Annotated in this window: 108 protein-coding genes, 12 tRNA genes and 1 riboswitch (1 of these 121 only partly in view); of the genes, 39 read left to right on the top strand and 81 right to left on the bottom strand. The window is 65.5% G+C overall.

Going from position 1 to position 112,014, the window contains the following annotated elements:
• On the bottom strand, positions 1–1,643 hold the 5' portion of the coding sequence (gene polA, locus DFR43_RS04820) for a DNA polymerase I (protein ID WP_133596218.1). 1,132 nt of this gene lie to the left of the window's left edge; the window shows 1,643 of its 2,775 coding nt (coding positions 1–1,643); the start codon lies at positions 1,641–1,643; its stop codon lies beyond the left edge, outside the window.
• A gap of 148 nt (positions 1,644–1,791) precedes the next feature.
• On the opposite strand from polA, the gene DFR43_RS04815 reads away from it, so the two are divergent.
• From DFR43_RS04815 to DFR43_RS04805, 3 genes are read left to right on the top strand one after another with little or no spacing between them, the layout of a single operon-like run.
• Positions 1,792–2,046: a hypothetical protein gene (locus tag DFR43_RS04815; protein WP_245988830.1), complete on the top strand. Its 255-nt coding sequence runs from the start codon at positions 1,792–1,794 to the stop codon at positions 2,044–2,046.
• Positions 2,047–2,048: 2 nt separating this feature from the next.
• Positions 2,049–3,002, top strand: coding sequence for a homoserine kinase (locus tag DFR43_RS04810; protein ID WP_133596217.1), 954 nt, complete (start codon positions 2,049–2,051; stop codon positions 3,000–3,002).
• Positions 2,999–3,781 (top strand): BPSS1780 family membrane protein, encoded by a 783-nt coding sequence (locus tag DFR43_RS04805; RefSeq protein ID WP_133596216.1) that lies wholly within the window; start codon positions 2,999–3,001, stop codon positions 3,779–3,781. The genes DFR43_RS04810 and DFR43_RS04805 overlap by 4 nt, the downstream gene beginning before the upstream one ends.
• A 23-nt stretch (positions 3,782–3,804) precedes the next feature.
• Here the strand turns inward: DFR43_RS04805 and DFR43_RS04800 are convergent, their stop codons facing one another.
• The 5 genes from DFR43_RS04800 to DFR43_RS13890 form a co-directional block, all read right to left on the bottom strand.
• The gene (locus DFR43_RS04800) at positions 3,805–6,240 is read right to left on the bottom strand and encodes a UvrD-helicase domain-containing protein (protein ID WP_133596215.1); all 2,436 of its coding nucleotides are present in this window, start codon (positions 6,238–6,240) and stop codon (positions 3,805–3,807) included.
• A 49-nt stretch (positions 6,241–6,289) separates the two neighbouring features.
• Entirely contained in the window at positions 6,290–7,111 is an 822-nt protein-coding gene (locus tag DFR43_RS04795; RefSeq protein WP_133596214.1) for an OmpA/MotB family protein, read from the bottom strand.
• A gap of 35 nt (positions 7,112–7,146) precedes the next feature.
• Positions 7,147–8,007, bottom strand: a complete 861-nt coding sequence (locus tag DFR43_RS04790; RefSeq protein WP_133596213.1) for a motility protein A — start codon at positions 8,005–8,007, stop codon at positions 7,147–7,149.
• Positions 8,008–8,165: 158 nt separating this feature from the next.
• Positions 8,166–10,583, bottom strand: a complete 2,418-nt coding sequence (locus DFR43_RS04785; RefSeq protein ID WP_133596212.1) for an EAL domain-containing protein — start codon at positions 10,581–10,583, stop codon at positions 8,166–8,168.
• Positions 10,584–10,609: 26 nt separating this feature from the next.
• Positions 10,610–12,298, bottom strand: a complete 1,689-nt coding sequence (locus DFR43_RS13890) for a methyl-accepting chemotaxis protein (protein WP_281276367.1) — start codon at positions 12,296–12,298, stop codon at positions 10,610–10,612.
• Between the two features lie 363 nt (positions 12,299–12,661).
• Here DFR43_RS13890 and DFR43_RS04775 point away from each other — a divergent pair, with 363 nt between their 5' ends.
• Positions 12,662–13,639, top strand: a complete 978-nt coding sequence (locus DFR43_RS04775) for a GMP reductase (RefSeq protein WP_133596210.1) — start codon at positions 12,662–12,664, stop codon at positions 13,637–13,639.
• Between the two features lie 12 nt (positions 13,640–13,651).
• On the opposite strand, the gene DFR43_RS04770 is transcribed toward DFR43_RS04775, so the two are convergent.
• Entirely contained in the window at positions 13,652–14,512 is an 861-nt protein-coding gene (locus DFR43_RS04770) for an alpha/beta hydrolase (protein ID WP_133596209.1), read from the bottom strand.
• A gap of 156 nt (positions 14,513–14,668) precedes the next feature.
• Between DFR43_RS04770 and DFR43_RS04765 the strand changes: the two genes are divergently transcribed.
• Positions 14,669–17,650: a bifunctional diguanylate cyclase/phosphodiesterase gene (locus DFR43_RS04765; RefSeq protein ID WP_133596208.1), complete on the top strand. Its 2,982-nt coding sequence runs from the start codon at positions 14,669–14,671 to the stop codon at positions 17,648–17,650.
• On the opposite strand, the gene DFR43_RS04760 is transcribed toward DFR43_RS04765, so the two are convergent.
• From DFR43_RS04760 to orn, 3 genes are all read right to left on the bottom strand, one after another.
• Positions 17,575–19,161 (bottom strand): DEAD/DEAH box helicase, encoded by a 1,587-nt coding sequence (locus DFR43_RS04760; RefSeq protein WP_133596207.1) that lies wholly within the window; start codon positions 19,159–19,161, stop codon positions 17,575–17,577. The genes DFR43_RS04765 and DFR43_RS04760 overlap by 76 nt on opposite strands.
• Positions 19,162–19,463: 302 nt before the next feature.
• Positions 19,464–21,092 (bottom strand): inorganic phosphate transporter, encoded by a 1,629-nt coding sequence (locus DFR43_RS04755; RefSeq protein WP_133596206.1) that lies wholly within the window; start codon positions 21,090–21,092, stop codon positions 19,464–19,466.
• A gap of 77 nt (positions 21,093–21,169) precedes the next feature.
• Positions 21,170–21,763, bottom strand: a complete 594-nt coding sequence (gene orn / locus DFR43_RS04750; protein ID WP_133596205.1) for an oligoribonuclease — start codon at positions 21,761–21,763, stop codon at positions 21,170–21,172.
• A gap of 59 nt (positions 21,764–21,822) precedes the next feature.
• Here orn and DFR43_RS04745 point away from each other — a divergent pair, with 59 nt between their 5' ends.
• Together DFR43_RS04745 and rsgA are read left to right on the top strand one after the other, a co-directional pair.
• Positions 21,823–23,091, top strand: coding sequence for a M48 family metallopeptidase (locus DFR43_RS04745; RefSeq protein WP_133596204.1), 1,269 nt, complete (start codon positions 21,823–21,825; stop codon positions 23,089–23,091).
• A gap of 10 nt (positions 23,092–23,101) precedes the next feature.
• Entirely contained in the window at positions 23,102–23,998 is an 897-nt protein-coding gene (rsgA, locus tag DFR43_RS04740) for a ribosome small subunit-dependent GTPase A (protein ID WP_133596203.1), read from the top strand.
• A gap of 31 nt (positions 23,999–24,029) precedes the next feature.
• On the opposite strand, the gene DFR43_RS04735 is transcribed toward rsgA, so the two are convergent.
• Positions 24,030–24,956 (bottom strand): CobD/CbiB family protein, encoded by a 927-nt coding sequence (locus DFR43_RS04735; RefSeq protein ID WP_133596202.1) that lies wholly within the window; start codon positions 24,954–24,956, stop codon positions 24,030–24,032.
• Positions 24,957–25,017: 61 nt separating this feature from the next.
• A complete protein-coding gene (locus tag DFR43_RS04730) occupies positions 25,018–25,677 on the bottom strand; it encodes a CoA pyrophosphatase (protein WP_133596201.1) in 660 nt (219 codons plus the stop codon).
• A gap of 59 nt (positions 25,678–25,736) precedes the next feature.
• Here DFR43_RS04730 and DFR43_RS04725 point away from each other — a divergent pair, with 59 nt between their 5' ends.
• Together DFR43_RS04725 and DFR43_RS04720 are read left to right on the top strand one after the other, a co-directional pair.
• On the top strand, positions 25,737–26,111 hold the full coding sequence (locus tag DFR43_RS04725; RefSeq protein WP_133596200.1) for a ComEA family DNA-binding protein: 375 nt from the start codon (positions 25,737–25,739) through the stop codon (positions 26,109–26,111).
• Between the two features lie 101 nt (positions 26,112–26,212).
• Positions 26,213–27,508 (top strand): Glu/Leu/Phe/Val family dehydrogenase, encoded by a 1,296-nt coding sequence (locus DFR43_RS04720; protein WP_133596199.1) that lies wholly within the window; start codon positions 26,213–26,215, stop codon positions 27,506–27,508.
• A 12-nt stretch (positions 27,509–27,520) separates the two neighbouring features.
• Here the strand turns inward: DFR43_RS04720 and DFR43_RS04715 are convergent, their stop codons facing one another.
• The 36 genes from DFR43_RS04715 to folC form a co-directional block, all read right to left on the bottom strand.
• The gene (locus DFR43_RS04715; RefSeq protein WP_133596198.1) at positions 27,521–27,976 is read right to left on the bottom strand and encodes a DUF1178 family protein; all 456 of its coding nucleotides are present in this window, start codon (positions 27,974–27,976) and stop codon (positions 27,521–27,523) included.
• An 83-nt stretch (positions 27,977–28,059) separates the two neighbouring features.
• Positions 28,060–28,362, bottom strand: a complete 303-nt coding sequence (locus DFR43_RS04710; protein WP_133596197.1) for a DUF2818 family protein — start codon at positions 28,360–28,362, stop codon at positions 28,060–28,062.
• A 14-nt stretch (positions 28,363–28,376) separates the two neighbouring features.
• Complete coding sequence (nuoN, locus tag DFR43_RS04705; RefSeq protein ID WP_133596196.1) at positions 28,377–29,864, bottom strand: NADH-quinone oxidoreductase subunit NuoN; 1,488 nt, start codon at positions 29,862–29,864, stop codon at positions 28,377–28,379.
• Between the two features lie 32 nt (positions 29,865–29,896).
• Positions 29,897–31,372: an NADH-quinone oxidoreductase subunit M gene (locus DFR43_RS04700; protein WP_133596195.1), complete on the bottom strand. Its 1,476-nt coding sequence runs from the start codon at positions 31,370–31,372 to the stop codon at positions 29,897–29,899.
• A gap of 13 nt (positions 31,373–31,385) precedes the next feature.
• Complete coding sequence (gene nuoL / locus DFR43_RS04695; protein WP_133596194.1) at positions 31,386–33,416, bottom strand: NADH-quinone oxidoreductase subunit L; 2,031 nt, start codon at positions 33,414–33,416, stop codon at positions 31,386–31,388.
• Positions 33,417–33,443: 27 nt separating this feature from the next.
• A complete protein-coding gene (gene nuoK, locus DFR43_RS04690; RefSeq protein WP_133596193.1) occupies positions 33,444–33,755 on the bottom strand; it encodes an NADH-quinone oxidoreductase subunit NuoK in 312 nt (103 codons plus the stop codon).
• Complete coding sequence (locus DFR43_RS04685) at positions 33,752–34,399, bottom strand: NADH-quinone oxidoreductase subunit J (RefSeq protein ID WP_133596192.1); 648 nt, start codon at positions 34,397–34,399, stop codon at positions 33,752–33,754. Before DFR43_RS04685 ends, nuoK begins: the two co-directional genes overlap by 4 nt.
• Positions 34,400–34,418: 19 nt before the next feature.
• Positions 34,419–34,928: an NADH-quinone oxidoreductase subunit NuoI gene (gene nuoI, locus DFR43_RS04680; protein WP_133596191.1), complete on the bottom strand. Its 510-nt coding sequence runs from the start codon at positions 34,926–34,928 to the stop codon at positions 34,419–34,421.
• A 13-nt stretch (positions 34,929–34,941) separates the two neighbouring features.
• Positions 34,942–36,018 (bottom strand): NADH-quinone oxidoreductase subunit NuoH, encoded by a 1,077-nt coding sequence (gene nuoH, locus DFR43_RS04675; protein ID WP_133596190.1) that lies wholly within the window; start codon positions 36,016–36,018, stop codon positions 34,942–34,944.
• On the bottom strand, positions 36,015–38,150 hold the full coding sequence (gene nuoG, locus DFR43_RS04670; RefSeq protein ID WP_133596189.1) for an NADH-quinone oxidoreductase subunit NuoG: 2,136 nt from the start codon (positions 38,148–38,150) through the stop codon (positions 36,015–36,017). Before nuoG ends, nuoH begins: the two co-directional genes overlap by 4 nt.
• Before the next feature lie 11 nt (positions 38,151–38,161).
• A complete protein-coding gene (gene nuoF / locus DFR43_RS04665; RefSeq protein WP_133596188.1) occupies positions 38,162–39,514 on the bottom strand; it encodes an NADH-quinone oxidoreductase subunit NuoF in 1,353 nt (450 codons plus the stop codon).
• Complete coding sequence (nuoE, locus tag DFR43_RS04660; protein ID WP_211338598.1) at positions 39,511–40,035, bottom strand: NADH-quinone oxidoreductase subunit NuoE; 525 nt, start codon at positions 40,033–40,035, stop codon at positions 39,511–39,513. Before nuoE ends, nuoF begins: the two co-directional genes overlap by 4 nt.
• Positions 40,032–41,285, bottom strand: coding sequence for an NADH-quinone oxidoreductase subunit D (locus DFR43_RS04655; protein WP_133596187.1), 1,254 nt, complete (start codon positions 41,283–41,285; stop codon positions 40,032–40,034). The genes nuoE and DFR43_RS04655 overlap by 4 nt, the downstream gene beginning before the upstream one ends.
• A gap of 2 nt (positions 41,286–41,287) precedes the next feature.
• Complete coding sequence (locus DFR43_RS04650; protein WP_133596186.1) at positions 41,288–41,929, bottom strand: NADH-quinone oxidoreductase subunit C; 642 nt, start codon at positions 41,927–41,929, stop codon at positions 41,288–41,290.
• A gap of 19 nt (positions 41,930–41,948) precedes the next feature.
• On the bottom strand, positions 41,949–42,428 hold the full coding sequence (locus DFR43_RS04645; RefSeq protein WP_133596185.1) for a NuoB/complex I 20 kDa subunit family protein: 480 nt from the start codon (positions 42,426–42,428) through the stop codon (positions 41,949–41,951).
• Between the two features lie 28 nt (positions 42,429–42,456).
• Entirely contained in the window at positions 42,457–42,816 is a 360-nt protein-coding gene (locus DFR43_RS04640) for an NADH-quinone oxidoreductase subunit A (protein ID WP_133596184.1), read from the bottom strand.
• A gap of 40 nt (positions 42,817–42,856) precedes the next feature.
• Positions 42,857–42,941, bottom strand: a tRNA-Leu gene (locus tag DFR43_RS04635).
• A gap of 105 nt (positions 42,942–43,046) precedes the next feature.
• Positions 43,047–43,412, bottom strand: coding sequence for a preprotein translocase subunit SecG (secG, locus tag DFR43_RS04630; RefSeq protein ID WP_133596183.1), 366 nt, complete (start codon positions 43,410–43,412; stop codon positions 43,047–43,049).
• Between the two features lie 19 nt (positions 43,413–43,431).
• Entirely contained in the window at positions 43,432–44,187 is a 756-nt protein-coding gene (gene tpiA, locus DFR43_RS04625; RefSeq protein WP_133596182.1) for a triose-phosphate isomerase, read from the bottom strand.
• A 7-nt stretch (positions 44,188–44,194) separates the two neighbouring features.
• Positions 44,195–45,193 carry an NAD(P)H-quinone oxidoreductase gene (locus tag DFR43_RS04620; protein WP_133596333.1) on the bottom strand — a complete coding sequence of 333 codons (999 nt, stop codon included), beginning with the start codon at positions 45,191–45,193 and terminating at the stop codon, positions 44,195–44,197.
• A gap of 22 nt (positions 45,194–45,215) precedes the next feature.
• Positions 45,216–47,348 carry a polyribonucleotide nucleotidyltransferase gene (gene pnp / locus DFR43_RS04615; protein ID WP_133596181.1) on the bottom strand — a complete coding sequence of 711 codons (2,133 nt, stop codon included), beginning with the start codon at positions 47,346–47,348 and terminating at the stop codon, positions 45,216–45,218.
• Positions 47,349–47,570: 222 nt separating this feature from the next.
• Positions 47,571–47,837, bottom strand: coding sequence for a 30S ribosomal protein S15 (gene rpsO, locus DFR43_RS04610; protein WP_133596180.1), 267 nt, complete (start codon positions 47,835–47,837; stop codon positions 47,571–47,573).
• Positions 47,838–47,955: 118 nt separating this feature from the next.
• A tRNA-Asp gene (locus tag DFR43_RS04605) sits at positions 47,956–48,032 on the bottom strand.
• 14 nt (positions 48,033–48,046) lie between these two features.
• Positions 48,047–48,122, bottom strand: a tRNA-Glu gene (locus tag DFR43_RS04600).
• Between the two features lie 13 nt (positions 48,123–48,135).
• Positions 48,136–48,211: transfer RNA gene (locus DFR43_RS04595), tRNA-Ala, on the bottom strand.
• 9 nt (positions 48,212–48,220) lie between these two features.
• A tRNA-Asp gene (locus DFR43_RS04590) sits at positions 48,221–48,297 on the bottom strand.
• Positions 48,298–48,344: 47 nt separating this feature from the next.
• Positions 48,345–48,420 (bottom strand) — tRNA-Glu (locus DFR43_RS04585).
• An 18-nt stretch (positions 48,421–48,438) separates the two neighbouring features.
• Positions 48,439–48,515, bottom strand: a tRNA-Asp gene (locus DFR43_RS04580).
• A 3-nt stretch (positions 48,516–48,518) separates the two neighbouring features.
• A tRNA-Glu gene (locus DFR43_RS04575) sits at positions 48,519–48,594 on the bottom strand.
• A gap of 41 nt (positions 48,595–48,635) precedes the next feature.
• Positions 48,636–48,711, bottom strand: a tRNA-Ala gene (locus DFR43_RS04570).
• Between the two features lie 46 nt (positions 48,712–48,757).
• On the bottom strand, positions 48,758–50,146 hold the full coding sequence (gltX, locus tag DFR43_RS04565; RefSeq protein ID WP_133596179.1) for a glutamate--tRNA ligase: 1,389 nt from the start codon (positions 50,144–50,146) through the stop codon (positions 48,758–48,760).
• Entirely contained in the window at positions 50,143–51,348 is a 1,206-nt protein-coding gene (locus DFR43_RS04560; RefSeq protein WP_133596178.1) for an O-succinylhomoserine sulfhydrylase, read from the bottom strand. The genes gltX and DFR43_RS04560 overlap by 4 nt, the downstream gene beginning before the upstream one ends.
• A gap of 4 nt (positions 51,349–51,352) precedes the next feature.
• The gene (purF, locus tag DFR43_RS04555; RefSeq protein ID WP_133596177.1) at positions 51,353–52,858 is read right to left on the bottom strand and encodes an amidophosphoribosyltransferase; all 1,506 of its coding nucleotides are present in this window, start codon (positions 52,856–52,858) and stop codon (positions 51,353–51,355) included.
• A gap of 18 nt (positions 52,859–52,876) precedes the next feature.
• The gene (locus tag DFR43_RS04550) at positions 52,877–53,362 is read right to left on the bottom strand and encodes a CvpA family protein (RefSeq protein WP_133596176.1); all 486 of its coding nucleotides are present in this window, start codon (positions 53,360–53,362) and stop codon (positions 52,877–52,879) included.
• Positions 53,363–53,365: 3 nt separating this feature from the next.
• Positions 53,366–54,166 (bottom strand): SPOR domain-containing protein, encoded by an 801-nt coding sequence (locus tag DFR43_RS04545; protein WP_133596175.1) that lies wholly within the window; start codon positions 54,164–54,166, stop codon positions 53,366–53,368.
• A gap of 48 nt (positions 54,167–54,214) precedes the next feature.
• Positions 54,215–55,546, bottom strand: a complete 1,332-nt coding sequence (folC, locus tag DFR43_RS04540) for a bifunctional tetrahydrofolate synthase/dihydrofolate synthase (protein WP_133596331.1) — start codon at positions 55,544–55,546, stop codon at positions 54,215–54,217.
• A gap of 123 nt (positions 55,547–55,669) precedes the next feature.
• On the opposite strand from folC, the gene DFR43_RS04535 reads away from it, so the two are divergent.
• The 3 genes from DFR43_RS04535 to argG all read left to right on the top strand — a co-directional run bounded on the left by DFR43_RS04535 (position 55,670) and on the right by argG (position 57,766).
• Positions 55,670–56,017, top strand: coding sequence for an ArsC family reductase (locus DFR43_RS04535; protein WP_133596174.1), 348 nt, complete (start codon positions 55,670–55,672; stop codon positions 56,015–56,017).
• An 83-nt stretch (positions 56,018–56,100) separates the two neighbouring features.
• Entirely contained in the window at positions 56,101–56,418 is a 318-nt protein-coding gene (ppnP, locus tag DFR43_RS04530; protein ID WP_133596173.1) for a pyrimidine/purine nucleoside phosphorylase, read from the top strand.
• A 16-nt stretch (positions 56,419–56,434) separates the two neighbouring features.
• The gene (gene argG, locus DFR43_RS04525) at positions 56,435–57,766 is read left to right on the top strand and encodes an argininosuccinate synthase (RefSeq protein ID WP_133596172.1); all 1,332 of its coding nucleotides are present in this window, start codon (positions 56,435–56,437) and stop codon (positions 57,764–57,766) included.
• A 71-nt stretch (positions 57,767–57,837) separates the two neighbouring features.
• Here argG and DFR43_RS04520 read toward each other — a convergent pair whose 3' ends face one another.
• Both DFR43_RS04520 and murB read right to left on the bottom strand, forming a co-directional pair.
• On the bottom strand, positions 57,838–58,842 hold the full coding sequence (locus tag DFR43_RS04520) for an alpha/beta hydrolase (RefSeq protein ID WP_164499702.1): 1,005 nt from the start codon (positions 58,840–58,842) through the stop codon (positions 57,838–57,840).
• 48 nt (positions 58,843–58,890) lie between these two features.
• Positions 58,891–59,943: a UDP-N-acetylmuramate dehydrogenase gene (gene murB, locus DFR43_RS04515; protein ID WP_133596170.1), complete on the bottom strand. Its 1,053-nt coding sequence runs from the start codon at positions 59,941–59,943 to the stop codon at positions 58,891–58,893.
• 42 nt (positions 59,944–59,985) lie between these two features.
• Here murB and DFR43_RS04510 point away from each other — a divergent pair, with 42 nt between their 5' ends.
• Together DFR43_RS04510 and DFR43_RS04505 are read left to right on the top strand one after the other, a co-directional pair.
• Positions 59,986–60,471 carry a YajQ family cyclic di-GMP-binding protein gene (locus DFR43_RS04510; protein ID WP_133596169.1) on the top strand — a complete coding sequence of 162 codons (486 nt, stop codon included), beginning with the start codon at positions 59,986–59,988 and terminating at the stop codon, positions 60,469–60,471.
• Positions 60,472–60,492: 21 nt separating this feature from the next.
• Positions 60,493–61,443: an HD-GYP domain-containing protein gene (locus DFR43_RS04505; protein ID WP_133596168.1), complete on the top strand. Its 951-nt coding sequence runs from the start codon at positions 60,493–60,495 to the stop codon at positions 61,441–61,443.
• Positions 61,444–61,462: 19 nt separating this feature from the next.
• Here the strand turns inward: DFR43_RS04505 and plsY are convergent, their stop codons facing one another.
• Positions 61,463–62,092 carry a glycerol-3-phosphate 1-O-acyltransferase PlsY gene (gene plsY / locus DFR43_RS04500; RefSeq protein WP_245988829.1) on the bottom strand — a complete coding sequence of 210 codons (630 nt, stop codon included), beginning with the start codon at positions 62,090–62,092 and terminating at the stop codon, positions 61,463–61,465.
• 64 nt (positions 62,093–62,156) lie between these two features.
• Positions 62,157–63,218 (bottom strand): aldo/keto reductase, encoded by a 1,062-nt coding sequence (locus DFR43_RS04495; RefSeq protein WP_133596327.1) that lies wholly within the window; start codon positions 63,216–63,218, stop codon positions 62,157–62,159.
• A 112-nt stretch (positions 63,219–63,330) separates the two neighbouring features.
• On the opposite strand from DFR43_RS04495, the gene DFR43_RS04490 reads away from it, so the two are divergent.
• Positions 63,331–63,762 carry a MerR family transcriptional regulator gene (locus DFR43_RS04490; protein ID WP_133596167.1) on the top strand — a complete coding sequence of 144 codons (432 nt, stop codon included), beginning with the start codon at positions 63,331–63,333 and terminating at the stop codon, positions 63,760–63,762.
• Between the two features lie 28 nt (positions 63,763–63,790).
• Positions 63,791–63,895: riboswitch (TPP riboswitch) on the top strand.
• Between the two features lie 119 nt (positions 63,896–64,014).
• Positions 64,015–65,943, top strand: coding sequence for a phosphomethylpyrimidine synthase ThiC (thiC, locus tag DFR43_RS04485; protein WP_133596166.1), 1,929 nt, complete (start codon positions 64,015–64,017; stop codon positions 65,941–65,943).
• A 119-nt stretch (positions 65,944–66,062) separates the two neighbouring features.
• Here thiC and DFR43_RS04480 read toward each other — a convergent pair.
• The 3 genes from DFR43_RS04480 to hrcA form a co-directional block, all read right to left on the bottom strand.
• Positions 66,063–66,139: transfer RNA gene (locus DFR43_RS04480), tRNA-Arg, on the bottom strand.
• A 213-nt stretch (positions 66,140–66,352) separates the two neighbouring features.
• Positions 66,353–66,429: transfer RNA gene (locus DFR43_RS04475), tRNA-Ile, on the bottom strand.
• 25 nt (positions 66,430–66,454) lie between these two features.
• Positions 66,455–67,474: a heat-inducible transcriptional repressor HrcA gene (gene hrcA / locus DFR43_RS04470; protein WP_133596165.1), complete on the bottom strand. Its 1,020-nt coding sequence runs from the start codon at positions 67,472–67,474 to the stop codon at positions 66,455–66,457.
• Positions 67,475–67,510: 36 nt separating this feature from the next.
• Here hrcA and DFR43_RS04465 point away from each other — a divergent pair, with 36 nt between their 5' ends.
• The 3 genes from DFR43_RS04465 to rapZ are packed head-to-tail and all read left to right on the top strand — an operon-like array spanning position 67,511 to position 70,937.
• The gene (locus DFR43_RS04465; protein WP_133596164.1) at positions 67,511–68,434 is read left to right on the top strand and encodes an NAD kinase; all 924 of its coding nucleotides are present in this window, start codon (positions 67,511–67,513) and stop codon (positions 68,432–68,434) included.
• On the top strand, positions 68,431–70,086 hold the full coding sequence (gene recN, locus DFR43_RS04460; protein ID WP_133596163.1) for a DNA repair protein RecN: 1,656 nt from the start codon (positions 68,431–68,433) through the stop codon (positions 70,084–70,086). The genes DFR43_RS04465 and recN overlap by 4 nt, the downstream gene beginning before the upstream one ends.
• Positions 70,071–70,937, top strand: coding sequence for an RNase adapter RapZ (gene rapZ / locus DFR43_RS04455; RefSeq protein ID WP_133596162.1), 867 nt, complete (start codon positions 70,071–70,073; stop codon positions 70,935–70,937). Before recN ends, rapZ begins: the two co-directional genes overlap by 16 nt.
• A gap of 19 nt (positions 70,938–70,956) precedes the next feature.
• Here rapZ and mutY read toward each other — a convergent pair whose 3' ends face one another.
• From mutY to mutM, 3 genes are all read right to left on the bottom strand, one after another.
• On the bottom strand, positions 70,957–72,012 hold the full coding sequence (gene mutY / locus DFR43_RS04450) for an A/G-specific adenine glycosylase (RefSeq protein WP_425471073.1): 1,056 nt from the start codon (positions 72,010–72,012) through the stop codon (positions 70,957–70,959).
• Positions 72,012–73,988 carry a dynamin family protein gene (locus tag DFR43_RS04445; RefSeq protein WP_133596161.1) on the bottom strand — a complete coding sequence of 659 codons (1,977 nt, stop codon included), beginning with the start codon at positions 73,986–73,988 and terminating at the stop codon, positions 72,012–72,014. Before DFR43_RS04445 ends, mutY begins: the two co-directional genes overlap by 1 nt.
• 73 nt (positions 73,989–74,061) lie before the next feature.
• Positions 74,062–74,877: a bifunctional DNA-formamidopyrimidine glycosylase/DNA-(apurinic or apyrimidinic site) lyase gene (mutM, locus tag DFR43_RS04440; protein WP_133596160.1), complete on the bottom strand. Its 816-nt coding sequence runs from the start codon at positions 74,875–74,877 to the stop codon at positions 74,062–74,064.
• 112 nt (positions 74,878–74,989) lie between these two features.
• Here mutM and DFR43_RS04435 point away from each other — a divergent pair, with 112 nt between their 5' ends.
• From DFR43_RS04435 to pth, 7 genes are all read left to right on the top strand, one after another.
• Positions 74,990–76,729: a tetratricopeptide repeat protein gene (locus DFR43_RS04435; protein ID WP_164499701.1), complete on the top strand. Its 1,740-nt coding sequence runs from the start codon at positions 74,990–74,992 to the stop codon at positions 76,727–76,729.
• A complete protein-coding gene (locus DFR43_RS04430; protein ID WP_133596158.1) occupies positions 76,726–77,208 on the top strand; it encodes a lipoprotein insertase outer membrane protein LolB in 483 nt (160 codons plus the stop codon). Before DFR43_RS04435 ends, DFR43_RS04430 begins: the two co-directional genes overlap by 4 nt.
• Before the next feature lie 11 nt (positions 77,209–77,219).
• Positions 77,220–78,074 (top strand): 4-(cytidine 5'-diphospho)-2-C-methyl-D-erythritol kinase, encoded by an 855-nt coding sequence (ispE, locus tag DFR43_RS04425; protein ID WP_133596323.1) that lies wholly within the window; start codon positions 77,220–77,222, stop codon positions 78,072–78,074.
• A 77-nt stretch (positions 78,075–78,151) separates the two neighbouring features.
• Positions 78,152–78,228: transfer RNA gene (locus tag DFR43_RS04420), tRNA-Gln, on the top strand.
• A gap of 26 nt (positions 78,229–78,254) precedes the next feature.
• A complete protein-coding gene (locus tag DFR43_RS04415) occupies positions 78,255–79,238 on the top strand; it encodes a ribose-phosphate pyrophosphokinase (RefSeq protein WP_133596157.1) in 984 nt (327 codons plus the stop codon).
• A gap of 103 nt (positions 79,239–79,341) precedes the next feature.
• On the top strand, positions 79,342–79,968 hold the full coding sequence (locus tag DFR43_RS04410; protein ID WP_133596156.1) for a 50S ribosomal protein L25/general stress protein Ctc: 627 nt from the start codon (positions 79,342–79,344) through the stop codon (positions 79,966–79,968).
• An 85-nt stretch (positions 79,969–80,053) separates the two neighbouring features.
• Positions 80,054–80,695: an aminoacyl-tRNA hydrolase gene (gene pth / locus DFR43_RS04405; RefSeq protein ID WP_133596155.1), complete on the top strand. Its 642-nt coding sequence runs from the start codon at positions 80,054–80,056 to the stop codon at positions 80,693–80,695.
• A gap of 10 nt (positions 80,696–80,705) precedes the next feature.
• On the opposite strand, the gene DFR43_RS04400 is transcribed toward pth, so the two are convergent.
• Genes DFR43_RS04400 through DFR43_RS04380 form a run of 5 tightly spaced genes read right to left on the bottom strand, consistent with a single transcriptional unit; the run spans position 80,706 to position 84,927 of the window.
• A complete protein-coding gene (locus DFR43_RS04400; protein ID WP_133596154.1) occupies positions 80,706–80,963 on the bottom strand; it encodes a YfhL family 4Fe-4S dicluster ferredoxin in 258 nt (85 codons plus the stop codon).
• 13 nt (positions 80,964–80,976) lie between these two features.
• Positions 80,977–81,489, bottom strand: a complete 513-nt coding sequence (gene coaD / locus DFR43_RS04395; protein WP_133596153.1) for a pantetheine-phosphate adenylyltransferase — start codon at positions 81,487–81,489, stop codon at positions 80,977–80,979.
• Positions 81,486–82,157 carry a 16S rRNA (guanine(966)-N(2))-methyltransferase RsmD gene (rsmD, locus tag DFR43_RS04390; protein ID WP_133596152.1) on the bottom strand — a complete coding sequence of 224 codons (672 nt, stop codon included), beginning with the start codon at positions 82,155–82,157 and terminating at the stop codon, positions 81,486–81,488. The genes coaD and rsmD overlap by 4 nt, the downstream gene beginning before the upstream one ends.
• Complete coding sequence (locus DFR43_RS04385; RefSeq protein ID WP_245988827.1) at positions 82,154–83,527, bottom strand: M16 family metallopeptidase; 1,374 nt, start codon at positions 83,525–83,527, stop codon at positions 82,154–82,156. The genes rsmD and DFR43_RS04385 overlap by 4 nt, the downstream gene beginning before the upstream one ends.
• Positions 83,524–84,927 (bottom strand): M16 family metallopeptidase, encoded by a 1,404-nt coding sequence (locus tag DFR43_RS04380; RefSeq protein ID WP_133596151.1) that lies wholly within the window; start codon positions 84,925–84,927, stop codon positions 83,524–83,526. Before DFR43_RS04380 ends, DFR43_RS04385 begins: the two co-directional genes overlap by 4 nt.
• A 30-nt stretch (positions 84,928–84,957) precedes the next feature.
• Between DFR43_RS04380 and ftsY the strand changes: the two genes are divergently transcribed.
• The 4 genes from ftsY to DFR43_RS04360 all read left to right on the top strand — a co-directional run bounded on the left by ftsY (position 84,958) and on the right by DFR43_RS04360 (position 88,520).
• Positions 84,958–86,016: a signal recognition particle-docking protein FtsY gene (ftsY, locus tag DFR43_RS04375; protein ID WP_245988836.1), complete on the top strand. Its 1,059-nt coding sequence runs from the start codon at positions 84,958–84,960 to the stop codon at positions 86,014–86,016.
• 190 nt (positions 86,017–86,206) lie between these two features.
• Positions 86,207–86,509 carry a c-type cytochrome gene (locus tag DFR43_RS04370; protein WP_133596149.1) on the top strand — a complete coding sequence of 101 codons (303 nt, stop codon included), beginning with the start codon at positions 86,207–86,209 and terminating at the stop codon, positions 86,507–86,509.
• A gap of 12 nt (positions 86,510–86,521) precedes the next feature.
• Positions 86,522–87,808: an NAD(P)/FAD-dependent oxidoreductase gene (locus DFR43_RS04365; protein WP_133596148.1), complete on the top strand. Its 1,287-nt coding sequence runs from the start codon at positions 86,522–86,524 to the stop codon at positions 87,806–87,808.
• A gap of 85 nt (positions 87,809–87,893) precedes the next feature.
• Positions 87,894–88,520, top strand: a complete 627-nt coding sequence (locus DFR43_RS04360) for a c-type cytochrome (RefSeq protein WP_245988826.1) — start codon at positions 87,894–87,896, stop codon at positions 88,518–88,520.
• 52 nt (positions 88,521–88,572) lie between these two features.
• Here DFR43_RS04360 and DFR43_RS04355 read toward each other — a convergent pair whose 3' ends face one another.
• The 5 genes from DFR43_RS04355 to rpsP all read right to left on the bottom strand — a co-directional run bounded on the left by DFR43_RS04355 (position 88,573) and on the right by rpsP (position 92,312).
• Entirely contained in the window at positions 88,573–89,904 is a 1,332-nt protein-coding gene (locus DFR43_RS04355; RefSeq protein WP_133596147.1) for a DUF3422 family protein, read from the bottom strand.
• Positions 89,905–90,050: 146 nt separating this feature from the next.
• A complete protein-coding gene (rplS, locus tag DFR43_RS04350; RefSeq protein ID WP_133596146.1) occupies positions 90,051–90,407 on the bottom strand; it encodes a 50S ribosomal protein L19 in 357 nt (118 codons plus the stop codon).
• Between the two features lie 221 nt (positions 90,408–90,628).
• Positions 90,629–91,429 (bottom strand): tRNA (guanosine(37)-N1)-methyltransferase TrmD, encoded by an 801-nt coding sequence (gene trmD / locus DFR43_RS04345; protein WP_133596145.1) that lies wholly within the window; start codon positions 91,427–91,429, stop codon positions 90,629–90,631.
• Positions 91,430–91,451: 22 nt separating this feature from the next.
• Entirely contained in the window at positions 91,452–92,036 is a 585-nt protein-coding gene (gene rimM / locus DFR43_RS04340) for a ribosome maturation factor RimM (protein WP_133596144.1), read from the bottom strand.
• A 15-nt stretch (positions 92,037–92,051) separates the two neighbouring features.
• Positions 92,052–92,312, bottom strand: a complete 261-nt coding sequence (gene rpsP / locus DFR43_RS04335; protein ID WP_133596143.1) for a 30S ribosomal protein S16 — start codon at positions 92,310–92,312, stop codon at positions 92,052–92,054.
• Between the two features lie 121 nt (positions 92,313–92,433).
• Between rpsP and DFR43_RS04330 the strand changes: the two genes are divergently transcribed.
• Complete coding sequence (locus DFR43_RS04330; protein ID WP_133596142.1) at positions 92,434–92,994, top strand: GNAT family N-acetyltransferase; 561 nt, start codon at positions 92,434–92,436, stop codon at positions 92,992–92,994.
• 2 nt (positions 92,995–92,996) lie between these two features.
• Positions 92,997–93,479 carry a hypothetical protein gene (locus tag DFR43_RS04325; protein ID WP_133596141.1) on the top strand — a complete coding sequence of 161 codons (483 nt, stop codon included), beginning with the start codon at positions 92,997–92,999 and terminating at the stop codon, positions 93,477–93,479.
• Positions 93,480–93,507: 28 nt separating this feature from the next.
• Here DFR43_RS04325 and DFR43_RS04320 read toward each other — a convergent pair whose 3' ends face one another.
• Positions 93,508–94,470 (bottom strand): AEC family transporter, encoded by a 963-nt coding sequence (locus DFR43_RS04320; RefSeq protein ID WP_133596140.1) that lies wholly within the window; start codon positions 94,468–94,470, stop codon positions 93,508–93,510.
• A gap of 27 nt (positions 94,471–94,497) precedes the next feature.
• Positions 94,498–95,034: a peptide-methionine (S)-S-oxide reductase MsrA gene (gene msrA / locus DFR43_RS04315; protein WP_133596139.1), complete on the bottom strand. Its 537-nt coding sequence runs from the start codon at positions 95,032–95,034 to the stop codon at positions 94,498–94,500.
• 93 nt (positions 95,035–95,127) lie between these two features.
• Between msrA and DFR43_RS04310 the strand changes: the two genes are divergently transcribed.
• From DFR43_RS04310 to kynA, 4 genes are all read left to right on the top strand, one after another.
• The gene (locus DFR43_RS04310) at positions 95,128–96,630 is read left to right on the top strand and encodes a potassium/proton antiporter (RefSeq protein WP_133596138.1); all 1,503 of its coding nucleotides are present in this window, start codon (positions 95,128–95,130) and stop codon (positions 96,628–96,630) included.
• A gap of 78 nt (positions 96,631–96,708) precedes the next feature.
• Positions 96,709–97,347: an arylformamidase gene (kynB, locus tag DFR43_RS04305; protein WP_133596137.1), complete on the top strand. Its 639-nt coding sequence runs from the start codon at positions 96,709–96,711 to the stop codon at positions 97,345–97,347.
• Between the two features lie 4 nt (positions 97,348–97,351).
• Positions 97,352–98,635, top strand: coding sequence for a kynureninase (gene kynU, locus DFR43_RS04300; RefSeq protein ID WP_133596136.1), 1,284 nt, complete (start codon positions 97,352–97,354; stop codon positions 98,633–98,635).
• A 27-nt stretch (positions 98,636–98,662) separates the two neighbouring features.
• The gene (gene kynA, locus DFR43_RS04295) at positions 98,663–99,553 is read left to right on the top strand and encodes a tryptophan 2,3-dioxygenase (protein ID WP_133596135.1); all 891 of its coding nucleotides are present in this window, start codon (positions 98,663–98,665) and stop codon (positions 99,551–99,553) included.
• Between the two features lie 14 nt (positions 99,554–99,567).
• Here kynA and DFR43_RS04290 read toward each other — a convergent pair whose 3' ends face one another.
• Genes DFR43_RS04290 through DFR43_RS04265 form a run of 6 tightly spaced genes read right to left on the bottom strand, consistent with a single transcriptional unit; the run spans position 99,568 to position 105,722 of the window.
• The gene (locus tag DFR43_RS04290) at positions 99,568–100,497 is read right to left on the bottom strand and encodes a ribose-phosphate diphosphokinase (protein ID WP_425471072.1); all 930 of its coding nucleotides are present in this window, start codon (positions 100,495–100,497) and stop codon (positions 99,568–99,570) included.
• Entirely contained in the window at positions 100,491–102,080 is a 1,590-nt protein-coding gene (locus DFR43_RS04285) for a thymidine phosphorylase family protein (RefSeq protein ID WP_133596133.1), read from the bottom strand. The genes DFR43_RS04290 and DFR43_RS04285 overlap by 7 nt, the downstream gene beginning before the upstream one ends.
• 10 nt (positions 102,081–102,090) lie before the next feature.
• Positions 102,091–103,095: a Bug family tripartite tricarboxylate transporter substrate binding protein gene (locus DFR43_RS04280; RefSeq protein WP_211338597.1), complete on the bottom strand. Its 1,005-nt coding sequence runs from the start codon at positions 103,093–103,095 to the stop codon at positions 102,091–102,093.
• Positions 103,096–103,141: 46 nt separating this feature from the next.
• The gene (locus DFR43_RS04275) at positions 103,142–104,365 is read right to left on the bottom strand and encodes an FAD-dependent monooxygenase (protein ID WP_281276366.1); all 1,224 of its coding nucleotides are present in this window, start codon (positions 104,363–104,365) and stop codon (positions 103,142–103,144) included.
• A 5-nt stretch (positions 104,366–104,370) separates the two neighbouring features.
• On the bottom strand, positions 104,371–105,336 hold the full coding sequence (locus tag DFR43_RS04270; RefSeq protein WP_133596132.1) for a S49 family peptidase: 966 nt from the start codon (positions 105,334–105,336) through the stop codon (positions 104,371–104,373).
• Between the two features lie 8 nt (positions 105,337–105,344).
• Positions 105,345–105,722, bottom strand: coding sequence for a Rieske (2Fe-2S) protein (locus tag DFR43_RS04265; RefSeq protein WP_133596131.1), 378 nt, complete (start codon positions 105,720–105,722; stop codon positions 105,345–105,347).
• Between the two features lie 55 nt (positions 105,723–105,777).
• Between DFR43_RS04265 and DFR43_RS04260 the strand changes: the two genes are divergently transcribed.
• The gene (locus DFR43_RS04260) at positions 105,778–106,383 is read left to right on the top strand and encodes a Maf family nucleotide pyrophosphatase (RefSeq protein ID WP_133596130.1); all 606 of its coding nucleotides are present in this window, start codon (positions 105,778–105,780) and stop codon (positions 106,381–106,383) included.
• Positions 106,380–107,174, top strand: a complete 795-nt coding sequence (locus tag DFR43_RS04255; protein WP_133596129.1) for an SAM-dependent methyltransferase — start codon at positions 106,380–106,382, stop codon at positions 107,172–107,174. The genes DFR43_RS04260 and DFR43_RS04255 overlap by 4 nt, the downstream gene beginning before the upstream one ends.
• Before the next feature lie 81 nt (positions 107,175–107,255).
• Here DFR43_RS04255 and purH read toward each other — a convergent pair whose 3' ends face one another.
• From purH to dusB, 3 genes are read right to left on the bottom strand one after another with little or no spacing between them, the layout of a single operon-like run.
• Positions 107,256–108,857, bottom strand: a complete 1,602-nt coding sequence (gene purH, locus DFR43_RS04250) for a bifunctional phosphoribosylaminoimidazolecarboxamide formyltransferase/IMP cyclohydrolase (RefSeq protein ID WP_133596128.1) — start codon at positions 108,855–108,857, stop codon at positions 107,256–107,258.
• A 56-nt stretch (positions 108,858–108,913) separates the two neighbouring features.
• The gene (locus DFR43_RS04245; RefSeq protein WP_133596127.1) at positions 108,914–109,153 is read right to left on the bottom strand and encodes a helix-turn-helix domain-containing protein; all 240 of its coding nucleotides are present in this window, start codon (positions 109,151–109,153) and stop codon (positions 108,914–108,916) included.
• Positions 109,150–110,166, bottom strand: coding sequence for a tRNA dihydrouridine synthase DusB (dusB, locus tag DFR43_RS04240; protein WP_133596126.1), 1,017 nt, complete (start codon positions 110,164–110,166; stop codon positions 109,150–109,152). Before dusB ends, DFR43_RS04245 begins: the two co-directional genes overlap by 4 nt.
• A 138-nt stretch (positions 110,167–110,304) precedes the next feature.
• Here dusB and DFR43_RS04235 point away from each other — a divergent pair, with 138 nt between their 5' ends.
• Entirely contained in the window at positions 110,305–110,793 is a 489-nt protein-coding gene (locus tag DFR43_RS04235; RefSeq protein WP_133596125.1) for a YqaA family protein, read from the top strand.
• 19 nt (positions 110,794–110,812) lie between these two features.
• On the opposite strand, the gene DFR43_RS04230 is transcribed toward DFR43_RS04235, so the two are convergent.
• Together DFR43_RS04230 and DFR43_RS04225 are read right to left on the bottom strand one after the other, a co-directional pair.
• Positions 110,813–111,160, bottom strand: coding sequence for an Hpt domain-containing protein (locus DFR43_RS04230; protein ID WP_133596124.1), 348 nt, complete (start codon positions 111,158–111,160; stop codon positions 110,813–110,815).
• Entirely contained in the window at positions 111,157–111,849 is a 693-nt protein-coding gene (locus tag DFR43_RS04225; RefSeq protein ID WP_245988825.1) for a helix-turn-helix domain-containing protein, read from the bottom strand. Before DFR43_RS04225 ends, DFR43_RS04230 begins: the two co-directional genes overlap by 4 nt.
• Positions 111,850–112,014: the final 165 nt, after the last annotated feature.

Genomic DNA, 112,014 nt, shown 5'->3' with positions numbered 1-112,014 from the left:
AGGACATCGGCGTCTATCAGCACCCCGTGCCGCTCGATGCGATAGAGCACTTCGCTGCATGCCACCTCCAGTTCGTAGATACGTCGCAAGCGGTCGTCGGCCTGCAAGCGCGGCCACAATACCTGGTGCACGGCCAGGGTCAGGTCGCTGTCCTCACAGGCGTATTCGGCCGCCTTGTCGATGGCCACCTGGGCAAACGGGATCTGATGCGCCCCTTTGCCACACAGGTCTTCGTAGCTGATGCCCTGCCGCCCCAAATGCCGCTGGGCCAGGCTGTCGAGGCTGTGCGGCTTGTGGACTTCGAGCACATAGCTTTGCAGCATCGTGTCGTGCGCATAACCGCGCACCTCGATGCCATGGTTGGCAAACACGTGGCGGTCGTATTTGATGTGTTGCCCCAGCTTGGGGCGGCTCGCGTCCTCCAGCCAAGGGCGCAAGCGCGCCAACACCTCATCGCGTGGCAACTGCGCCAGAGCCCCCGGATAGTCATGCGCCAGCGGCACATAGGCCGCCACCCCAGGCTCAACCGCCCATGAAATGCCCACGATCTCGGCCTGCATCTCGTCGATGGAGGTGGTCTCGGTATCCAGCGCCACGCAAGGTGCTGCCTGCAACCGTTGGAGCCAGGCGTCGAAGGTGGGCCAATCACACACCGTCTCGTAGCGGCGCGTCACCTCGGGCGCGGGCGGCTGTCGATCGGCGGCGCCGGCCTGTGCAGGCGGCGCCGCATCCGGGGCGACGGCATCGGCCCCCATCTGCTCAGCCAGCGCCCGCGCCAGGGTTTTGAAGCCATAGCGCTCATAAAAGGCCCGCAGCGCTTCGGGCTGCGGCATGCGACGCGCCAGCGCATCCAGCGCGGGCAGGCCCGGAACGTGCTCATGCAAATCGCAGTCGGTGCGTATGGTCACCAACTGCCGCCCCAGCGGCAGCCAGTCTCGGGCTTTGCGCAGGTTTTCACCCGCCACCCCTTTGATGGCGTCGGCATGGGCCAGCAGGGCGTCAAGCGAACCGTACTCATTGAGCCACTTGGCCGCCGTCTTGGGGCCCACTTTGTCCACCCCCGGAACGTTGTCCACCGCATCGCCCACCAAGGTCTGGTAATCGACCATCAGGCATGGCGGCACGCCAAACTCGGCCATCACCCCCTGAACATCTCGCACCTTGCCGCTCATGGTGTCCATGATGGTGATGCGCTCATCGACGAGTTGGCTCAAGTCCTTGTCGCCACTGGAAATGATGACCCGTACGCCCTGGGCGGCCGCCACGGTGGCCAGCGTGCCGATCACGTCATCGGCCTCCACGCCCGGCACATCCAACACGGTCCAGCCCATCAGACGGACCACTTCGTGGATGGGGGCGATCTGGGCCCGCAAATCCTCGGGCATGGGGCTGCGATGGGCCTTGTACTCGGGATAAAGCGCGTCGCGGAAGGTGGGGCCGGAGGCGTCGAACACACAGGCCACATACTCGGCCGGATGCTCCTTTTGCAGCGCCTGCAGCATGTTGATCATGCCGCGGATGGCGCCAGTGGCCGGGCTGCTGGGGTCGCCGGGCACGGCTCGCAAGTCTGGCATGGCATGGTAAGCGCGGTACAGATAGCTGGACCCATCGACCAGCACCAGGGTGGAATTGGCTTGACTCATGGCCAGATTGTGCCGGCAAACCAGCAGGGGCATTGCCTACAATGGAGGGATGGACTTTTTCGCCCTACGCCCTTCCTTGCGACCGCTGCGCGCTGCGCCCCTGCTTGCCCTGTGTCTGCTGGGCCTTGCGGGGCTGAGTGTGACGGCCATGGCCCAGCCCGCTGGCACCGCCCCCCTGGAGCGTGAGCCCGTACGCACCCTGGAGCAAAAAACCGAGCGCATCGTGCATCAGGACGCCGGCAGCCGCATCGAGGAACTGCGCATCGGCGGCCAGACCCGCAGCATCGAGGTGCAGACCAACAGCCGCGTGCCCGGCTATCAGGTACAACCCATCGACCCGGCCCGTTCGCAGGATGATCGCGGCTCCTCTGGCAAAAGCAGCTGGCGCGTGCTCCAGTTCTGACCATGGCCGTCTTCACCGAAGTCTCACGCGATGAGGCCACGGCCCTACTGCGCCGACTGGGCCTGGGGACGCTCACCGACATGGCGGGCATCACCGGGGGCATCGAAAACACCAATTACTTCGTCAGCACCGAGCGCGATGGCCAGCGCCACGACTATGTGCTGACGCTGTTCGAACGCCTGTCTTTCGAGCAGCTGCCGTTCTACCTGTACCTGATGAAGCATCTGGCCGCCAAGGGCATACCGGTGCCCGCGCCCGCGGCAGACGATCGGGGTGAGATTCTGCACCGCGTGCAAGGCAAGCCGGCTGCCGTGGTGGACCGGCTGCGTGGCCACAGCGAACTGGCGCCCGATGCCTCCCACTGCGCCCAAGTGGGCGCCATGCTGGCGCGCATGCACCTGGCCGGGCAGGACTACGAACGCGTTCAGCCCAACCTGCGCGGGCTGGCCTGGTGGAACGAAACGGTGCCCGTGGTGCTGCCCCACGTGAGCGCGGAGCAGGCCAACCTGCTGCGCAGCGAGTTGGCCTATCAGAACCACCTGGCCCAGACGCCTGCTTACGAAGCGCTGCCACGCGGCCCCATTCACGCCGACCTGTTCCGCGACAACGTGATGTTCGATGGCGGGCAGCTCAGCGGCTTTTTCGATTTCTACTTCGCCGGCTGCGACACGTTCCTGTTCGACATCGCCGTCTGCCTGAACGACTGGTGCATCGACTGGGCCAGCGGCTGCGCCGACGCCCAGCGCGAACAGGCCCTGCTCAACACTTACGAAGGCGTGCGCCCGCTGACGGCCGCCGAGCGGCAGCTGCTGCCCGCCATGAAACGGGCCGCAGCGCTGCGCTTCTGGATCTCGCGCCTGTGGGACTGGTACTTGCCGCGCGAAGCCTCGATGCTCAAGCCCCACGACCCCACCCATTTTGAACGCGTGCTGCGCGCGCGGATCCAGGCCTTATGAAGCTGCATCACGTTCCCGCCAGCGCCGGCATCCAGTGGGTGAAGCTGGGCATTCGCACGTTCTTCCGGCAACCGCTGGCCCTGGCCGGGTTGTTTTTCATGTTCATGCTGGTGGTCTCGGTGCTGTCCATCGTGCCGGTGCTGGGGCATGCGCTGGCCCTGGCGCTGCTGCCCGCTGCCACGCTGGGCCTGATGGCAGCCACCCGGGAGGCTGCCGCCGGCCAGTTTCCCATGCCCACGGTACTGGCCAGCGCCTTCCAGGCCGGACGCGAACGGGTGCGCGCGATGCTCGTGCTCGGCGCCATTTACGCCGCCGGCTCTTTCGTCATCATGGGACTGACGGCGCTGATCGCCGGCACCGGCCCGGTGGCCATCGATCCCGAACAGGTGGAATCGGCCGGCGAGCTGCTGCGCCAGCCAGGGGTGATGCGCGGCCTCCTGGTCAGCCTCGTGCTGTACGTGCCGCTGGGGCTGCTGTTCTGGCACGCGCCGGCGCTGGTGCACTGGCACGGCGTGTCACCGGCGAAAAGCCTGTTTTTCAGCGCCTTGGCTTGCTGGACGAACAAAGGCGCGCTGTTGGTCTATTTCCTGGGCTGGACCGGCGTGTTCTTCGGCGTCTCGCTCGGGCTGGTGCTGCTGGCCACGCTGCTCGGCGGCCCCAAGCTGCTGAGCCTGTTGCTGTTTCCGGTGGCCATGCTGATGAGCGCGATGTTCTTCTCGTCGCTCTACTTCACCTTCCGCGACAGTTTCACCACCGACGACGGCCAAGCCCCGGCCTGAATGACTGCGCGCCCATCGGCGGTTCAGATGGGCGTGAGCTTGGCCACGCTCAATGCCAGCCATTTCGAGCCATGGCGCATAAAGCTGACCTGGGCCCGGGCATCGTCGCCCTGCCCTTCCACGGTCAAGACCTTGCCCTCCCCGAACTTGGGGTGAAACACCTGCATCCCGGCGCGGATGCCGTGAGGCGCCGCTGCCTGCGCGGGTGAGGCGGTCTGGCGCGCGGATGCTGGCACTGTGAAGCCCGTCTCTGCCAAGCCGCTGCGGCCCCAGGCAGGTTGCATGCCCACCCGAGACGGCGCAGCGCCCCAGGGGCTGCCGCGCTCGCCCGCCCCCCAGCCGGCAGACGGCGGCGTGAGCCATTTCAAGCAATGCTCGGGCAATTCGTCGAAGAAGCGGCTGCGCAGGTGGTAGCGGGTCTGTCCGTGCAGCATGCGGGTCTGGGCATGGGTCAGATACAGGCGTTTGCGCGCCCGGGTGATGGCCACATACATCAGCCGACGCTCCTCTTCCAACCCGTCCATGTTGCTGAGGCTGTTCTCGTGCGGAAACAGCCCTTCTTCCAATCCGGCGATGAACACGGCGTCGAACTCCAGACCTTTGGCCGCATGCACGGTCATGAGCTGCACCGCGTCTTGGCCCGCCTGGGCCTGATTGTCGCCCGACTCCAGCGCGGCATGGGTCAGAAACGCCACCAGCGGGCTGACGGTTTCGCCCGTCTCCGCCGCCACGGCATCGGACAAGGGCAAATCCAGCAGCGCGGCCGTGGGGTCCAACCCCTGGCTGACGGGGGACTGGCCCGCAACGGCCAAGGTCGATGCGGTTTCGTCCAGCGGCAAGGCCACGGCATCACGGCCAAACCCTTCCTGCATGACAAAGCTTTCCGCGGCATTGACCAGTTCCTCCAGGTTTTCCACCCGGTCAGCGCCATCGCGGTCGTCCCGGTAATGCGCCAGCAAGCCGCTGTGCTGCAGCATGATGTCGATGATTTGGCGCAGCGTGGCCCCGGCGGTGGCTTCGCGCATCACATCGATCTTGGCCACGAAGGCGCGCAGCTTGGTGGCCGCCGCGCCCCCCAGGTGCTCGACGGCATCGTGCAGCGAACACCCCCGGCTGCGGGCCCTGTCCTGCAATTGCTCCAGGGTTCGCGCCCCGATGCCGCGCGGCGGGAAGTTGGCGACGCGCAGGAAGCTGGTGTCGTCGTGCGGGTTGTCCAGCAGCCGCAAATACGCCAGGGCGTGCTTGATTTCCGCCCGCTCGAAAAACCGCAAGCCGCCGTACACCCGGTACGGCACGCCGGCATTGAACAAGGCGCTTTCCAACACGCGGCTTTGCGCATTGCTGCGGTACAGAATGGCCACCTCCTGGCGCGGCAGGCCGTCGTTTTTCACCAAGTGGCGGATTTCATCGACGATCCACTGCGCCTCGGCGAAATCGGTGGGGGCTTCGTACACCCGCAGCGGCTCGCCCGCGCCTTGATCGGTACGCAATTGCTTGCCCAGCCGGCTGCGGTTGTGGTCGATCAGATGGTTGGCGGCGTCCAGGATGTGACCGTGGCTGCGGTAGTTTTGCTCCAGCTTGATCTGGTGGCGCACGCCAAATTCGCGCACAAAGTCCGCCATGTTGCCCACCCGCGCGCCACGGAAGGCATAAATGCTTTGATCATCGTCGCCCACGGCCAGCACGGCATTGGAACCCGGAACGAAGCGGCCTTGCTCTTCGTGCCCGGCGAGCTGCTTGAGCCAGGCATATTGCAGCCGGTTGGTGTCCTGAAATTCGTCGATCAGGATGTGGCGAAAGCGCTGCTGGTAGTGCTCGCGCAGCGCCGGCTGGTCGCGCAACAGCTCGAAGCTGCGCAGCATCAATTCGCCAAAGTCCACCACGCCTTCGCGCTGGCATTGCGCCTCGTAGAGCTGGTACATCTCGACTTTGCGCCGATGGTCCTCATCATGGATGGGTATCTGGTGGGGGCGCAGCCCCTCTTCCTTGCAGTGGGCGATGAACCACTGCAGTTCCTTCGGCTTGAACTGCTCCTCGTCCAGCCCCTGCTGCTTGACCAGACGCTTGATGGCGCTGAGCTGGTCTTGCGTGTCCAGGATTTGGAAGGTTTGGGGCAGTGCGGCCAGCTTCCAGTGGGCCCGCAGCAGTCGATGGCACAACCCGTGGAACGTGCCGATCCACATGCCCCGCACATTCAACGGCAGCATGGCCTGCAGCCGGGTCAGCATCTCTTTGGCGGCCTTGTTGGTGAAGGTCACCGCCATGATGCCGCCCGCCGTGACCTGACCGGTGCTCAGCAGCCAGGCGATGCGGGTGGTCAACACCCGGGTCTTGCCCGAACCCGCGCCGGCCAGAATGAGCGCATGCGCCGCTGGGAGGGTGACGGCGGCGAGTTGTTCGGGATTGAGGGCTTGCAGCAGCGGCGAGCGTGCCGGATCGGTCGAGGCAGGACAAGACATAGCCCGCATTGTAGAAATGCCTGCCCAGGCTCAGCGAGCACGGGCCCGTTCACCGCTGGGGGTCTGGCGCCTCCATCACGATTTCCACGCGTCGGTTTTGGCTTCGCCCCTCGGGCGTGGCGTTGTCGGCCACGGGGCGGGTATCGGCCAAGCCGGAAGCACGCAGCCGGGTGGGGTTGATGCCGCGCGCCTCCAGATGCCGCACCACTGCACCGGCGCGGGAGGCAGACAGTTCCCAGTTCGACGGGAAACGTGGGGTGTTGATGGGCACGTTGTCGGAATGGCCCTCGACCACGATGGTGTGATCGGGCGCCTGGTTGAAGGCAGGCAGCAGGCGATCGATTACGGCCTGCCCTTCGGGCGTTAGCGAGGCGTCGCCAGACGCAAACAGCACTTCACTGCTGATGCGAAAGCGCACCACGCCCTGGCCAGTGGTGACCTCGATCCCCTGGCCCAGATCACCCACTTCGACGGCGGGCCGCGGCGGCGCGGGCCTCATGTCCTGCGGCTCGCCCTCCACGCGGGCGGGCGCGGTGGCCGGATGGGGCAAGGGAATGGGGGGCACGATGCTGGTGCCGGCATCGGCCGCCGATTGAACGATGGGCGACTGCCGGTCGAGCGCACTTTCCCGTTTCTCACCACGGAACGACTCGCTGATGGGCTCGGAAAAAGCCAGCATCACCACCATCATCGCGAGCAGCAGGGTGACCACATCCAGGTAAGTGACAAGCCAAGACTCATCTTCCTGCGGTGGCACGGGATCGGTGTGCCAGCGCTCGAATCGCCCGCTGCGCAGGGCACTGATGGCCCGGTTCGGTCCGGAGTCGCTGGCGGAGGTGGCAGCCGACGTGGACTGGGACGATGCCTGCATCTCGCCCCACATTTTTTCAAGCAACGTGCCCCCGCTCATGACCGGTTTGCCCCTGCGCCAGGGGTAGGCTTGGGGGTGGCGGGACCACGACGCAGCAGCCCAGGGCGACGACCATTGTCCTGCGGGCCGTCGAAAATCTCGTCCTCATAATGCGCGACGAAGGACTTGAGCGTCTCGCGCATCAGCGAGGGGCTGCGCTTGGCCGTCATCATGGCAATGCCCTGCATCACCATGTTCATGAGGACCACACGCTGCTCGGTGCGGCGCTCCAGCTTGACGGCCACCGGCTTGAACACCAGATTGGCCAGCAAAATGCCGTAGAAGGTCGTCATCAGCGCCACGGCCAGGTGCCTGCCAATGACCACCATGTCGCCCGTGCCGAGTATGTCCATCATGTTGACCAGCCCGACGAGCGTGCCGATCATCCCGAAGGCGGGCGCATAGCTGGCCATGACGCGAAACAGCTGCGCCTCGGCCGCTTCCTTGGCCTTCATGCGCGAGATGCGCCACTGCAGCAGGTCGAGGATGTCTTCCTCCGGCGTGCGCTCGATGACGAGTTGCACCCCGGTACGTAGGAAAGGATTGGTCACGCGCTGCAGGGCCTTTTCCACCGCCACCGGATCTTCCCGTATCCACAGGCGAGAAACATCGACCAGTTCCTCGATGTCTTTCTGGGTATAGAGCCGTTCGTTGCGGATGACCGTCTTGATCAGCTTGAAAACACGCAACACTTCCTTGAGCGGATAACTCATGAAAGTCGCCGCCATGGTACCGACGAGAACGATCGCCAGGCCAGGCAGGTCGATGAACAGCAGCGGGTCTTCGGCCGCGAAAATCATGACGACGACCAGCAGCAAGACGCTGGCCACCATCCCGATCAGGGTGGATGGGTTCATCCGGCAGACTCCTCTGGGCGGCTTGAGGCCACCGCACGCTGGGATTGTGCCGCATCGTTCACCAGCACAGGCATTGGCTAAAGCGAAAAAAACGCGGTGTCTGTCGGCCTGTTTGACCGCGACGGCCAGGAGGAATGCAACAGGGTCTCAGGCAGCACTCAGTCGCGCACTCGGCGCACCAAGTCGTCAAAGGCATCCCGGATGGCATGGCCGACGAAGGACTCCGGCATTTCCCAACCGGCCACCCAACTCAGTATGTCGTCTGCCGGCATGGGTCGGGCGATCCCGTATCCCTGCAGGATGTCGCAACCCATATCGTGCAAGGCGGCGGCATGCTCGTCGGTTTCCACGCCTTCGGCCACCACGGTGCAGCCAAAGGCCTTCCCAAGGCTGATGACGCCGCGCACCAAGGTGCGGTCACGCTCATTGACGAGCATATCCCGCACGAAAGACTGGTCGATCTTGATGATCTGCGCCGGCAGACGCTGCAGGTAAGCCAGAGAGGAATACCCCGTACCGAAGTCGTCGATGGAGCATGGCACCCCTAAGCGGGCCAGTTCCTCGATCACGTAAGACACCAGAGAAAGGTCATGCAACGTTTCGGATTCGAGCAGTTCGATTTCCAGGTACCCCCTTGGCAATGCCGGATAGGCGGCCAACAGTTGCTGCACGTCTTGCAGGAACTCGGGCCGCACGAGGGTGGAGACATGCAGGTTCACGCTCACGGGCAACACGGTTCCGGAGGCCATCCAGCGGCTGCCAATCCGCAACGCTTCATGCAGCACCCAGCCGTCCAGCCGCGTGGCCAGCGGTGTGCCCTGCACTGCATCCAGAAAAACACCCGGCGCCAGCACACCCCGTTCAGGATGCCGCCAGCGAATCAGGGACTCCACCCCGATCACTTCGCCGTCAGCCAGACGCACCTTGGGCTGGAAGTACAACACCATCTCGCCCTGATCGATCGCCTGTTCAATGCGGGCCAGATGGTCTCGCTGGCTTTGCACCTGGGCCTCACGGTGAACATCGTGCACACACAGGCGGTTCTTGCCCTGTTCTTTGGCCAGCAACATGGCCAAATGGGCGTGGCGCAGCAGCATGTCGGCATCTCCGCCGTCCGCCGGGTAGAAGGTCACGCCGCCGCTGCATGCCAAGGTCAGCATCCGGTCAGCCACGGCATGGGGGCCGCGAACGCAGACCCGCAAGGCTTCGAGTTGCTGCAAAGCCTCCACTGGTTCTGCGCAGCCATGGATCACCACCACGAACTCATCCCCGCCGAGCCGACCCACCAGCCTCGATTCATCGGCCCCGCCCTGCAGCACTCTGGCCACCGCACAGAGCACATCGTCAGAAGCCGATGCCCCCACTTGATCGACCACGGCCTTGAAATCGTCCAAATCCAGGACACAGATCGCCAGGCACCCGGGACGGCCAGCAGCCTGTGCCAGCCAACCATGCAGGCGTTGGGTGATCTGGCGCCGGTTGGGCAGCCCGGTGAGCTGATCGTAGTGAGCCGCTCTGGCCACCGCTTCCTCCATTCGGCGCTTCTCAGTCAAGTCCTTGCCCACCGATACCCAGCGCCGCACCACGCCGTCACTGTCAGGAAGTCCTTCGATGGTCACATCCGACCAGAACACCTCACCATTTTTGCGACGCCGCTGGACCTGGCCCTGCCAGCGTCCTTCGGTCTGAATGGCACGCGCCACCACGAGCCGAAAGTTGTCGCCTTGCGTTTCAGCCCCTACGCGCAGCAGGTCGGACTGCATGCCAATGAGTTCTTCGCGGGTGTAACCCAAGGTCTGGCAGTAGGCGGGGTTGACATCGAGAATCTCCCCGCGTGGCTTCATGATGCAAATCGTGGCCGGGCTGTGGGTAAACACACTGGCCGCCTGCCGGGCTTCGGCCAGCGCCTGCTGCAACCGCGCGGTGGACTGTGCCAGACGAACTTCCCGCTCCCTCAGATACAGGCTGTTGTCGAGGAGATAGCCCACGCAAAGAATGGCCATGAGCGACATGACCGTCACCGGCACGGCGGTCTGACGCCAGACCTGAGCGCCCAAATCACTCGGCAAGGTCCAGGTGGCCATCTGCGTGACCAACGCCGAACCAAGCCCCAAGACGAGCAACCAGCCCCACAAGCCGCCAAAGCGTCCGAGACGCTCATCGAAGTCGGGACGTATACGCCGCATCACCACGCCAACAAGCAGATTGAGTCCGATCGCCAACAGGGCCGGATACACCCCTATGCCTCCCAAAGACTCCCGATAGATGGCCATGATGACCGCCGCCAGCGCTGCCGGAGCCAGCGGCAGGTAAGCCCCGGCCAGGGCTGCCACTACGTTGCGGGCATCCATGATCACACCTGGGGCCACGGTCACTGGCACCATCATGGCCAGGATACCGACACCTCCAAACAGAAGCCCCCCCAGCCATACCAGCCAACGGCTGCGGGCCCGTCGCACCTCGCGCCGCTTGTGCAAGGTGCCGCGTGTTGCCACGCCATACGCCACCGCCAGCATGGCCAGCAGACCGGCATTCATGCCGAGGTCTCGAATCAGGGCGGTGACTTCGTGTTGCATCAGGCCGCCAGATTAACCGTTTCCGTTCAGATCTTGAACTGCGCCACCGTGGCCGCCAGACTGTCGGCCTGCTCGCTCAGCGCCGTGGCGGCCGCGGCACTTTCTTCGACCAGCGCCGCATTCTGCTGCGTCATCTGATCCAGATTGGTCACGGCATCGCCAATTTGCGAAATGCCCTGTCGCTGTTCATTGGCGGCCAGCGCCACCTGATTCATCAAATGGGCCACCTTCTGCACGTCGGTGACGATGGCCTGCATCACTTCGCCCGTCTGGTTCACCAGCACCGAGCCGTTTTCCACCGCCTGCACCGAGCCTTCGATCAGGCCCTTGATCTCCTTGGCAGCCTCACCAGAGCGCTGCGCCAGGGTGCGCACTTCGCTGGCCACCACGGCAAAACCGCGGCCCTGCTCACCCGCGCGAGCCGCCTCCACCGCCGCATTGAGCGCGAGGATGTTGGTCTGGAAGGCAATGCCGTCGATCACGGCGATGATGTCGTTGATGCGGCGTGAGCGGTGGGTGATGTCGTCCATGCTGCGCACCACCTCTGAAACCACCTCCCCGCCTCGCGCGGCGGACTGTGCCGCCGCGGCGGCAATCCGGTTGGCCTCGGTAGCGGTGTCGGCCGACTGCGTCACGGCGCTGATCATCTCCTCCATGGTGGAGGCCGTTTCTTCCAGGCTGGATGCGGTCTGTTCGGTGCGGGCCGACAGGTCGTGATTGCCTGACGCGATCTCACGAGCCGCCACGTTCACCGAGTCACTGGTTTCACGAATCACGCGCAGCGTGCCCTGGATCTTGGCCACGAATTCATTGAACGCCGCCGCGATGCGCGCGAGTTCGTCGGAGCCGTCGGCATTGAGTCGCTTGGTGAGATCGCCTTCGCCCGAAGCCACATCCAGCATGGCTTTTTCCAGCCGACCCAGCCGCGTCAGCGAGCGCACCACCACGGCCGCGCACACGAGCACCGATGCCAACGCCACCAGCAGCCCAGCCACCAGCGAACTGGTCAACAGTTGGCGCACGCCGGCCATGGCCTCGCCTCCATGCAGGGCAATCACCAACCACCAGTCGGTGCCAACGATCGGTCGCGCACTGATCAGCCGCCCCACCCCATCGATGCTCACCGGTACCAGGCCGCCATCTTGGGCAATCTGCTGGACCCGGGGACCACTGAGGTCACGGGAAATCTCGGCCACATCCTTGAGCACCAGTTCCAGGTTCTTGTGTACCAGCACTTTGCCGGCGCTGGAGACAACGAAGGCATAGCTCGATGGCGTCGGCGCGATGGCCGTCACACTGTTGGCCACCACATCCATGAACACGTCGGAGGCCGCCACTGCCCGCACGGCTCCTCCCTCGCGGGCGGCCACGGCGAAGGTCATGACCAGCCGCCCGCTGCCGGCGTCCACATACGGCTCGGTCAACACCACCCCATTGCCCGCCGCCGCCTGCCGGTACCAAGGGCGACCGGTCGGGTCCCAATCTGGCGGCAGATTCTGTGGGGTGGAAAAAATGGCCGTGCGGTTGGCGTAACCGATGTAGGTGGTATCGAACCCTCCACTGACGACTGCCTGCGTCAATGCCGGCAGGGGATCGTCCACCGCCGTCGCCGGCAGCATGGCCTGGGTGATGTCGGATCGCGTCTTCACCCATTCGGCGATGCCACTGACCCGCGCCTCCGAAAGAGCCGCCGTGCTTTGCGTCAGGGATTGCATGGCGGCATTACGCACCGTGAAAAAGTTCAAGGTCGAAACCGCCAGCACACTCAAAGCGACCAGCGCCCCCGTGGTCCATATGAGCCGCTGCTTCAAAGATAACGACGTCCAACTGCTCATATTTCGCCTCGCAAGGATGTTTTTTAGGTTTTTAGCAGATTTTAAACAAGGCTGAAAGGGGCAAACCCCCCGGTAGATAGCCCCCAAGCCTCTCGCACCCATGCCATCGAGCGGATCGTTCCCCGACACCGTGGGAATGTGTATACAATCAATCACCGGGCCCAAGTTTCTTGCGTCCGGTTTTTTGTTGCCGGATTCAGGCCAAGCGCTCACCCCCTCTTCACCGACCAAGGAGCCTGGATCATGGAAATCTTCGACTACGACAACATTTTGCTGCTGCCGCGCAAGTGCCGGGTGGAAAGCCGCTCGGAATGCGACACCTCGGTGCAGTTCGGCCCACGCCGCTTCAAGCTGCCCGTGGTGCCAGCCAACATGAAAACCGTGCTCGACGAGAAGATCGCCGAGTGGTTGGCCGCCCATGGCTACTTCTACGTCATGCACCGCTTCGACCTGGACAACGTGGCCTTCGTGCGCCGCATGCATGACCAAGGGCTGTTCGCCTCCATTTCGCTGGGCGTGAAGGCGGCCGATTACGCCACTGCCGAGCGACTGGCCGCCGAGGGGCTGATGCCCGAATACATCACCATCGACATCGCGCATGGCCACGCCGACAGCGTCCAGCGCATGATCGCGCACCTCAAGCAGAAGCTGCCCGGCAGCTTCATCATTGCCGGCAACGTGGGCACGCCCGAAGCGGTCATCGATCTGGAAAACTGGGGCGCCGACGCCACCAAGGTCGGCATTGGGCCAGGCAAGGTGTGCATCACCAAGCTCAAGACGGGGTTTGGCACCGGGGGCTGGCAGCTGTCGGCCCTGAAATGGTGTGCCCGCGTCGCCACCAAGCCCATCATCGCCGACGGCGGCATTCGCGAGCATGGCGATATCGCCAAATCCATCCGTTTCGGCGCCACGATGGTGATGATCGGCTCCCTGATGGCCGGCCACGAGGAGTCCCCCGGCCAGACGGTGGAAGTGGACGGCAGGCTCTACAAAGAGTATTACGGTTCGGCCAGCGACTTCAACAAGGGCGAGTACAAGCACGTCGAAGGCAAGCGCATCCTCGAACCGATCAAGGGCAAGCTGGCCGACACGCTGCGCGAAATGCAGGAAGACCTGCAAAGCTCCATCAGCTACGCGGGCGGCCGGCAGCTCATGGACATTCGCAAGGTGAATTACGTCATCCTGGGCGGGGACAACGCCGGCGAGCACCTGCTGATGTGAGCCAGCGGGCGCTCAATCCGCCAGCAGCGCCCAGGCCAGGCGGTGGAGCCGATGCCCAGGTTCCACCAGGGCTTCCAGCACGCTGAAGTGGTTGAGCCCCGACAGGGCTTCGCACACGGGCACCCGCTTGCGCCCCCAAGCCTTGCGTATGAGGCGGTTCTGCTGCAAAAAGGCGCTGCTCTCGTCAGCACCGGCCACCGCATAGAGCTTCCCTTTGTCCGGCCGGGGCAGGCCTGCCGGGCTGGCCTGCCGCACCTGCTTGGGCGTCAGACGCAGGTCTGGTTGCAGAAACGGGGTGTGGCGCAGCGGCGCCAAATCGTACAGCCCCGAGATGGACAGCGCGCGCCGCACCAGTCGCTTGGGCAAATCCTGGTCCACGTCACGCCAGCGGCACAGCAACAACATGGCCGCCAAATGCCCACCGGCCGAGTGCCCCACCACCGTGATGCGGCCCGGATCCCCGCCCCAGGCGGCAACGTGCCGGCTCGTCCACGCCAACGCCTGCACCATTTGCATCGTGATCTCTGGTATCGAGACGGCGGGGCACAAGGCGTAATTGGGCACCACCACGCACACCCCTTGGCGGTTGAACACCGGCGCCACAAAGGCATGGTCGGCCTTGTCCAACGAGCGCCAGTACCCCCCGTGAATGAACACCATGACAGGCGCCCGCCCCTGGCCGGTCGTGGCCGGAAACACGTCGAGCCGCTGGGCGGGCCCGTCACCATAAGGCACATCGAGAGCCGGGCGCGGATGCTCGGCCCTCGCCTGCGCCGAAGCGCGCTGCCAGCGCTGGAAATGGCTGGCGAAGTCGGGCACGAGGGCCCGATTGTTGTACAGACGGTCCAGTTCTTGCTTGTTCCACCGTGGCATGCGCGTCTCCTGTAAGATTGTTTGCAAGGGCCGCGCAGACGGTCGCCCCAGCGTTTTTTTCCATATTACACATCCGGCGTCGTTGTCCATGCTCCACTTTGCCGAATCGCCCGCGATCGCGAGCCTTCTCCAACCGACGGACAGCCAGGTCTGGTCATGACCGAAACCCTGCGCGCCCTGGCGCGACGTCATGGGTGGATGGCCCTGACCGTTTTTCTGGTCAGCGGCCTGGTGTTGGGTGGCTTTGCGTGGCGGGCCGAAATGCAGCGGATAGACGCCCACCGCGCCGAGGCCCGGCTGCTCGCCGGCGACGTGGCCCAGGCGCTGGAAAACCGGATGGAGCGGCTCATGTCGGCCACATACCTGATGGCCGCCTTCGTCCGGGCCAATGGGGGCGAGGTCACGCAGTTCGAACAACTCGCCACCGAAATGCTGCCTTTCTACCCTGGCGTCACCTCCCTGGGCTTGGCGCCGGGCGGCATCGTCCGTTACGCCATTCCACTGGAACCGAACCGGGCCACGATCGGCTTCAACCAGCTGGCCGACCCCGTGCAAAGCCCCGAAGCCTTCCTGGCCCGCGACACCGGCCGCCTCACCTTGGCCGGGCCGCTGAACCTCGTTCAGGGCGGGCTGGGCGCGGTGGGTCGGCTGCCGGTGTTTCTGCCCCATCCGCAACGCCAGGAACCTCAATTCTGGGGCTTCGCGTTCGTCACCATCCGTTTCCCCGACGCCTTCGAGGGCCTGGGGCTGGAGAGCCTGACCGAACGCGGCTACCGGTACGAACTGTGGCGCCGGCATCCCGATACCGGCCAGCGGCAGGTGATTGCTGCCTCGGAAGATGTGATCAGCGGCCAGCCGCTCAAGCAAGGCGTCGGGCGATCGGTGAAGGTGCCCAATGGGGAATGGTTGCTGGACGTAGAGCCGCGCGCAGGCTGGGCGCAGATCGGCCCCTTGCTCATCCAGGGCGCTTTCAGTATGGCTTTCAGCGCCATGCTCGCCTTGCTCGTGTGGTTGCTGCTGGCTCGCACCACACAAAAGGTGGCGCTCGAACACCAGGTCGCGCAACGCACCCGGGAAATCGAGGAAGCCCGGCAGGAACTCCAAGCCACCCTCAACGCGGTGCCCGACGTCTTGTTCGACCTCGATGCCGATGGCATGCTGCATGCCGTCCACACCCATCACCGCACCCAAACGCTCTACGCCCCGCAGCACATCCAGGGCCGCAACATTGCCGACTTCCTGCCACTGGATGCGCTCCAAACCATTCGCGCCAGCATGGCCGATGCGGCCCGGGACGGCCGTTCCAGCGGTCGGCAATACCCCATCGACACGCCACAGGGGCGACAATGGTTCGAGTTGTCCATGGCAGCCAAGGCTGCCTCCGCTGCTGACAGCACCAGCGCCACCCCGGCGCGCTTCATCGCCCTGGCCCGCGACATCACCGCGCGCAAGCAAGCCGAGCTGCAGTACCACCTGGCCGCGCAGTTTTTCGCAGGCAGCAGCGAGGGCTTCGTCATCACCGATGCCCAGCAGCGCATCATCCAGATCAACCCGGCCTTCACGGCCATCACCGGGTATCCGGAAGAAGCGGTCATGGGCCAAAAGCCCAGCATCCTGTCTTCCGGGCGGCACGACCGCACCTTCTACGAAGCGATGTGGCGCAGCATTCGTCAGACCGGGCATTGGGAAGGCGAAATCTGGAACCGGCGCCGCAACGGCGAAGAGTATCCCGAGTGGCTGTCCATCAGCCGCATTCAGGACGGCTCGGGCCAGACCACCCACTACGTGGCCATCTTCAGCGACATCAGCCGGCGTCTGGAACAGGAAGCACGCATCCGCGATCTGGCTTACTACGACAACCTGACCGGCCTGGCCAACCGCACGCTGCTGCGCGATCGCGTGCAGCACGACCTGAGCATGGCCCGCCGATACGACAAGCCGCTGAGCCTGTTGTTCATCGATCTGGACCATTTCAAGCACGTCAATGACTCGCTCGGCCACCAGGTCGGCGACCAACTGCTCGTAGAGGTGGCCCGGCGCATCCGATCCCTGGTGCGGGAACAGGACACCGTGGCGCGGCTTGGTGGCGACGAGTTCGTGGCCGTGCTGCCAGAGACCGGCGCCGAAGGCGCCGCCCACGCTGCCACAGTCTTGCTCAAGACGCTGGGCCAGCCCTACGACCTGGGCACCCAGGAGCTCACCGTCACACCCTCCATCGGCATCGCGCTCTACCCCAACGATGGCAGCGACTTCGAGACCCTGTACCGTTGCGCGGACACGGCGATGTACCGCGCCAAGCAGGAAGGGCGCAACCGCCACGCCTTCTTCACGCAGGAAATGCAGGCCCTGGCCATGCGCCGCCTGCAACTGGAAAACGCCCTGCGACGGGCCATCGAGCGGGGTGAGATGTGCTTGCACTACCAGCCCCAGATCTCCCTGTGCAATGGCTCACTGATCGGGGTGGAGGCCCTGCTGCGCTGGAATCACCCGACGCTCGGCGCCATTTCGCCGGCCGAATTCATCCCCGTGGCCGAGCACACCGGGCAGATCGTGACGATCGGGGAGTGGGTATTGCGCCAGGCCTGTGTGCAGCTCCAGCAATGGCGTCAGGCGGGCCTGCCGTCCATGGTGGTGGCGGTCAACCTGTCGGCTGCGCAGTTTCGCCAGCCCGATCTGGTACAGCGGGTCGCCCAAGCCCTGGCAGACTCGGGCCTGCCCGCCGAGTGGCTCGAATTGGAACTCACCGAAAGCACTGCCATGCACGACCCGCAAGCCGCCATCGCCACCGTGGACGCCCTGCGCGCGCTGGGCGTGCACCTCTCGCTGGATGATTTCGGCACCGGCTATTCCTCGCTCAACCACCTCAAGCGGTTCCAGATCGGCAAGCTCAAAATCGACCAGTCCTTCGTCCGCGGGCTGCCTGACGACGCCGAAGACGCCGGCATCGTCGAGACCATCATTCAGATGGCCCGCAGCCTGGGGCTCAAAACGGTGGCCGAAGGGGTGGAAACCGAAGCCCAGCGGGCCTTCCTGCAGCAACGCGGCTGTGATCAGATGCAGGGTTACCTGCTGGCGCGCCCTCTGCCGGCGAAGGACTTCGAGTCCTGGTGGCGGGCCCGTTTCTCGCCCGAAGGATGACGGCCCCCAGGCGCGGGCGGGGCAAAGCCCACCCGAGCGCCCTCACCCGGCCCACGGGCATGGCGAGCGCCGCCTGAGCGCTGTCCGCCCTCCCCGGGATAGCGACGCTCTTCCCCCCAGTTGCCACCGTGGCGGCCACGGCGCGGTCCGCGTCCGTCACGGCGCTCATGGCCGATGTCAGCCACCGGCTTGCGCGGCTCCAGCCCGGCAATCGTCTGGGCCTGAAACCGCTGCCGGCTGTAGGCCTCGATTTCCCCGATCTTGCGGCGATCGCGGAATTCGGCCATGGTGACGGCCAGCCCCTGGCGGCCTGCGCGGCCCGTGCGGCCGATGCGATGGGTGTAATCCTCGGCCTTCATCGGCAGGCCGTAATTGAACACGTGCGTGATGGTCGGCACATCGATGCCACGGGCGGCCACATCGGTGGCCACCAGGAACTGCACCTGCCCATTGCGCAAGGCCATCAGGCGGCGGTTGCGCAAGCCCTGGCTCAGCGCCCCGTGCAACGCCACGGCGGCAAAGCCGGCTTGCTGCAGATCTTCGGCCAGGGCATCGCATTCCACCTGGGTGCTCGCAAACACGATGGCCTGGTCGATGCCATCGACCCGCAACCAGTGGTCCAGCAACTGCCGCTTGTGCTCAGGGCTGTCACACCAGTACAGGCGCTGCTCGATGTGGGCGTGCCGGTCCTGCGGGGTGTCGATTTGCACCTTCTGGGGCTGACGCATCACCCGGGCCGCCAGCGCCTGGATGCGCGGCGCGAAGGTGGCACTGAACATCATCGTCTGACGACGCCGGGCCGTCAGGGCATGGATATCGGCCAGATCATCGGCAAAACCCAGATCCAGCATGCGGTCGGCTTCATCGACCACCAAGAACTGCACATGCTCCAGCCGAATCTGTCCGCTGCGCTGCAGATCGAGCAGGCGCCCTGGCGTGGCCACGACCAGATGGGCGTTTTGCAGCCTCGCGATCTGGGTCTGGTAGGGCATGCCCCCGACCACATTGGCCACCCGCAGGCCACGGCAATGGCGGACCAGGTCGATGGCATCGTGCGCCACCTGCTGGGCCAGTTCCCGCGTGGGGCACAACACCAGCGCGCCCGGCTCGGCAGGCTTGAAGTGGCGGGCCAGCAAAGGGTTTTTGCGCTTGGGGCGCTTTGGCGCGGGCTGCCCGGCCGCTTGCGCTTCGGCCGCCCGCCGGGCCCAATCGGCCTGCTCGGCTGCCTCGCGTTCGGCCTGTTGCTGGATCAAGGTATGCAGAACCGGCAGCAGGAAAGCGGCGGTCTTGCCACTGCCCGTCTGGCTCGACACCATGAGGTCGGTAAACGCATCGGCGGCATCACCGGCCTGCATGGCCATGGGAATGGCCGCTTTTTGCACCGGGGTGGGCTGGGTGTAGCCCAGGTCGGCCACGGCCTGCAGCAACGGCGTGGCCAGGCCCAGTTCGGCAAAGGGCTGGGGAAGCCGCGACTCGGTCGTCGCCAGCGGTGAGGAAATCATGTCTGTCATGTCATCGGTCCATGCGCGAAAGCGCAAAGGAACATCCCGAGCACAGACGCCTGCCAGGCGTTCGGCGTGCCCGATCGGTTCAAGGTGGAAAGACACATCGACCACCAACCGATCAGCGAGCGACGCACCCCCTGTCAGGGGCAACGTCTCAAACGCCCAAAACGGGTAGCCTCCCATGACCTTCTGGCCTGGGTGATCACCCCGTTTTCAAAGTGTGAGGCAGATGCACAAAATTCACCCCCTTCAGGAGGGTGAATCTTGCATTATCACACAGTTTCGGGTTTCCCCTTAAAACCACCCGATCAATGGGCCAGCAAGCGGGCCAACAAGTGATACAGCACAGCAGCCAACACCGCTGTGGCAGGCACCGTCACGATCCAGGCGGCCACGATACGCATCACCACCGAACGCTTGACCAGCTCCTTCTTGTAAGCCTTCTTGAACGCCTTGCGCTCTTTCTTGTCGAATGGGGTGGGCACCTCGCTGGACGAAGGCTGCCCGACCGTCATTTTGTGCTTGTGCGCCGCCGCGCGCTTCTTCATCTCGGCGAGCATGCGCTTTTTCTCGTCCACCGGGGCGGCCTCGAAACGGGCCAGGTAGGCTTCCACCGCCTCACGATCCTCCCCCTGGTGACCGGCCCGCACCACGGCCTCCATTTTGGCGTAGTTGACCTTGAGCAACTCCCGCAGAAAGCCGACACCGAACACCGCACCGATGGTCACGTGCGTGGTGGACACCGGCATGCCGAGGTGCGCCGCCAGGATCACGGTGATCGTGGCGGCCATGGCGATCGAATAGGCCCGCATCCGGTCCAATTCGGTGATTTCCTTGCCCACGGTCAAAATCAGGCGCGAGCCGTAGAGGGCCAGCCCCACCGACAGACCGATGGCGCCCAGAATCATGATCCACATCGGCGTGACCGCCCGGGCCGCCACCGCACCGCTGGCCACTGCCTCGTAAATCGCGGCCAACGGGCCGATCGCATTGGCCACGTCGTTGGCCCCATGGGCAAAACTCAGCAGAGCGGCCGCAAACACCAGCGGCCAGGTGAACAGGGCATTGACGCTGTCTTTGCTGCTGGGCAACCGGCGCGCCATGCGCCCAATGGGCTTGTGCAGCAGCAGATAAACCACCACCGCCATCGCCAGCCCGCCCAACACCGAAAACGCAAAGCTCACCTTGATGACCTGCGACACGCCTTTGAGCAACATGAAGGTGCCAAAAGCCCAGGCCATCAGTGCCACCAGCAGGGGCACCACCCGGGCCGCAGCCTGCGACATGTCGCCTTGGTAGGTGATGGTGCGCTTGATGACATACAGAAACCCCGCCGCGATCACCCCGCCCATGAGCGGCGAAATCACCCAACTGGCCACGATCGAGCCGATGGTGCCCCAGTTGACCAGGCCCCAGCCACCCGCGGCAATCCCCGCCCCCATCACCGCGCCGATGATGGAGTGGGTGGTAGACACCGGCGCCCCCAGCATGGTCGCCAGATTGAGCCATAAGGCACCGGCCAGCAGCGCTGCCAGCATCAGCCAGGTGAACCGCTCTGGATCGTCAAAGGCGCGGGTATCGATGATCCCGCCCTTGATCGTGCCCACCACCTCACCGCCAGCCACAATGGCCCCCAGGGCCTCGAACACCGCGGCAATCAGGATGGCCCACCCGAGTGTGATGGCGCCTGAGCCCACGGCCGGTCCCATGTTGTTGGCCACGTCGTTGGCGCCGATGTTCATGGCCATGTAGCCACCCACCGCCGCCGCGACGATCAAAAACCACAGCGCCTGCGTGCTCAGGCCCGGCAGGTGATCGACATTGAATGCCGCATACAGGCCCACGGCCACCAAAAACGCCACGGCCGCGGCCAGCCGCAACATCTGACGCAGATGTTCTTCGCCCGCGCGCGTGGCGGGCTTGAGGGGAATGTTCATGATGTGTGCTCGGGTATCAACGGTCCCGGCCCTCTGCAGGGGCCTAGGGTGCCGCTTCGGGAAAGCAAAAGCGCGCCTCAGCGCAGGAAATGTTGCCGGTAGTGCTCCAACTCGTCGATCGACTCATGCACATCGGCCAACGCCGTGTGCCGCTGCTGTTTCTTGAAGGCCGCATACACCTCCGGGCGCCAACGCTTGGCCAGCTCCTTGAGGGTACTGACATCGAGGTTGCGATAGTGGAAATACGCTTCCAGCTTGGGCATGTATTTCACCAGAAACCGCCGGTCCTGCCCGATGGTATTGCCGCACATGGGCGAACTGTTGCGGGGCACGTACCGCTGAATGAAAGTCAGCAGTTGCTCCTCGGCCTGGGCTTCGGTCAGCGTGCTGGCGCGCACCTTGTCGATCAGGCCGCTCTTGCCGTGCGTGCCTTTGTTCCAGTTGTCCATCGCATCGAGCACGGCCTCGCTCTGGTGAATCACCAGCACCGGCCCGTCGATGCGCGGCGTCAACTGCGGGCCGGTGATGACCACCGCCACCTCCAGCAGGCGTTCCTTCTCCGGATCGAGCCCGCTCATTTCACAGTCTATCCAGACCAGGTTCTGGTCGCTCTTGGGCAGGTCGGCAGGCGGCGGCGACGAAGCCTCGGCAACGTTGATGTGTGCGTCCATGAGGCGTGATTTTCGCCGATCCCGGCAAAGCACCCCCAACTTGGCTAGACTTGCTGCCCATGGATGTGGTTTCCTACTCAGCAGAATCGATCTGGACCCTGACTTTCTGCGCCTTGCTGCTGGCGGGTCTGCTCACGCGGCTGTGGCTGGCGGGCCGGCAGATGCGGCATGTGTCCGCCCATGCGAACCAAGTGCCCGAGCCCTTTGCCCAAACGGTGGACCTGGCGGCCCACCGCAAGGCCGCGCTCTACACCCTGGAGAAAACCCGGCTCGGCATGATCGAAGCCGCCGTGGCGGCCGCCGTGCTCGTGGGCTGGACGCTGCTGGGAGGGCTGCACCTGCTCAATCAAGCCCTGCTGGGCTGGATCGGCCCCGGGCTGCTGCAGCAAGTGGCGCTGGTGGTCGCCTTCGCGCTCATCGGTGGCCTGATCGACCTGCCGATGGCCTGGTGGCGGACTTTCCGCCTCGAAGAGCGCTTTGGCTTCAACCGCATGACCTGGCGGCTCTGGATCGCCGACGGCCTCAAGGGTCTGCTGATCGGTGCCATCGTCGGTCTGCCGCTGGTGGCGCTCGTGCTGTGGCTGATGGACAGCGCCGGCCCGTTGTGGTGGCTGTGGGCCTGGGGCGTGTGGATGGGCTTCAACCTGTTGCTGCTCGTGCTCTACCCCACCCTCATCGCGCCCCTGTTCAACCGCTTCCAACCCTTGGAAGACGAGACCTTGCGCCAGCGCGTCGAAGCCCTGATGGCCCGCTGCGGCTTCAGCGCCAAGGGGCTGTTCGTGATGGACGGCAGCAAGCGCAGCGCACATGCCAACGCTTACTTCACCGGCTTCGGCCCGGCCAAGCGCGTGGTGTTCTTCGACACGCTGCTGCAGCAGCTCACGCCTGCGGAAATCGATGCCGTGCTGGCCCACGAGCTTGGGCACTTCAAGCACCGGCATATCCTGCAGCGCATCGTGCTGCTTTTCGGGGTCAGCTTGATCGGTTTTGCCCTGCTCGGATGGGCCGCGCAGCAACCTTGGTTCTACACCGGCTTGGGCGTCATGCCCAGCCTGCTGCACCCCAACAGCGCGCTGGCTCTCATCCTGTTCCTCAACGTGGTGCCCCTGTTCACCTTTTTCATCACCCCGCTGATGAGCGGTTTGTCGCGCCGCCACGAGTTCGAGGCCGATGCCTTCGCGGCCCGACATGCCGACGGCCGCGATCTGGCCAACGCCCTGCTCAAGCTGCACAAGGACAACGCCAGCACCCTGACCCCAGACCCGGTGTTCGTGCGTTTCTATTATTCCCACCCTCCGGCGGCCGAGCGGCTGGCCCGCCTGGCGTGAGCCGCTGCCCATGAAAACCGGCTGGTTGCAGGGGCTCGTGGTGGCCACCCACGGCCGCCACTGCTGGATCGAAACCGACAGCGGCGAGCGTCGCCTGTGCCATCCGCGCGGCAAGCGGCAAACCGCCGTGGTGGGCGACCGGGTGTGGTGGCAGCCCAGCCGCGACGAAGGCACCATCGAGCAGGTCGAACCACGCCGCAATCTGCTCTATCGGCAGGACGCGGTGCGCACCAAGTCTTTCGCGGCCAATCTGGACCAGGTGCTCGTGTTGCTGGCGGCCGAACCGGTGTTCTCCGAAAGCCAACTCAACCGGGCGCTCATCGCGGCACGCGCCGAGGGGCTGCCTGCAATCGTGGCCCTGAACAAAAGCGACCTGGCCGAGCCGTTCCAGCAAGCATGGAGCCGGCTCCAACCCTATCGGGCCATGGGTCAACGGGTGTGGCCACTGAGCTTGACCCGCGAAGCGGGCCTGTCGGACCTGCGTGCTGAACTGGAGGGAAAGACCACGCTGGTCCTGGGACCGTCGGGCGTGGGCAAAAGCACCCTGGTCAACCGGCTGGTGCCCGATGCGGCAGCGGCCACCAGCGAGATTTCCCGAGCGCTCAACACCGGGCGGCACACCACCACCAGCACCACTTGGTATTGGATCGATCGCAGCCGCCACACCGCCTTGATCGATTCCCCTGGCTTTCAGGAATTCGGCCTGCATCACATCCCTGCCCCCAAGCTGGCCCTGCTGATGCCAGACTTCGAGTCCTTGGCGGGGCAGTGCCGTTTTCACAACTGCAGCCATTTGCACGAGCCCGACTGCGCGGTCCGAGCAGCCGTCGGCCACGGAATCACCCCGCAACGCTACCGCCTCTACGCCGAGTTGTATGAAGAGCTGGCGGCGGCTCCGCGCTATTGAGGCCAACGGCACCGCTGCGCCATCGCCCCGCTTACCAGAAACGGGCCAGCATGCCCAGCGCCAGCAGCAACAGCCACAACACCACCGAGCGCCACACCAACCCCACCGCGCTGGCCAGATGCGCCAGTTGGGGCGCGCGCTGGTCGCTGCCCGGCCAGTCTGGGCCGCCAGCAGCGGCCGACTGCCCACCCAGACGCACATTCATCGCGCCGGCCGTGGCCGCCAGCAGCAAGCCGTCGTTGCTCGGGGAGGCCATGCGCTCCTGGCGCCAGTTGGCAATCGCCTCTTCGAAATTGCCCACCACCGCGAAAGCCAAAGCGGTCGCGCGCACCGGCAAGAAATCGACCGCGTGCCAGCCACCGCGCGCCGCCTGGCGCGAGGCGTCGCTGTGCTCGTCGGCCGACTGTGCCGCCCAGCGACGCGAGAGATGCTCGGCCATGCGATACATCACGGCGCCGGCCGGCCCCAGCCCCAGGGCCGCGAACACCACGAAGCACACCAACACCCCGAACACATGGCGATGCGCGGCCAGCACCGAGTGCTCGATCACCTGACGCAAGAACTCCTCCCGCGGCCCATCGGCCACGTCAGCGCCTTTCCAACGGGCCAACGCCGCGCGGGCACCGGCCTCGTCGCCGGACTCCAGCGCCACCCGAATGGCCGTGAAATGGTGGCTGAACTGCCGGAACCCGAGCGTGAAATACAACGCCAGCGTCATCCAGGCAAATGCCAGCAACCCATGGATGGCCCACAGCGCCCAGTACACGGCCATGGCGCCCAGGGCAGGCGCGGCCACCGCCAGCCACCACGCAAGCCAGCCGTGGTGCGTCTGGCCTGCATCGAGCGTCTGGCGCGTCCAGCGCGCCCAGCCACGCATCGCCTCATAGACTGGGTTGTCTCGCCCCAGCGGTCTGGCCTGATCGAGCATGAGCGCCAACAGAATCGCGAAAAAACTCATGCCGGCATCATAGCGACGACTGACGCCGCCCAACGCGCCAGCCCCCCGGATTAACCCGCAATCAGGCGCTCAACAGCCGATACAGATTGCGCACCATGCCTGCCGTGGCCCCCCAGATGAAGCGCTCGGCGTGCCCATCGTGGTACGGCATAGAGAACCACTGCCGCAGCCGCCCCTCCCAGACCACCTCGTGCCGGCGGTGGTGCGCCGGGTTCATCAGATACGCCAGCGGCACCTCGAAAGCCTCGGCCACTTCCTGGGGATTGGGGCGCAAGGTATGCCGCGGGTCCACCAGGGCGACCACCGGCGTGACCATGAAGGCCGTGCCGGTGGTATACACCGGCAGGGTGCCCAGCACCTCCACATGCCCAGGCCACAGCCCGACCTCCTCCTCGGCTTCGCGCAATGCGGTGGCCACGGCATCGGCGTCGCCCGCGTCGATTTTCCCGCCGGGAAACGCCACCTGCCCGGCGTGAGTAGGCAAATGCGCCGTGCGCTCGGTCAGCAACAACGTGGGCTGATCGCGCATCACCACCGGCACCAGCACCGCGGCGGGTTGCGCCGGACGCTCCACGAAGCGTGGCTCCAGCCGCACTTCAGGCTCCCAGAGCGGGGGATGGCGGAAGCGCGCTCGCAAGGCATCGGGCCGGCAGCTTTCAGGGGTGACCGCCGGCAGGTGGCGATCCACCCCCACGACCGGGGCGGTTCGGGGATCGATCATGATCGGGCTAGACTACCATGCACACACGCGTCACAGAACGATTTGCAGGGAGAACACACATGCCGCTGACCCCATGGCGACACCCATGGCGACTGGCTGCCCAATGGCTGCTCGTCCTGGTTTTATGCGCCCCTTTCCACGGGGCTTGGGCCGTGGTGGAAGCCAACCGTGCGCCCCCGCAGGATCTCGTGGCCATCAAAGGCATCGGGCCGGCCACCGCCGAACGCATCGTCGAAGCCCGGCGTCAACGCCCCTTCACCGATTGGGCCGACTTCATCCAGCGGGTGCGCGGTATCGGGCCGGCCACGGCCAGCAAGTTGTCGGCCAACGGGCTGACGGTCAATGGCCAACGCTACGAGCCTGCCGCCGCGTCTCCTGCTCAGGAAGTTTGGTGGCAGCCGATGATCCCCCGGCCGGTCGATCCCGCCCGTTGACTCAATCATGCAAAAAACGCATGGCGGCATCACGACGCGGCCTTGGACAAGCTTGCAAGCCAGCCGTAAGCTCAGGGCTTCGCAACCACAACCTTGAGGTCATGAACCTGCATTCCGATCATCCGCACGCCCTGCCTTCCTACCTGGACCGCAACGATCTCGGTCCCTGGGGCGATTTTCTGCAACAGGTGGACCGCGTCACCCCCTATCTGGGCAAACTGGGCCGCTGGGTGGAAACCCTCAAGCGCCCCAAACGCACCCTCATCGTGGACGTTCCCATCCACCTCGATGACGGTCGCGTGGCCCATTACGAAGGCTACCGGGTGCAGCACAACACCTCCCGCGGCCCTGGCAAGGGCGGGGTCCGCTTCCACCAGGACGTCACGCTGTCCGAAGTCATGGCGCTGGCGGCATGGATGTCCATCAAGAACGCCGCCGTCAACGTGCCGTATGGCGGTGCCAAGGGTGGGATCCGCGTGGACCCGAAAGAGCTGACCGCTGCCGAGCTGGAGCGTGTCACGCGGCGCTACACGAGCGAAATCGGCCTCATCATCGGCCCGACGAAAGACATCCCAGCCCCCGATGTGAACACCAACGAACGGGTGATGGCCTGGATGATGGACACCTACTCCATGAACATCGGTGAAACCGCGACCGGCGTGGTGACGGGCAAGCCCATCGACCTCGGCGGCTCACTGGGCAGGCGCGAGGCCACCGGGCGCGGCGTCTTCATCGTCGGCCAGGAAGCGGCTCGGCGCATCGGGCTGGACATCGCCGGCGCACGCGTCGCCATCCAGGGCTTTGGCAATGTGGGCGGCGTTACCGGCAAGCTGTTTGCGGAAGCTGGCGCGCGCATCGTGGCCGTGCAAGACCACGCTGGCACCGTCTATCACCCGGGCGGCATCGACATCCCCGCCCTGACCCGGCACGTCGCCAGCACCGGCAGCGTCGCCGGATTCCCCCATGCCGAAGCCCTGCCCACCGACCAGTTCTGGGACGTGGAGTGCGACATTCTGGTGCCGGCGGCCCTGGAGCGGCAGATCACTGAGGCCAACGCGGGCCGCATCCGCGCCCGTATGGTCATCGAAGGCGCCAACGGCCCCACCACGCCGCTGGCCGATGACATCCTCAACGAGCGCAATGTGCTCGTCATCCCGGACGTGATCGCCAACGCGGGCGGCGTGACGGTGAGCTATTTTGAATGGGTGCAGGACTTCTCCAGCTTCTTCTGGAGCGAGGAAGAGATCAACGAGCGGCTCGCCAAAATCATGCGCGGCGCCTTCCACACCATCTGGCAGGTGGCCGAGGACCACAAGGTCAGCCTGCGCACGGCCACCTTCATCGTGGCCTGCCAGCGCATCCTGCACGCCCGTGACCTGCGCGGCCTCTACCCCTGATCCGTCAGGGATTCACTGGAGGGTTTTCTTCAGCAGGGGGAGATCGGGCAGCGGCACGATGTCGATACCCTCCTCCACCAACTCGGCGGCCTCTTGGACAGAGGCCCGCCCTCGAATGCCGCGAACCGGCGCCTCACCATGGTGGATGCGCCGTGCCTCGTCGGCAAAACGCTCGCCCACGTCCTCGGTGCGGGCCACCATGTGTTGGAGAGCCTGCAAAAACGCCGCTTGCATCGCTTCGAGGGGGCCTTGGGATGGCGGCGTGGTCTGTGCGGCATCGGGCCCGGCCGGCGGCTGGCCTTTGCCCAGGTTCAGCCGGGGTGCCGTCAGCCGCTTTTCCACGTCCTTGACGCCGCAGACCGGGCACTCCAAAAGGCCACGCTCACGCTGGGCCAGGTAGTCGTCCTCGGACGCAAACCACCCTTCGAACACGTGCCCATGGGCACAGGCCAGATCCAAGACTTTCATGGCTAGGATTATCGCGGCTCAACCACCTGCGGGCCGGTGGCAGCCCAATACCCCTTCAGCGGGGCCAAGCGACGGCACCCGGCTCAGTGCCGACGCAGCAGATAACGATAGACGAAACCGGGAAAGGCAAACGTCAGGAACATCGATGCCGTGACGGCGTAGAACTCCCACCCCTGGGGATAGATCTGCCCCTGGTGGTGCTCCAGCGCCAGCCCCACCCCGCCAGCGACGAAGTACAGCAGCACCAACTCCAACACGCGCGCCCACAAGGGCTTGAGGCCGCCTTTCAAGGGCACCACCGCGAGCACGCGTTCATTGAGAAAGGGCAGATTGGCCAACAACACGGCCAGCCCAATGACCAGCCATACGGAAAAGGACGATGTCATGCCAGGAGCTTACTTTAGAGCAGCATGGCCGCCACCGCCTGGGCGCACAAGGCCATGAGCCCGCCGGGGATGATGCCCAGCACCAGCACCAGGGCCCCGTTGACGGACAACACCGCCCGCACGTCCAGCGGCGCCTCGATCGGCGCGGTCTGCGTCGGGGCATCGAAATACATCACCTTCACCACACGCAGGTAGTAGAAAGCCCCCACCAGCGACATCAGCACGGCAAACACGGCCAGCCACAGGTGCGCGCTGCCACCGGCCTCCAACAAAGCCTGCAGCACCGACAGCTTGGCATAGAAGCCCACCAGCGGCGGCACCCCGACCAAGGAGAACATGCAGACCGCCAGCACCCCGGCGTAAAGTGGGCTGCGTTGGTTCAAGCCCGCCAGATCGGCGATGTCCTCCGATTCGAAACCTTGCCGGGTCAGCAGCAGGAGCACACCGAAAGTGGCCAGCGTGGTGAGCACATAGGTCACCACATAGAACATGGCGGCCCCGTAGGCATTGGCCATGTTGCTGCCGTCACCGCCCGCGCCCACGCCAGCCACGAACGCGAGCAGCATGAAGCCCATCTGGGCGATGGTGGAAAACGCCAGCATGCGTTTCATGTTGGTTTGCGCGATGGCCGCGAGGTTGCCCACCAGCAGCGACACCACCGCCAACACGGCCACCATCTGCTGCCAGTCGAATGCCAGGGGCACCAGGCCTTCGACCAACAGGCGGATCACGATGGCAAACGCCGCCAGCTTGGGCGCGCCACCAATGATCAACGTCACCGCCGTGGGAGAGCCGTGATAGACATCGGGCACCCACATGTGGAAAGGCACGACGCCGAGCTTGAAGGCCAGACCAGCGACCACGAACACCAGGCCCAGCACCAGCACTTGCGGCTGATCGACGCCTGCGGCAATCACCTGTGCCACCGTCGGGATGTCGAGCGAGCCCGTGGCCCCATAGACCAGCGACAAGCCATAAAGCAGGAAGCCGCTGGCCAGCGCGCCAAGCACGAAATACTTCATCGCTGCTTCGGTGGCCTTAAGATCGTCCCGGCGCAGCGCCACCAGGGCATAGCTCGACAGCGTCAAGAGTTCCAGCCCCAGATAAATGACCAGGAAGTTGTGCCCCGAAATCATGACGAACATGCCCAGCAGCGCGAGCATGGACAGGGTGAACATCTCACCGCCCCGCAGCATGTCACGGGCGCCGGCATATGGGCGGCCATAGACCAGTGTCACCATCATGGCGATGGTGGCAAAACATTTGAGCCAGTTGCCCATCGGGTCGCTGACCACCATCCCGCCAAAGCCGGCAATCGTCTCCCCGCTGGCGGCGGCATAACCGGTCAGCACGGCCACCACGGCCAGGGTCAGAAGCGTCAGACGGTGGGTGGCGCCACGCAGTGGCGAAGTCACGAACAGGTCGTAGATCGCGATCACGCAGGCCATACCCAGCAACAGCAGTTCGGGATAGACCGTGGCCCAGCTGAGACTGTCAATCATTGTGGTGCTCTTTCAAAACCAGTGAGGGCGGCTCAGGGCAGCTTGGAAACCGCCACATGCTGCAGCAGTTCGGTCACGGACGGCATCATCACATCGGTGAAAGGCTTGGGATGGATGCCCATGTACAGCACCATCACCGCCAGCAACGCCATCACAAAGAATTCGCGCTTGTTGATGTCCAGCAGCGCCTTGACGTTGTCGTTACCGACAGCGCCCAGATAGACCCGCTTGAACATCCACAATGAGTACGAGGCCCCAAAGATCAGCGCCGTGGCCGCTGCCATGCCGACCCAAAAGTTGACTTGCACGGCCCCCAGGATCACCATCCATTCCCCCACGAATCCGGCCGTGCCCGGCAGACCGGCGTTCGCCATGGTGAACAGCAAGGCGAATGCAGCGAATTTGGGCATGGTGTTGACCACGCCGCCATAGGCGGCGATCTCGCGGGAATGGACCCGATCGTAGAGCACGCCAATGCCCAGGAACATCGCGGCCGACACAAAGCCGTGCGCGATCATCTGCACGATGGCGCCAGCCACCGCCAAGTCATTGAACAGGAAGAAACCGAGCGACACGAAGCCCATGTGCGCCACCGACGAATAGGCCACCAGCTTCTTCATGTCTTGCTGCACCATCGCCACCAGACCCACGTAGATCACGGCAATCAGCGACAGCCCGATCATCAGCCCTGCCCACTCGTGGGAGGCATCGGGGGTGATGGGCAACGAGAAGCGCAGAAAACCATAGGCCCCGAGCTTGAGCATGATGGCGGCCAGCACGGCAGAGCCACCGGTCGGCGCCTCCACGTGCACGTCTGGCAACCAGGTGTGCACCGGCCACATGGGCACCTTCACGGCAAAAGCCGCGAAGAAGGCAAAGAACAGCAAGGTCTGCGCCGTCGAGCCCAACGGCAGCTGGTGCCAGGTGGCCAGGTCGAAACTGCCGCCGGAGACGTTGTACAGGTAAATCAGCGCCACCAGCATCAACAGCGAGCCCAGCAGCGTGTAGAGGAAGAACTTGAACGCGGCGTAGATCTTGTTCGGCCCGCCCCAGATGCCGATGATGAGGTACATCGGGATCAGCGTGGCTTCGAAGAAGATGTAGAACAGCATGGCATCGGCGGCCGCGAAGACGCCGATCATCAGGCCCGAGAGGATCAGGAACGCGCCCATGTACTGGTTCACGCGCTCGGTGATCGACTCCCAGCTCGCGATGACCACGATCACCGTGATGAAGGCGGTCAGCAACACCAGCCACAGCGAAATCCCATCCACCCCCAGGTGGTAGTGGACGTTGAAGCGCTCGATCCACACCGCTTTCTCGACGAACTGCAGCGCCGCAGACCCGACTTCGAAGCCGGTGTACAGCGGAATGGTCACGGCCAGCCCGAGCAGCGCGCCGATCAGGGCGATCCAGCGCACCATGTTGGCATGCTCGTCACGACCGATCGCGAGCAGGACGACACCGAAAAGAATCGGCGTCCAGATCGCAAGGCTCAGCAAACCCATGTTCTTGTTCTCCTTATTTGGCGAGCCAGACGAAGTAGGTCATGAACGCCAGCACACCGACGATCATCACGAAGGCATAGTGGTAGAGGTAGCCGGTCTGCACGCGGCGCACGATGCCGGCGAAGAACCCGATGACCTTCCAGCTGAGGTTGACCACCCCGGCCTCGATCACGCCACGGTCTCCACCCTTCCACAGCCCCACGCCGATGCCGCGAGCCGCCTTGGCGATGACGTTTTCGTTGATCCAGTCCATGTAGTACTTGTTTTCCAGAATGACCACGATCGGGCGCAGCTTGCGGGCGATGGCCGCCGGCAAGGCCGGATTGACCATGTACATGTACCAGGCGGACAGGGCGCCAGCGGCGGCCAGATACAGCGGCGGCGTGAAGAAAGCATGTGCCACCATGCCCAGCGGGCCGCTGAAGACCGCGGCGAACTCGGCCATGGCCGGATGCGCCTCGGTGTTCACGGTGATGGCATCGGCCAGGAAGTCGCCGAACAGCATCGGGCCGATGGTCATGTAGCCGATCACCACCGAGGGAATGGCCAACAGCAGCAGCGGCACCGTCACCACCCAGGGCGATTCGTGCGGCTTGCCGTCGCCGTGGTCGTCGTGGTGATGGTGGTGACCGTGCGCCTCCGGGTTCTGGTCATAGCGCTCCGCGCCGTGGAACACCAGGAAATACAGGCGGAACGAGTAGAACGCCGTCACGAACACGCCAGCCAGCACGGCAAAGTAGGCAAAACCCGAGGCCGGCAGGTTGCTGAAGTGCACCGCCTCGATGATCGCGTCTTTGGAATAAAAGCCCGAGAACAGCGGCGTGCCGATCAGTGCCAGGGTGCCCAGCAGGAAGGTCAGCCAGGTGATGGGCATGTACTTGCGCACGCCGCCCATGTAGCGGATGTCCTGGTTGTGGTGCATGCCGATGATCACCGAGCCGGCTGCAAGGAACAGCAGCGCCTTGAAGAAGGCATGCGTCATCAGGTGAAACACCGCCACCGAATAGGCCGAAGCGCCCAAGGCCACCGTCATGTAGCCCAGCTGCGACAGCGTGGAATACGCCACCACGCGCTTGATGTCGTTCTGGATGATGCCCAGGAACCCCATGAACAAGGCGGTGATGGCGCCGATGATCAGAATGAAATTCAGCGCCGTGTCCGACAGCTCGTAGATGGGCGACATCCGGGCCACCATGAAGATACCCGCCGTCACCATGGTGGCAGCGTGAATCAGCGCGGAGATGGGCGTGGGGCCCTCCATCGAATCCGGCAGCCAGACGTGCAGCGGGAACTGGGCGCTCTTGCCCATCGCGCCGATGAACAGGCAGATGCCAATGACGGTCATCAGCATGGCGTCCTGGCCGAGGATGTACCAGGGGAATTCGACATGCGCCAGTTCGGGCAGCTTCTCGAAGATCTCGGTGTAGTTCAGGGTGCCGGTATACGCGGCAATCAGGCCGATGCCCAGGATGAAGCCGAAGTCACCCACCCGGTTGACCAGGAAGGCCTTCATGTTGGCGAAGATGGCCGTCGGCTTGTTGTACCAAAAGCCGATCAACAGGTACGACACCAGTCCCACCGCTTCCCAGCCAAAGAACAACTGCAGCAGGTTGTTGCTCATGACCAGCATGAGCATGGAGAAGGTGAACAGCGAAATGTAGGCGAAGAAACGGTTGTAGCCCGCGTCCTCTTCCATGTAGCCGATGGTGTAGATGTGCACCATCAGCGACACGAAAGTCACCACGCACATCATCATCGCCGTCAGGCCATCGACCATGAAGCCGATTTCCATCTTCAGCCCACCGATCACCATCCACTCGTAGATGGTCTCGTTGAAGCGGGCGCCGTCCATGGCCACCGCCTTGAGCGTCATGGCCGAGAGGATGAACGACACCAGCACCCCGAGGATGGTCAGCGAGTGGCAGAGGCGACGACCGAACCAGTTGCCGCCAAACTTGGTGCCCAGAATGCCGGCCAGTGCCGACCCCACCAGCGGGGCCAGAGGCACCGCCAGCAGCGTGCTTGCAGAAAGGCTTGTACTCATGCTTGTGAAGTCGTTGGGCCCCGAGCCTTAGCCCTTGAGCGTGTTGAGTTCATCCACGTTGATGGACGACTTGTTGCGGAACAGCAGGACGAGGATCGCCAGACCGATGGCAGACTCAGCGGCCGCCACGGTCAGGATGAAGAACACGAACACCTGGCCGTGCAAATCGCCCAAGTAATGGGCAAAGGCCACGAAATTCATGTTGACGGCCAACAGCATCAACTCGATGGCCATCAGCAGCACGATCAGGTTTTTCCGGTTCAGAAAGATCCCGACCACCGACAGCGCGAACAGGATCGCGCCCAGCGACAGGAAATGCCCCAGTGTCAACGTGCTCATGCTTTGCCCTCCTCGCCCGCGGCCGACTCGCTGGCCTTGGGCGTGGCAGCCATGGGCACCACCACAAGCCGGTCTGCGGCCTTCACCCGCACCTGATCGGCCGGATCGATGAACTTGCTGTCCTTGCGCTGCCGCAGCGTCAGGGCGATGGCGGCAATCATGGCCACCAGCAGGATGACGGCGGCCACCTGGATCGGCATCAGGTAGTCGGAGTACAGCAGGATGCCGAGTTCGTACGTGTTGGAGTGATCGGGATCGTGCATGGCCGATTGGGCCGCCAGTTCATTGACAGTGAGCGTGGGAAAGCCTGCCCACAGGACCGCGATCAGCTGCGCGCTGACGATGCCGCCGAGCACGGCGGCCAACGGGAAGTGCTTCCAGAAGCCGCGCCGCATCGCATCGACGTTGATGTCCAGCATCATCACGACGAACAGGAACAGCACCATCACCGCGCCCAGGTAGACCAAGACCAGCGTGATGCCGAGGAACTCGGCCTTGAGCAGCAGCCACACCGCAGCCGCCTGCGAAAACGCCAGCATCAGATACAGCACGGCGTGCACCGGGTTGCGCGCGGTGATGACCTTGAACGCGGCGAACAGCAGCACCGCCGCGAAGACGTAAAAAAAGCCCGCTTGGTAATCCATGTTGTTTCTGCCTGGCCTTTCAGCGGTATTTGGCATCGGCCGCCTTGGCCGCTGCGATTTCTTTTTCGTAGCGATCGCCCACGGCCAGCAGCATGTCCTTGGTGAAATACAGGTCGCCGCGCTTTTCGCCGTGGTATTCGAGGATGTGGGTCTCGACGATGGCATCGACCGGGCAAGCCTCCTCGCAGAAGCCGCAGAAGATGCATTTGGTCAGGTCGATGTCGTAGCGCGTCGTGCGACGGGTGCCGTCGTCACGCACCGCCGACTCGATGGTGATGGCCATGGCCGGGCACACCGCTTCACACAGCTTGCAGGCAATGCAGCGCTCTTCACCGTTTTCGTAGCGGCGCTGGGCATGCAGGCCGCGAAAGCGCGGCGACAACGGCGTTTTTTCCTCGGGGAACTGGACCGTGACCTTGCGGCGCAAGGCATAGCGGCCGGTCAGGGCCATGCCCTTGAACAGTTCGACCAGCAGGAAGCTCTTGAAAAAGTCCTTCAGCGAGAAGGGAGCAACAGCGGTGGCAGACATGCGTGCGGCCTCCTTACTTCCAGATGTTCCAGGACGTCTGCATCAGGGCGCCGACCAGCAGCAGCCACACCAGCGTCACGGGAATGAAGATCTTCCAGCCCAGACGCATGATCTGGTCGTAGCGGAAGCGGGGGAAAGTGGCGCGAATCCAGATGAACATGGAAACAACCACGAACGTCTTGATGCCCAGCCAGATCCAGCCGGGGATGAAGTCCAGCGCGGCCACCGGGGCATCCCAGCCACCCAGGAACATCAATACCGCCAGGATAGACACCAGCCACATGCTGGCGTATTCGGCCAGGAAGAAAATGGCAAAGCCCATGCCCGAGTACTCGACCATGTGGCCGGCCACGATCTCGGCCTCGCCCTCGACCACGTCGAAAGGATGGCGGTTGGTTTCAGCGACGCCGGAAATCAGATACACCACGAAAATGGGCAGCAGCGGCAGCCAGTTCCAGGACAGGAAGTTCAACCCCATGTCGGCAAACATGCCGCTCTGCTGAGAGGCCACGATCTCACCCAGGTGCAGGCTGCCGGCCGTCATCACCACGACCAGGAAACAGAAGCCGATGGCGATTTCGTAGCTGACCATCTGGGCCGATGCGCGCAACGCACCGAGGAAGGCGTACTTCGAGTTCGAAGCCCAGCCGGCGATGATCACGCCATAGACCTCGATCGAGGTGATGGCCAGAATCACGAGCAGCCCGGCATTCACATTGGCCAACACGGCCTCCGGCCCAAACGGCACGGCCACCCAGGCGGCCAGCGCCGGCATGATGGCCATGATGGGGCCGAGCCGGAACAGCCCTTTGGAGGCCGCCGTCGGGCTGATGAGCTCCTTGCTCAAGAGCTTGACCGCATCGGCAATCGGCTGCAGCAGCCCAAAAGGCCCTACCCGGTTCGGCCCCAGGCGCACCTGCATGAAGCCCAGCAGGCGCCGCTCCCACAACGTGAGGTAGGCCACCGCCCCCATCAGGGGCGCGAGCACGGCGACGATCTTGATCAGGTTCCAGATGACGGGCCAAGCGGCGGTCTGCCACCAGGGGGCAGACAGCAGGTTGAGGCCACCGTTGTACATGGCGTCGATCATGCGCACACCCCTTCTTCGGCACGCCGGGCGGCCCGGCCATCAGCGGTGAGTTGGAGCGACGGGGCGCGACGCACCAATCCGTCGAGCTGGTAAATCGCGGCCACGCACGGCTCGCCCATCGTGGCGTGGATGTCGATGGGGGCCTGGGTGCGATTGTCCAGCCGCGCGGCATCAACGATGGCCCCAGGGGCCACGCCTGGCAGCGCTTGCGCCAGCACGGCCTGGGAGGAGTCGGCATCGAAGCCCGGCAGCCCCAGCAGGTTGCCCAGCACGCGCAACACTTTCCAGGCCGGCCGGGTTTCGCCCAGGGGCTTGACCACCGCATGGAAGCTTTGCAGGCGGCCTTCGGCATTGACGAAGGATCCTGAGGTCTCGGTAAAGGGCGCGATGGGCAGCAGCACATCGCTGACATCGAGATTGGTCTTGAAGGGGCTCAGCGTCACGACCATGTCGCTGCGCTCCAGCCCTTGGCCGCAAGCCGCGCTGTCCAGGCCCGGCTCGACCTGCAGCAGCAGCGCCGCCTTGAGGCCGCCCGTCAGCATCTGCGTGGCGTTGAGGCCGCCTGGCCCAGGCAGAGCCCCGACCAGCTGCGCGCCCACGGTATTGGCCGCTTCGGTCAGATAGCCCACCCGAGCCCCGGTTTGCTCACCGATCCACTGCGCCAGCGCCAGCAGACTGGACGCCTGCTCGTGATGCGCGGCCGCGTTGCCCAGCAGCACCGCCTTGCGCTCGCCCGAGAGCAGCGAAGCGGCCACGGCACGGGCCGCAGGCGTGATCTCGGCCGCCACCGGGGCAGGCCCCCCTTTGGCCTCGGCCACTGCCGCGGCGATCCCGGCCAAAGCGGCTGCCCACCGGCCGGGCTCGGCCTGCACCGCCTGGGCCACCGGCAGCGCCCAGTCCTGAGGCTGTGCCCACAAGGCATGCACTTGCGCCCCCTTGCGAGCCGCCTGACGGATGCGCTGGGCAAAGAGCGGATGGTCTTTGCGCAGGTTGGAGCCGACCACCAGCACCCGATCGAGGGTGGAAAGGTCGGCAATCGGCATGCCCAGCCAGCGGGCCGATCCAGCGGGTGCCCGGTTGTGGTCATCGGCCGCGCGCAAGCGGGTATCGATGTTCGGGCTGCCGAGGCCGCGCATCAACGCGGTGGCGAGGAACAACTCCTCCACCGTGCTGTGCGGGCTGGCCACCACGCCAATCGCCCCCGCGCCGTGCGCGGCTTGCACTTGTTTGAGGCCATTGGCCACATACTCCAGCGCGGTCTGCCAGTCCACTTCCTGCCATTGCCCGCCCTGCTTCAGCATCGGGCGGGTCAGGCGGTCCTCGCCGTTGAGGGCCTCGTAGCTGAAGCGGTCGCGGTCGGCAATCCAGCACTCGTTGACGGCTTCGTTTTCCAGCGGCACCACACGCATGACGCGCTGGTTCTTGACCTGGACGATCAGATTGGCACCCGTGGAGTCGTGCGGGCTGATGCTCTTGCGGCGCGACAGCTCCCAGGTCCGGGCTTGATAGCGGAAGGGCTTGCTGGTCAGTGCGCCCACCGGACAGAGGTCGATCATGTTGCCCGACAGTTCAGAGTCCACGCTCTGCCCTAGGAAGGTCTCGATCTCGGAGTGCTCGCCACGGTGCGACATGCCCAGTTCCATGACGCCGGCGATTTCCTGCCCGAAGCGCACGCAGCGCGTGCAATGGATGCAGCGGCTCATTTCCTCCATCGAAATGAGCGGACCGACATCCTTGTGGAACACGACGCGCTTTTCTTCCTGGTAGCGCGACGCCCCGCCTCCGTAACCGACGGCCAGGTCCTGCAGCTGGCATTCGCCGCCCTGATCGCAGATCGGGCAGTCCAGCGGATGGTTGATGAGCAGGAACTCCATCACCGACTGCTGCGCCTTGATCGCTTTGTCGCTCTTGGTGCGCACGATCATGCCCTGCGTCACCGGCGTGGCACAGGCGGGCATGGGTTTGGGGGCTTTTTCCACGTCCACCAGGCACATGCGACAGTTGGCCGCGATGGACAGCTTCTTGTGGTAGCAGAAGTGGGGAATGTAGGTGCCCGCCTTTTCGGCCGCATGCATGACCATGCTGCCCGGTGGCACCTCCACTTTCTTGCCGTCGAGTTCGATTTCTACCATTTGATGTTGCCTCAGACGTAGGCCGGGACCATGCAGGTCTTGTGTTCGATGTGGTGCTCGAACTCGTGGCGGAAATGTTTGATCATGCCGCGCACCGGCATGGCGGCCGCATCACCGAGCGCGCAGATGGTGCGCCCCATGATGTTTTCGGCCACGTTGTCGAGCAAGGCCAGATCGCTGGGCTTGCCCTCGCCGCGTTCGATGCGATCGACCATGCGCCATAGCCACCCCGTGCCTTCGCGGCATGGGGTGCACTGGCCACACGACTCGTGCATGTAGAAATAGCTCAGTCGCTGCAAGGACTTGACCATGCAACGGGTGTCGTCCATCACGATGACCGCGCCGGATCCCAGCATGGAGCCGGCCTTGCTGATGGAGTCGTAGTCCATCGTGCAGTCCATCATGATGTGGGCCGGCAGCACCGGCGCGGACGACCCGCCCGGGATCACCGCCTTGAGCTGACGCCCGGCCCGCACGCCACCGGCGAGCTCCAGCAGCTTGGCAAACGGCGTGCCGAGCGGAATCTCGTAGTTGCCAGGGCGCTCCACATCGCCGCTGACGGAGAAGATCTTGGTGCCCCCGTTGTTGGGCTTGCCCACTTCCAGGTAGGCCTGCCCACCGTGGCGAATGATCCACGGCACCGCGGCAAAGGTTTCGGTGTTGTTGATGGTGGTGGGCTTGCCGTACAGGCCAAAGCTGGCTGGAAACGGCGGCTTGAAGCGCGGCTGGCCTTTCTTGCCTTCGAGGGATTCGAGCAGCGCGGTTTCCTCGCCGCAAATGTAGGCCCCAAACCCGTGGTGGGCGTGGAGTTGGAAGCTGAAACCAGAGCCCAAAATGTTGTCGCCCAGGTAGCCAGCGGCGCGGGCTTCTTCCAGCGCGGCCTCGAAGCGCTCGTACACCTGGAAAATTTCCCCGTGGATGTAGTTATAGCCCACGGAAATGCCCATGGCGTAAGCCGCAATCGCCATGCCCTCGATGACGATGTGCGGGTTGTACATCAGGATGTCGCGGTCCTTGCAGGTGCCTGGCTCGCCCTCGTCCGAGTTGCAGACCAGGTATTTCTGGCCAGGGAACTGACGCGGCATGAAGCTCCACTTCAGCCCGGTGGGAAAACCCGCGCCACCGCGGCCGCGCAAGGCGGATTCCTTGACCGTGGCGATCACCTGGTCCTGGGTCATGCCCTCGCCACCGTCTTTGCCCAAAATCTTGCGCAAAGCCTGATAGCCGCCCCGGGCTTCATAGTCTTTGAGCGACCAGTTGTTGCCATCGAGACCGGCATAGATCTGCGGGCTGATGTGGCGGCCGTGGAAACAGGTCTCGACCCCGCGGGCCTGGAATTGTTCGAGCACTTGGTTGGCCTTCATGCCTGATCCTCCGCGGCCTTCAGACCGTCGATCAACTGGTCGAGCTTGTCCTGGGTCATGAAGCTGCACATGTGGCGGTCGTTGACCAGCATCACCGGGGAATCGGCGCAGGCCCCCAGGCATTCGCTTTGCTGCAGGGTGAACAGGCCATCGGGCGTGGTTTCGCCCATGTGAATGCCCAACTTGCGCTCCAGGTACTGCAAGGCCTTGCCACCATCGCGCAGGGTGCACGGCAGGTTGGTGCAGACGTTGAGCTTGAACTTGCCCACCGGCCGCTGGTTGTACATGTTGTAGAAGGTCGTGACCTCGTGCACCGCCATGGCGGGCATGCCCAGATAATCGGCCACGCCTTTTTCCGCCTCAGGGCTGACCCATCCCTGCTCCTGCTGCACGATGGACAGACAGGCCATGACGGCCGATTGCTTTTGGTCTGGCGGGTATTTGGCCACCTCGCGGGCGAAGCGGGCCAAAGTCGCCTCGGAAAACGCCATGGGCTCGATGGCTCGTGGAGTCGCACTCATCGGTCAATCTCTCCAAACACGATGTCCATGGTGCCGATGATGGCCACCGCATCGGCCAGCATGTGGCCTTTGGCCATTTCGTTCATGCACGACAGGTGCGCAAAGCCCGGCGCGCGAATCTTCAGGCGGTAGGGCTTGTTGGCCCCATCGCTGACCAGGTAAATGCCGAACTCGCCCTTTGGATGCTCGACGGCGGCGTAGGCCTGCCCCTCGGGCACATGAAAGCCTTCGGTGAAGAGCTTGAAATGGTGGATCAGCTCTTCCATGTTGGACTTCATGGCTTCGCGCGAGGGCGGTGCCACCTTGTGGTTGTCGGTGATCACCGGCCCAGGGTTGGCCCGCAACCAATCCACGCATTGCTTGATGATGCGGTTGGACTGGCGCATTTCCTCCATGCGCACCAGATAGCGGTCGTAGGTGTCGCCGGTCTTGCCCACCGGGATGTCAAAGTCCAGCCGGTCGTACACGTCGTAAGGCTGCTTCTTGCGCAAGTCCCAGGCGATGCCGGAGCCGCGCAGCATCGGCCCGGTCATGCCCATGTTCAGCGCCCGCTCGGGACTGACCACGCCGATGCCGACCGTGCGCTGCTTCCAGATGCGGTTGTCGGTCAGCAGCGTGTGGTATTCGTCCAGGTACTTGGGAAAGCGCTGGGTGAAGTCGTCGATGAAATCCAGCAAGGAGCCCTGGCGGTTCTTGTTGAGCTCCTCCAGAGCGCGGGCGTTGCGGATCTTGCTGACCTTGTACTGGGGCATGGTGTCCGGCAAGTCACGGTACACACCGCCCGGGCGGAAGTAGGCCGCGTGCATGCGCGCGCCCGAGACCGCCTCGTACATGTCGAACAGGTCTTCGCGCTCGCGGAAGCAGTAGATGAGGATGGTGGAGCTGCCGCAGTCGTTGCCGTGCGAGCCCAGCCACATGAGGTGGTTGAGCAGGCGCGTGATTTCGGCAAACATCACGCGGATGTATTGCGCGCGGATCGGCACCTCGATGCCCAGCAGCTTTTCGATGGCCAGGCAGTAGGCGTGCTCGTTGCACATCATCGAGACGTAGTCCAGCCGGTCCATGTAGGGCAGCGACTGGATGAAGGTCTTGTGCTCGGCGAGCTTCTCGGTGGCGCGGTGCAGCAGCCCGATGTGCGGGTCGGCACGCTGCACGACCTCGCCGTCGAGCTCCAGCACCAGGCGCAACACGCCGTGCGCGGCCGGGTGCTGCGGACCGAAGTTCAGGGTGTAGTTCTTGATTTCAGCCATGATCAGTGCAACCCGCCGTAGTGGTCTTCACGGATGATGCGCGGCGTGATTTCGCGCGGCTCGATGGTCACGGGCTCGTAGATGACGCGGCGCCGTTCGGGGTCGTAGCGCATCTCCACATGACCGGACAGCGGGAAGTCTTTGCGGAAGGGGTGGCCGATGAAACCGTAGTCGGTCAGGATACGGCGCAAATCCTCGTGGCCCTCGAAGACGATGCCATACAGATCGAAGGCTTCGCGCTCGTACCAGTTGGCCGAGGACCAGATGGCGGTCACGGAGTCCACCACCGGGAAGTCGTCATCCGGACAGAACACGCGCACGCGCACGCGCTGGTTCAACGACACCGACAGCAGATGCACCACGACGCCGAAGCGGGCGCCCTCCCAGGCTCCATCGCGGTATTCGGAGTAATCGACGCCACACAGATCGATCAATTGCTCGAACTGACACCCCGGCGCATCCCGCAGCGTGCGCATGACTTCCACATACCGGTCGGCCGGCACATCCAGGGTGATTTCGCCGCGAACCAACTCGACCCGGGACACGCGATCGCCCAGCGTCTGTACCAAGGTGTCGCGCAAGGATTCGGGCGGCACGGCGGACCACACACCCACATGAACCGCGCCCTTGACTGCGTGCGTCATCGATTTAGCCTCCCGCCTCTCAGGCGCGTGCAATGGTGTTGGTGCGGCGGATCTTCTGCTGCAGCTGAATGATGCCGTAGATCAGCGCCTCGGCCGTGGGCGGACAGCCCGGCACATAGACGTCCACCGGCACGATGCGGTCGCAGCCGCGCACCACGGAATAGCTGTAGTGGTAATAGCCGCCGCCGTTGGCGCACGACCCCATGGAGATCACCCAGCGCGGCTCGGCCATCTGGTCATAGACCTTGCGCAGGGCCGGGGCCATCTTGTTGCACAGCGTACCGGCCACGATCATCAGGTCGGACTGGCGCGGGCTGGCCCGGAACACCTCCGCCCCGAAGCGGGCCAGGTCGTAGCGCGCCGTGGCGGCGTGCATCATCTCGACCGCGCAGCAGGCCAAGCCAAAGGTCATGGGCCACAGCGAGCCGGTCTTGGCCCAGTTCACCACCGAGTCGTAGCTGGTGGTGATGAAACCTTCCTTGAAGACACCCTCAATCATGCGAGACTCCTTGCCCGGTTCGACGTCGTCATTCCCAATCCAGGGCGCCTTTTTTCCACTCGTAGACAAAGCCCACAACCAGAATGGCGAGGAACATCACGCCCGCCCAGAAACCGACCGGGCCGATGTCGGAAAACGCCACCGCCCAAGGGATGAGGAAGGCGATTTCCAGATCGAACAGGATGAACAGGATGGCCACGAGGTAGTAGCGCACATCGAACTTCATGCGCGCGTCTTCAAACGCCTCGAAGCCGCATTCGTAAGGGGAGTTTTTTTCCGGGTCTGGCCGGTTGGGACCCAGGATGTAGCCCAACACCTGGGGGAGTACCCCAACTGCAAGACCCACCAGAATAAACAAAAGAACTGGAAGGTATTGCTCTAGGTTCATTTGGCTATCCTGCGGGCGCGCCAGAGGCGCCTTGTTGAATTGGTGCCGACGGCGAGACTCGAACTCGCACAGCTTTCGCCACTACCCCCTCAAGATAGCGTGTCTACCAATTTCACCACGTCGGCAAATGAGCGGTCTGACGGCAGGATGTCTGGGGCTTTACCCCGTGGCCTGCCGCTCGACAGACCACGATTCTACCCTGAAAACTCAGGGTTTTTTCGGAGTCCCGTTCACTGCCCCGGAATCTGCGCGGCACCCGCGGGCGCCGGAGCGGCATCGGGGATCTGGGCCGGAGCGGCCGGGGCCGTCTCAGCCGGCAGGTTTTCCAGCACGCTGCCGCTGGAAACGGGCTGCTGCTTGCCAAAGTAGGCCAGCGCCAAGGTACAGGCCAGGAACACCGTGGCCAGCAGCGCGGTGCTGCGAGACAGGAAGTTGGCGCCGCCGCTGGCGCCGAACAACGTGGCCGAGCCCGCGCCCCCGCCGCCGAAGGCCGCACCGGCATCGGCGCCTTTGCCGTGTTGCACCAGAATGAGGCCGATCATGGCCAGGGCCGAAAGCAACTGAACCGCAAGCAGGATGGTCAACACAACGTTCATGAAAGAGACTCCAAAAAAATCACTGTGCCACCGGACACGCGGCGGCGATGGACAAGAACTGCGCGGCATCGAGCGAGGCACCGCCGATGAGGCCGCCATCGATGTCGGGCTGCGCCAGCAGATCGGCCGCATTGGCCGGGTTCATGCTGCCGCCATACAGGATCCGGATACGTTCAGCCCCCGGCGTGGCGGCCCGCAGCTGGGTCCGCAGCACCGCATGCACCGCCTGCGCCTGCTCAGGGGTGGCGGTGTGACCGGTACCGATGGCCCAGACCGGCTCATAAGCCACCACGATCTCGCTGGTGCAGTGCCCCACGGCATGAATGACGGCCGAGAGCTGGCGCTTGACCACGAATTCGGTGCGTCCGGCTTCGCGGTCTTTCCCCGTTTCGCCGACACACACGATGGGCGTGATGCCGGCGGCCAATGCACGCTGGGCCTTGAGCGCCACCGCGTCATCGCTTTCGCCGTGGTATTGGCGGCGCTCCGAATGGCCCACGATCACGTAGCGACACCCAAAATCGCGCAACATGGCCGCGCTGACTTCACCGGTGTAGGCACCCGACTCGTGGGTGGACACGTCCTGCGCCCCCCAATCGATGCCCGAGCCGCTGAGCAAGGCTTGCAGTTGCGCCAGATAAGGGGCGCTGGCGCACACGGCCAGATCCACCCCCGGCGCTTGCCCTGCCCCGGCGCGCAGACGTTGCAGCAGTTCGGCGTTGGCCGCCAGGCTGCCGTTCATCTTCCAGTTGCCAACGATGAGTTTTCTGCGCATAGCTGCCTCAACCCGGCAAAGACCAGTCGATCACCAGCTTGCCGATGTGCTGGTTGGACTCCATGAGGGCATGGGCTTCAGCCGCCTGCGTGGGGGCAAAGACGCGATGCGTCACGGGCCGGATGCGGCCGGTTTCCAGCCAGGGCCAGACATGCTGACGCAGATGGCGGGCAATGGCAGCTTTGAACGCCACCGGACGCGGACGCAAGGTGGACCCGGTGATGGTCAAGCGGCGGCGCAGCACTTTGCCGGCGTGGATGTCGGACTGCACTCCGCCCTGGACGGCGATGATGACCAGGCGACCATCCTCGGCCAGACAGTCGAGTTCGCGGGCCACATAGGGGCCGGCCACCATGTCGAGGATGACATCGACGCCGCGCCCGCCGGTGTAGTCGGCAACGGCGCGGACGAAGTCCTCGGTCTTGTACAGGATGGCATGATCGGCCCCCAGCGCCAGACAGGCCTGGGCCTTGTCCGGGCTACCGACCGTCACGATGACCCGCGCCCCAAAGGCCTTGGCCATCTGAATCGCCGTCACGCCGATGCCGCTCGATCCGCCTTGAACCAGCAAGATTTCGCCCGGCTGCAAACGCCCCCGGTCGAACACATTGCTCCAGACGGTGAAAAAGGTTTCGGGCAAGCCCGCCGCATCGAGATCGCTCCAGCCGTTGGGCACGGGCAGGCACTGCCCCACCGGCGCCACGCAGTACTCGGCATAACCGCCGCCAGCCACCAGGGCGCAGACGTGATCGCCGATCGCCAGACCCGCCTCGGCCATCGCCTGGACATCTCCGGCTTCGATGACACCGGCCACCTCCAGCCCCGGGATGTCGGAAGCCCCCGGCGGGACGGGATAGTTGCCGGTGCGCTGCAACACGTCGGGCCGATTGACCCCGGAAGCGGCCACGCGGATCAACACCTCGCCCGCGCCGGGCTGCGGACGCTCGCGCTCGGCCAGACGCAGCACCTCGGGCGCGCCATAGGCCGAAATTTCCACCACTCGCATGGTCTGCGTCATGCCGCTGCGATCACTGCTGCTGTTGCTGCTGCTGTTGAGCGGCCGCATCCTCGCGGTCGATCAAGGCCTTCATCGAGAGTTTGACGCGGCCTTTCTCGTCGGCCTCCAGCACTTTGACCTTGACGATCTGGCCTTCCTTGAGGAAGTCGGTGACCTTCTCGACGCGCTGGTGGGCGATCTGGCTGATGTGCAGCAAGCCATCTTTGCCCGGCAGCAGATTGACGAGCGCGCCAAAGTCCAGAATCTTCGTGACCGGCCCTTCGTACACCTTGCCGATTTCCACCTCGGCCGTGATTTCCTCGATACGGCGCTTGGCCTCGGCCGCCCGGGCGCTGTCGGTGGAGGCGATGGTGATGGTGCCGTCTTCGGCGATGTCGATCTGCGTGCCGGTTTCTTCGGTCAGCGCGCGGATGGTGGCGCCGCCCTTGCCGATCACATCGCGGATTTTCTCCGGATTGATCTTCATGGTATAGAGGCGCGGCGCGAAATCGGAAATCTCGGCCTTGGCCTCGCCCATGGCTTCGCGCATCTTGCCCAGGATGTGCATGCGCGCCTCTTTGGCTTGGGCCAGGGCCACCTGCATGATCTCCTTGGTGATGCCCTGGATCTTGATGTCCATCTGCAAGGCGGTGATGCCGTGCGTGGTGCCGGCCACTTTGAAATCCATGTCGCCCAGATGGTCTTCGTCACCCAGGATATCGGTCAGCACGGCGAAGCGGTTGCCTTCCTTGATCAGCCCCATGGCGATGCCGGCCACATGGGCCTTCATCGGCACGCCGGCATCCATCAACGCCAAGCAGCCGCCACAGACGGAAGCCATGGAGGAGGAGCCATTGGATTCGGTGATTTCCGACACCACGCGGATGGTGTAGGGGAATTCGTCCTTGCTGGGCAGCGCGGCCACCAGGGCACGCTTGGCCAGGCGGCCGTGACCGATTTCACGGCGCTTCGGCGAGCCGACGCGGCCCGTCTCGCCCGTGGCAAACGGTGGCATGTTGTAGTGCAGCATGAAGCGGTCGTCGTACTCGCCGGCCAGCGCATCGATCTTCTGCGCATCGCGGTCGGTGCCCAGGGTGGCGATGGCCAGCGCTTGGGTTTCGCCACGGGTGAACAGCGCCGAGCCGTGGGTGCGCGGCAACACGCCGGTGCGGATTTCGATCGGGCGCACGGTGCGGGTGTCGCGGCCGTCGATGCGGGGCTCGCCGGCCAGAATCTGGCCACGCACGATGGCCGCCTCGATGTTGAACAGCAATCCCTCGACCTTGACCGGATCGAACTCGATGCCTTCGGCCTTGAGCCCGTCCATCACCGCGGCGTAAGCCTCGCGGCAGGCCTGGGTGCGGGCCTGCTTGTTGCGGATCTGGTAGGCGGCAGCCAGCTTGTCACGACCCAGGGCCTCGACCTTGGCAACGAGCCCCTCATCCTGCGCCGGCGGCTGCCAGTCCCACGCCGGCTTGCCGGCTTCGCGCACCAGTTCGTTGATGGCGGCAATGGCGATGTTGCCCTGCTCGTGCCCAAACACCACCGCGCCCAGCATCACCTCCTCGGAGAGCTGATCGGCCTCGGACTCCACCATCAGCACGGCGGCCTCGGTCCCGGCCACCACCAGATCCATTTGGCTGTTGGCGCGCTCGGACTGACCCGGGTTGAGCACATACTGACCGTTGACATAGCCCACGCGCGCCGCACCGATGGGCCCGTTGAACGGAATGCCCGAGATGGCCAACGCCGCGCTGGTGGCGATCATGGCCGGAATGTCGGCATCGACCTCGGGGTTGAGCGACAGGGTGTGCACCACGACCTGCACTTCGTTGAAGAAGCCCTCGGGGAACAGCGGCCGGATCGGACGGTCGATCAGGCGGCTGGTCAGGGTCTCGTACTCGCTGGGGCGGCCTTCGCGCTTGAAGAAACTGCCCGGAATCTTGCCCGCGGCGTAGGACTTCTCGATGTAATCGACCGTCAGAGGGAAGAAGTCCTGCCCGGCCTTGGCGTCTTGCTTGGCAACGACCGTGGCCAGCACGACGGTGCCGTCCATGTCCAGCAAGACGGCGCCCGTGGCCTGGCGGGCGATTTCGCCCGTTTCCATGCGCACGGTGTGGCGACCCCACTGGAAGGTTTTGGTGACTTTGTTGAAGAGGCTCATGTTGTGCTCCTGTGTGGTGGGTGTATCAGGCCACACCCGCTGCCTGGAGACACGCCCTCAGAACACGATGCCATTCCAGCGTAGCGGCGACGGCCCGGCCGCCCCGTTGGAATGACACAGCTTCGATCTGAACAGCGGACTCCGGTGATTGAAGCGAAAAACGCCTGGGGCGACGGAGCAACCCAGGCGTCCTGTAGGTTCAGCGAGGCACCAAACCAGAGATTACTTGCGCAGACCCAGCTTCTGGATCAGGGCCACGTAACGGTCGGAATCCTTGGACTTCAGGTAGTCCAGCAGCTTGCGACGGCGGCTGACCAGCTTGAGCAGGCCACGGCGACCGTGGTGATCTTTGTGGTGGGTTTTGAAGTGGGGGGTCAGCTCGTTGATGCGGGCGGTCAGAATGGCGACCTGCACTTCGGGGCTGCCGGTGTCGTTGGCGCTGCGGGCATTGGCAGCGATCACTTCGGCCTTGGCGGCTTGAGAAATCATGATTTTCCTTCGTTGAAGACTTGCATCCCGCCGCAGAGACCGACCAGACAGCCGGTTGGCCGCAACGGGCGTGAAGCCCGAAACATATCGGGCAACTTTTGATTATAACACAAAGGATTGGCGGAGTGGACGGGGCTCGAACCCGCGACCCCCGGCGTGACAGGCCGGTATTCTGACCAACTGAACTACCACTCCCGGCCTTGAGTGACTGGCGACCCTACGGGGATTCGAACCCCGGTACTCACCGTGAAAGGGTGATGTCCTAGGCCTCTAGACGATAGGGTCCGCACGAGGATTTTGGTGGAGGTAAGCGGGATCGAACCGCTGACCTCTTGCATGCCATGCAAGCGCTCTCCCAGCTGAGCTATACCCCCAAAAGCAACTGGCGGAGTGGACGGGGCTCGAACCCGCGACCCCCGGCGTGACAGGCCGGTATTCTAACCAACTGAACTACCACTCCTGGCAGACAGCCTTCGCTTGCCGACGCAAGCCAAGTGGCTGCAAACTTGGCGACCCTACGGGGATTCGAACCCCGGTACTCACCGTGAAAGGGTGATGTCCTAGGCCTCTAGACGATAGGGTCAAAACCTAGCAAAACCGTTGGCGGAGTGGACGGGGCTCGAACCCGCGACCCCCGGCGTGACAGGCCGGTATTCTAACCAACTGAACTACCACTCCTGGTGGCGACCCTACGGGGATTCGAACCCCGGTACTCACCGTGAAAGGGTGATGTCCTAGGCCTCTAGACGATAGGGTCACAAACCTGAAAAACTTTTGCCAACCACAAAGCAAGCCGCTTGGTGGAGGTAAGCGGGATCGAACCGCTGACCTCTTGCATGCCATGCAAGCGCTCTCCCAACTGAGCTATACCCCCATGGATTGCCTTCGTTTTTGGCAAGACTTGGATTCTATACCGAATTTCAGAGGTTTTGCAGGGCGGTCAATACTTTTTCTCGGCCCTGTAGGTGTAGCACCGCATCCACCGAAGGCGTTTGTGGCGTGCCCATGACCAACACGCGCACGGGCATGGCCAAGGCCGGCATTTTCAAACCGAATTCGGCCAGGGTGTCTTTGAAAGCGGCCGCAATCGCCTGGGGTTGCCAGTCGATGTCGCGCAGGCGTTGGGCCAAGGCGGCAATGGCGGGGGCGATGGCTGGCGTCAGGTGCTGCGCGCGGTCGGCGTCGTTGGGTTGCGCCTGGATGTAGAAAAGCCGCGCCCATTGCGCCAAGGCCACGGTGGTATCGCAGCGGTCTTTGAACAGGCCGCAAATGGCGGGCAGCCGTGGGTCGGCCTCGATACCCTCCCGCGCCAGATGGGCGGCCACCCAGGTCGCCAGTTGCGCATCGGGGGTCATTTTCATATGCTGGCCATTGACCCAGCGTAGCTTGGCCTCGTCGAACTGGGCGGCGCTGCGGCCCAGGTGGTCCAGGTCGAACCATTGGAGGAACTGCTCGCGACTGAAGATTTCGTCGTCGCCGTGGCTCCAGCCCAGACGCGCGAGGTAATTGATCATGGCGTCGGGCAGGAATCCGGCGTCGCGGTACCACGTCACGGGCTTGGCGCCATGGCGCTTGCTCATTTTTTCGCCCTGTTCGTTGAGCACGGTGGGCAAATGGGCGTACACCGGCGGCTCTTTGCCCAGGGCGCGGAAAATGTTGATCTGCCGCGGGGTGTTGTTGACGTGATCGTCTCCGCGGATGACATGGGTGATGCGCATGTCGATGTCATCGACCACGACGCAGAAGTTGTAGGTGGGGGTGCCATCCGGCCGGGCGATGACGAGGTCGTCGAGCTCGGCGTTCTGGATTTCGATCCGTCCTTTGACTTTGTCGTCCCAGGCCACCACGCCGTCTGTCGGGTTGCGGAAGCGCCAGACCGGCTGCACGCCGGCCGGCACAGGCGGCAACACCTTGCCGGGTTCGGGGCGCCAGGTGCCGTCGTAGCGCGGCTTTTGCTTGGCGGCCATTTGGCGTTCGCGCAAGGCATCGAGCTCTTGCACGCTCATGTAGCACGGATACACATGCCCGGCGGCCTGGAGTTCGGCCAGGACCTGCTTGTAGCGGTCCATGCGCTGCATTTGGTAGTAAGGGCCCTCGTCCGGCTGTAGCCCCAACCAAGCCATGCTTTCGAGGATGACGTCCACCGCCTCCTGGGTGGAGCGCTCCTGATCGGTGTCTTCGATGCGCAGGATAAAGTCGCCGCCGTTGGCGCGGGCAAATGCCCAGGGGTAAAGGGCGGAGCGGATGTTGCCCAGATGGATGAAGCCGGTGGGCGATGGGGCAAAGCGGGTGCGAACGCGGGAGGTCATAGGGTATCGAGGGTATTGAGGCCGCGGGCCAGATCGGCCTGGATGTCCTGCAGATGTTCGAGGCCGACGGCCACACGGATGAGACCTTGGCCGATGCCGGCGGCCTGGCGCTGGGCTTCGGACAATTTGCCGTGCGAGGTGCTGGCCGGGTGGGCGCACAGGGTTTTGGTGTCGCCCAGGTTGGTGCACAGCGACAGCACTTGCAAGCGATCGAGCACATGGAAGGCGCGGGCACGGGCTTGCTCGGGATTGGCCGCTTTCACATCGAAGGCGAGCACGGCGCCGCCACAGCCGTCCATCTGCCGCATGGCCAAAGCGTGTTGGGGATGGCTGGGCAGGCCCGGGTAATGCACCTGCGCCACGGCCGGGTGGGCTTGCAGCCATTGGGCCAGCGCGAGCGCCTGGGCGCTTTGGGCCTTGAGCCTCAGGCTCAGCGTTTCCAGCCCTTTGAGCACCACCCAGGCATTGAAAGGCGACAGCACCATGCCGGCGTTTTTCTGGACGGGCAACAGTTTGTCGCGCACCAGCGCCTCGGAGGCGCAGACCGCGCCGGCCATGACCCGCCCCTGCCCGTCCAGGAATTTGGTGCCCGAATGGATGACGATGTCGGCGCCGAAGGCCACCGGCCGTTGCAGCGCGGGCGTGGCAAAGCAATTGTCCACCGCGAGCCAGGCCCCGGCGTCGTGGGCCAGGTCGGCCAGCGCGGCAATGTCGCACACCTCGGTCAAGGGGTTGGTGGGGGTTTCGGCGAACAACAGCCGCGTGTGGGGACGCACAGCGGCTTTCCAGGCCGCCAGATCGGTTTGGGGCACGGCGGTGGATTCGACCCCGAAGCGGGCAAACTCACTGCCGATGAGCTTCAAGGAGGAACCGAACATCGACCGCGAATACACCACGTGGTCGCCGGCTTTCAGCAGGCTGAAGCACATCAGCATGATGGCCGCCATGCCCGAGGCCGTGGCCATGCACGCTTCGGTGCCTTCGAGGGCGGCCAGCCGCTGCTCGAAACTGGTCACGGTGGGATTGCCTGAGCGGCCGTAGGTGTAACCTTCTTCCTCGCCGGCAAAGCGGCGGGCGGATGCCTCGGCGCTCGGCTGCACGTAGCCGCTGGTGAGATACAGCGCTTCAGAGTTCTCGCCGTAAGGGCTGCGCGGCGCGGCCACACGCACGGCCAGGGTGTCGGGGTGCAGTCGCTCGCTCATGGGTTCAGCTTTCCTGGGCGTTGGGCAGCGTCAGCCGCGAGGTGCCGCCCTCGTCCTCATCGCCACCGACGCGCCCCGCGTTGAGCCGCGTCACGTCCTCAGCGGTGACGTCGCCCGTGACGTACACCCCGTCGAAACAGGAGGCCTCGAAACCGTGGAGGCAGGGGTTGAGCCGGCCCACCGCCTTTTTCATGGCGGCCACGTCCTGGTAGATGAGCGCATCGCAGCCGATGATCTGGCGCACCTCCTCGACCGTGCGCCCGTGGGCCACGAGCTCGTCACGGGTGGGCATGTCGATGCCATAGACGTTGGGATGAACGACCGGCGGCGCGGCGCTGGCCAGATACACCTTGCGGGCACCGGCCTCGCGCGCCATCTGGACGATCTCCTTCGACGTGGTCCCGCGCACGATGGAGTCGTCCACCAGCAGCACATTGCGGTCCCTGAACTCGCTGGCGATCACGTTGAGCTTCTGGCGCACGGATTTCTTGCGCACGGCCTGCCCGGGCATGATGAAGGTGCGACCCACGTAGCGGTTTTTCACGAACCCTTCGCGGTAGGGTTTGCCCAGCAGTTGGGCGAGCTGGGTGGCGCTGGGCCGACTCGATTCGGGAATGGGTATGACCACATCGATCTGGTTGGGCGGCACGGTGGAGATGACGCGGGTGGCCAGCGTCTCGCCCATGTTGAGCCGCGCCTGGTAAACCGAGATGCCGTCGATCGTCGAGTCGGGGCGGGCCAGGTAGACGAATTCGAACACACAGGGGTAGAGCCGCGGCTGGTCGGCACACTGCTGGAACTGCATGTCGCCGTCGAGCGAGACGAAAGCCGCTTCGCCCGGGGCGATGTCGCGCAGGAATTCGTGGCCGGTGCCCTCCAGCGCCACCGACTCGCTGGCCACCATCACGGTGCCGTCCTTGCCCCGGCCGATGCACAGCGGACGAATGCCAAACGGGTCGCGGAACGCCAGCAGGCCGTGCCCGGCTATGAGCGCCACCACGGCGTACGAACCCCGGAGCCGGCGATGCACGGCCCGCACGGCGGCAAAGATGGCGTCGGTGTTCAAGGCGCCATTGGAACTGGCTTTGCCCAGTTCGTGCGCCAGCACATTGAGCAGCACCTCGGAATCGCTTTCGGTGTTGATGTGCCGGTGGTCCAACTGCACCATCTCGCGCTTGAGGGCGTGCGCGTTGGTGAGGTTGCCGTTGTGCGCCATGACGATGCCAAACGGCGCATTCACATAGAAGGGCTGGGCCTCCTCCTCGCTGAAGGCGTTGCCGGCCGTGGGGTAGCGCACCTGGCCGATGCCGCTGTTGCCCGGCAGGGCGCGCATGTTGCGGGTGCGAAAGACATCGCGCACCATGCCCTTGGCCTTGTGCATGAAGAACTTGCGCTCCAGTTGCGTGACGATGCCGGCGGCGTCCTGGCCGCGGTGCTGCAGGAGCAGCAGCGCGTCATAAATCAGCTGATTGACCGGTGCCTGACTGACGACACCAACGATTCCACACATGGATCAGATCCTGAAAAATCAAGGAAAGTACTGGGCGATGCTGTCAGGCATCATCCCCTTGAGGCTGTGCAGCCCTCCGTTGAGCCAGCCGGCACCTGCCGAGCGGAGCCAGGCTTCCTCGTCCTTCATGGGCGTCATGTTGACGACCAGCGCCAGCGCCAGCAGGATGACGGCGCCACGCAGCAGGCCAAACGCGCCGCCCAAGGTGCGATCGACCGGACGCAGGCCGACTTTTTCGATGCCCTTCTTCACCAGCCACGCGATCAGCGCGCTGGCAAACGCCACCGCCACGAACACCACGGCAAATCCGGCCGCATAGCGCAATGGCTCCGCCGTGTCGCCCAAGGGGAGATAGGCGGCCATGTCGTCGGCGTACCACTGGGCCACGAAAAAAGCCGCCACCCATCCCGCCACCGACAAGACCTCGAACACCAGCCCCCGCCAGATGCCCAGCACCAGAGACACCAGCAACACCAGCAGGAGCAGGATATCGACGGCCGACATGGCTCACAGTGTCAGGATGGATGCCGGCAAGCCCAATTGCCGGACCTTTTCCGCGGCCTGTTCGGCCTCGGTGCGGGAATCGAAGGGCCCGAGCCGGACGCGAATGCGCGGCCCCTCGGTCGTCTGTGCGACCTGGGTGTAGGTTTTCAGACCGGCACGCTCCAGGCGGTTGCGCACTTCCTGCGCGCGGGCCTGCTCCGCAAACGCGCCCACCTGCACCACCACGCGCACCGAAGGCGGGGGCGTGCGCCCTTCGAGCAGGGCCTGTGCCCGAGCGGCCTCCGGCGCTGGGGCGGGGGTGGCGGGCACTGGCGCAGCGGCCACGCGCGCCGGCGCGGCGGGGGCGGGTGGCGCAGCCGGAGGCGGCGGGGCCACGGGCACCTTGGAAGCGGATGCCACGGTCGTGCTGGCGGACTGGGCCGGCGGGGCCACAGGGGCGGCGGCAGGAGCCGCAGGCGCCGCTGCGGGCGGAGAGGCCGGCTCCGGCGGGGGTGGAGGCGATGAAGCGGCGCGAGGCGGCAACACCTCCTCACGCTCCTCCACCACCGCCACGTCCGACGGGCGCGGCGAAGCAGGGGCCGCAGCCAGCGGGGGCGCCTGGTCCTTCGCCGGAATGTCGATCGCAATGTCCACCGGCACCGGGCGCGGCTGGGTATCAAACAGCCAGGGCAGCCCGATGATGCCCATGAGCACCAGAATACTGGCGCCGATCAGGCGTTGCCGGGCCTGCCGCCGGATGGTTTCGATGGAAGGAGTCTGGACCGGGCCTGAGCCGCCCTGGCCGCCAGAACGCAGTTTGAACATTCGCCAGTGATGCCAAGGACCCGCCACGCAATGCCGCCCCAAGCCGCCTCACGCCGGCAGATGCTTGGCTGCCAAGCGCGGCACGCCCTGCTGCAGGACACCGCCCACGGTGAAGAATGAACCGAAGACCACGATTCTATCAGCCGGGTCGGCGGCGGCGGTGGCCGCCTGCAGCGCGGCCTGGGGGTCGGCATGGCAGGAGACGGCGGCGTCGCTGCGGCGCGTCACCTCGCGCCAACGTTCGGTCAAGGCTTGGGCCGAGGCGGCACGCGGCGTGGGCAGATCGGTGAAATACCAGCGGTCGATGAGCGGGTCGATGCGGGCGAGCATCGGGCGCAGATCTTTGTCGGCCATGGCGCCGAAAACCGCGTGGGTGGTGGGATAGAAGCCCATGGCATCGAGGTTTTCGGCCAGCGCCGCCACCGAATGGGGGTTGTGCGCCACGTCCAGCACCAAGGTGGGCTGACCGGGCACGATTTGAAAGCGCCCGGGCAACTCGACCAGCGCCAAACCATTGCGCACCGCCTGCGCCGTCACGGGCAGGCGCGGATGCAGGGCCTCCAGCGCCGCCAGCACCCCGGCGGCATTGAGCAGTTGATTGGCCCCGCGCAAGGCCGGATAGGCCAAGCCGCTGTAGCGCCGACTGCGGCCACTCCAGTTCCATTGCTGCTTGTCGCCGGCAAAGTGAAAATCCTTGCCCAGCCGCCACAGGTCAGCGCCCACCTCCAGCGCGCGGTCGAGCACGCTCTGCGGCGGCTGCGGGTCGCTGACCACCACAGGGCGGCCGGTGCGCATGATCCCCGCCTTCTCGTAGCCGATCGACTCGCGATCCGGCCCCAGGTATTCCATGTGATCCAGATCGATGCTGGTGATGACGGCGCAATCGGCATCGAACACATTGACCGCGTCCAGCCGCCCGCCCAGCCCCACTTCGAGGATGACCACATCCGGCTTCAGGCGCGCCAGCGCCGAGGCGATGGCCAGCGTGGTGAACTCGAAATAGGTCAATACCACCGGCGACTCGCCTGGGCCGCCTCGTCGGGCCTGCTCCACGGCCTCGAAAGCGGGCAAGAGCGCGGCCTCGTCCACGGGCGCGCCGAGCCAGCGGCAGCGCTCCTCGAAGCGCACCAAATGCGGCGAGGTGTACACCCCGGTGCGGTAGCCCGCCTGCCGATAGATGGCCTCCAGCATGGCGCAGGTCGAGCCCTTGCCGTTGGTGCCCCCCACGATGATGACCGGGCACGGCCAGGTCAGCCCCCGGCCGCCTTCCATGCGGCGGCGCACCGCCTCAACCCGATCCAATCCCATCTCGATCGTTTGGGGATGCAGCCGCTCACAGTGGGCCAGCCAGTCTGACAGCGTATGGGGGAAATCTTGCATGCGCATCGGCGCCACGGGGCGCCCCTCCAGGTTTCGGGCCCACCGCTGCCAAGGTGGCAGGCCCCACGCCGCGTATTGTCGCAGCCCCGTCCGCGGCACCGCGTCGTGCAGGATAATGACCGCATGATCAAGGTCTATGGCATCCCCAACTGCGAAACGGTCAAAAAAGCCCGCGCCTGGATGGCGCAGCGCGGGCACGACTATGTGTTCCACGACTTCAAGAAAGAGGGCGTGCCCGAAAGCCGGCTGGCCCACTGGATCGCGCAGGTCGGCTGGGAAAAGCTCGTCAACCGCAAAGGCACGACCTGGCGTCGGCTCGACCCAGCGCTGCAAGCCAGCCTGACGGACGCGGCCAGCGCCCACGCGCTCATGGTGCAGCACGCCAGCGTCATCAAACGCCCGGTGGTGGAGTGGAGTAATGGCGACATCACCGTCGGCTTCGCCCCCGAAGAATGGGATGCCAGGCCCTGAGGCCCAGGCGTCCTCTAAAATCCAGCGGCCGCGTCGCCCGAGCGCCGGGCGGCGTTTTCTTTTCCTCGCATGTCATTGCCCCCATGAGCACCACACAGATCGACGGCGTGTCCGTCCAGACCCAGGCCAACGTGTATTTCGACGGCAAATGCATCAGCCACAGCCTGACCTGTGCCGACGGCTCGCGCAAATCGGTCGGCGTGGTGCTGGCCAGCGAACTCACCTTTGGCACCCAAGCCCCCGAAATCATGGAATGCGTGGCTGGCGGCTGCGAATACAGGCTCGCCGGCAGCGATGCATGGATCCGCGTCGGGCCTGGAGATGCCTTCAAGGTGCCCGCGCATTCCAGCTTCGACATCCGCGTCCAAGACACCTTTCACTACATCTGCCACTACGGCTGACCCACGGAGCTCGCCCATGGCCACCATCCTGCAACACCTGCCCAAAGGGCAAAAAGTCGGTATCGCTTTCTCGGGCGGTCTGGACACCTCTGCAGCCCTGCTGTGGATGAAGCAAAAAGGCGCCCTGCCCTATGCCTACACCGCCAACCTGGGCCAGCCCGACGAGGACGATTACGACGCCATCCCGCGCAAGGCCATGGCCTACGGCGCCGAGAAAGCCCGCCTGGTGGACTGCCGCCTGCAGCTGGCACACGAAGGCATCGCCGCCATTCAGAGCGGTGCGTTCCACATCAGCACCGGCGGCATCACCTATTTCAACACCACCCCGCTGGGCCGCGCCGTGACGGGCACCATGCTGGTGGCCGCCATGAAGGAAGACGACGTCCACATCTGGGGCGATGGCTCCACCTTCAAGGGCAACGACATCGAGCGCTTCTACCGCTACGGCCTGCTGACCAACCCGAGCCTGAAAATCTACAAGCCCTGGCTGGACCAGACCTTCATCGACGAGTTGGGCGGCCGCAAGGAGATGAGCGAATTCCTCATCGCCAACGGCTTCGACTACAAAATGAGCGTCGAGAAGGCCTACAGCACCGACAGCAACATGCTCGGCGCCACCCACGAGGCCAAGGACCTGGAGCACCTCGATGCCAGCATCCGCATCGTCAACCCCATCATGGGCGTGGCGTTCTGGAAGCCTGAAGTCGAGGTCAAGCCGGAGGAAGTGACGGTGCGCTTCGAGGAAGGCCGGCCGGTGGCCATCAATGGCCAGACGTTTGCATCGCCGGTGGACCTGTTCCTCAAGGCCAATGAGATCGGCGGCCGCCACGGCCTGGGCATGAGCGACCAGATCGAAAACCGCATCATCGAGGCCAAGAGCCGCGGCATCTACGAAGCCCCGGGCATGGCGCTGCTGCACATCGTCTATGAGCGCCTGGTCACCGGCATCCACAACGAGGACACCATCGAGCAGTACCGCATCAATGGCTTGAAGCTCGGGCGGCTGCTCTACCAGGGCCGCTGGTTCGACCCGCAGGCCATCATGCTGCGCGAAACCGCCCAGCGCTGGGTGGCCCGCGCCATCACCGGCGAAGTGACGCTGGAACTGCGCCGCGGCAACGACTACTCCATCCTCAACACCGAAAGCCCCAACCTGACCTACGCGCCCGAGCGCCTGAGCATGGAGAAGGTGGAAGACGCGCCGTTCACCCCGATGGACCGCATCGGCCAGCTGACGATGCGCAACCTAGACATCTCCGACACACGCGCCAAGCTGGGGATCTATGCCCAAAGCGGCCTGCTGTCGCTGGGCAAGGGCAACGACGACTTCCTCAAGCTCGGCCAATGACCTGACGACGACCGGCGATGCCTACGGTGCTTGCCGCCGGCATCGCCATGCCTGGGCATTCAGCAGGGCATTCAGAGCCCTTGGGCCCAGTCGATGAGGCGTCTGGCCATGCGCTCGGTGGCCTTCGGGGCCCGCAAATCGCCCGCCAGCACGTGCTGGCCGGGGGCTTCGCTGTAGTCCACCACTTCCAGCGTCTTGTTCGCGGACCCGATGCGCGGGAACAGGGCCCGGATTTCCTGCGGGTCCACGGTCTGATCGGCCTCGGCATAGAGCATCAGGACCGGCGCGGTGAAGGTGGCCAGGTCGCTTTCCCGCACCCGCTTGACCAGCGCCATCATGGGAAACAGCGCCCGGGTGGGGTAGATCTGGGTCCAGGCGTGGTTCTCGGCCTCCCGCTCGGCCGGCTCGCCGCGCATCTCCCCTTCCAGATACAGCGCCAGCTTCATTCCCCAAGGCTGGTTGATGAGTTCGGATTTTTTGTCTTTCGGGCCATAGTTGGGCGAAATGAACACATAGCCCGCCACGCCTTGCCCCTCCTCGCGGGCAGCCACCCAGGTGCCCAGGGTGGCGCCGGTGGAGACGCCAATGAGCAGCACGCGCTCGCCCAGCATCTGGCCGATGCGCACGGCCTCCACCGTGTCGGCCAGCCAGTCTTGCACGGACGCTTCGCCCATGGCCTGCGGATCGCTGCGCCCGTGCCCGGTCAGGCGGGTCTCGAACAGATTGGCGCCCAGACCTTGGGCCACCCGCAATGCCAAAGGCGCCGTCTCCAGGCGGGAGGCGGTAAAGCCGTGCACATACACCACGGCCCACTCGGTGCGCTCGCCCGGCGGCCCGTGCCAAGTCACCTGCTTGTGCAGGCCCTCGCGGATGTCGGGCACCGCGGCCTCCTGCCGCGCCAGCCAGGCATCGAGCTCGGCCGCCGCCGCCGGGGGCGCCTCGCGGGGGGCCGGCTGATCGGGGCCGAACTGATTGGCCGGCCCAAGGAAAAACACCGCCAGGGCCAGCACCAGGCCGAAGAACATGGCCCGAACCACGGGTGAGCGGGCCTGGCCGTACTCGTACTGTTTGCTCATGCGCTGCGCCCTCCTCCAGGCTGTCATGGTGCTGCCTCCTGCGTCTGGTCAAACCACCACCGGCTCCGGCTCCAGGCGGATGCCAAACCGCTCATACACGCTGGTCTGTATGGCCCGAGCCAGCGTCATCACCTCCCCCCCGGTGCAGGGGTGCTCGGCATCGCCCCGGTTGACGAGCACCAGGGCCTGCTTCTCGTACACGCCGGCGTGCCCCACGGTCTTGCCCTTCCAGCCACACGCGTCGATGAGCCAGCCCGCGGCCAGCTTCACCGAGCCGTCGGGCATGGGATAGTGCACCACCCGGGGATCGCGGCCGATGATATCCGCGCATTGCTCGGGAGTCACGGTGGGGTTTTTGAAAAAGCTGCCGGCATTGCCGATGACGGCCGGGTCGGGGAGCTTGGCGCGGCGGATGTCGCAGACCCAGTCGTAGATCTGCCGCGCATCGGGCTGGGTGATGCCGGTTTCGGCCATCTTGCGCTCCAGGTCCAGATAGCCGAGCACTGGCCGCCAAGGCCTGGGCAGCCAAAACCGGACGCGCACGATGAGGGCCCGCCCCGCCAGCCCCAAGCCGCGGTCTCCGGCGCGTGCGTGCTTGAAGACCGAATCGCGGTAGCCAAAACCGCACTGCGCGGCGTTGAGGCTGAACAGGCGCCCGGTTTCGAGATCGACGGCATCCAGCGAGTCGAAACGGTCCTGCAATTCCACGCCATAAGCGCCGATGTTCTGCACCGGCGCTGCGCCCACGGTGCCCGGAATGAGCGCCAGGTTCTCCAGCCCCGGCCAGCCCTGATCGAGCGTCCAGGTGACGAAGTCATGCCAGTTTTCCCCTGCGCCGGCCTCCACCAGCCAGCCCCGATCGGTGGCCTCCAGCAGCCGCCGGCCCGGAATTTCGACCTTGAGCACGAGCTTGCGCACATCGCCCGTCAGCACGATGTTGCTGCCCCCGCCAAGCACGAACGCTTCTTCCGCGGCCCAGTCCGGATGGCGGATGAGGGCCTGCAGATCGTCCACCGAACGCACGCGCGCCAGCCGCTGGGCGCGCGCGGCGATGCCAAAGGTGTTGTAGCGCTGGAGCGCCACGTTTTTCTCGACTAACATGTCGGCATTTTCTCATTCGCCTGAGTGCGCGTTTCTCTCGCCATGCCCTCTTTCGATACCGTCGTCGAGCCCAATCTGGTCGAAATCCGCAACGCGGTGGACCAGACCTCCAAAGAAATCGGCACCCGATTCGACTTCAAAGGCAGCGCTGCCGCTGTCGAGCTCAAGGACAAAGACATCACCCTGTTGGCCGACAGCGATTTTCAGCTCGGCCAGGTGGAAGACATCCTGCGCAACAAGCTGACCAAGCGCAACGTGGACGTCCGCTTTCTGGATCCGGGCAAGATCGAAAAGATCAGCGGCGACAAGGTCAAGCAGGTGCTCAAGGTGCGCAGCGGCATCGCCACCGAGGACGGCAAGAAAATCCAACAGCTCATCAAGAACAGCAAAATGAAGCTGCAAGCCGCCATCCAGGGCGATGCCGTGCGCATCAGTGGCGCCAAACGCGACGATCTGCAGGCCGCGATCGCGCTCATCCGCAAAGAGCTGCCGGAGTTGCCCCTGTCGTTCAACAACTTCCGCGACTGACGCCGCCGCGCCCTGCCCCAGATGTCATTTGCCGCGCAACCCGACCCCGCCTACGCCGCCATGCGCGACTGGATGGAGCGCTGGTCGGACCTGGAAGCCCGGCTCGCGGCGCTGCTGCTGGCGCCCCAAGAGGCCGGCCACTTTCCCGCCCGGCTTCAGGACATCCATCACCAGGCAGACACCTTGCTGGCGCTGGATGCCGACGCCACCCTGTATTGGCTGTTCCAGCTGGCCGCCAGCTCACCCGTGGGGTATAGCGCCTCGCACGCCATGGTGTGCTGGGCGCTGTGCCGGCTCGTGGGCCAGACCCTGGGCCACACCGAGCAGGAACAGACCAGCTTGGCCTGCGCCGCGCTGACGATGAACATCGCCATGACGCGCCTGCAGGACGAACTGGCCAACCAAACCGCCCCGCCCACCGCGGAGCAACGCGCCGCCATCGACACCCACGCGGCCCGGGGGGCGCAATGGCTGCGTGAGTTGGGCGTGCGCGACGCCGCTTGGCTGCAAATCGTCGAGCAGCATCACCTGACTGAAGCCGAGCTGCCGGCCCCCGTGCGGCTGCTGCAAGCCGCAGACCGCTACGCCGCCATGATCAGCCCGAGGGAAACCCGGCCCGGGCGCTGCGTGACCGACTCCAGCCGCCACGCGCTCATTCACCAGGGCCACGGGGTCGATGACGTGGGCCATGCGCTGGTGCGCACGGTTGGCATTTGCCCGCCGGGCAGCTTCGTGCGGCTACAAGACGACCGCATCGCCGTGGTGCTGCGCCGGTCTGGCCGCCCTGCCGAGCCCTGGGTGGCCACGGTGCTCGATGCCCGTGGCATCCCGGTGGCCGAGCCCACCCTCGTGGACACCGGCCGGGATGGCGATGGCATCGCTGCCGCGCTGGTCACCCAGACGGTGCGCGTGCGCCTGAATCACCCGCGGCTGCTGCAACTCTCGCGCATGGCGCTGGCGCAACCGCGCTGAAGCCTCAAGAGGGCCCTGGTCAGCGGCGCCCGCCTCCGATGCGGCTTTCCTGGCCACTGAGCAGGCGCTGGATGTTGTCGGCATGGCGCCACAGCAGCAAGATGCTCATCACCGACATCGACACAGCGATGGGCGCGGCCACGTCCCAGGCCACCCCGTCGCCAAACAGGTAGAAGAACGGCGCGAAAATGGCCGCCACGATCGCCGCCAGCGAGGAATACCGGAAAAACACCGCGATGATCACCCAACTGGCCAGCACCGCCAAGCCCAGCCAGGGCTGATATGCCAGCAGGACGCCCGCCGCCGTGGCCACGCCCTTGCCGCCCTTGAACCGGAAAAACACCGGAAACAGATGCCCCAGGAACGCGGCCAGCCCAACCAGCGCTACCGTCCCCTCGTCCATCCCCCAGTGCCCCCCCCAGTGCAGCACCCACCAGACAGGCAACCAGCCTTTGAATGCATCCAGGAGCAAAGTCAGGGCCGCCGCCTTTTTGTTGCCCGAGCGCAGCACGTTCGTCGCGCCGGGGTTTTTGCTGCCGTAGGTGCGCGGATCGCTGAGCCCCATCGCGCGGCTGACCACCACCGCAAAGGAAAGCGACCCGATTAAATAAGCCAGCACCGCGGCCGGCAGCCACATCCATTCGTTCATGTCCACCTCGTTCGGAATACGGCCGCAAGCTTAACCGACCGGCCGGGCGCCGTAGGCGTCTTTGTCAGACGGCCGGATCGCGCATCTCCAGGCGAATGGCGTCGATCGCCTGCAGCAGTTCTTCCGAGAGCCGTGTCCCCCAGGCATCGAGGCATTCATCGAGCTGGGCCAGCGAAGTGACGCCGATGATGGTGCTGGCCACTTGCCACTTGGTGTAACAGAATGCCAACGCCATGCGCGTGGGCGTGAGGCCATGCGCGCGCGCCAGCGCGTTGTAGCGCCGGGCGGCGGCCAGCGCTTGCGGGCGCCCCCAGCGCTGCTTTCTCATCGACTCGAACAGGGCCAGGCGCCCGGCCGGTGCGCCGGGGCCATCGAGGCCGCTGTCGTCGTATTTGCCCGTCAGCAGCCCGAAGCCCAGCGGCGAGTACGCCAACAACGAAACCCCCAACCGGTACATCGTCTCATCGAGCCCGTTTTCCAGCGAGCGGTTGACCAGGCAATACGGGTTCTGCACCGTGGCTACGCGCGGCAGCCCGTGCTGTTCGGCCAGACGCACAAACTCATGCACCCCATACGGCGATTCGTTGGACAGGCCGATGGCCCGCACCTTGCCCGAGCGCACCAGCGCATCCATGGCCTCCAGTTGCTCCAGGATCGTGGCGCAGGGCTTGTCCTTGGCCGGATCGAAATACATCGCCCCAAAGACGGGCACATTGCGCGCCGGCCAGTGGATCTGGTAGAGGTCGATGACGTCTGTGCGCAAACGCCGCAGGCTGCCTTCGCAGGCTTCGATGATTTCGCGTTTCGTCAGCCCGGCCTGCTCCCCGCGTATCCAGGGCATGCCCCGCGACGGGCCGGCGACTTTGGTGGCAACCACCACCCGCTGCCGCACGCCAGGGCGGCTGGCCAGCCACTCCCCGATGATGCGCTCGGTGGCGCCGCACGTCTCGGCCCGGGCCGGTACGGCATACATCTCGGCCGTATCCAGGAAGGTCACGCCTCGCTCCAACGCCCGGTCCAAGATGACATGGGCGTCGGCCATGGAGACTTGCTCGCCAAAAGTCATGGTACCCAGACAGATCGGCGTGACCTGAAGGCCGCTTTGGCCCAGTGAGACGGTTTGCATGGCGCTGGTGATGATGATGAAGAACAACGATCGATTCGGCTAGTGTATCGGCTTTGCATTGGCACGCAACTTGGAGTAGATTCCAAGGTTTCTCTTGCAGTGCCTTGATTTCATGGACCACACACTTCCGCCCATCCCTGCCAAGCGCTACTTCACCATCGGTGAGGTGGGAGAGCTGTGCGGGGTCAAGCCGCACGTGTTGCGGTATTGGGAGCAAGAGTTCACGCAGCTGCGCCCGATGAAGCGGCGCGGCAACCGCCGCTACTACCAGCACCATGAAGTGCTGATGATCCGGCGTATCCGGGAACTGCTGTACGAACAGGGCTTCACCATCCAGGGTGCGCGCAACCGGCTGCAAGAGCTGGCCCAGCAGGAGCGGGAGCAACGCCGCGCCAGCCTCAATGGCACCCACGCCAGTCACGACACATCGGCCGATCTCGAAACGAGCAGCGCCCCTCACGGGCCTGGAGGCACACCGTTGACCTGGGCCGCGGTGCGCCAGGAATTGCTGGCGATTCGCCGCCTGCTCGACGACGCGGCCTGAGCCACGCACCCCATCGTGTCCTACAATGGGAAATGCTCCGGGGTGTCCACAAGGTGTGGGCTGAGATGGCGTAAGCCAAACCCGCGAACTTGATCCGGTTCATACCGGCGAAAGAAGAGCTGCTGCGCCCGATAGGCGGTAGATAGGCGGTGGGATTGAACACCCTGGTCGCCTCATTCCTCGGGCCCGGTCTGCCGCCCAGGCGGGCGCCCTTCGGAGCATGTTCATCCACCCTCCGAAGGAGACCACCCCGTGAACGCCCCTGCCGACCGCTTCCTGGCCAACCAGGCCCAAGTGGACCAAGCCGCCATCCAGCCGCTGCCCCGATCGCGCAAGATCTATGTCGAGGGCTCGCGCCCGGACATCCGCGTGCCCATGCGCGAAATCCAGCAAAGCGACACGCCCGCCGCGTTTGGCGCCGAGCCCAATCCCCCCGTCTTCGTGTACGACACCTCGGGGCCGTACACCGACCCGGCCGCCCGCATCGACATTCGCCATGGGCTGCCGGCGTTGCGCCAGCGCTGGATCGAGGCGCGCCAGGACACCGAGGTACTGCCGGACCTGAGCAGCGCCTACGGACGCGCCCGTGCCGCCGACCCCCGGCTCGACGAACTGCGCTTTCCCGGGCTGCAGCGCCAGCCGCGCCGTGCCAAGGCAGGCGCCAACGTCACCCAGATGCACTACGCGCGACGCGGCCTCATCACGCCGGAGATGGAGTTCATCGCCATCCGCGAAAACCTGCGTCGGCGCGAGTACCTCGAATCGCTGCAGGCCGCCGGCCCCACGGGGCGCAAGATGGCCGCCATGATCGGGCGCCAGCACCCCGGTCAAAGCTTCGGTGCCAGCATTCCCGCCGAAATCACCCCCGAGTTCGTGCGCGATGAAGTGGCCCGCGGCCGCGCCATCATCCCCGCCAACATCAACCACCCGGAAAGCGAGCCGATGATCATCGGCCGCAACTTCCTGGTCAAGGTCAATGCCAACATCGGCAACAGCGCCGTCACCTCCTCCATTCAGGAGGAGGTGGACAAGCTCACCTGGGCCATCCGCTGGGGGGCCGACACGGTGATGGACCTCTCCACCGGCAAGCACATCCACGAGACGCGCGAGTGGATCATCCGCAACTCGCCCGTGCCCATTGGCACCGTGCCGATCTACCAGGCGCTGGAAAAAGTCCACGGCAAGGCCGAGGAACTGACGTGGGACATCTTCCGCGACACGCTGATCGAGCAGGCCGAGCAGGGCGTGGACTACTTCACCATCCACGCCGGCGTGCTGCTGCGCTACGTGCCGCTGACCGCCGAGCGCATGACCGGCATCGTCAGCCGCGGCGGCTCCATCATGGCCAAATGGTGCTTGGCCCACCACCAGGAGAACTTCCTCTACACCCACTTTGAGGAAATCTGCGAGATCATGAAGGCCTACGACGTGGCCTTCAGCCTGGGCGACGGCCTGCGCCCCGGCTCCATCTACGACGCCAACGACGCCGCCCAACTGGCCGAGCTGCGCACCCTGGGCGAGTTGACGCAAATCGCCTGGAAGCACGACGTCCAAGTGATGATCGAAGGCCCCGGCCACGTGCCGCTGCACCTGATCAAAGAAAACATGGACCTGCAACTGGCGCAGTGCCACGAAGCGCCGTTCTACACCCTGGGCCCGCTGACCACCGACATCGCCCCCGGCTACGACCACATCACCAGCGGCATTGGCGCCGCCACCATCGGCTGGTACGGCACCGCCATGCTGTGCTACGTCACGCCCAAGGAGCACCTGGGCCTGCCCAACAAGCAAGACGTCAAGGAAGGCATCATCACCTACAAGCTCGCCGCCCACGCCGCCGACCTGGCCAAAGGCCACCCCGGCGCGCAGATCCGCGACAACGCTTTGAGCAAGGCGCGCTTCGAGTTCCGCTGGGAAGACCAGTTCAACTTAGGGCTGGACCCCGACAAGGCGCGCGAATTCCATGACGAAACCCTGCCCAAGGACTCCGCCAAGGTCGCGCACTTCTGCTCCATGTGCGGGCCGCACTTTTGCAGCATGAAGATCACGCAGGACGTGCGCGACTTCGCCGCGCGGCAAGGCATCGGCGAAGCGCAGGCGCTGGAGCAAGGCCTGCAAACCCAGGCCGAGGCATTCCGCCGCGCCGGGGGTGACATTTACATCCCCCTCCAGCGCGCCTGATGGTCGCCAAGCCAAGGCCGCCGGCTTCAGCGGCCTTGGCCCCAGCCTAGGCCGGGATCGAACCCGGCCCCAAAAAGGAAACGGGCCAGTTCTATACCGAACTGGCCCGTTGACTTGATTGGCGCGGCTGGCAGGATTCGAACCCACGACCCCTTGGTTCGTAGCCAAGTACTCTATCCAACTGAGCTACAGCCGCTTGCTGAAGCTGAAATTATATAGCGCTTTTTGCCGATATCGCAACCTGAGAAAATTTTTTGTGAGGTCTTGTACCCGGTGTGCGGTGCAGGGCGGCCATGTTGCCATTCGTCGGACCAGAAGGTGCCCTGTTGGAGGCACCATATACACATATGACATCCCCGCCCCAAGGACTTGCCCACAACCACCCCGTGACAAGGCTGCAACAAGCAACTGGTAGGCCGTACAGGACTTGAACCTGTGACCAATCGATTATGAGTCGACTGCTCTGACCAACTGAGCTAACGGCCCGACCAAACCGACGATTGTAGCCCCGTCATTTAGGGTGGCTCAGGGCGTTGCTGACGAGCTTGGAGGTGATGTCCACGATGCGGATCATCCGGTCATAGGGCATGCGCTGTGGCCCGATGACGCCCAGCGTGCCCACGACTTGGCCGTCCACCTCGTAGGGCGCGCTGACCACGGACAGTTCTTCATAGGGCACGATCTGGCTTTCTCCGCCGATATAGATGCGCACGCCTTCGGCCTGATTGGAGACTTCGAGCAGCCGCATGAGCTGGGTTTTCTGCTCGAAGAGGTCGAACATCTTGCGCAGGTGGTCCATGTCGCGCGAAAACTCGCTGACGGACAGCAGATTGCGCTCGCCCGCCACCACCACCTCATCCTGTTGCTCGATGGCTTCGGAGCTGGCCTCGACGGCCTTGACCATGAGGCTGGCGATTTCGCCGCGCAGCCGCTCGACTTCGGTGCGCAGCCGCTCGCGCACCTGGTCGATGGTGAGCCCGGCGTACTGGTTGTTGAGAAAGTTGGCGGCTTCCTGCAACTGGCTTTGCGTGTATTCGACCTGGGTGTGAATGATGCGGTTTTGCACCTCCCCGTCGGGCGAGACGAGGATGACCAGCACGCGACGATCCGACAGGCTCAGGAACTCGATGTGGCGAAAGACCGTAGGCCGCTTGGGCACCATCACCACGCCCACGAATTGCGACAGGTTCGACAGCATCTGCGCGGCCTGGCTGAGCACTTGGCGGGGTTGCTCGGCCTGCAGGGCGGCGCCGGAGAGGTTCTCCACGGCGGGGAGTTCGTCGCGGCGCACGGTCAGCATGGTGTCCACAAAAAGGCGGTAGCCCCGTGCCGTGGGAATCCGCCCGGCGGAGGTGTGCGGGCTGGCCACCAGTCCCATGTCCTCCAGATCGCTCATGACGTTGCGGATGGTGGCCGGCGACAGCTCCAGACCAGCCGCCTTGGACAAGGTACGCGAGCCCACGGGCTGCCCGTCGGCGATGTAGCGTTCGACCAACGTCTTCAGCAGGAGTTTGGAGCGGTCGTCAAGCATCGGAGCATTTTAAAAACCTTGTGCTCTAATTTGAGCATGGATTTTCCCTCTGCGCAGCCCCCGACGTCCACGCCTGAGCGCCCGGTGTGTTTTCACCATGTGGCCGTGGTGGGCAAGTACCACGCCACGGGCTCGCGCGACGCCATCGAGGCGATTGTGCATTTTCTGCATGGCCTGGGCTGCGAGGTCACGCTGGAGCGTGAAACCGCGCTGAACACCGGGCTGATGGGCGGTCACCCGGTGCTGGATGTGCCCGCGATTGGCCAGCATTGCGACTTGGCGCTGGTCATCGGGGGCGATGGAACGATGCTGGGCATCGGACGGCAACTGGCCCGTTACGAGGTGCCGCTGGTGGGCGTCAACCAGGGGCGGCTGGGGTTCATCACCGACATTCCCTTCAAAGGCTTCGAGGCGCCGCTGTCGGCCATCCTGCGCGGTGCTTACGAGGAAGACCGGCGCTCGCTCATGACAGCCGGTGTGTGGCGCGATGGGCGTTGCATTTTCGAGACCATCGCCATGAATGACGTGGTGGTCAACCGAGGGGGATCGCCCGGCATGGTGGAACTGCGGGTGGAGGTGGACGGCCACTTCGTGGCCAATCAGCGGGCCGACGGCCTCATCATCGCTTCGCCCACGGGCTCCACGGCCTATGCGCTTTCTGCAGGTGGCCCGCTGCTGCACCCGGCCATTGGGGGATGGGTGATGGCCCCCATCGCCCCGCACACCCTCTCCAACCGGCCCATCGTGCTGCCCTCCACGGGCGAAATCGCGGTGGAAGTGGTGGCCGGCCGGGAGGCGAGCGCGCACTTCGACATGCAGAGTTTCACCAGCCTGCTGCATGGCGACCGCATCACCGTGCGGCGGTCGGCCCATACCCTGCGGCTGCTGCACCCGGCAGGCTGGAGCTATTTCGACACCTTGCGGCGCAAGCTGCATTGGAACGAAGGAGTGGTCAATTGAGTTGGCAACGCATGGCGCTGCGCGACTTCGTGATCGTGCAGTCGCTCGATCTGGATCTGCACCCTGGGTTTACCGTGCTGACCGGCGAGACCGGCGCGGGCAAATCCATCCTCATCGATGCCCTGCAACTGGTGCTGGGCGCTCGCGCCGACGCCTCGGTGGTGCGCGAAGGGGCAACGCGCTGCGAAATCGTGGCCGAATTCGGCATGCGTCCGGCGGTGGCCCAATGGTTGCAGGAGCATGGCTTTGATGCGCCAGCAGGAGAGCCATTGCAGCTCAAGCGCCAGGTGGACCATCAAGGCCGCAGCCGCGCCTGGATCAACGGCAGCGCCGCCACGGCCAGCCAGCTCAAGGCCCTGGCCGATGAACTGGTGGACATCCACGGCCAGCACGCCTGGCAAAGCCTGACCCGCCCCGACGCCGTGCGCCAGTTGCTGGACGATTACGCCCGGCTCGACACGCAGGCCCTGCGCCACAGCTGGACGGCCTGGCGCGAAGCCCAGCGCGCGCTCGAAGCAGCCCAATCGCGCCAAGCCACTGTGCAGGAAGAGCGTGAGCGCCTGCAATGGCAGTTGGGCGAGTTTGACAAGCTCGCGCCCCAGCCGGGGGAATGGGAGGAGCTCAACCTTCAGCATGGCCGGCTGGCGCATGCGCAAGGCCTCATCGATGCCGCCCAGCAGGCCCTGGCGGCCCTGGATGACGACGACGACAGCGCCACCACCCGCATCCACCGGGCACTGCAGGGGTTGGAGGCGCAGCAGCACATCGAGCCCCGCTACGCCGAACTCGCACACACCCTGCAAGCCGCTTTGGCGCAAATCGAGGACGTGTGCCACGATCTGCAGCATCACGCGCACCACACCGAGCTGGACCCCGCCGCGCTGGAAGCCCTGGATCAAAGGCTGGGCGCCTGGGTATCGCTGGCACGGCGTCACCGCTGCCCGCCTGAGGCGCTGCCTCAGCGCTGGCAAGACATCCGGCAGGCCCTGGCCGCATTGGAGCGCAGCGCCGATCTGGAAGGGCTGCAGCATGCCGAACGATCGGCGCGCGCAGCGCTGCGGGAATGCGCCCGCGCCGTCACCCTCGCGCGGCAGGAGGCGGCGCTGCGCCTGTCAGCCGCCGTGACCGAGGCCATGCAGGGGTTGGGCATGGAAGGCGGGCGCTTTGAAGTGCAGCTTCAACCACTGCCCGAGCCTCAAGCCCACGGGATGGAGAACGTCGAATTCCTCGTGGCCGGCCATGCCGGCAGCACGCCGCGGCCCGTCGGCAAGGTGGCCTCTGGCGGAGAGCTGTCGCGCATCGCGCTGGCCATTGCCGTGACCACCAGCGAGATCGGGCAAGCTCCCACCCTCATCTTCGACGAAGTGGACAGCGGCATTGGCGGCGCAGTGGCCCACACCGTGGGGCAGCTCATGCGCCGGCTGGGCGCGGCCCGGCAGGTGCTGGCGGTCACCCATCTGCCCCAAGTGGCCGCCTGCGCCCATCACCACCTGCGGGTGGAAAAGCTGCGCTCGGCCGAGGGGGCCATCAGCGACGTGACGGTCATCGATGGCGAAACGCGCATCCAGGAGCTGGCCCGCATGTTGGGCGGCGACCGCCTGACCGACACCTCGCTGGCGCATGCCCGGGAGCTCATATGCAGCTCGTCCTGATCACCGGCATGTCCGGCTCTGGCAAGTCGGTGGCCTTGCATGCGCTGGAAGACGCGGGCTTCTATTGCGTGGACAACCTCCCGCCGGAGCTGCTGGAATCGCTGATCGAGGTGGAACAGATGCACCGGGCCGAACGCGTGGCCGTGGCCATGGACGTGCGCAGCGCCGAATCACTGCCTGCGCTGCCGCAGCGCATCCGCGCCATCCGGGCGCGCGGCCAGGCACTGACCGTGCTCTTCCTCGACACCACCACCGACACCCTGGTGCGCCGCTTCTCGGAGACGCGGCGCATGCACCCTCTGTCCCTCAAAGACACCCAAGACCGCCGCCGCGCCCTGGTCGATGCCATCGAGCTGGAGCGCGAGCTGTTGAGCGAGCTGCGCGAGCTCGCCCTGGTGCTCGACACCAGCCAGCTCAAGGCCTCGCACCTGCGCAGCGAGATCAAGGCTCTGCTGCACCGCGCCCCCGCCCCGCTGACGCTGGTGTTCGAGTCGTTCGCCTTCAAGCGCGGCATTCCCATGGACGCCGATTTCGTCTTCGATGTGCGGATGCTGCCCAACCCCCACTACGAGCCCGAACTGCGCGCGCTGACTGGGCGCGACGCCCCGGTGGCCCAGTACCTGCAGGCCGAGCCGGAAGTGACCGAAATGGAGCAGCACATCCAGGGCTTTCTGGAAAGATGGCTGCCCCGGATGGTGGCCAACCATCGCAGCTACGTCACCGTGGCCATCGGCTGCACCGGTGGCCAGCACCGTTCGGTGTATCTGACCGAGCGCCTGGGCCAACGGTTTGCCGGCCACGGCACGGTGCAAATCCGCCACCGCGAACTCGACGCGCTCAAACACGACTGATCCGCCGACCTGGCCCACATCACGGGGCGGCTGAGGCCAGCCGCTGCATCAACCAGGCGCGCAATGGCGCTGGCAAGCCCAGGTCCAGCTCCGCAACGCTGCGCACCCAGCACCCAGGCCCCTCGGGGGCATATGCCGCCACCCGCCACTCCACTGGCTGCAGCACCAGATCCCGATGGGTCAGGCTGTGGCGTATGGGGTCATGCCAGAGCGGCCCCTCGGCGCCCGAGGCGCCAGCAGGCGGTTGCGCGGCCGCTTCGCCCTCGTCCAACACGGCAAACGCATGCAAGCCTGCCCATATGCCCTGCGCCGGTCTGGGCTGCAACCAATAGGCCCCATCCGCGGCGCGGCGCACCACCTGCAGCCACCAGCGCTCGGTGCGGCGGCGGAGCTGGCGGGTCTTGACGGGAAAATCCCCTTCTTGCTGCCGGGCATGGGCCATGCATGACGACTGCGCCGGACAGCGCCCGCAGGCAGGCCGGGATCGCTTGCACACCAACGCGCCCAAGTCCATCAAACCCTGGGTATAGGCGCGCATCTGCAAATGGGTGGCGTCGGCGGGAACGAGCGCCTGTGCCTGCTGCCACAAGACCTTGGCATTGGCGCTCTGGGCCAGATCGCCCTCAAAAGCCAGCAGCCGGGTCAGCACGCGCTGCACATTGCCATCCAGGATGGAAACCCGTTCGCCATAGCAAAACGCCGCAATCGCGGCGGCCGTCGATGAACCAATCCCGGGGAGGGACTGCAGGTCTTTGGCGCACTGGGGAAACTGTCCGCCCCAACGCTGTACCACCGTTTGCGCACAGCGGTGCAGATGGCGGGCCCGGCTGTAATAGCCCAAGCCGCTCCAGAGGGCCAGCACGTCTTGCAGCGGCGCGCTGGCCAAGGCTTGCACATCAGGAAAGCGGCGCAGGAAGCGGTCGTAATACCCCAGCACCGTGCTGACCTGGGTCTGCTGCAGCATGATTTCTGACAGCCACACCCGGTAGGGATCGGTGGAGCCCTGCCAAGGCAGGTCATGGCGGCCGTGCTGCCGCTGCCACCGGACCACGGCCTCGAAAAACCGGCTCACGATCAAACGGATGCCGTCTGCTGCGCCGCCAGTCCCACCTCAGGGCGGGGTGTTGCAGAAGGCATGGCTTCAGCCAGCGACGCCTCGGCCGTCAGCCGGGTCCATTCATCGCCTTCGGCCTGCAGATCATCCAAGCGGGCTTGCAGCTCGGCGATGCGCTCGTCCAGACTGCCTGCGGCCTCCTGGATGCGGTGCACGGCCTCGATGCGGCGGGCGAAGTTTTTGCGCCGCTCGCGCAGTTGCGCATCCAGTTGCGAAGCAGCCGCTTTGTTCCAGAGCTCCACCTCGTTGGAGGCCTCCTCATACAGCTTACGCAAGCGCGACAGCACCGCCTTGGCCAGCCGGTCGGCAAACTCCGGCTGCGCCAGGCGGAAGACGTTCGTCAGCCCCAGATACTGGAGATGGCTCTGCTCGATCTCGGCCAACTCCTCCGCATAGCGGCTCAGATCCAGCCGCTCGGGCACCTGCAAGGCAAAGCCATACTCCGCATTGAGGCTGCGAAACGCGCCAGCCAGCATGTCCTGCACTTCGGCCGCCATGCGGTGCGCATCGGCCAAGCCGCCGTGCAAACGCCGGAATGCCTCCGCATACACCTTCTTGACCCCGAACTTCACGCCGGGCTGCTTCAGGGCCTGAGCCAGCGCCGCCACATCGGCTTTGATCCGGTTGGCCCCCAGCAGGGCAAACAGCTCCTTGAGATGCTTGAGATGCACCGAGCGAACCGCCTGGATTCTGGCGCCTCCGGCGTCGAATTCCCGCTGCTCCTGCTCGATGCGCAGGCGCATCTGCCGAATGACCGTCGCATTCTTGCCACGCAACGCCTCCAGCTCCTGGATCTGCTCGACCAATTCGCGCGTGCGGGCGTGCAGCAGGTGCCCCACCTCGGTACGCAACTGCTGCAACGTCGTGCGCACATGAGCCTGAAGGATCTCGCGCCGATGGGCCAGCACATCGTCGGCCAGCGCACGCTCCAGCTCGGGCAGACGGCTCTCGGCCAGCAGCGTCTCGTCCTGCCGGACCTTGGCCAACAACCCTTTCTGCGCCGACACCGCGATCACCTGCTGCGGCGCCAAGCCCAACACTTGCGCCGACTGGACACGCTGGCGAGCAATCTGGGCTTCGATGTCATCCGGCGAGGTCAAATCGTCCCAGAGGGTGTCGATCTTGTTGAGCACCACCAACCGCGAGTCACCGTGCTCGGCAGAAGGCGCCAAGTGCTCCCGCCAGATGACCAAGTCTGATTTGCTCACCCCGGCGTCAGCCGCCAGAATGAACACCACCGCATGGGCCTGTGGCAGTAAGCTGACGGTGAGCTCGGGCTCGGCGCCAATCGCATTGAGCCCCGGCGTGTCGAGGATGACCAGCCCCTGCTTGAGCAGCGGGTGAGCCATGTTGATGAGCGCGTGACGCCAACGCGGTACTTCAATCAGGCCATCCAGGCCAGGCAACGGATTGTCATCGGGCTGCTCATCGTGCCAAAAGCCCAGCGCCCGCGCCTCCTCTTGCGTGACGCGCCGCACCTCGGCCACTTTTTCGATGGCTTGCGCCAATTGGGACGGGTCGTTGACGTCCAAATCAATGCGCTCCCATTGGTGAGGAGCGCTGCGCCACTCCATGAGCGATTGAGGCTGCAGACGCGTCTCGATCGGCAACAGCCGCAAGCACGGGGGCAGATCGGCGTCGTAGCCCAGCTCGGTCGGGCACATGGTGGTGCGCCCGGCGCTGGCGGGCATGATGCGGCGCCCGTAGCCAGCAAAGAACACGGCATTGATCAGCTCCGACTTGCCGCGTGAAAACTCCGCCACGAAAGCGACCATGACCTTGTCGCTGGCCAGACGCTCCTGCAGTTGGGCCAAGCGTTCGCGGGCACCGGCATCGAGCAGGTCGCGCCGTTCCAGCCAGCCAGCCAGCGTTTGCAGATGGCGGGCCCGCTCACGCCGCCAGGCACTGTGCTCGTCGAACTCCTGATTGAATGACATGGATCACATGCTCCTCAGAGGAGGATTGGCAAAACTGCTATTGCGTCAATATAGCATCGCGCAAAGAGCCCTTTCATGGCTTCTGGCACACCGGACAGAAAAATGTGGAGCGCTGACCTTGCCGGATCTGGCGCACCGCACTGCCACAGACGCGGCAGGGCTGCCCGGCCCGGCCATACACCATGGTTTCCAGCTGGAAATACCCACTGTCACCCTGAGCGTCAGCGAAATCTTTCAGGGTGCTTCCGCCAACCTCCAAGGCACGCGTCAATACCTGGCGGATCGCCCCATGCAGCCGCTGGGCACGCGGACGGCTGAGCCGGTCGGCCCGGGTGGTGGGACGAATGCCTGCCATGAACAGGGCCTCCGAAGCATAGATGTTGCCCACCCCCACGACGATGCCGCCGGCCAGCAGCACCTGCTTGATGCTGGCGCGATGGCGCTTCAGCGCCGCATGAAAAGCCACCGGATCGAAGCCAGGCGACAACGGCTCCACCCCCAGGCCGTCGAGCAGCTTGCGGGCCGGCGGTGTGGCTTCGCTCTGCGCGTAAACGACGGCGCCAAAGCGCCTGGGATCGTGCAAGCGCAACGTTCCCCGGTCGGTCAGCAGGTCAAAGTGGTCATGCGGGCCGGCCGCCGCGAGCCCCCAGCCGAAACGCAGGCTGCCGGACATGCCCAGATGCACCAGCAGCAGCCCTTCGTCCAGATCGAGCAACAAGTACTTGCCACGCCGGCGCACCGCCTGCACCACGCGATCGGCCAGCGCCTGCGGCTCCACCCCCAAGGGCCAGCGCAGCGGCTTGCCCAGGCGGGCCTCGAAGATCCGCGCCCCTGCAATCCGGTCGGCGAAACTCCTGCGCGTCACCTCCACTTCAGGCAATTCGGGCATAGGCGCGACCCCTGGTCAGACATCGTGAATCCATTATCATGACCCGATGCTACAGGCCTTTGCCCTCCCCCGCTCTGATGCCCCACGCCTTCGAGTACGCCCGCGCCGGTTGATGGGATGGTGGTGCGGCCTGTGCCTGTCGCTGGGTTTGTTGGCCTCCGCCCATGCGCAACCGGCCCCCACGCTCGCGTTTCCGCCCGCCCAGGCACCGGAGCTCAGCGCCGAGCTTTTCTATCAATTGCTGCTGGCCGAATTCCAGCTTCAGAGCAACGACCCGGGAGCCGCCTACTCGCTCATGCTCGATGCCGCCAAGCGCACCCAGCGCCCCGAGCTGTATCGCCGTGCCGTCGAAATCGCATTGCAAAACCGTGCCGGCAACGCGGCCCTGGCCGCAGCGCGGGACTGGTCGGCCGCCTTCCCGGATGCCGACGAACCCTACCGCTATGAATTGCAGATTTTGCTGGCGCTGAACCGGCCAGCCGATGTCAGCCGCACCCTGCGCAACCTCATCCGCCTGACACCGCCGCCACGGCGTAGCGAGGTCATCAGCGCCATTCCGCAGACCCTGGCACGCACCAGCGACCGGGCTGCCGCCTTGGCTGCGGCCCGCGACGCCCTGCAACCCGCATTGCGCGACCCGCAAACCGCCGCCTCGGCCTGGGCCGCGATCGGCCGCATGGAGATGGAGCTCTCGGCCTTCGACGCGGCTTTGCATGCCGCCCGCGCCGGCCTGCAGGCACAAGGTGACTCGCCCTATGCGGCGGCGCTGGCCATCGAATTGTTCGAACGCGAGGTTCCCGGCGCCGAGCCGCTGGTGCTGGCCTATCTTCAGCGCACCGCCGGCACCGCGGCAGAACACCGCAGCACCCTGCACCTGGCCTACATCCGCGCGCTCATCGACCTGCGGCGCTCGGCCGATGCCCAGCGCGAAGTCGAACAGCTCATTGGCCTGCAGCCCGAATTGCCCCAGGCCTGGCTGCTGCAGGGCATTTTGCTGACCCAGCAACGGCGCGCCACAGCCGCCGAGGCAGCGCTGGAACGCTATCTGGAGCTTTCGCGCGCCCTGCCCGAAGACGAAGCCCGCCCCGGCCAAACCCAGGCCTTCCTGCACCTGGCTCAGATCGCGGAGCAACGGCGCGACTTTGACGCCGCCAACGCCTGGCTGGACCGCATCGAAAACGCCGAAGACATCCTCTCGGCCCAGATCCGCCGCGCCACCATCCTGGCACGGCAAGGTCAGATCGAGCAGGCCAGAGCGCTCATCCGCGGGCAGCCTGAACGTGACGAGTCCGAGGCGCGGCGCAAGCTGCTCGCCGAAGCCCACTTGCTGCGTGAAGTCAAAGCCTACGAAGAGGCCTACCAAGCCTTCAGCCTCGCGGCCGAGCGCTTCCCCGACGACCCGGACCTCATTTACGAACAAGCCCTGGCGGCCGAACGGGCCGGCCGCTTCGAGCGCATGGAGGCCCTGCTGCGCGGCCTCATCGAACGGCAACCCGACTACCACCATGCCTACAACGCCCTGGGCTACTCACTGGCCGACCGCAACGAGCGACTGACCGAAGCGAAATCCCTCATCCAGAAAGCCTTGGCAGCCGCCCCCAACGACGCTTACATCCTCGACAGTCTGGGGTGGGTCGAGTTTCGCCTGGGCAACAAGCAGGAAGCCCTGCGCATCCTGCAAGACGCCTTTCGCCGCTTGCCCGACGCCGAAATCGCCGCCCATCTGGGCGAAGTCCACTGGGCTTTGGGCCAGCGCGAGGAGGCCCTGAGCGTGTGGCGCGAAGGGCTGCTGCTCAACCCCGAAAACGAAACCCTCCTCAACACCCTGCAGCGCCTGCAGGTTCGGCCATGAGCGCCGCCCGCCGCACCCTGCTGCTGGCTGGCGCGCTGCTGCTGACGGCCTGCGCCACCCCGCCACCGCCACTCGGTGGGCCTTCTGACCACCGGTGGTCGGGCCGACTCGCGCTGCAGATCGAGACCGACCCCCCGCAGCATTTCAGCGCCGCCTTCGAGCTCAGCGGCCAAGCCAGTGCCGGGGAACTGCGCCTCATCTCCCCCTTGGGGCAGGTGCTGGGGACCGCACGCTGGACGCCACAAGGCGCCTGGCTGCAACGGGGCCGAGAGGAACTGCCCTATGCCGACATGGACGAACTGACCACCGCCGTCACCGGCACGGCGCTGCCGCTGGAACCCCTATTCCAATGGCTACGCGGGGAGCCGGCCGCGCTTGGCGGCTGGCAAGCCGACCTCTCCCGCCACGCCGACGGTCGATTGCAAGCCCGACGGCTCCAGCCCGAACCCGCCGTCCAACTCCGCCTGGTACTCCACTGATCCCCATGGCCCTGCGACAACTGCTGGACGTCCCTGCGCCGGCCAAGCTCAACCTGTTTCTGCACGTCGTTGGCCGCCGCGCCGACGGCTACCACCTGCTGCAATCGGTCTTCACCCTCATCGACTGGTGCGACACCCTGCATTTCGAAAAACGCAACGATGGACGCATCCGCCGGCAAGACCTCGAAGGCAACCCAGCCGGGCTACCGGCTGAAGATTTGATCGTGCGCGCGGCGCGCGCCCTGCAAGCAGCCACGGGCTGCCGGTGGGGGGCGGACATCACCCTGCACAAGCAGCTACCCACCCAGGCGGGCCTGGGCGGCGGCTCCAGCGACGCGGCCAGCACCCTGCTGGCGCTCAACCGCCTGTGGGGGCTGCGCCTGGACGCTCAAGCCCTGTGCCGCATCGGGCTTCCCCTCGGCGCCGACGTGCCCTTCTTCATCCACGGCCACAACGCCTGGGTCGAAGGCATCGGCGAACAACTCACCCCGTTGCATCTGCCCCATACGCGCTTCATCGTCATCAAGCCACCTGCCGGCGCATCGACGCCACAGATTTTTCAGCACCTAGACTTGAAACGCGACACAAAACGCGCTACAATCGAAGGCTTTGTTGCAGATAGCGAGTCAAATCAGTTGCGCTTTGGGTGCAACGACTTGCAACCAGTGGCCGAGCGCTTGTGCCCAGACATCACAAAAGGGCTGCAATGGCTCCAGACCCAAGGCTTGCAAGGCCGCATGACAGGTTCGGGCAGCGCGCTGTTCGCGCCTGTGCAGTCCGATGTGGACACGTCGTGTCTGCCGGCCGGCTGGGTCGCTCGACACTGCAACAATTTGAGGGAACATCCTCTGATTGAGTGGCGATAGCGGTTATACTAGCGGTCGTTGTTCAGCAGAGATGAACACACTGCATTCGGTGCGCTGCGTCAGCAGCGAGCCAGTGTAGGGGAGTCGCCAAGTTGGTTAAGGCATCGGATTTTGATTCCGACATGCGAGGGTTCGAATCCTTCCTCCCCTGCCAAATTTCTTACCTGCGCCGGGTTTTCCATGCAAACATCCTCGCCAGTGCAAACGCCGGATTTCATGCTGTTCACCGGTAATGCCAACCCGGTACTGGCGGCAGAAATCGCCCAACATCTCGGAACCAAGCTCGGAGCGGCCAATGTGGGCCGCTTTTCTGATGGCGAGGTTTCGGTCGAGATCACGCAAAACGTGCGGGCCCGCCACGTGTTCGTGGTGCAGTCCACTTGCGCTCCCACCAACGAGAACCTCATGGAACTCGTCATCATGGTGGATGCGCTCAAGCGCGCCTCGGCCGTCAGCGTCTCGGCTGTCATTCCGTATTTCGGCTACGCCCGCCAAGACCGCCGCCCGCGTTCGAGCCGCGTGCCCATCTCGGCCAAGGTGGTGGCCAACATGCTGCAAGTCGTCGGCGTCAACCGCGTCCTCACCATGGACCTGCATGCCGACCAGATCCAAGGCTTTTTCGACATCCCCGTCGACAACATCTACGCCTCGCCGGTGCTGCTCGGTGATTTGCGGGCCAAGAACTATCCGGATTTGCTGGTCGTCTCGCCCGACGTGGGGGGCGTGGTGCGCGCCCGCGCACTGGCCAAGCAGCTCAACTGCGACATGGCCATCATCGACAAGCGCCGCCCCAAGCCCAACGTCTCCGAAGTCATGCACGTGATCGGCGACATCGAAGGCCGCAACTGCGTCATCATGGACGACATGATCGACACCGCCGGCACGCTCGTGAAAGCGGCCGAAGTGCTCAAGGAGCGTGGCGCGCGCAAGGTGTACGCCTACTGCACCCACCCGATTTTCTCCGGCCCTGCCATCGACCGCATCGCCAAAGGCGAAGCGCTCGATGAGGTGGTCGTGACCAACACCATTCCGCTGAGTCAGGCCGCTCAGGCCTGCTCGAAGATTCGCCAGCTTTCCGTGGCGCCGCTGATGGCCGAGACCATCGCGCGCATCGCCAGCGGCGAATCGGTGATGAGTTTGTTCGCAGAAGCCGAGCACGCTTGAGCGGCTGCGGCAAAAGGCAGCGCCCCGGTCCCGTCGGATCGTCGGCGCTTTTTTCAGTTGGGTCTCGTGCTGGTCGCGGCCAGGCCCTTTTCGGAGTTGAATCATGAAATTCGTCGCTTTCGAGCGCAGCAAGCAGGGTACGGGTGCGAGCCGCCGCCTGCGCAATTCCGGCCGTGCGCCGGGTATCGTCTTTGGTGGGGGCGCCGAGCCCGTGATGATCGAGCTCGATCACAACGCCCTGTGGCACGCCGTGCAGAAAGAGGCTTTCCACGCCTCCATCCTGGACATGGAACTCAACGGCCAGGTGCAGAAAGTGCTGCTGCGCGACGTGCAGTACCACCCCTACAAGCCCCAGGTGCTCCATGTGGACTTCCAGCGCGTGGACGACAAGACCCGCCTGCGCAAGAAGGTGCCGCTGCACTTCATCAATGCCGAGAATTCACCGGCCGTCAAGATCGACAAGTGCCTCGTCAACCACGTGGCCAACGAAATCGAAATCGAGTGTCTGGCCGTGCAGTTGCCTGAGTTCATCGAGGTGGATCTGGGCGAAGTGGTCAAGGGTCAGTCGGTGCACGCCAGCGACCTGAAGCTGCCCGCCGGCGTGAAGGTCGTGACCCACGGCAAACCGAATCCGACCATCGCCACGGTGGTCGAGCCGGTGGAAGAAGTGATTGCCGCGCCGGTGGCTGCCGCTGCCGACGACAAGAAGGGCAAGAAAGGCAAGAAGTAAACCTGCCGCCAGCCTCAAGGCCCGCGCCCAGCGGGCCTTTTTGTTTCAACACCGCTTTTGTGCGCGTGCCCGCACGCATCCTGCCATGATCAAGCTGCTCGTTGGCCTGGGCAATCCGGGCCCCGAATACGAAGACACCCGCCACAATGCCGGCTTCTGGTGGCTGGAAGCGGCAGCGCGCGAGCTCCACGCCCATTTGCAGCCGGAGCGCAGCTACTTCGGGCGCTGCGCGCGGGTCAGCGTGGACGGTCGCCCTCTGTGGCTGCTGGAACCCACCACTTTCATGAACCGCTCCGGGCAGGCCGTGGGCGCTCTGGCGCGCTTTTTCAAGATCGCCCCAGAGGAAATCCTGGTGGCGCACGACGAACTCGATCTCCCCCCCGGTGAAATGAAGCTCAAAAAAGGCGGGGGCCATGCGGGGCACAACGGTCTGCGCGACATCCACGCCCAACTCGGCAGCGCCGATTACTGGCGGTTGCGCATCGGGATTGGGCACCCTGGGGTGAAAAGCGAAGTGGTGCACTGGGTGCTGAAAAAGCCGTCGCCGGAGCAGCGCGACGCCCTGCAGCAAGCCATCGAGCGCAGCCTGCGCGCCCTGCCCGACCTGCTGGCCGACCGGATGGACAAGGCCACCGCGCTCATCCACACCAGCAAGCCGCCCCGCCCCAAGCCACCCAGGCCCGAGGCCACTGAGAAGCAAGCCCCTCCTGCCACGCCGCCAACCTGAGGCCAGCGGCTCAGGAAGCCACCAGGCCCTGCAGGCGGCGGTACTTCTGCCACAACGTCTCCCGGCTTTCGACATGGTCGGGATTGACGGGAATGCACTCCACCGGGCAAACCTGCACGCACTGGGGTTCGTCGAAATGCCCGACGCATTCGGTGCAGCGGGCTGGGTCGATCTGGTAAAAATCCACGCCCATCGAGATGGCCTGATTCGGGCACTCGGGTTCGCAGACGTCGCAATTGATGCATTCGTCGGTGATCATCAGGGCCATGGCACGCTCTCCATCAGCGCTGGGCAGCACCGTTGATCACCTGCAGCTGGCGCGCCACCCCGGGGCTGACCATGCCGCTGACGTCGCCGCCCAGCTTGGCGATTTCACGCACCAGCGTACTCGAAATGCACTGCCATTGGGGCTGCGGCAGCAAAAACACCGTGTCCACCGTGGGCAAGAGCTTGCGGTTCATGGCCGCCATCTGGGCTTCATAATCGAAATCGGTGAGGTTGCGAATGCCGCGCACCACGGCACAGGCCCCGTGCTCACGGCAGAAGTCCATGATCAACCCCTCGAAAGGCAACACGCGCACCTGGGGGCAATGGGCCAGACTGGCGGCCACCATCGCGATGCGCTGCTCCAGGGTAAAGAGGGTTTTCTTGTGATGCGCCACGGCCACGGCCACGATGAGTTCATCGAACAGGCTGGCGGCGCGCCCGATCACGTCCTCGTGGCCGAGGGTGATGGGGTCAAAGGTACCGCTGTAGACGGCGATGCGGCGCGACGGGGCGGAAACAGCGTTCATGGCGTGAGATTATCGCCCGGCCCCTCCGGGCGGGCGTAGGAGGCATCGCGCACCAGCAGGTGGAAATGCACCATGCCGGCCTTGCCCTGACGGTGCAGCGCCAGGCCCAACGGTTGGCATTGCGCCGCCGTCCACGCCCTGGGGGCTTCGAGGTAGAGGAAGCCATCATCGGCCAGCAAGCCCACCGCTGCCTGCAACGCCCGCTGAAAGAGCGATTCGTTCCAGCCGGAGGCAGCATCGCCGAAAGGGGGATCCAGAAAAATCACGCCCCAGCGCTGGCCGGCCGCTTGCGCCATCCAGCGCACCGCATCGGTCTGGAGCACTTCCACATGACTCGCGCCCAGGCGGGCGGCATGGCGGCGCAAGGCCTGAGCCAGCGTCGGGTCACGCTCGATCAGGAAAACGCGGGCCGCGCCCCGGGAAGCGGCCTCCAGCCCCAACGCACCGCTGCCGGCAAACGCATCCAGGCAGGTCATCCCGCTGAGGTCTTGCCCCAGCCAATTGAACAGGGTTTCGCGAACACGGTCCGGGGTGGGCCGCAGCCCGGGACGATCGGGCACGGGCAGTTTGCTGCGCTTCCACTGTCCCCCGATGATGCGAACTTCCCCGCCCGGCCCAGGCGCACGGGCGCTGACGCCATGGGCCCGGCCACGCGGCGGCGCCTTCATGGCTGACGCCCCCCCACCACCACGGTCACGAGGCGATCGGGCTGCAACACGCGCTGCATGGCGGCGCGCACTTGCGCGGGCGTCAGCGCGGCAATCTGCGCCGTCCAGGTGTCCAGATAGTCCAAAGGCAGGTCGTTCCAGGCCATGGCGGCCACGTTGTCCAGCCATTTTCGGTTGCTGTCCAGCCGCAACGCAAAGCCATTGATGAGGGCTTGCTGGGCTTCGGCCAGCTCCTGCGGGGTGGGACCTTCGGCGACGAAGCGGCGTATCTCCTCATGAATCAGCCGCACGGCTTCCTCGGCCTGGTCGGGCCGGGTCTGCATGGAGACGGTGAAAGCGCCGGCGTGCCGGCCCGGCGAGAAGTAACTGTAGATGCCGTAAGTGAGCCCACGCCGCTCGCGGATTTCCTGCATCAGCCGCGAGGTAAAGCCGCTGCCCCCGAGGATGTGGTTGCCCACGGTCAGGGCGAGGAAGTCCGGGTCGCTGCGGGGAAATCCGGGCTGACCGATGAGAATCTGCGCTTGCGCCGCTTCGAAAGGCACCTGGACGAGCTGCGCCCGAGCAAGCGGCGCCACCTCGGCCACCGGGGGCAAGGGGGTGCAAGGACGATCGGCCCAACCGGCCAGCAGGCGGGAGACGATGGCATCGGCCTGCGCGCGTTGCACGTCACCGACCAGCGTCACCCGCGCGTCACAGGCGCGCACATGCCGACGAACGAATCCTTCCAAGTCAGCGCTGTCGATGGCGGCCCAGGTTTCGGGCCGAGCCTCCTGCCCGTAGGGATGATCGCCATAGACCGCCTCGGCAAAGCGCCGGGCAGCCACCGTGCCGGGCTGCGTCTGTGCTTGCCGCCAGGCCGCCACGAGGCGTTCGCGCTCGCGCGCCCAAACGGCCTGCGGAAAAGCCGGCGCGGCGAGTTGATGCGCCATCAGGGTCACCGCCGGATCGAGCAGGTCGGGGCGGATCAGGGTGCGCAACTGGAACGAGAGCCGGTCGGCGGTGGCCTGGACGCGGAACTGCGCCCCCAAGTCGGCCCAGGATTCGACGAGCTGGTTTTCGTCCAGCGCCGGGCGGCCCGCATGGGCACGCACGCCCTTGTCATACATCTGGGCCACGGCCTGGGCCAGCCCGGCCCGATCCCGCGGGTCGCGCCGGCTGCCGGCATCCACATCGATTTGCACGTCGAGCATGGGCAGGTTGGCCGAATGCACCATATAGATCCGGGCGCCGCTGGGCTGGGTCCAGTGTTCGATGGGTAACGATGCCTGCGCCGAGGCCACCGTCAGCCCCCACCCAAGCGCCACCAGCACCGCTTGGGCCCAGCGCCGAGGCCACCCAAGCCGATGGTTCAGTGTCATTCGCGTTTTCATGGCCGCTCCTGTGGCAGCAGCACACCGACGGTGAGTTGGTCATCCGCGAAATACCGCGCCGCCACCGCCTGGACTTGGGCCGGCGTGATGCCGTCGAGCCGGCGCAGCAACGTGGCCGAGGCGTCCAGCGGCCAGCCCAGGGCCCAGTGATTGCCCAGTTCTCGGGCCTGGGCAAACAAGGAGTCGAGCTTGAACACTTCGCGGGCCGCCCACTGGTTTTTGACCCGGCGCAGCTCGGCTTCGCTGACCCCCTCTTGGGCAATGCGCCGGACTTCGGATTTGAGCGCCGCTTCCAGCGCCTCGGGGCTGACGCCGTCGGCGGGCGTGCCCGTGAGCAGGAACAGTTCCGGCCCTCGCCCCATCATGCCGAAAGAAGCCCCGGCCGCATCGGCCAAGCGCCGGGTCTGGCCCAGACCTTGGACCAGCGAACGCTCCAGCCGCGCGGCGCTGTGGCCATCGAGCACGCCCGCCAGCAGCATCAGCGCCAAGGCATCGATGGTGGCTTCGTCGGAGGCCTGGGGATGGGCAATTCGGGGGGCTTTCCAACCCATGACCACCAATGGCCGGTCGGTGCGGCCCCGGTATTCGATGCGGCGCATGCCCGATTGAGGCGGCTCGGTCTGGGGTTTGCGCTCGGGCACGGCACGCGCTTCGATGGCGCCATAATGGCGCTCGGCCCACTGGCGGACTTGTTCCACCTCCACATCGCCCACCACCACGACGGCGGCGTTGGCCGGCACGTACCAACGGCGATGGAAGTCCCGAACGTCCTGCGGCGTCATGGCCTCCAGGTCGCTCATCCAGCCGATGATCGGGCGGCGGTAGGGATGCGCCACAAAGGCCGTGGCCTGAAAGACCTCAAACATCCGGGCCTGGGGCGACTCCTCCACCCGCTGGCGCCGTTCTTCTTTGACCACCAGCATCTCGCGCGTGAAGGCATCGTCTGGCCACTGGTTGTTGGCGAAGCGGTCCGCTTCGAGTTGCATCACCGCCTCCAGGGCAGATGCGGGCACCTGCTGGTGGTAAGCCGTCACATCGCGGCTGGTGAAGGCATTGTCCCGCCCCCCCAGCGCGGCCACCCGGCGCGAAAACTCCCCTTCCGCCAACGAAGGGGTACCTTTGAACATCATGTGCTCCAGCACATGCGCCACGCCAGAGGTGCCGTCGGCCTCGTCCATCGAGCCCACGCGCACCCACAGCATGTGAACCGCCGTGGGGGCGCGCCGGTCGGGCTGGACAATGAGCGTCATGCCATTGGCGAGGGTGAAGGATTGGGCGGAGGGGACCGGCTCATCGGCCCGCGCAGCCGTGGCGTGGACGGCCGGTGCCAGCAGGGCCACAATGCCCGCGCACACACCGGCCCCGAGCCAGGTCCGCCAAGACAAGGCGAAGGGTTTCATAGAATCCCAATGATTCCAGAAATGCCCCAAATGTTCAGCCTCCTCAAGAAAAAATTCTTTTCCTCTGGCCACGCCCAGCCCGCGCTGCCGGAAGCGCCACCTGCCACCGAGGCAGCGCCCCCCGCCCCTGCCGAAGCCCCGCCTACCCCGGCCCCTGCGGCCGAGGCGCCGCGCCAGTCCTGGTTGAACCGTCTGCGCAACGGGCTGCGCAAGACTGGCAGCACACTCACCAGCGTGTTCACCGGCACCCAGATCGACGAAACCCTGTACGACGAGCTGGAGGCGGCGCTGTTGATGGCAGACACCGGCACCCAGGCCACGCAATACCTGCTCGACGATCTGCGCCGACGCGTCAAGGCCGCCAAAGCCACCGCGCCCGCCGAAGTCAAAGGGCTGCTGGCCGATGCCATCGCCGAGTTGCTCCAGCCCCTGCAGAAGCCCCTGGTCATCGGCCGCCCGGACGGTGGACCCACCGTGCTGATGGTCGCTGGCGTCAACGGCGCGGGCAAAACCACCACCATCGGCAAGCTCACCTGGCACCTGTCGCACTCAGGCGCATCGGTGCTGCTGGCCGCCGCCGACACGTTCCGGGCCGCCGCCCGCGAACAACTGGGCGTCTGGGCCGACCGCAACACCGTGGACATCATCAGCCAGGACGGCGGCGACCCGGCGGCCGTGAGTTTCGACGCCGTCAATGCCGGGCGCGCGCGCGGGCGCGATGTGGTGATCGTGGACACCGCCGGCCGCCTGCCGACCCAGCTCCACTTGATGGAAGAGTTGAAAAAAATCAAACGCGTGGTGCAGAAAGCCGACGCTTCGGCCCCGCACGAAGTGCTGCTCGTCATCGACGGCAACACCGGCCAGAACGCCTTGGCGCAAGTCAAGGCGTTCGATGCGGCCCTCACCCTCACGGGCCTGGTGGTCACCAAACTCGACGGCACCGCCAAAGGGGGCGTACTGGCCGCCATCGCCATGTGGGCCCGCGAGCAGCGCCGCGCCGTACCGGTCTATTTCATCGGCGTGGGCGAGCAACTCGAAGACTTGCAAACCTTCGACGCCCGCGAATTCGCTGCCGCGTTGCTGTCTTGAGCCGCGATCAACCCCAAGGCGTGCTCAGGCATACCCTAGGGTTTTCGATGAAGATGGTTTACCCGAAGCCCACATTGTGTAAGCTTCATGTCGGGTGCAGAATTAGAATTGCTAACACATTCCAATATCTGCATCCGTTGATGTTTGTCAACGTCGCCACCTCGGGTCCCAGTCACAGGAGACATCACCAATGAAACCAATCGCGAAGATTCTGGCCGTGGGCCTGCTGGGTGCATCTGCCCTGGCCGCGCATGCACAGGTCAATCAGGTTCGTGTGTGGGCCGCCGCCTGCGCCAACTGCCACGGCACCGAAGGCCGCGCTCAGCCTGGCATGGATGCCTTGGCCGGCAAGGACAAATCCGAAATCGAACAAAAGATGCTCGACTTCAAGAACGGGCGTCGTCCGGCGACCATCATGCACCAGATCGCCAAAGGCTACAGCGACGAGCAGATCGCCGCCATCGCCGCTTACTTCGCCGCCCAGAAGAAATAAGGAGACGAGAACATGAAACGCCGTCAGTTCGTACAAACGCTCGCCGCCGGCTCTGCGCTGGGCTCCCTCGGCCTGATGACCGGCTGCGCCACCCCTGCGGGTGGCGGCTCGGGCCCGCACGTCGTCGTCATCGGCGGGGGCTATGGCGGTGCCACCGCCGCCAAGTACACACGCATGTTCTCCGAAGGCAAGGTTCGCGTCACGCTGATCGAGCCCAACGCCAACTTCATCTCCTGCCCCATCTCCAACCTGGTGATCGGCGGTCTGAAAGACATCAGCTACATCACCACCTCCTACGAAAACCTGGAAAAACGCCACGGCGTGCGCATCGTGCGCGACATGGCCACGGCCATCGACCCCGACAAGCGCCTGGTCAAGCTGGCCGGTGGTGGCGAAGTCGCCTACGACCGCCTGATCGTCTCGCCTGGCATCGATTTCATGTGGGAAACCTTGCCTGGCATGGCCAAAGAAGGGGCCAAGGACAAGGTGCTCCACGCCTGGAAGGCTGGCCCGCAGACCGTGGCCTTGCGCAAGCAGCTCGAAGCCATGCCCGATGGCGGCGTGTACGCGCTGTCCATCCCGCTGATGCCGTACCGCTGCCCGCCCGGCCCCTACGAGCGCGCCTGCATCGTCGCGCACTACTTCAAGAAGGCCAAGCCCAAGAGCAAGGTCATCGTCTTCGACGCCAACGACGACGTCACCTCCAAGCCGGCCTTGTTCAAGAAAGCCTGGGAGGAGCACTACAAAGACATCATCGAGTACCGGCCCAAGCACAATGTGGTGGACGTGGATGCCGCCACCAACACACTGAAGTTCGAGTTCAATGAGGACTTCAAGGCCGCCGTGCTCAATGTGGTGCCCAACATGCGCGCGGGTGACATCGCCGTCAAGAGCGGGATGGCCACGGCCAACGCCCGCTGGTGCGAAGTCGATTTCCTGACTTTCGAGTCCAAGGCGCTGAAAAACGTCCACGTGCTGGGTGACTCCATCCAGATCGCGCCGGCCATGCCCAAATCAGGCCACATGGCCAACCAGCACGGCAAGACCTGCGCCGCTGCCGTGGTCAACCTGTTGATGGGCCACCAGCCGCCGCAACTGCCGCTGTACGCCAACACCTGCTACAGCTTCGTCAACGACGAAGACGTGGTGCATGTGGCCAGCGTCCACCGCTATGACCCCGAGCAGAAAACCATGCTCACCGTCCCGGGTTCGGGCGGCGTGTCGGCAGCGGCCAACGCCTTGGAAGGCCGCTACGCGCTGGCCTGGGCCCAGAACATCTGGGCCGATATGCTGGCCTGATCGACCTCCCCCCTGCCCCATGGCGGGGAGGGGTCGAATGCTCTGGCCCCTCCTCTTTTGGCCGCGTCTGCCCAAGGTTCGCCGCATGTCCTCCCGTTTTCGTTTCTGCAATTTTTCGATCCGCCCGGCGCTGCTGGCGCTGACGGTCTGTTCTATCGGGCAGATGGCCTGGGCACAGGCCGATGAGGCGCGCGCCCAGCGCATCGCGGGCGGTTCCTGCTTCCTGTGTCATGGCGCCAAGGGCGAGTCCACCAGCGAGGTCTTCCCGCGTCTGGCTGGGCAGAATGCTCAATACATCGCCAAGCAACTCGAAGCCTTCAAATCGGGGCAGCGCAAAAGCTCGGCCATGGCCGATATCTCGGCCCGCCTGACCTCGGACGAAATGCTGGCCCTGGGCAAGTACTACGAAAAGATGGAGCCCCCGCGCGAACCGCCCAAGGACCCCGCATTGGCCGCGGTGGGGCAATACATCTACCACCAAGGCAACCGCTTCAGTGGCGTGCCTTCCTGTGCCAGTTGTCATGGCGCCAACGGCGAAGGCGCGGCCAACCTGCCCCGTCTGGCCAGCCAGTTTTCCGGCTACCTGTTCACCCAGTTGAAACAGTTCAACACCCGCCAACGCACTGACGAGAACCAGGTCATGCACGTGGTGGTGGAGAAGATGACCGAACTCGAAATGGCCGCTGTGGCGGAGTACCTCAGCGGGAAGTGAATCCCCATCACCAACTGGCTGCGGCACTGAGCCCAAGCCTGATGGGGCTTTTTCAATGCCCCTGATGCAGCTTTTCGTGGATGCGGCGTGTGGTGCGCCAGACCGCCCACAGCACCAGGGGAATGAGCGCACCGGTGGCGATTTCCGGATGCACCGGCACCCCCGCCGACTTCAGCGCCTTGGCACCATACAGGAGCAAGCTGACCACGTAATAGGAAATCGCCGCGATGGACAAGCCTTCCACCGTGGTCTGCAGCCGCAATTGCAGTTCCTGCCCGCGCGTGAGCTTTTCCAGCAATTGCTGGTTCTGCCCTTCGGTGGCGATGTCTACCCGGGTACGCAGCAGGGCGCTGGTGCGCGTCACCCGCTCGGACAAGGAAGTGAGCCGCTGCGCCGTGGAGGCCACCGTGGCCATGGCTGGCGAGAGGCGGCGCTGCATGAACTCACCGATCGTCTGCGTGCCCGGAATCGGCGTCTCGTGCAGTTCCGCGATGCGCTGCGAGACCAGGTCGTCATAGGCACGGGTGGCCGAAAACCGGAAGCCATGCTGCGCCATGGCCTTTTCCACGCGAGCGGCCAGCGACATCAGGGTATCGAGCATCGCCTGGTCCGACATCGCCTTTTGCTCCAGCGCCACGGTAATTTGGGCCAACTGCTGTTCGGCCTGCGCCAGTTCCGGCAGGAGCGCCTTGACCACCGGCAAGCCGCGCAGCGCCATGAGACGATAGGTTTCCAGTTCCAGCAGGCGCTGAGAAATCCGGCCGGCTCGCATGTCGCTGGTGTCGGGCGGCGCAATGACCAGCATCCGCTCGAAGCCGTCGTCTCGCACACGGAAATCGGTGGCCACCATGGCGGGCGAAAAGCTGCCCATGAGCGAAGCCACCACCATCGAACTGCCAAACCAGGGCCGCGCCTGCTGGACGCAGGCCACGGGGTCGGCAAGGTCGCCGGTGAGCATCGCCAGCGCGATCGCGCAAAAGGTGCGCCCTGGCACCTGTGCCAGCCACCCTTCGGGCAAGGCCAGATTCGACAGAATATCGGGCTCGGCCGCCCCCAGCCCGGCACCTGGCGGCAAGGCTTGCACCAGCGTGTAGCGGGTGAATTCGGTATGCCGCTCCCATTTGAGCCTGCACTGCGGCAAACGCAGACTGAGGAAATTGCCTTGCAGCGCCTCGACGCTCAACCCCTCCTGGCCCGGCAGGCGGCGCAAGTGCTCACACTCCTGGCCCCTGCTCACGCCATCGTTGGCCACAGCCAACAACACCACCAAAGCAGGCAGCCGAATGCGCGCAGACGGCCGCGCGTGCACCTCGTTGTGCAGCACGAGGCGCTCAGCATCATCGGGGGGCAGGAGGCGGGGGGCTGAAGCAGCATGCGTCATCATGCATTCATCATACCCTCAGGGGTGTGATATGCGTGCAACACTGCCCAACCAAGCGCCTGGCTGGCCTCAAAAAAACGGGAGGCTTGTACCTCCCATTTTTCACGCTGTTGGGGCAGCTGGCGTCGGCTGGCCCCATGTCTTGACGCTCAAGCCCCGAGCTTTTCCTTGATGCGGGCGGACTTGCCGCTGCGATCACGCAGGTAGTACAGCTTGGCGCGGCGCACGTCACCACGGCGCTTGACCTCGATCTTGGCGATACGGGGGCTGTACAGGGGGAAGGTACGCTCCACGCCTTCGCCGTTGGAGATCTTGCGGACGATGAAGCTGGAGTTCAGGCCACGGTTGCGCTTGGCAATGACCACGCCTTCGTAAGCCTGGACACGCTTGCGGTTGCCTTCCACCACGTTGACGCTCACCACGACGGTGTCGCCAGGGGCAAACTCAGGAATTTCCTTGTTCAGACGAGCAATTTCTTCTTGTTCAAGGATTTGGATCAGGTTCATGGTTTCCTTCAAAACGATCGTGGCCGCGCTACACAAAAGGCCCACCGGCAGCCCACTGGCTACCGATCGAGTGCCACACCCTGCGACACTCTCGGGCGGCCGACCAGAGGATCGAAAGCCTTTAATTATAACTTGGGCCAAAGAAGAAACACAATATGCCGGGAGTCAGCGACCACTCCAGCACCGTCAACCCCAGGCCCGCCAGACCCTCAGCGTGGAGATCAATGGTTCGGACCCTGCCTGGAGGCAGCCGTCTGCAGCAAGGCGAGCCAGCGCTCATCGTCTGGGGAAAGGCGGCCTGCGGCACGGGCTTGGTCGATCAATTCGGGGCGCAGGCGGGCCGACAGTGACAGCCGCTCGCGCCGGCGCCACTGCTCGATCTGTCCGTGGTGCCCGGAAAGCAGCACGGGCGGTACGGCGGCCTGGCCACGCGGGCCTTGCCACACTTCGGGCCGGGTGTAGTGCGGGCAGTCCAGCAGGCCGTCGAGCGCTGGATTGAAGCTGTCTTGTTGGTGGCTGCCGGCGTCATTGAGCACGCCGGGCTGCAGCCGCGCCACGGCATCGAGCCAGGCCATGGCCGCCACCTCGCCGCCTGAGAGAACAAAGTCACCCAGGCTGATCTGCACGTCCACGCACTGGTCGATGAAACGCTGGTCGATGCCCTCGTAGCGGCCGCACACGAGGATGGCGCCGGGGCCTTGGGCTTCGCGAGCCACCAGCGCATGGTCCATGCGGCGGCCCAGCGGCGAGAACAGCACGGTGGGCGCTGGCGGTGCCCCTTCGGCCTGGCGCTGCTCGCGCACCGCCTGCCAGCAACGCGCCAGCGGATCGGCCAGCATGACCATGCCCGGCCCGCCGCCAAACGGGCGGTCATCGACGCGGCGGTAATTGCCCTCGGCGTAGTCGCGCAGCGGCCACAAGCGCACGTCCACCTGCCCGCTGGCAAACGCACGCCGGTTGATGCCATGCTGCAAAAACGGCCCGAACAATTCGGGAAACAGGGTGATGACGTCGAAGCGCATGACGCGGGCCGCCGGATTCGACTCAGTAGTCCGGCTGCCAATCCACGGTGATGCGGCGCGCGGCTTGGTCCACCGCATCCACATACGCCGAGACGAAGGGAATGAGACGCTCTTGCATCTGACCCTCGGCCTCGTATTCGAGGACCAGCACGGCATGGGGGCCGGTGGGCATGAGGTCGCGAACCGTCCCCAGCATCACGCCCTGCCGATTGACCACCGACAGGCCAATGAGATCCACCCAGTAAAACTCGTCCGGGTCGTCGGTTTCGGGGAAATCGGCCCGCGCGATGAAAATGCGCGCGCCTTTGAGCGATTCGGCCGCATTGCGGTCGGCCACGGCGTCGAGCTGGGCCACCAGGCCATCGCCATGGACTTTGACGTGCTGCACATCCACCGCCACGGTGCCGACAAAGGCATCGAAGCCCCGGGCGTAGCGCCCTTCGGGTGGCGCAAGATACCAGCGAGAGGCATGGAACAGCGCGTCAGGGGCGGCGCTGTAAGGGTGCAGGCGCACCCAGCCTTTGATGCCCCAGGCCTCTTGAATCCGCCCCACCTCCACCGCATCAGGCGGCAGAGGCGCGGGACTCAAGCCAGGCACCAGGGCCATGCGGACTCGCGCGGATCAGGCCGCAGCCGGCGCGGCTTTGGCGGCTTGCTTGATCAGGCGGGCCACGGTGTCGGACGGGGTGGCACCCACGCCCATCCAGTAGGTCAGGCGGTCCTGAGCGATGCGCAGGGGCTCCTCACCGCCCTTGGCCAGGGGGTTGTAAAAGCCGATGCGCTCGATGAAGCGGCCGTCACGACGGGCGCGCTTGTCGGCCACGACGATGTTGTAGAACGGACGGGCCTTGGCGCCGCCGCGGGAGAGTCGAATCACGACCATGATTTATCCTTCGGGTGGTAGAGGGAATTTTCGCAACGCCTGAGACACACGACTGACCACCCGGCCAGCGAAACGTTGCAAACCGCGCATTATAACCCTCGCCCACTTCTGAGCACAAGCCATGATCCTCATCCGCCCGAGCAGCGACGCCGACATCGATGCCATCGCCTCGATCTATGCCCACCACGTGCTGCACGGCACCGCCACCTTTGAAACCGCCCCGCCCTCCGCGCTTGAAATGGCGCAACGCCGCAGCGATGTGCTCAGCAAAGGCCTGCCCTGGCTGGTCGTGGAGGTCGATGGCCGCGTCCAGGGCTACGCTTATGCCAACTGGTTCCGGCCTCGGGACGCTTTTCGCTATTGCGCCGAGGACTCGATTTACCTGGCCCCTGGCATGGAAGGCCGTGGGCTGGGTCGTGCGCTGCTGGCCGAACTGCTGCGCTGCTGCGAAAGCGCCGGCATGCGCAAGATGGTGGCCGTGATCGGGGATTCGGCCAACCAAGGGTCCATCGGCCTGCACCGGGCGTTGGGCTTTGCCCATGCCGGCACCATGGCCGCCAGCGGCTGGAAGCTGGGGCGCTGGCTGGACATCGTGCTCATGGAACGCGCCCTGGGCCCAGGCGGCAGCACGCCGCCGTCGGTCACGGATGGAACTTTTTCGGCCACCGCCGCACAGACCTGACCATGACGACGAGTTCCCTCTCTGCCCCCACCCGCAAACCCCGCAACAAGACTGTCGCTGCCTGGCTGGCGTTCGTGGGCGGCGCCTTTGGCTGGCACCGACTGTACCTGCACGGCTGGCTGGACGTGTGGGTCTGGGCGCACGTGATCGCGACCGCCCTGGGCCTGTGGGGCGTGGATCGGGTGTTTGCCTATGGCCAGGACGACAAGCTCTCGTGGCTGCTGCTGCCCTTGCTCGGCTTCAGCATCGCGGCGGCCTGCCTCACCGGCATCCTGTATGCCCTGGCCACGCCAGAGCAGTGGAACGCGACACACAATCCCGGGCATCCGCCCGAATCGCCGGCCGGCTCCACCAACTGGCTGACCATCGGCGCCCTGGTGCTGGCGCTGATGTTGGGGGCCATCGCGCTGATTTCGGGCTTGGCGTTCGGGTTTCAGCGCTACTTCGAATACCAGATCGAGGAAGGCCTGAAGCTGAGCCAGTGATGGCGCACCTTGCACTGCCCCACGCGCCTCAGACCGGCACCAGCCAGGACATGACCAGCATGACCGCGCTGAGCGTGAGCAGCGACAAGGCGGTGGACATGCCCATGGTGGCGGTGGTCAGGTCTTCGACCACCCGGTAGCGCTGCGCGAACAGGAACACATTGGCGCCGGTGGGCAGCCCGGCGGCCACCACCATCACCACCAGCGCCAGCCCGGTGATGCCGAATGCCCAGGCGCTGAGGCCCACCAGCACAGGCAGCAGCAGGTTCTTGCTGACGGACAGCCACAAGGCCATGCGCCAGTGGCCTGCCAGCGGCGTGGCGGCCAGGCTCACGCCCACCAGCACCAGCGCCAGCGGGCCGAAGGCGCTGCCCAGCAATTGCAGCGGCTTGTCCACCACCGTGGGCAGGGTGAGGCCGGTTTGCGCAAACAACAGCCCACAGACGATGGGCAGGGGGATCGGGTGGATCACCGACCCTTTGATGGCCGACCAGGCCGTCTGCCACAGATGGGGAGCGTCGCCACCCCGGTCCCGGGCTTCGCGGGCCGCCGCCAATTCCAGCACGATGGCGCCTGCGGTGAGCAGAATGAGTGCATGGACCGACACCAGCGTGAGCAGCGTCACCAGTCCTTCCTGTCCGTAGGCCAACCCCACCAGGGTGATGCCAATCATCACCATGTTGCTGAAAGTGCCGGCCAGCGCCATCACCACGCTGCGGCAGTTGAATCCGCGCCAAGCGATGCTCAGCGCCAAGAGCAGGCCAGCAGCGAGGAAATAGGCCGCGATCGGCGTGAGGTCGAGTTCGTCCAGGCGCACCGTGCTCATGGTGCGAAACAGCAGCGCCGGGATCAGCAACAGGAAAACGAGATTGGACAGGTCCTTGACCGCGTCGCCGCGTATCCACTGGCGCCGGCCGGCGAGGAAACCGACACCAATGAGCAGGAAGACCGGGGTGAGGGACTGAAAGACGGGATGGTCGGCAACGTTCACCGGGCAAGTGTAGCGAGTGCTGCGGACTCACTTGGCCCATTCGGCAAAGACCTGCCGCAACTTGCGCACCTTGGGCGCGGCCACCGCCATGCAGTATCCGTGGAAAGGATGACGGGCAAAAAAATCCTGGTGTTCGTCTTCGGCGCGGTGGTAGTTGCGCAGGGGCGCCACTTCCGTGACGATGGGCGCGTCGAACACCCCCTGCGCTTGCAATTCGTCGATCAACGCCTGGGCCACCTCGGCCTGCTCCGGCCGGGTCCAGTAGATGCCGCTGCGGTATTGGGTGCCCACGTCGGCGCCCTGCCGATTGGGGGTGGTGGGGTCGTGCACGGCAAAGAAAATCTCCAGGATCTGCCGCAGCCCGATGACGGCAGGGTCGAACACCACGCGCACCACTTCGGCATGCCCAGTGTCGCCGGCGCACACCGCTTCGTAGGTGGGCGCTGGCGTCTGGCCGTTGCTGTAGCCGGATTCGACATCGAGCACGCCACGCACCTGATCGAATACGGCCTCCACACACCAAAAACAACCGCCGGCCAACACCACGGTTTCTGAATGTTCCATGCGCGACTCCTGGCAAAACACGGGCCCTCGAACCGCGGGATGCGCAACCCCCACACCGGCGAAGGGCCTGAATTCTGCTAGGGTACTGCACCTATGATGCTTTCGCTAGATTTCCTGGCCATTCCCCTGCTGGTGGCTGCCGCGTTGGTGTTCGTCAGCCTGCTGGCGGGCATGTTTTCGGCCCGATTGGGCTTTTCTTTTCTGCTGGTGTTTCTGGTGGCCGGCATGTTGCTGGGCGAGGACGGGCCCGGCGGCGTGGTGTTCGAGGATTACAAGCTCGCCTTCTGGGTGGGCAACGTGGCGCTGGCCGTGATCCTGCTGGACGGCGGCCTGCGCACCCACCACAGCACGTTCCGCACCGGACTCAAGCCTGCGCTGTGGCTGGCCACGGTGGGCGTGCTGGTCAGCGCGGCCATCACGGGCATCGCGGCCCACTGGCTGCTGGGCCTGAGCTGGCAGATGGCGTTGCTACTGGGGGCCATCGTCGGCTCCACCGACGCGGCAGCGGTGTTCTCGCTGCTCAAGTCCTCGGGGGTGCGGCTCAATGAGCGCGTGGCGGCCACGCTGGAGATCGAATCCGGCATGAACGACCCGATGGCGGTCTTTCTCACGCTGGCGCTGATCGGCTGGATCGTGAATGCGGCGCACGGCTGGGCGCCGGAATTGGCCTGGTGGTGGCCGCTGTGGAGCCTGGTGTTGCAGTTTGGCTGGGGCGTAGCGATCGGGCTGGGGGCGGGCTGGGGCTTTGCCTTGCTGCTGCGGCGGCTGACGCTGTGGGCACGGCCCAGCGGCGGCGTGCGGGCCCTGCTGCTGACTTCGGCCGGCCTGAGCGTGTTTGCCTTCACCACCTGGGTGGGCGGATCGGGGTTTTTGGCGGTCTATGTGTTTGGCGTGCTCGTGGCCAACCGGGCGCCGCAAAGCGTCACGCCCGCGCTGTCGGCCATGGACGGTTTCGCCTGGCTTTCCCAAGCGGCGATGTTCCTGATGCTGGGATTGCTGGTCACTCCCACGGAAGCGCTGCGCACCTTGTGGCCGGCCTTGGGCGTGGCGGCGGTGTTGATGCTGGTGGCACGCCCGATCTCGGTCTGGCTGTGCCTCAAGCCGCTGCGCTTCACGAGGCACGAAATGGCCTTCATCTCCTGGGTGGGCTTGCGCGGCGCGGTGCCCATCGTGCTGGCGGTGTTTCCGGTCATGGCGGGCATCGAGGGGGCCAAGGCCTACACGAATGTGGCCTTGATCGTGGTGCTGGCATCGCTGGTGCTGCAGGGGTCTACCATTCCTTGGAGCGCACGACGTGCCGGCGTGGCCTTGCCGGATGCCGCTGACACGGCGCGCGCGCGCGAAGTCTTTGGCGATTTCGAAGTGCCCGGCCACACCCGCATGGCCGACCTCTGCGGCTTCTATGGCTGGCCCCTGACTGAACCGGGGCACCAGAGCGTGGCCGAATGGCTGACCCAGGCGCTGGAGCGTCCCCCGGTGGAAGGCGATCACGCCACGCTGGGTCACGCCGAACTCAGCGTGCGGTCCATGGAGGATGGCGCCATCGTGCGGGTGGGCATCCGGCTGCTGGAAAGCCCCGAAGCCACCGCCGATTGATTGAGGCCTCAACTATTTTTCATCCACTGTTGCAAATAACCGACACCACGGGCCGCGGGCCGGTGCTACCTTCCGGCCATGCCTACCGTGATCGACATTTCGCCGCCTGTCGGTCCGGGCACGCCGGTCTTTCCGGGCGACACCGCCTACGCCCAGACGTGGGTGGCCCGAATCGGCCCTGGCTGCCCGGTCAACGTCAGCGCCATCACCACCACGCCGCACGCGGGCGCGCACGCAGACGCCCCGCTGCACTACGACCCGCAAGGCGCCTCGATTGGCGCGGTGGCGCTGGAACCGTATCTGGGCCTGTGCCGGGTGGTGCATGCGATTGGCGTGCGGCCTTTGGTGCAATGGCACCATGTCTGCCATGCCCTGCCCGATGAGGCCACCCTGCCGGCGCGGGTGCTCGTCCGCACCTATGCGCACATGCCCGCCGACCGCTGGGACCCGGCATTGACCGCCTTCGACCCCGAATTGCTGGAACGGCTGGCCGACCGGGGCGTGAAGCTCGTCGGCATCGACACCGCCAGCATCGACCCGGCCGACAGCAAGACGCTGGACAGCCACCAAGTCATCCGCCGGCGCGACATGCGGGTGCTGGAAAACCTGTGCCTGGACGCCGTGCCCGAAGGTGACTACGAACTCATCGCCCTGCCCCTCAAACTCATGACCGCAGACGCCAGCCCTGTGCGGGCGGTGCTGCGCACCCTGGACTGAACCCATGACCACTTTGCCAGACTGCCAGGCGCTCGACGCCCGTGACCCCCTGTCGCCCCTGCGGGCGCTGTTCCACATCCCCGAGGGAGTGATTTACCTCGACGGCAACTCGCTCGGGGTGATGCCTCGCGCCACCGCCGCACGCGTGCAGGCCGTGGTGCAAGAGGAATGGGGGGTGGGGCTGATCCGCAGTTGGAACACCGCCGGATGGTTCGAATGGCCGCAGCGCATCGGCGACAAGATCGGCCGCCTCATCGGTGCCGGCCCGGGGCAAACCGTGGCCACCGACAGCACCTCGGTCAACCTGTTCAAGGTGCTGAGCCTGGCCATGGCCTTGCAGCAGCGCCGGGCACCCGAGCGCCGCACCATCGTCAGCGAGCGCAGCAACTTCCCCACCGACCTGTACATCGCCGAAGCGCTGTGCCGTCAGCACGGCTGGACGCTGCGACTCATCGATGCGGCCGAACTGCCCGGCTGCCTGGGCGGCAACACCGGCGTGCTCATGCTCACCCACGTGAACTACCGCACCGGCGCCATGCACGACATGGCGGGCATCACCGCCGCCGCGCACGCCGCTGGGGCCCTGACCGTGTGGGACCTGGCCCACAGCGCCGGGGCCGTGCCGGTGGACCTCAACGGCGCGAATGCCGATTTCGCCGTGGGCTGCGGCTACAAATACCTCAACGGCGGCCCAGGCGCTCCGGCCTTTGCCTGGCTGCATCCCCGCCATGCGGCCGCGCTCGGCCCCGACCTGTGGCAGCCCTTGGCTGGCTGGTGGGGCCACGCCGCCCCGTTTGCTTTCACGCCCAACTACCAGCCGGCCCCCGGCATCGGTCGGTTCTTGTGCGGCACGCAGCCCATCATCAGCCTGGCGGCGCTCGAATGCGGCGTGGACACCGTGCTCGCTGCCGAACCGTTGGGCGGCATGGCCGCGCTGCGCGCCAAATCCCTCGCGCTGACCGACCTGTTCATCGACCTGGTGGAAGAGCGTTGCGCCGGCCACGGTCTGGAACTGGTCACGCCGCGTAGCCACGCCCAGCGCGGCTCGCAAGTGTGCCTGAGCCGGCAGACGGGGGCTTATGCCATCGTGCAGGCCTTGATCGCGCGCGGCGTGATCGGCGATTTTCGCGCGGGCGACGATCAGCAGCCCGACATCCTGCGCTTTGGCTTCACGCCGCTGTACCTCAGCCATGCCGACGTCTGGCACGCCGTGGAGCACTTGCGGCAGGTGCTGGACAGCGGCGAGTGGCAACGCCCCGAATTCCACCGCCAGCACGCCGTGACCTGACACCGTCCCGCCACGCGAAAGCCCCTCATGAGCCCTCAACCATCGCCTCCCGAAACGCACGCCTGTCCCTTCCATGCCCCCGGCACGGCAGAGGCCATCGTCCACGAGGAAAAGGCCCAGCTCGATTTCAGCCGCGCCATGAGCTACGGTGACTATCTGCAGCTCGATGCCATCCTCAACGCCCAGAAGCCCCTGTCGCCAGACCACAACGAGATGCTGTTCATCATCCAGCATCAGACCAGCGAGTTGTGGATGAAGCTGATGTTGCACGAGTTGCGCGCCGCCGTGGCCTGCGTGGCGCGGGACCAGCTGCCGGCCGCGTTCAAGATGCTGGCCCGGGTCAGCCGCATCATGGAGCAGTTGGTGCACGCCTGGGACGTGCTGGCCACCATGACGCCCCCGGAGTACAGCGCGATCCGGCCCTATCTGGCGCAATCCAGCGGCTTTCAGAGCTACCAATACCGCTGCATCGAATTCGCGCTGGGCAACAAGAACGCCGCCATGCTCAAGCCCCACGCCCACCGCAGCGACCTGCTGGCCCAGGTACAGGCGGCCTACGAGGCTCCCTCCCTCTATGACGAGGCGTTGCGCCTGTTGGCGCGGCGGGGCCTGGCGATCCCGGCTACGCACGCCGAGCGCGACTGGCGCCAGCCCTACGTGGAAAGCGAAGCGGTGGAGCAAGCCTGGCTGCAGGTGTACCGCCAGCCCGAGCAGCACTGGGACCTGTACCAACTCGGCGAAGAACTCACCGACCTGGAAGACGCATTTCGTCTCTGGCGCTTCCGGCACCTGACGACGGTGGAGCGGGTGATCGGCCTCAAGCGCGGCACGGGCGGCACCAGTGGCACCGCCTATCTGCGCAAGATGTTGGACGTGGTGCTGTTCCCCGAAATCTGGAAACTGCGCACCGACCTCTGACGCCGGCCAGCGGCTCAGGCCGGCGGCATCATGGGCAGCGCCGGGGCGTCCAGCACGCCTTGCAGGGCGGCGGCCAACGCAGCGGCCATGAACACCACGTTGGAAGGGTGCGTGATGCAGTCGGTGCTCCAGACCGCGCCGACACCAGCGGCATGCAGCACGTCCAGGGCATCGCCTGCGAACAGCGCGTGCGTGACGGCCACGTCCACCGAAACGGCGCCGGCTTCGCGCAACAGGCGCGCGGCTTGCGCCACAGTGTGCCCGGTGCTGGCCACGTCGTCGAGGATCACCACCTGCCGCCCGGCCCAGGCCCTGTCGGGCAACTCGATGCGCACCGAACGGTCCCCGTGCCGTACCTTGCGGCAGACCGCGCTGTCGTTGCCGTGCCGCCGGGCGGCCTGGGCCACCCATTGCGCCGATTCCTCGTCTGGCCCCAGCAGCAGCGCCCCTGGGCGCTGTCGGGCAATCCAGTCGGCCAGCGCCGGGGCGCCGCTGAGCACCACCGGCTGGGCCACCGGCACGGCTTCAGCCAGGGTGGCGACCCGGTGCAGGTGCGGATCGACCGTGATCACGGCATCGAACAGGTCTGCCAGCCAGGCGCCGACGATGCGTTGGCTGACCACCTCGCCGGGCTGAAACGCCATATCCTGCCGCATGTAGCCCAGGTAGGGGGCCACCAGCGTGAGATGCCCCACCCCGGCCTGACGGGCGTGGCGGGCCACCAGCAGCAGTTCCACCAGCTTCTCGTTGGGCCGATGCAGGCTGCGGTACACCACCACACGCGGGGGCAATGGCTCGGGCAGACGCAGGCGCAACTCCCCATCGGGGAAGCGGTGCCGTTGCACGGTCGCCACCGGCCAGCCTCCGGCTTCGGCCAGCCGGGTGACGGGGGCCGATTCGTCATCGAAACCAAGCAGCAAGGCAGGCGCAGACACGTTCAGAATTCCACGAACACACGAGGGACCTCGGCCGGCGTGCCGATGCGGTAAGCCGCATCGCGCTGGCTGGCCTGGCGGGCAAAGGCCAGGTCGGAGGGATAGGCGGCATGAACCCGGTACAGCACGTCACCGGCTTTGACCGGGTCGCCCAGCTTGCGCATCAGGTCCACCCCGGCGCCTTGCACCTTCGGGGCACCGGCCAGTTGGGCGATGCGGGCGATTTGCAGATTGTCGATGCCGGTGACGACGCCGTCGCGCTCGGCCTGCACCTCGAAGGTGAGCGCGCCCAGCGCGGGATGCTCGGGATCGAATGGGTGCGCGCCCTGCGCCGCGATGATGGCGAGCATCTTCTCCAGCGCCCGCCCGGAATCGAGGATGTCGCGGGCGATCGCGTAGCCGTCACCGCCACGGATATCGGGATCGCACTCCAGCAGGCGGCCCGCCAGGCGCAGCGATTTCTGGCGTAGATCCTGGGGCGCCAGCGGATGGTTTTGCAGCACGCGCATCACGTCGCGCGCCTCCAGCATGGGCCCCACGCCATGGCCGATGGGTTGCCGGCCATCGGTGATGACCACGTCCAGCGACAGGCCCAGGCGGTGGGCCACGTATTCAAACAAGCGACGCAGCCGCTGCGCATCGGGCATGGAGCGCACCTTGGCCGTGGGGCCGATCGGAATGTCGAGCACCAGATGGTTGGAGCCGGCCGCGACCTTTTTGCTGAGGATCGAGGCAACCATCTGCCCGGGCGAATCGAGCGACAGCGGGCGTTCGACCGAAATCAGCACATCGTCGGCGGGCGACAGATCGGCCGTGCCTCCCCAGGCAAGGCAAGCCCGATGCTCGCGCACGATCTCGCCCAGCCGATCGAATGGCAGTTCGACCTGCGCCAGCACCTCCATGGTGTCGGCCGTGCCCGCCGGCGAGGTGATGGCGCGCGAGGACGTCTTGGGACACACCAGTCCGTGCGCCGCCACGATCGGCACCACCAGCATCGACGTGCGGTTGCCCGGTATGCCGCCGATGCAATGCTTGTCCACCACCAGTCGCTCGCGCCAATCCACCCGCCGGCCACTGGCAATCATCGCTTCCGTGAGGAAAAAGACCTCCTCACGGTCCAACTCGCCCCGATGGGTGGCCACCACGAAAGCCGACAACTCGATCTTGGAGTAGCGGTGCTCGGCGATGTCGCGCACGATGGCGTGAAAGTCCTCCCGGCTCAGGCGCTCGCCGTGGATCTTGCGGTGCAGCGCAGCGATCGACGCCGGCGGCTCGGCCTGCGCGACGAAGGCCGGGTGCCCCGGCTCGACGCCCATCTGGGCAAAAGCGTCTTCGGACAGGCCCAGCTCGTGGCACTGCACGATGCGCGGGTCGGAGGTGACGTTGAGCGTGGCCAGGATGCGCCGGCCGTTGGCACGCACCTCGACCTTGGACAGGGCCTGAAACCCGGCCGCGCGGTAGATGGCGCAATCGCGGTGCAGATAGGCCACGTTTTCGCGGTAGGTGTCAATGGCGACGCGGCGCAACCGCAGTCCGCCATCACCGGCCGCCACCTGTGCCGCGGCGGCTTCGGGGCTGCTGTGCGAAGTCATGGCGCTGCGGTCACTGCGGGCGGATTTGGTTGCGCTCGATCACCTCGCGCATGCGGGCGGTGTCGGTGCGCACGCGGTTGGCCAGGCCCTCGGCCGAGGTGCCGGCCACCTGCCAGCCCTGGGCGAAAAGTTTTTCGCGAATCTCGGGGCGGCGCACGATCTCGGCCAGCGCCGCCGAAACGCGCTGAATATGGGCCGGATTCATGCGGGCCGGCGCGGCCACCGCGTTCCAGATCTCCAGTTGGAAACCCGGCAGACCCAATTCAGCCAGGCTGGGCACCTGGGGCACCAGCGCGCTGCGCCCCGCCGAGGTCAAGCCCACGGCCTTCAGACGCCCCGCCTGCACCTGCGGCATGGCCAGCCCCGGCGGCAGGAGCGCGACCTGCACATCCCCCTGGATCATGGCATTGATGACTTGCGGATTGCCCGGGTATGGCACGTGAACCGCCTGCCACCCTGCGGCGCCTTTGAGCATCTCCATGCCGATGTGGGCCACCGTCCCCACGCCGGGCGTGCCGTAGTTCCAGCGCGCGCCGGCCTGGCGGCCCGCAGCCAGCACAGCGGCGCCCTCCCCGGGCACCTGGGCGCCAGCGGTCAGCACCAGCGGCGCCGTGGCCAGCAGCGAGACGGGCGCCAGGTCGGTCAGCGGGTCGTAGGGCGTGGCGGGATTGAGGATCTTGGCGATGGTCATGTTGCCATTGATCATCAGCCCCAGCGTGTGGCCATCGTCGGCGCGGGCCACGGCATCGGCGGCCACATTGCCACCCGCGCCAGGGCGGTTTTCCACCACCACCGGCTGCCCCAGGGCCTGGGCCAGCGGCTCGGCAATGGCGCGGGCCATGAGATCCGGGGAGGAACCGGGCGGGAAGCCGACCAGCAGGCGCAGTGGCCGGTTTGGCCAGCCAGCTTGGGCCCAGGCCAGGCCACCGGCCATGCCCAGGCCCAGACCTGCGGCCAGGGCTTGAACGATCCGGCGACGGCCGGTCTGAAACAAGGGGTGGGAAGATGTCTGCATGCGTCGTCTCCTGTTCAAAGGGGTGATCACCCTCAACCATAACCGATCAACCAGGGGCTGGCGGGCCCGCGTACAGGCGCGGCACGTCGAGCAGGCGCTCGCCCAACCAGGCCATCGCCGTGTCCCGGCCCCAGCGCAGCACTCCCTGGGCGTGAAAGATGGTGCCGTTGCGCTGGGATCGGGCCTGCACCCAGGCACAGCGCCGCCAGCGGCAGGCGGCCCAGCGTTGCAGCAACGCCGGCCAATCGACAGGCAGCGATGAGGCCGCTGCCATCAACCGGCCCAGCACCCAGGCGTCTTCCAGCGCCATCGCGGCCCCCTGCGCCAGATACGGTCGCATGGGGTGGGCTGCATCGCCCAGCAGGGCCACGTTGTCGCGCGCCATGGCATGCGGGCCGGCCACTGGCGAGCGCCCACACAGCGGCCAAAGCCGCCACGACGGCACGGCCTGCAACACCCGCTGCAGATCCGGCGCCACCCGGCCCACGGCGGCCTGCAGCGCCTGCGCATGGGCCTGATGGTCCCAGCCGGCGGGGTCGGCGGGCCGCGGACCATGCACCACCACGACCACATTGAGCCACTCCCCGCCGCGCACCGGGTAGTGCACCGCATGCATGCGTGGCCCCAGCCACGCCCCCACCGCCGAGGCCACCTCCGCCCCAGACAGATCGGCTATCCGCGCCATGCCGCGATAGGCCAGATGACCACTGAATGCGGGGGCCGGATCGCCCCAAACCTGTTCCCGCACCCGGCTCCAGAGGCCATCGCAGCCCAGCAGGGCGCTGGCCTGCCAATCGGCCCCATCCTGCGTCGTCACCTGCACGCCAGCCGGCGTGGACTGCACCGTCTCCAGGCGCGCCTGCAACTGGCACCGCACCCCGCCTTCGGCCTGCACCGCATCGAGCAGCAGGCGGTGCAAATCGGCGCGGTGGATGGTCGCATAGGGGGCGCCGTAGCGCTGCTCGGCCCGCTCGCCCAGGCGCAAGCGCCCCAGTTCACGGCCCTCACGGACATCCCGCACGCTCAAGTGGGAGGGATACGCCGCCACCGCCCGCAGACCGTCATCCAGCCCCCAGTCGCGCAGCACGCGCACCGCATTGGGGCCCAGCTGGATGCCAGCGCCCACCTCCGAGAAGGCATCGGCCTGCTCCAGCAAGGCCACTTGCAGCGCCGGTTGCGCCCGGCGCATGGCCAGGGCCGCCGCCAGGCCGGCCATGCCGCCGCCGGCGATCAGCACATCCGCCGTGCGCGGCTGATGAACAGGCGCCACCGCGCTCAACGCAGCACCCAGCCCCAGTCGCGCAAGGTGTGCAGGGCACTTTCGCCCACGCCGGCGCCAAACCGCCGGGCCAGCCGTTGGGCCACGTTCTCGCGCTGGGTGTAGTCGATGATCTCTTCGGCCTGGATCACGTCACGGGCCACCTGCTCCAGACTGGCCAGATCGTCGGCCAGCCCGAGCGTGACGGCGCGCTGCCCGCTCCACACCAGGCCGCTGAAAATCTCGGGCGACTCCTGCAGCCGCTCGCCCCGGCCACGGCGTACCACCTCGATGAACTGCTGGTGAATGTCATCGAGCATTTCCTGCACGTGGCGCATCTGGGCCTCGGTCTGCGGGCTGAACGGGTCCATGAAACCCTTGTTCTCGCCCGCCGTCATGAGCCGGCGCTCCACGCCGATCTTGTCCATCAGTTCGGTGAAGCCAAAGCCGTTCATCATCACCCCAATGCTGCCGACGATGCTGGCTTTGTCCACATAGATGTTGTCGGCCGCCGAAGCGATGTAGTAGGCCGCCGAGGCGCAGGTTTCCTCCACCACGGCATGGATGGGCTTGTCGTGCAGGGCTTTGAGGCGGTGGATTTCGTCGGCGATGATGCCTGCCTGCACCGGACTGCCACCGGGGGAGTTGATGAGCAGCACCACCCCTTGGGCGCCGGGGTCCTCGAATGCCGAGCGCAGCGAGGCGACGATGGTCTGGGCGCTGGCCTCGGCGTCGGCGGCAATCGTGCCACGCACCTCGATGAGCGCGGTGTGGGGCTTGGTGGCCGCCCCCGTGGGTGCCACGTCGCGATAGACCAGCCCGATCAGCGCCGCCAGCAGTCCCAACCACAGCAGCCGGAAAAAGATGCGCCAGCGCCGTGCCGCACGTTGCTCCGCCAGCGTGGCGAAGACGAGTTTTTCGATCGTCTCCCGCTCCCAGCCAGCAGACGGTTTTTCTTTGTCGGTCGAAGGAAAGTCTTGCATGCGTGCTCTCAGAAAGACACCGGTTGAAGGTTGTATTGTGACCGCCAGAACACCACCCCATCGTGCTCCAGCACCTCGATCTTGATCAGCGGCCCGCGCCCCGGCCCACCGACGCAGGCGCCGGTATCGGGCCGAAACAATGCCCCGTGCGAGGCGCACACCAGCCGGTGCCCGGTCAAATCGAAGAAGTGATTGGGGCGCCAGTCCATTTCCATGGCCACATGGCTGCAACGGTTCAGATACGCGTGAACCACCCCCTGGTAGCGGATGGCAAATGCGCGGCAGGTCTGACCGCCGTAGACCACGTCGAACGGGCAGGCCAGACCGCCATCGACCAGGTCGTGGCTGTGGCACAGGGCATGAAGATCGGGCTGCGGGGGCTTCATCACCCTCAACAGTAGCGCAAACCCGCCCGTCACGAAAAATCCGGACAATATGGGCATGCATGCGACCCCCACTTCCACAGCCCGCCGCCCCCTGGTGCTGGGCTCGACCTCGCGCTACCGGCGCGAACTGCTGCAGCGCTTGGGGCTGCCTTTCGAGGTGCTGGCTTCACAGGTGGACGAAACGCCCCTGCCCGGAGAGGCCCCGGCCGCCTTGGCCCAGCGCCTCGCACTGGCCAAGGCGCGGGCCGTGGCCGCGCTGCGCCCACAGGCCATCGTCATCGGCAGCGACCAAGTGGCCGACCTCCACGGGCAGCCCTTGGGCAAGCCGGGGAATCACGAGCGCGCCACCGAGCAACTGCGCCGCATGAGCGGCCAGACCGTGCGCTTTGAGACCGCCGTGGCCGTGGCCTGCGCCGACATGGGCTTCGAGCGCTGCGAACGGGCCACGGTGGCCGTGCGTTTCCGAACGCTAGACGACGCCACCATCGAACGCTACCTGCGCGCCGAGCAGCCCTACGACTGCGCTGGCAGCGCCAAAAGCGAGGGCCTGGGCATCGCTTTGCTCGAACGCATCGACAACGACGACCCGACCGCGCTGATTGGTCTGCCGCTGATTCGCACCGCGCACCTGCTGCGCCAAGCCGGACTGGAACTGCCGTGACCCCCACGCCTGCTGCCCAATCGGGCCCGCGCCCGGGGCGCCTGTTTCTCGTACCCACCCCGCTGGATTTCGGCATCGACGCCGATGCCAGCCTCTCGGACTGCCTGCCCGAGCGCACGTTGGCCACCGCCGCGGGGCTGACCCATTGGATCGCGGAAAACGCCAAGAGCGCCCGTGCCTTCCTCAAACGGGTGCAGACCCGCCATCCGCTGGCCGCGCCGTTGCAAGCGCAGCACATCGCCGAACTGCCCCGGCACGTTCATAAGCAGGGGGATCACGACCCAAGCACGCGGTTCGACGCTCGCCCCCTGCTGGCAGCGGCGGTGGCGGGGCGAGACATGGGGCTGATCAGCGAAGCGGGCATGCCCGCGGTGGCTGACCCAGGGGCTTCGGTGGTGCGGGCCGCCCATGCGCTGGGGGTGCCGGTCGTGCCGCTGGTGGGCCCGGTGTCGCTGATGCTGGCGCTGGCGGCCAGTGGACTCAACGGCCAGCACTTTGCGTTTGTGGGCTATCTGCCCCAGGAAGCAACGGCACGGGCCCAACGGGTACGGGCACTGGAAGCGGTGGCGCAGAAAACCGGACAGACGCAGCTGTTCATCGAGACACCCTACCGCAACGAGGCGTTGCTCCAAGGGCTGTTGGCCACGCTGAAACCGGCCACCCGGCTGGCGGTGTGTTGTGGAGTCACGCTGCCGCAGCAGGCGGTGTTCAGCGCCACGGTGGCCGAGTGGAAACAACGGGCACCCAGGTTGCCGCTGGACTTGCCGGCGGTGTTTTTGGTGGGGCGATGAGTCGTTCGAGGGTCTGTGGGTGGGCGAGCCGAGGGTGAGGCCCGCGGGCCGTGCCCCACCCAGAACCACCGCCAACGCCCATCAATGCCGGAAGTGACGCACTCCGGTAAACACCATGGCCACGCCACGCTCGTTGGCCGCGTCGATCACCTCCTGGTCACGCATCGATCCACCCGGCTGGATGACGCACGAAGCCCCGGCATCGACCACCACATCCAGGCCGTCGCGGAACGGGAAAAACGCATCGGAGGCCACGGCCGTGCCTTGCAGACTCAGGCCCGCATGCTCGGCCTTGATGCTGGCGATGCGGGCGGAGTCCAGGCGGCTCATCTGCCCGGCGCCCACCCCCATCGTCATGCCGCCTTTGCAAAACACGATGGCATTGGACTTCACGTACTTGGCCACCTTCCAGGCGAACAGCAGATCGTCCAGTTGCTCGGGGGTGGGCTGCTTGACGGTGACGACCTTCAAATCGGCCAGCGTGATGTCGTGGTTGTCGGCGGTTTGCAGCAGCAGGCCCGAACCCACGCGCTTGATGTCGATGGCATTGCGGCCGTGCGCACCATCGGCCTGTCCGCTGCCTTGAGGCAGGGCAATCTTGAGCAGGCGCACATTGGTCTTGGGGCGGAAGACGGCCAGCGCTTCGGGGGTGAAGTCCGGCGCAATCAGCACCTCCACGAACTGCTTGGCCACGGCGTTGGCGGCTTCGCCGTCCAGCGTCCGGTTGAAAGCGATGATGCCACCGAAGGCGCTGGTCGGATCGGTCTGGAACGCCTTGCTGTAGGCCTGCAGCGGGTTCGCGCCCACCGCCACGCCGCAGGGGTTGGCGTGCTTGATGATCACACAGGCCGGCGTGTCAAAGCTCTTGACGCATTCCCAGGCCGCGTCGGCATCGGCGATGTTGTTGTAGCTCAATTCCTTGCCTTGCAGTTGCAAGCCCGTGACCAGCGAGCCCTGCGCCGGGTAGAGGTCGCGGTACAGAGCGGCCTGCTGGTGGCTGTTTTCGCCGTAGCGCAGGTCCTGCACCTTCACGAAACGGCCGTTGCTCTGGCCGGGGAACAACAGGCGCCGAGGTTCGGCGGTGTCTGCCGGCACCCCGGCGCTGACGTCCACGGCCGAGAGGTAGTCGCTGATGGCGGCGTCGTAGTTGCTGATGCGGTTGAAGGCGGCCACGGCCAGTTGGAAGCGGGTCAGGTCACTGACCTGGCCGCCGTCTTTGAGCTCGGCCACGACGATGGGGTATTGGCTGGCGTCGGTCAGCACGGCCACGTGCTTCCAGTTCTTGGCGGCGGAACGCACCATGGCCGGGCCGCCGATGTCGATGTTCTCGATCGCGTCGGCCAGCGTGCAACCGGGCTGGGCCACGGTGGCCTCGAAGGGGTAGAGGTTGACCACCAGGATGTCGATGGTGCCAATGCCGTGCTGCTGCAACGCCGCCATGTGCTCGGGCAGGTCGCGGCGCGCCAGCAGGCCGCCGTGCACCATGGGGTGCAGGGTCTTGACGCGGCCATCCAGCATTTCGGGAAAGCCGGTGACATCGGCCACTTCGGTCACGGGCAGGCCGTGGTCGGCCAGCAGCTTGGCGGTGCCGCCGGTGGAGATGAGCTGCACGCCCAGCGCGTGCAGTTCGCGCGCCAGGTCGAGCACGCCGGTTTTGTCAGAGACCGAGAGGAGAGCTTTCATCGGGATGGCCTTGCGTAGAGTCAAGAAAAGAAAAAACGGACGGGCGCCCGGCAGAGTCAGTCTGGCAACAGGCCGTGCTCCAGCAGCTTTTTGCGCAGGGTGTTGCGGTTGAGCCCCAGCCACTGGGCGGCCCGGGATTGGTTGTGCTGGGCGCGCGCCATCACCACTTCGAGCAGGGGTTTTTCGACGGCCCGCATGAGCATGTCGTGCATGTGGGCCGGCTCGGTGCCGTCCAGGTCGTTGAAATAGGCCTCGATATTGGCCTTGACGCAGTCGGAAAGAGGGGGAGCGCTCATGCGGCCAGGGTCAGAAGTTCGTCGTCGCGCGCGGACTCGTCGAAAAAGGCGCGCACGCACTGCAATTGGGTCTCGCAGCTTTCGCTGCGGTTGATGGCTTCACGGAACAACGCCGCGCGCGCGGCAGAACCCGGCAGGCAACGGGCATACCAGCCCAAGTGCTTGCGGGCGGTGCGCACGCCCGTGTACTCGCCGTAGAGGTCGTAGTGATCGTGCAGATGGTCCAGCAGCCATTGGCGCAGCTCGGCCACCGTAGGCGGCGGCAGATGCTCGCCCGTGGCCAAAAAGTGCGCCACCTCGCGGAACAGCCAGGGCCGCCCCTGCGCAGCGCGGCCGATCATGACGGCATCGCAGCCGGTGATCGCAAACACATCGCGGGCCTTTTCGGGGCTGTCGATGTCGCCGTTGGCCACCACGGGAATGCGCACGCTGGCCTTGATGGCTGCCACCGTGTCGTGCTCGGCCTGCCCTTTGTAACCCTGCTCGCGCGTGCGGCCATGGATGGTGAGCATCTGCACGCCAGCGCTTTCGGCGGCACGGGCCAGCACCGGCGCGTTCTTGGCGCTCTGGCACCAGCCAGTGCGCATTTTCAGGGTAACGGGCACGCCATGCGGCTGGCAAGCGCGCACCACGGCTTCGATGATGCCGATGGCCAGCGCCTCGTCCTGCATCAGGGCAGAGCCGGCCCATTTGTTGCAGACCTTCTTGGCCGGGCAGCCCATGTTGATGTCGATGATCTGGGCGCCGCGCTCGATGTTGTAACGGGCGGCCTCGGCCATCATGTCGGCATCGGTGCCGGCGATTTGCACCGCAATCGGGCCGGGCTCGCCAGCGTGGTTGGCGCGGCGCGAGGTTTTCAGGCTGTCGCGCAGCTCGGGCCGGGAGGTGACCATCTCGCTGACCGCATAGCCCGCCCCCAGCCGCTTGCACAAGCGGCGAAAGGGCCGATCCGTCACCCCGGCCATGGGGGCCACGAACAGGTGGTTGGGCAGCAAAAAGGGACCAAGTTGCATCGGGGAGCCGAAAACAAAAGCACCCGGGCGCATGGCACAGGGCCTGCGGCCCGCTGCCGACCAACGGATGCTGAAATTTTGTGCACGATTGTAACCTTGCCACCATCCCGTTACCTGGGCTGCCTATACTCGCGGCCCATGGAAGCCTGGTTGTGGTCACTGCTGGATACTCTGAGCCTGCCCCAGTACGGGCTGAGCACGGTATTCGTGGTGGCGTTCATCTCGGCCACCCTGTTGCCCATGGGATCAGAGCCCGTGCTGTTCGGCCTCGTCAAGCTCAACCCCGACCTGTTCTGGCCCGCCATTCTGGTGGCCACGGTGGGCAATACCCTGGGAGGCGTGGTGAGCTGGGCCATGGGCTATGGCGCTCACCAGGCGATCGACAAAGCCCGTGGCTCACCCACCCATCTGAAGGCGCTGGACTGGCTGGAGCGGTTCGGCCCCAAAGCCTGCTTGTTGAGCTGGCTGCCTGCCGTGGGCGACCCGCTGTGCGCGGTGGCGGGATGGCTCAAATTCCCACTGCTGCCGTGCATGGTGTACATGGCCATCGGCAAATTCCTGCGCTACCTGATCATGACGGCCGCCCTGCTGTGGCTGTTGCCCGGCGACTGGTTCGGCACGCACTGAGCGCGCGCAAGCCGGCCGCTCAGTCCGGAATCGCCCAGGCCGCGCGCATGCCTTGCTGCAAGCGGCGCCAGCCCGCCTCCACATCGGCCCAGGCCGCCATGGGCACCTCGGCCTCCAGCCGCCTGGCCTGCGCCGACAAGTCTGCCTGCCCCAAAGTGAGGCACACGCTCTTGAGGCTGTGGACAATGCGCCGCAATGCGGCCCGATCGGCTGTGGCCAGCGCATGCTCGGCCGCGGAGAAGTCCTGCCGGAACTGGGTCAGGCAGGACGCTCTGAATGCGATGAACAGTTGGGCATCGCCCTCGAAATAGCGAGACACGGCCTCCCGCTCAGGGGCCGACAAGCCCTCGGGCAAACAGCCGGTCATGCGTCTGCGTCGGGCCGATCGGACGGCGCGTCCTGCGGCAGCAGGTGTGCCATGGCTTCCTGAATCAACGGGGGCAAGGCCTGCACCAGCCGCGGCTTGTGCACCACGGGCACCCCATCGAGCGCAAACGCATAGGGGGCCCGCTGATCCTCGTCCAGCGCCGTCAGGACGATCAACTTGCACTGACCGAACAAGGCATGGCGGCGCAGCCCGGTGATCATGGTCGCACCGTCGATGCCCGGCAGCAGGATGTCCACGATGATCAAGTCCGGTTGCAGGTGACCGAACGAGACCAGGCCGGTGATGCCATCGTGCGCGATGTGCAGGTCCACCGACGGAAAGCGCTGCTTGACCAGCATCGCCACCAGGTTCTGGAAATGGGATGAGTCTTCGATCAGCAGGATGCGCGGCACATGCACGGCCACCCGGCGGCGGGCGCTTCGGCCTTCAGGGGCCGTGCCGTGCAAAGCCGCCACGCCGGTGACGCCGGCCCGGCTGCCCTGAATCCAGCGCTCCAGCGATTCCCGGGTGATCCGCCGATGCCCCCCCGGGGTTTTCCAGGCCTGCAAGTCGCCTCGGTCCACCATCAGTTGCACCGAACGCACGGCCATGCCCAGGATTTTGGCCACCTCCAGCGTGGTGTAGTAGCTGTCGGAAGACATGTCGGCATGTGGGGGCAGCTTGTTCATGGCGTCATTCTGCAACAAGCGGGTTATGAAATACAACCGAAATTGTAATAATTCTGTTGCATTCTGCTAAGGAAGGTCTGCAAAACCTTCCTGCCAGACTGCCGGGATGGGACAATAGCGACATGAAGCAGATGAGTCTGGAGGCGCCGATGTATACGGGCTTTG

Origin of the sequence: Tepidicella xavieri (assembly GCF_004363315.1) — a bacterium.
GTDB classification, from domain to species: Bacteria; Pseudomonadota; Gammaproteobacteria; order Burkholderiales; family Burkholderiaceae_C; genus Tepidicella; species Tepidicella xavieri.
Note: the sequence above shows the minus strand (reverse complement) of the source record. Positions and strands in the feature narration are given on the sequence as shown.

Coding starts and splice junctions, on each gene's coding strand:
- DFR43_RS04815 (WP_245988830.1), top strand. CDS start 1,792: ATGGCCCAGCCCGCTGGCACCGCCCCCCTGGAGCGTGAGCCCGTACGC.
- DFR43_RS04810 (WP_133596217.1), top strand. CDS start 2,049: ATGGCCGTCTTCACCGAAGTCTCACGCGATGAGGCCACGGCCCTACTG.
- DFR43_RS04805 (WP_133596216.1), top strand. CDS start 2,999: ATGAAGCTGCATCACGTTCCCGCCAGCGCCGGCATCCAGTGGGTGAAG.
- DFR43_RS04800 (WP_133596215.1), bottom strand. CDS start 6,240: ATGTCTTGTCCTGCCTCGACCGATCCGGCACGCTCGCCGCTGCTGCAA.
- DFR43_RS04795 (WP_133596214.1), bottom strand. CDS start 7,111: ATGCAGGCATCGTCCCAGTCCACGTCGGCTGCCACCTCCGCCAGCGAC.
- DFR43_RS04790 (WP_133596213.1), bottom strand. CDS start 8,007: ATGAACCCATCCACCCTGATCGGGATGGTGGCCAGCGTCTTGCTGCTG.
- DFR43_RS04785 (WP_133596212.1), bottom strand. CDS start 10,583: ATGCAACACGAAGTCACCGCCCTGATTCGAGACCTCGGCATGAATGCC.
- DFR43_RS13890 (WP_281276367.1), bottom strand. CDS start 12,298: ATGCAATCCCTGACGCAAAGCACGGCGGCTCTTTCGGAGGCGCGGGTC.
- DFR43_RS04775 (WP_133596210.1), top strand. CDS start 12,662: ATGGAAATCTTCGACTACGACAACATTTTGCTGCTGCCGCGCAAGTGC.
- DFR43_RS04770 (WP_133596209.1), bottom strand. CDS start 14,512: ATGCCACGGTGGAACAAGCAAGAACTGGACCGTCTGTACAACAATCGG.
- DFR43_RS04765 (WP_133596208.1), top strand. CDS start 14,669: ATGACCGAAACCCTGCGCGCCCTGGCGCGACGTCATGGGTGGATGGCC.
- DFR43_RS04760 (WP_133596207.1), bottom strand. CDS start 19,161: ATGACAGACATGATTTCCTCACCGCTGGCGACGACCGAGTCGCGGCTT.
- DFR43_RS04755 (WP_133596206.1), bottom strand. CDS start 21,092: ATGAACATTCCCCTCAAGCCCGCCACGCGCGCGGGCGAAGAACATCTG.
- orn (WP_133596205.1), bottom strand. CDS start 21,763: ATGGACGCACACATCAACGTTGCCGAGGCTTCGTCGCCGCCGCCTGCC.
- DFR43_RS04745 (WP_133596204.1), top strand. CDS start 21,823: ATGGATGTGGTTTCCTACTCAGCAGAATCGATCTGGACCCTGACTTTC.
- rsgA (WP_133596203.1), top strand. CDS start 23,102: ATGAAAACCGGCTGGTTGCAGGGGCTCGTGGTGGCCACCCACGGCCGC.
- DFR43_RS04735 (WP_133596202.1), bottom strand. CDS start 24,956: ATGAGTTTTTTCGCGATTCTGTTGGCGCTCATGCTCGATCAGGCCAGA.
- DFR43_RS04730 (WP_133596201.1), bottom strand. CDS start 25,677: ATGATCGATCCCCGAACCGCCCCGGTCGTGGGGGTGGATCGCCACCTG.
- DFR43_RS04725 (WP_133596200.1), top strand. CDS start 25,737: ATGCCGCTGACCCCATGGCGACACCCATGGCGACTGGCTGCCCAATGG.
- DFR43_RS04720 (WP_133596199.1), top strand. CDS start 26,213: ATGAACCTGCATTCCGATCATCCGCACGCCCTGCCTTCCTACCTGGAC.
- DFR43_RS04715 (WP_133596198.1), bottom strand. CDS start 27,976: ATGAAAGTCTTGGATCTGGCCTGTGCCCATGGGCACGTGTTCGAAGGG.
- DFR43_RS04710 (WP_133596197.1), bottom strand. CDS start 28,362: ATGACATCGTCCTTTTCCGTATGGCTGGTCATTGGGCTGGCCGTGTTG.
- nuoN (WP_133596196.1), bottom strand. CDS start 29,864: ATGATTGACAGTCTCAGCTGGGCCACGGTCTATCCCGAACTGCTGTTG.
- DFR43_RS04700 (WP_133596195.1), bottom strand. CDS start 31,372: ATGGGTTTGCTGAGCCTTGCGATCTGGACGCCGATTCTTTTCGGTGTC.
- nuoL (WP_133596194.1), bottom strand. CDS start 33,416: ATGAGTACAAGCCTTTCTGCAAGCACGCTGCTGGCGGTGCCTCTGGCC.
- nuoK (WP_133596193.1), bottom strand. CDS start 33,755: ATGAGCACGTTGACACTGGGGCATTTCCTGTCGCTGGGCGCGATCCTG.
- DFR43_RS04685 (WP_133596192.1), bottom strand. CDS start 34,399: ATGGATTACCAAGCGGGCTTTTTTTACGTCTTCGCGGCGGTGCTGCTG.
- nuoI (WP_133596191.1), bottom strand. CDS start 34,928: ATGTCTGCCACCGCTGTTGCTCCCTTCTCGCTGAAGGACTTTTTCAAG.
- nuoH (WP_133596190.1), bottom strand. CDS start 36,018: ATGATCGACGCCATGTACAACGGTGGCCTCAACCTGCTGTCTGCCCCC.
- nuoG (WP_133596189.1), bottom strand. CDS start 38,150: ATGGTAGAAATCGAACTCGACGGCAAGAAAGTGGAGGTGCCACCGGGC.
- nuoF (WP_133596188.1), bottom strand. CDS start 39,514: ATGAAGGCCAACCAAGTGCTCGAACAATTCCAGGCCCGCGGGGTCGAG.
- nuoE (WP_211338598.1), bottom strand. CDS start 40,035: ATGAGTGCGACTCCACGAGCCATCGAGCCCATGGCGTTTTCCGAGGCG.
- DFR43_RS04655 (WP_133596187.1), bottom strand. CDS start 41,285: ATGGCTGAAATCAAGAACTACACCCTGAACTTCGGTCCGCAGCACCCG.
- DFR43_RS04650 (WP_133596186.1), bottom strand. CDS start 41,929: ATGACGCACGCAGTCAAGGGCGCGGTTCATGTGGGTGTGTGGTCCGCC.
- DFR43_RS04645 (WP_133596185.1), bottom strand. CDS start 42,428: ATGATTGAGGGTGTCTTCAAGGAAGGTTTCATCACCACCAGCTACGAC.
- DFR43_RS04640 (WP_133596184.1), bottom strand. CDS start 42,816: ATGAACCTAGAGCAATACCTTCCAGTTCTTTTGTTTATTCTGGTGGGT.
- secG (WP_133596183.1), bottom strand. CDS start 43,412: ATGAACGTTGTGTTGACCATCCTGCTTGCGGTTCAGTTGCTTTCGGCC.
- tpiA (WP_133596182.1), bottom strand. CDS start 44,187: ATGCGCAGAAAACTCATCGTTGGCAACTGGAAGATGAACGGCAGCCTG.
- DFR43_RS04620 (WP_133596333.1), bottom strand. CDS start 45,193: ATGCGAGTGGTGGAAATTTCGGCCTATGGCGCGCCCGAGGTGCTGCGT.
- pnp (WP_133596181.1), bottom strand. CDS start 47,348: ATGAGCCTCTTCAACAAAGTCACCAAAACCTTCCAGTGGGGTCGCCAC.
- rpsO (WP_133596180.1), bottom strand. CDS start 47,837: ATGATTTCTCAAGCCGCCAAGGCCGAAGTGATCGCTGCCAATGCCCGC.
- gltX (WP_133596179.1), bottom strand. CDS start 50,146: ATGACCTCCCGCGTTCGCACCCGCTTTGCCCCATCGCCCACCGGCTTC.
- DFR43_RS04560 (WP_133596178.1), bottom strand. CDS start 51,348: ATGAGCGAGCGACTGCACCCCGACACCCTGGCCGTGCGTGTGGCCGCG.
- purF (WP_133596177.1), bottom strand. CDS start 52,858: ATGTGTGGAATCGTTGGTGTCGTCAGTCAGGCACCGGTCAATCAGCTG.
- DFR43_RS04550 (WP_133596176.1), bottom strand. CDS start 53,362: ATGTCGGCCGTCGATATCCTGCTCCTGCTGGTGTTGCTGGTGTCTCTG.
- DFR43_RS04545 (WP_133596175.1), bottom strand. CDS start 54,166: ATGTTCAAACTGCGTTCTGGCGGCCAGGGCGGCTCAGGCCCGGTCCAG.
- folC (WP_133596331.1), bottom strand. CDS start 55,546: ATGCAAGATTTCCCCCATACGCTGTCAGACTGGCTGGCCCACTGTGAG.
- DFR43_RS04535 (WP_133596174.1), top strand. CDS start 55,670: ATGATCAAGGTCTATGGCATCCCCAACTGCGAAACGGTCAAAAAAGCC.
- ppnP (WP_133596173.1), top strand. CDS start 56,101: ATGAGCACCACACAGATCGACGGCGTGTCCGTCCAGACCCAGGCCAAC.
- argG (WP_133596172.1), top strand. CDS start 56,435: ATGGCCACCATCCTGCAACACCTGCCCAAAGGGCAAAAAGTCGGTATC.
- DFR43_RS04520 (WP_164499702.1), bottom strand. CDS start 58,842: ATGAGCAAACAGTACGAGTACGGCCAGGCCCGCTCACCCGTGGTTCGG.
- murB (WP_133596170.1), bottom strand. CDS start 59,943: ATGTTAGTCGAGAAAAACGTGGCGCTCCAGCGCTACAACACCTTTGGC.
- DFR43_RS04510 (WP_133596169.1), top strand. CDS start 59,986: ATGCCCTCTTTCGATACCGTCGTCGAGCCCAATCTGGTCGAAATCCGC.
- DFR43_RS04505 (WP_133596168.1), top strand. CDS start 60,493: ATGTCATTTGCCGCGCAACCCGACCCCGCCTACGCCGCCATGCGCGAC.
- plsY (WP_245988829.1), bottom strand. CDS start 62,092: ATGAACGAATGGATGTGGCTGCCGGCCGCGGTGCTGGCTTATTTAATC.
- DFR43_RS04495 (WP_133596327.1), bottom strand. CDS start 63,218: ATGCAAACCGTCTCACTGGGCCAAAGCGGCCTTCAGGTCACGCCGATC.
- DFR43_RS04490 (WP_133596167.1), top strand. CDS start 63,331: ATGGACCACACACTTCCGCCCATCCCTGCCAAGCGCTACTTCACCATC.
- hrcA (WP_133596165.1), bottom strand. CDS start 67,474: ATGCTTGACGACCGCTCCAAACTCCTGCTGAAGACGTTGGTCGAACGC.
- DFR43_RS04465 (WP_133596164.1), top strand. CDS start 67,511: ATGGATTTTCCCTCTGCGCAGCCCCCGACGTCCACGCCTGAGCGCCCG.
- rapZ (WP_133596162.1), top strand. CDS start 70,071: ATGCAGCTCGTCCTGATCACCGGCATGTCCGGCTCTGGCAAGTCGGTG.
- DFR43_RS04445 (WP_133596161.1), bottom strand. CDS start 73,988: ATGTCATTCAATCAGGAGTTCGACGAGCACAGTGCCTGGCGGCGTGAG.
- mutM (WP_133596160.1), bottom strand. CDS start 74,877: ATGCCCGAATTGCCTGAAGTGGAGGTGACGCGCAGGAGTTTCGCCGAC.
- DFR43_RS04435 (WP_164499701.1), top strand. CDS start 74,990: ATGGGATGGTGGTGCGGCCTGTGCCTGTCGCTGGGTTTGTTGGCCTCC.
- DFR43_RS04430 (WP_133596158.1), top strand. CDS start 76,726: ATGAGCGCCGCCCGCCGCACCCTGCTGCTGGCTGGCGCGCTGCTGCTG.
- DFR43_RS04415 (WP_133596157.1), top strand. CDS start 78,255: ATGCAAACATCCTCGCCAGTGCAAACGCCGGATTTCATGCTGTTCACC.
- DFR43_RS04410 (WP_133596156.1), top strand. CDS start 79,342: ATGAAATTCGTCGCTTTCGAGCGCAGCAAGCAGGGTACGGGTGCGAGC.
- pth (WP_133596155.1), top strand. CDS start 80,054: ATGATCAAGCTGCTCGTTGGCCTGGGCAATCCGGGCCCCGAATACGAA.
- DFR43_RS04400 (WP_133596154.1), bottom strand. CDS start 80,963: ATGGCCCTGATGATCACCGACGAATGCATCAATTGCGACGTCTGCGAA.
- coaD (WP_133596153.1), bottom strand. CDS start 81,489: ATGAACGCTGTTTCCGCCCCGTCGCGCCGCATCGCCGTCTACAGCGGT.
- rsmD (WP_133596152.1), bottom strand. CDS start 82,157: ATGAAGGCGCCGCCGCGTGGCCGGGCCCATGGCGTCAGCGCCCGTGCG.
- DFR43_RS04385 (WP_245988827.1), bottom strand. CDS start 83,527: ATGAAAACGCGAATGACACTGAACCATCGGCTTGGGTGGCCTCGGCGC.
- DFR43_RS04380 (WP_133596151.1), bottom strand. CDS start 84,927: ATGAAACCCTTCGCCTTGTCTTGGCGGACCTGGCTCGGGGCCGGTGTG.
- ftsY (WP_245988836.1), top strand. CDS start 84,958: ATGTTCAGCCTCCTCAAGAAAAAATTCTTTTCCTCTGGCCACGCCCAG.
- DFR43_RS04370 (WP_133596149.1), top strand. CDS start 86,207: ATGAAACCAATCGCGAAGATTCTGGCCGTGGGCCTGCTGGGTGCATCT.
- DFR43_RS04365 (WP_133596148.1), top strand. CDS start 86,522: ATGAAACGCCGTCAGTTCGTACAAACGCTCGCCGCCGGCTCTGCGCTG.
- DFR43_RS04360 (WP_245988826.1), top strand. CDS start 87,894: ATGTCCTCCCGTTTTCGTTTCTGCAATTTTTCGATCCGCCCGGCGCTG.
- DFR43_RS04355 (WP_133596147.1), bottom strand. CDS start 89,904: ATGATGACGCATGCTGCTTCAGCCCCCCGCCTCCTGCCCCCCGATGAT.
- rplS (WP_133596146.1), bottom strand. CDS start 90,407: ATGAACCTGATCCAAATCCTTGAACAAGAAGAAATTGCTCGTCTGAAC.
- trmD (WP_133596145.1), bottom strand. CDS start 91,429: ATGCGCTTCGACGTCATCACCCTGTTTCCCGAATTGTTCGGGCCGTTT.
- rimM (WP_133596144.1), bottom strand. CDS start 92,036: ATGGCCCTGGTGCCTGGCTTGAGTCCCGCGCCTCTGCCGCCTGATGCG.
- rpsP (WP_133596143.1), bottom strand. CDS start 92,312: ATGGTCGTGATTCGACTCTCCCGCGGCGGCGCCAAGGCCCGTCCGTTC.
- DFR43_RS04330 (WP_133596142.1), top strand. CDS start 92,434: ATGATCCTCATCCGCCCGAGCAGCGACGCCGACATCGATGCCATCGCC.
- DFR43_RS04325 (WP_133596141.1), top strand. CDS start 92,997: ATGACGACGAGTTCCCTCTCTGCCCCCACCCGCAAACCCCGCAACAAG.
- msrA (WP_133596139.1), bottom strand. CDS start 95,034: ATGGAACATTCAGAAACCGTGGTGTTGGCCGGCGGTTGTTTTTGGTGT.
- DFR43_RS04310 (WP_133596138.1), top strand. CDS start 95,128: ATGATGCTTTCGCTAGATTTCCTGGCCATTCCCCTGCTGGTGGCTGCC.
- kynB (WP_133596137.1), top strand. CDS start 96,709: ATGCCTACCGTGATCGACATTTCGCCGCCTGTCGGTCCGGGCACGCCG.
- kynU (WP_133596136.1), top strand. CDS start 97,352: ATGACCACTTTGCCAGACTGCCAGGCGCTCGACGCCCGTGACCCCCTG.
- kynA (WP_133596135.1), top strand. CDS start 98,663: ATGAGCCCTCAACCATCGCCTCCCGAAACGCACGCCTGTCCCTTCCAT.
- DFR43_RS04285 (WP_133596133.1), bottom strand. CDS start 102,080: ATGACTTCGCACAGCAGCCCCGAAGCCGCCGCGGCACAGGTGGCGGCC.
- DFR43_RS04280 (WP_211338597.1), bottom strand. CDS start 103,095: ATGCAGACATCTTCCCACCCCTTGTTTCAGACCGGCCGTCGCCGGATC.
- DFR43_RS04270 (WP_133596132.1), bottom strand. CDS start 105,336: ATGCAAGACTTTCCTTCGACCGACAAAGAAAAACCGTCTGCTGGCTGG.
- DFR43_RS04265 (WP_133596131.1), bottom strand. CDS start 105,722: ATGAAGCCCCCGCAGCCCGATCTTCATGCCCTGTGCCACAGCCACGAC.
- DFR43_RS04260 (WP_133596130.1), top strand. CDS start 105,778: ATGCATGCGACCCCCACTTCCACAGCCCGCCGCCCCCTGGTGCTGGGC.
- purH (WP_133596128.1), bottom strand. CDS start 108,857: ATGAAAGCTCTCCTCTCGGTCTCTGACAAAACCGGCGTGCTCGACCTG.
- DFR43_RS04245 (WP_133596127.1), bottom strand. CDS start 109,153: ATGAGCGCTCCCCCTCTTTCCGACTGCGTCAAGGCCAATATCGAGGCC.
- dusB (WP_133596126.1), bottom strand. CDS start 110,166: ATGCAACTTGGTCCCTTTTTGCTGCCCAACCACCTGTTCGTGGCCCCC.
- DFR43_RS04235 (WP_133596125.1), top strand. CDS start 110,305: ATGGAAGCCTGGTTGTGGTCACTGCTGGATACTCTGAGCCTGCCCCAG.
- DFR43_RS04230 (WP_133596124.1), bottom strand. CDS start 111,160: ATGACCGGCTGTTTGCCCGAGGGCTTGTCGGCCCCTGAGCGGGAGGCC.
- DFR43_RS04225 (WP_245988825.1), bottom strand. CDS start 111,849: ATGAACAAGCTGCCCCCACATGCCGACATGTCTTCCGACAGCTACTAC.